This is a genomic window from Clavibacter sp. AC415 (assembly GCF_979252985.1).
In genome coordinates, this window is record NZ_CEEDAR010000011.1 from 1 (window position 1) to 87,650 (window position 87,650).

Consider the following 87,650-nt stretch of genomic DNA (forward strand, 5'->3'; position numbering starts at 1 on the left):
ACCGTGGTCGGGTCGTCGACGTCCGTCGTGGTGACGAAGACCTGGTCGGCGCGCGCCTCGAGCACCTTCTCGGGGCGCGACAGGTCGACGGAGATGGATCCCTCCCAGTCGCGCTCGGGCGTGGTGAACCCGGCGCACTCGAGCGTGCTGCCCGCGAAGGAGTCGGGGCCGTAGAGGGTGAGGAGGCCGTCGCGCGGGCGGATCATCTGAGCGGTCGCGCCGGCGGCGTCGTTCTCGGCCGCGACCTCGTCGCAGCGCGTCCGGGCAGTCGGCGAGGAGCGCTGCGGCGTCGTCGGACCGGCCGAGCGCGTCGCCGACGCGGGCCACGTTGTCCTGCCACGGATCCGCCTGCGAGGCGAGGAAGACGGTGGGCGCGATGGCGGCGAGCTGGTCGTGGATCGCGGCATGCCGGGGACTCGGTGCCGATGATGAGGTCGGGCGCGAGCGCGGCGATGCGCTCGACGCCGGGCTGCGGGGACCGTCCCGACGACCTCCGCGGCGGCGGCGTCGGCGCCGAGGTAGGCGGGCACGCCCGCGGTCTCGTTCAGCACGGCCGCGCCCACGGGGACGACGCCGAGCGCGACGCTCGTGTCGAGGGCGACGGGCTCCAGGACGACCACGCGCTGCGGCGCCGCGGGCACCTCGACCTCGCCGCGGGCGTCCGTGACGGTGCGGGTGCCGGTCGCGGCGGCGGTGGATCCGGCGGCCGCGTCGCTCGCCGTGCTGGCGGGCGCGCAGGCGGCGAGGCCCAGGACGACGAGGGCTGCGGAAGCGCGGCGGCGGTCCGGCGGCGGCGGTCGCGCCCTCCTGCGCGGGGAGCGGCGGAGGGGAGGACGCGGGCGGGCAGGACGGCACGGGGAGGGATCACGAGGGCCTTCGTTCGACGGGATGCGTCTCGACGGCAGCGCGGGCGCCGAGCTGAGATCAGGTGAGGCTAACCTAACCGACTTCTCCCGCCGGGTCACGCCGACGGCCGTCCGCGCGCCAGTACCCCTGCGCCTGCACGCGCGCGGGATCGACTCCGTGCGCCACGACCGCGGCGCGCAGCCCCGGCACCGCCCCGCGCTCTCCGTGGCGATCCACGCCGCGAAGCGCGGCCCGTCGGCCACGGCCGCCGCGGCGTGCTCGGCGGTCCAGGCCGCCAGGGCCTCGCCCAGCGCGGCGGCGGGGCGCCCGGGGATCCGCCGCACCGCGCGCACCTCCACGCCGTCGGGCCGTGCGTCCACAGGCGGCCAGGCGTCCGGTGCATCCGCCTCCACGAGCGCGACGCCGCACGCGGCCGGGTCGAGCGTCCGGAGGATCCCGGCGATCGCGGGCACGGCGGCCTCGTCGCCCACGAGCAGCACGCGGCCGGGCGGCAGGTCGGGCCGCCACTGGATCCCGTGGCGCCGGTCGCCCGCCCGCACGTCGGGCCCCGGGGGCGAGCAGCCGCGCGCCCGGACGGGCGGCGAGGGCCCAGGCGCTCGCGGGCCCCGCGGGCTCGTGCACGAGGAGGTCGACGTCGACCTCCGCCGCCTCCGGCCGCACCGCGCGCGGCGTGTACGTGCGCAGCGGGTGCCGCTCGGCGGCCGGCATGCCAGCCACGCGGTGCCGCCAGTCCTCGACCGCGAGGCCGTCGACGTCGCCCGCCAGGGGCCCGGCCCACGCGCCGCCCGGCGCGGTCGGGCCGGGGGAGCACCAGCTCGATCCGCTCGGTCGAGGCCCCCACGGTGCCGAACAGGTCGAGCGTCGGCCCCGTGAGCGTCACGCGCACGAACGCCGGGGAGACGCGCGCCGCCCCGCACCACGGCCGTCTCGAACAGCCGGTACGGCGGGTGCGGCACGGCGGAGGGCATCCCGGGAGCGTACCGGGGCGGATCAGCCGCCCGAGAACGGCGGCAGCACGTCCACCGCGTCGCCCGCGGTGAGGGGCGCGTCGCGGTCGGAGGTCGCGACGCCGTCCACGAGGTAGGTGCAGCAGGGCGAGGACGGCGGCGGCGTTCGCGGGGTCGTCGGAGGCGGCGGCGCGCGTGCCGAGGGCGTCCATGAGGTCGCCGAGGACGGCGCCGTCGGGCAGGTCGAGCGCGTCGGTGGTGCGGCCGAGGGCAGGCCGCGGCGGGCGGCGAAGAGCTCCACGGGGACGATCACGTCAGCCCCCGATCGCGCTCATGGAGCGGGCGGGCTGGATGAAGTCGGCGTCGTCCATGCCGTGGCCCTTCGGCTTCGCCCACATCGCGCCGCGCCAGAGGTCGGCGACCTCCGCGTCGCTCGCGCCCGCGCGCAACGGTGCGAGCAGGTCGGTCTCCGTGTGCGAGAAGAGGCAGCTGCGGACCCCGCCCGTCGCCGTGAGCCGGGTGCGGCGGCAGTCGGCGCAGAACGGCTCGGTGACGCTCGCGATCACGCCGACGCGGCCGAGCATCGCGGTCGCCGCGCCGCCCTCGCGGGAGTGGACCCGCCAGAGCTCGGCCGGGGCGCCGTCGCGCGGGGCCTCGTCGGGCACGAGGATGAAGCGCTCCTCGAGGCGTCCCGGATCTCGGCCGCCGTGATCATCTCGGCGCGGTCCCACGCGTGGTCGGCGTCGAGCGGCATCTGCTCGATGAAGCGCAGCTGGTGGCCGCCGGCGAGGGCCCAGGCGAGGAGATCGGCCGCCTGGTCGTCGTTGACGCCGCGTACGAGCACCGCGTTGATCTTCACGGGCGTGAGCCCCGCGGCCGCCGCGGCGTCGATGCCCTCGAGCACGCGGTCGAGGAACGGTCGGCGCGTGATGAGCCGGAACGTCTCGGCGTGCACGGAGTCGAGGGAGACGTTGATGCGGTCGAGGCCCGCGTCCTTCAGCGCCTGCGCGCGGGAGGCCAGCCCGATCGCGTTGGTGGTCAGCGAGATCTCGGGCCGGTCGGGGAGCGCGGCGCACGCGGCGATGATCTCGAGGAGGTCGCGGCGCAGCAGCGGCTCGCCGCCCGTGAACCGCACCTGGCGGACGCCGAGGTCGCGCACGCCGATGCGCACGAGCCGCTCGATCTCGGCCAGCTGGAGCGCCTGCCGGTCGGGCGTGAAGGGGAGGCCCTCGGCCGGGATGCAGTACGTGCACCGCAGGTTGCAGCGGTCGGTGAGCGAGATCCGGAGGTCCGTCGCGCGGCGCCCGTGCTGGTCGAGGAGCGCGGGGTCGTCGGGCCGGGCGGGTCCCGGAGCGGCGGCGGGACGCGGCATGGCCGGCATCCCCAGCGAGGTGCTCATGCGCCCAGGCTACGCGGGCCTCGCTGCAGGTCCGACGCGGCGTCGTCCGGTACGCGGGCGCCGCGCCGCGTCTGCGGTGCCTAGGATCGATCCATGACGCAGGACAGTAACCAGGGACGACGACGTGCCGCGGATGCCGAGGAGCCGATCGACGCCTCCCTCGTTCGGGAGCCCGTCCGGTACCGCGTGAGCGAGGCCGCGGCGCTCCTCGGCGTGAGCGACGACACCCTCCGCCGCTGGGCCGACGCCGGCCGGCTCGACCTGGTGCGGGGCGAGGGGCGGCTGATCCAGGTGGACGGCGTGCAGCTCGCGCACCTCGCGACCGAGCTCGCAGCGGACGGGACGCTCGCGGCGCCGGGCGCACGCCGCCCCCTGGCCTCCGCGCGGAACCGGCTGCCCGGCATCGTCACGCGCGTGGTGCGCGACGGCGTGATGGCGCAGGTGGAGATCCAGGCCGGGCCCTTCCGCGTGGTGTCGCTCATCAGCCGCGAGGCCGCCGACGAGCTGGGGCTGGAGGTCGGCGCGCCCGCCGCGGCGACCGTGAAGGCCACGAACGTGGGCGTCGAGCGGCTCGCGCCCGAGGACCTGACGGGCGGCCGGGCGTGAGGCCGACGGTCCGGATCCGGCGTCGCCGCGTCCTCGCGCTCGTCGCCGCCCTCGCCGTCGCGGGCACGACCGCGGGCTGCGCTGCCGGCGGGCCGGTCCCCGCGCCCGCCTCCGGATCCGCGTCGGCCGCCCCCGACGCGCTCTCCGGCGCGCTCGTGGTGCAGGCCGCGGCGTCGCTCACGGGCAGCATGGACGACGTCGCGCGCGCGTTCGAGGCGGCGCACCCCGGCGTCACCGTGACCGTCTCGTACGGCGGCAGCTCGACGCTCGCCCAGCAGATCGTGCAGGGCGCGCCCGCGGACGTCTTCGCCTCCGCGTCCGACGCCACCATGCAGACGGTGGTGGACGCGGGGGAGACGGCCGCGGACCCGCGCGTCTTCGCCCGGAACTCCCTCGAGATCGCGGTGCCGCCCGGCGACCCCGGGCGCGTCACGGGCCTCGCCGACTTCGCCGATCCCGACCGCACGTTCGCGCTCTGCGCGCCCGAGGTGCCCTGCGGTGCCGCAGCCGCGACGGCGTTCCGGCAGGCGGGCGTCACGCCGCGTCCCGACTCGCTCGAGCAGGACGTGCGCGCCGCCCTCACGCGCGTGGAGCTCGGCGAGGTGGACGCGGCGGTCGTGTACGCGACCGACGTGCGGGCCGCGGGCGACCGGGTGCAGGGCGTGCCGCTGCCCGACGGGCAGGACGTGACGACCGACTGCGTCGTGGCGCCGCTCGCCGGATCCGCGGCGCCCGAGGCCGCCGCCGCGTTCGCCGGCTTCGTGGCCGGCGACGCGGCCCGCGCCGTGTTCGAGGACGCGGGGTTCCGTGCCCCGTGACGCCCGGGCCGACCGCGTGCCGGCCCTCCTCTGGATCCCCGCGGGAGCCGCCCTCGCGTTCCTCGTGCTCCCGCTCGCGGCCCTCGTGGTGCGCGCGCCGTGGGCGACCCTCGGGGAGCGGCTCGCGGATCCCGGGGTCGCCCGTGCCCTCGGCCTGTCGCTCGGCAGCGCGCTCGCCGCGACCGCGCTGAGCCTCCTGCTCGGTGTGCCGCTCGCGTTCGTGCTGTCGCGCTCGGCGGGCCGCCCGCCCGTGGTGCAGCGGGTGCTGCGCGCGCTCGTGACCGTGCCGCTCGTGCTGCCGCCCGTGATCGGCGGGGGTGGCGCTCCTGCTCCTGCTGGGTCGCCGCGGCCTCGGTGGGCGGACCGCTCGAGGCCCTCACCGGGATCACCATCCCGTTCACGACGCCCGCCGTGGTGATCGCGGAGACGTTCGTGGCCATGCCGTTCCTCGTGCTCGCCGTGGAGGGGGCGCTGCGCGGCGCCGACCGCCGCTACGAGGACGCCGCCGCGACCCTCGGCGCGAGCCGCTGGACCGTGCTCCGCCGCATCACCCTGCCGCTCGTCGCACCCGGCATCGGGGCCGGGGCCGTGCTCTGCTTCGCGCGGGCGCTCGGCGAGTTCGGGGCCACGCTCACCTTCGCGGGCAGCTTCCCGGGCGTCACGCAGACCATCCCGCTGTCGGCGTACCTGGCGCTGCAGACGGATCCGGACGCCGCCGTCGTCCTCAGCCTCGTGCTGCTCGCGGTGTCGGTCGTCGTGCTCGTGAGCCTCCGCGACCGGTGGACGTCGGGGGTGCACGCGTGACCGGGGGAGCGGCCGCGGACGTGCCGGGTCCCGACGCGCCGAGTCCCGCCGCGGCGGGACTGGCCGCTGCGGGTCTCGACGCGCGGGTGGTCGTCGCGCGCCCCGCCTTCCGCCTCGACGTCGAGCTGCGCGTCCCCGCCGGATCCACGGCCGCGGTCGTCGGGCCGAACGGCGCCGGCAAGTCGACGCTCCTCCGGGCGCTCGCCGGGCTCGTGCCCCTCGACGCCGGACGGGTCGCCCTCGACGGCCGCCTGCTCGAGCGCGCGGGGGACGGGGACGGCGGGGAGCCGGCCGTTCGGACCCCCGTCGAGCGCCGCGGCATCGGCGTCGTGTTCGCCGACCACCTGCTCTTCCCGCACCTCCCGGCGCTCGCGAACGTCGCCTTCGGCCCGCGCGCGCACGGCGTCGCCCGGGCCGAGGCGGAGGACCGGGCGCGCGCCCTCCTCGACCGCCTCGGGATCGGGCACCTCGCCGACCGCCGGCCCGCGGCCCTCTCCGGCGGCCAGTCCCAGCGGGTCGCGCTCGCCCGCGCCCTCGTGCTCGAGCCGCCGCTGCTCCTCCTCGACGAGCCGATGGCGGCGCTCGACGCGGGCACGCGGCTCGACGTGCGCGACCTCCTCGCCGACGAGCTGCGGCGCTTCGGCGGCGCCGCCGTGCTCGTGACGCACGATCCCGTCGACGCGCTCGCCCTCGCCGACCGGATCCATGTGCTCGAGGGCGGCCGCCTCGTGCAGGAGGGCGTCCCCGCCGAGGTCGCCGCGCGCCCCGCGACCGCCTACGTGGCGCGGCTCGTGGGCATGGTCCGCCTCGAGGGGCGGGACGGCGCGGGGCGTCCCGCCGTGCTCGTCGCGGCGCCCGCCGACGTGCGGCTGGCGCGCGAGGACGCGGGCTCCGGAGCCCCCGCCGGCGCCGATCCGCGCCGCCTCACGGCCTCCGGCACGGTCCGCCGGATCGAGGGCGCGGCCGGGCGGATCCGGGTCACCCTCCGCCTCGACGCGCACGATCCCGAGGACGCCGCCGCCCGGGGCGACGGCCTCGTCCTCGACCCCGGCGCGGAGGTCACCGCGGAGCTCGACGCGGCGGCGTTCGCGCGGAGCTCCGGCCGGTCGCGGGCGAGCGGCTGGTCGTCCGCATCCCGCGCGGGGACTGAGTCAGCCGGCGCCCGGCCCGGCGCCCGGCCGCTCGACGGCCACCCGGTCGCCGCCCGGTCGTCGCCGGAGCGGCGCGGGCACGAGACGGCGACGGCCGTCGGGTCCGAGGCGCACGAGCGACGCGACCACGACGACCACGAGCGCGGTGCGCGAGCGCGATCTGCCACGCCCACAGGTCCGGCGCGAACAGCCGGAGCGCGAGCGCGCCCACCACCGCGAACCACTCGCCGCGGCCCGTCATGGCGATGAACGGGATCAGCAGCAGCGCGTACCAGGAGTACCGCGGGCTCACCGCGAGCAGGGTGACGCCGATCATCACGACCTGCCCCAGCCACGGGTCCGCCGGGTCCGTCCGCCACCAGACGAGGGCCGCCGTCACGGCCAGGATGAGCGCGACGGCGACGAGGCCGAACCGCCCCGGCACGACGAGCTCGACCAGCGGGAAGCGCCCGCCGGCCTCATAGCCCTCCTCCTGCAGGTAGCCCGGCAGGTACCCGAGCACCGCGATCCCCGTGCTCAGCACGTACGGCACGTACAGGAGCGCGAAGGTCACGACCGCCGCGGTGATGACCTTCCACGGCTGCCGGCGCAGCAGCGCGGGCGCCGCGATCACCGGGATGAGCTTCGTGGCGATGGCGGCGCCGAGCGCGATGCCGCCGCGCCACCGCATCCCGCCCGCGACGAGCAGCGACGCGGCCAGGGCGAGCAGGGCTCCGAGCGCGTCCACGTGCGAGTTCGTGACCACCTCGCTCGCCACGAGAGGGCACCACGCCCAGAGCGCCGCCCACCACACCGGCAGGCCGCGCCGCCGCAGGGCGCGGAGGAGGAGCAGGGTCACGGCCGTCATCATCAGGAGCCCGGCCGCCTGGAACGCCCCGTACTCGACGCCCACGGGCACGACCGCGCGCACGCCCGCGAAGAACAGCTCCGCCATGGGCGGGTAGATGGTGGGGACCTGCGGGCGGTTGAGGGCGGTGCACATCGGCTCGCCGGTGCCGGCCTCGCGGAGGCCCTGGATCCGCGTGCCCTCGCAGGTGGCGGACCCGTCGGCGCGCGCCACCGTGTCCGGGAAGAGCCACGCGGGCCGGAGGTCGCGGAGCTCCGGGGCGGCGGGCGTGTACCGGTAGGGCGACTCGCCCGTGCCCTGGACGATGCCGTCCCAGGCGTAGCGCGCGGAGTCGGTGCTGGTGTTCGGGGGCCCGGCCATCGCGGCGCCGCCGACGGCCACGGATCCGAGGATGATGAGCGCAGCGGCGGATCGGGCCGGCAGTCTCCGCACCAGGAGGACGGCGGCTCCGAACACCACCCAGAGCACGACGACGAGCCAGAAGAACGGCGCGGCACCCTCGCGGCGGAAGAACGCCTCGTCGTCGGCCTCCCCGAACAGATCGAACGCGACCACCGACCATCCGGTGAGCGCGGCCATGACGAGCAGGACGAAGGCGGTGAGGGCGGTGCGCACACCCCATTGTGTCGGCCGCGGCCCGAGCGTCCGCCGGTCCGCCCCGGGACGACGTCCCCGCGACACCCGGAGGTCCCCATGCGGACGCTGATGCACGAGGCGCGGCGGCGGCTCGCGTCGCCCGCGCGGACGACGCGGATGGCCGTCGTCATCGGCCGGCTGCTCGGCCTCGCGTTCCTCGTCTGCTTCGCGACGGGCCTCTACAGCCACTACCTGCAGGAGCCGCTCCCGTGGATGCGCTTCCCCACGGCGCCGGTGTCGCTCTACCGCGTGACGCAGGGCATCCACATCACCGCGGGCATCGCCTGCGTGCCGCTGCTGCTCGCCAAGCTCTGGATCGTCTTCCCCGAGCTGCTGACGTACCCGCCGGTCACCGGGGTGGTGTCGTTCCTCGAGCGCGCCTCCATCGCCGTCTTCGTCGGCGCCTCGCTGCTCGAGGTGACGATCGGCCTCCTCAACACGTTCCAGTGGGTGCCGTTCCCGTTCTACTTCCGGCAGACGCACTGGGCGCTGGCGTTCGTGGTCGTGGGGTCGCTCGCGATCCACATCGGGGTGAAGCTCCCCGCCATCGCCCGGCACTGGCGGCGCGGGCAGGCGGACGAGTCGCCCATCGTCGCGCCGGAGGACGCTCCCGCGGTCGGCCGTGACGGCGACGGCGGAGGTGCCGCCCGCCCGGCGCGCGGCGTCACGGGCCGCGTGCTCGCCTGGATCGACGACACCCCCGTCACGCCGGCCCCGGTCGCGCGACGCGGCTTCCTCGTGGCGGTCGGCGCGTCCGTGGCCGCGGTCGTCGGGCTCACCGCGGGCCAGTCCTTCCGCGTCCTCGCCCCGTTCAACGCCTTCGGCCCGCGCGTCATGGGCACCGGGCCCCAGGGCCTGCCCGTCAACCGGACGGCCGAGGCCGCCGGCGTCACGGAGTCCGCGATGGATCCCGCCTGGACGCTCACCGTCTCCGCCGGGTCCATGTCGCGCGCGTTCACCATGGACGACCTCCGCGGCATGGGGCTCGTGACCGCCACGCTGCCCATCGCCTGCGTCGAGGGCTGGAGCCAGTCGGCCGTCCTGGCGGGGGCGTCCGCCTCCGCGACCTCATGGACGCCGTCGGGGCCGACCCGGGGGCGCGCCTGCGGGTCACGAGCCTCGAGCAGCGCGGCGGGTTCCGGCGCACCGAGATGGGGCCGGAGTACGTCCGCGACCCGCTCACCCTCGTGGCGCTCGAGCTCGACGGCGCGCCCCTCGACATCCAGCACGGCTACCCGGCGCGCATGATCGCACCCGGTCGCCCCGGCGTGCTGCAGACCAAGTGGCTCTCCACCCTGGAGGTGATGTGATGACCGGCAGCCCCCGGACGCCCGCGGACCGCGGCGCGCCCGCTGACCGCGATGGGACCACTGCCCGGAGCCCGCGCGGCATGCTCGCGGCCCGCGCGGTGCTCGTCGCGATCGGCGTGGTCGGCCTCGCGGCCGGCGTGCTCACGCTCCTCGACACGCAGCGCACCGACCAGGTCGTCGGCGTCGCCGTGTTCCTGCTGCTCGCGATCCTCGTGCACGACGCGATCCTGTCGCCCGTCGTCTTCGCCGCCGGCCTCCTGCTGCGGAAGGCCGGCCGTCGGCTGCCCGCGGGCGCGCTCGTCATCGTGCAGGCCGGCGTGGTCGTCATGGCCGTGATGACCCTCGTGGTCGTGCCGGAGATCCGCGCGCGGGCGATCGGCAACGACAACCCGACGATCCTCATCGCCGACTACGCGCCCCGCCTCGCGCTCATGTGGGTCGCCACCGGGGTGGCGACGGCCGTGGTCGCGGCGCTCTACGCGCGCACGAGGCGGCAGAAGGACCGGCCCTCGACCTCCCAGCACTGAGCGAGGCCGAGGCCCGCGTCCGCGGCCATGCGGGCGACCGCGTCGCGGCCGACCTGGGCCCACGGGAACGGGTCGCTCGCGTTCCCCTGGCCGTCCTCGACCGTGCACTCGAAGGTGCGGTCGCGGGCGGGATCCGGGTGGGTCTCCACCACGAGCGCGCCCGAGTCGTCGAGCAGCTCGCCGCAGCGGGCGAGGAGCGCGGCCGCGTCGCCGCCGATGCCGATGTTGCCGTCGAGGAGCAGGAGCGTGCCCCAGCCGCCCTCGCGCGGCAGGCGCTCGAAGACGGAGCGGTGCAGGACCGGGAGGCCCTGGCCCGCCGCCATCTCGACCACGGTGGGGGAGACGTCGATGCCGAGCGCGCCGAGCCCCGCGTCCATGGCCGCGCGGACCATGCGGCCCGGGCCGCAGCCGATGTCGAGGACGGGGCCCGCAGCGTCGCCGAGGAGGCTCATGTCGACGTCGTCGGCGTCCGCGCTCCAGCGGCTGATGTCGATGACCTCGGCGCTGTCGTCGTCGGCCGCGAGGGAGAGGAACAGGACCTCCCCGGAGTCCCGCAGGGCGCGGGCGTACGGCTCGCCGCCTCCGGATCCGAAGGTCCGGGCGCGCGCGTCGGCGCGGTCCTCGGGATGGTCGACGGCCAGGCTCATTCGGGGTCCCCCAGGGGTGATGCGGGTGCGGTGGTGCCGGCGCGGGTCGCCGCGTCGGTCATGAGGATTCGGAGCGTGGCGGCGAAGCGATGGGCGGGCGCGGCCGCGGCGGCCTCCCGCGCGTCGTCGACCGTGTCCACGTCGGTGAGCTCGGGGAGCATCGCGACGTCGAGCCCGGCGTCGATCAGGCGCGACAGCTGCACGGCGCCGGTGTCGTCCCGGGACATGGGGACGCCGCGCACCAGCGCGCCGTCCGGGTCCCGGAGCCCGAGCGCCCAGAAGCCGCCGTCGTTCGCCGGGCCGAACCACGCGTCGGGGCCTCGCGCGCCGTCGGCCCAGGAGTCGAGCACGGGGCGCAGCAGCGCCGCGGTCAGTTGGGGCGTGTCCATCCCGACGAGGAGGACCGGGCCGTCGAGCACGTCGAACATGGCCGCGAGGCGCTCGTCGAGGTCGCCCGCGACCTGCGGGATCACGTCGTAGCCGGCCGCCTCCTCGGGCGGCGTCGTGCCGTCGAAGAGGAGCACGCGCCGCGCGGGGGCGGCGTCGTCCACGGCGGCGAGCGTGTCGGCGAGGGCCGCGGAGGCGAGCTCGGCCGCCTCCTCGAGCGTGAACGGCGGGTGCAGGCGCGTCTTCACGCGGCCCGGGATGCACTCCTTGGCGATGACGACGACGGCGGTCATGCGGATCCTCCCGGTGCGCGGCCTGCTCCCGCGGCCGCGGCGCGCGCCTCGGCCAGCACGCGCGACATGTCGCGGACGGCCGTGACGGTCCCGCGCACGGTGCCGGTGACCTTGGACCGCCCCACGCGCGGTGCGTACGGCATGTCCACCTCCAGGATGCTCCACCCGGCGGCGGACGCCCGCAGGAGCATCTCCAGCGGATAGCCGCTGCGCCGGTCGAGGATGCCGAGGCCGAGCAGCTCGGTGCGCCGGCCGCAGCGCATCGGGCCGAGGTCGTGGAGCGGGACCCCCGTGATCCGCCGGAGCCGGCGCGCCAGCTCCAGGTTCGCGATGCGCGCGTGCAGCGGCCACGCGCCGCGCGCCGAGGGCACGCGGCGACCGAGCACGAGGTCGCGCTCGCCGTGCCGCACGGGATCGACGACGCGGGGGAGGAGGGCCGGGTCCATCGACGCGTCGGCGTCGCAGAACGCGACGAGCGGAGCGGTCGCCGCCTCGAGGCCCGCATGCGCGGCGGCGCCGAACCCGCGGCGGGACTCGGCCACCACGAGCGCGCCGTGCTCCCGCGCGACCTCGGCGGAGCGGTCGGTCGAGCCGTTGTCGACGACGATGGCGCGGTACCCCTCCGGCAGGCGCGACAGCACCCAGGGCAGGGCCTCCTCCTCGTCCAGGCAGGGGAGGACCACGTCCACGAGCGCTTGCGTCATGCCGTGAGCCTAGGAGTCCCCGGCTGGGGGAGGGCGCCGTCGGCCGTGAGGCGGCACCGCCGCGAGGGGTGACGGCTCGCTCGCAAGCCGGACACGGCCCGGCTGCGCCCAGGGACCGGCGCATAGTCTGGCCGGGTGAGCCCCGCATCCGATACCGCGCGCGCCGATGGCGGCCGCCCCGACCCCTCTCGGCCCGATCCGTCGCGGCCGGACCCCCTGCGCGGCCGCCGCATCCTCGTCGTCGAGGACGACCCCACCGTCAACGAGGTGGTGTGCCGCTACCTCAAGGCCTCCGGCTTCCACGTGGAGACGGTCGCCGACGGGCTCGAGGCCGTGCGCGTCGCCACCGAGCGGATGCCCGACCTCGTCGTGCTCGACCGCATGCTGCCGGGCCTCGACGGGCTCGAGGTGTGCCGCCGGATCCGCGCGGAGCACCCCGAGTCGCCCGTCCCCGTCGTGATGCTCACCGCGCTCGGCCAGGGCGAGGACCGCGTCAACGGCCTCGACGCCGGAGCCGACGACTACCTGGCGAAGCCCTTCTCCCCGCGCGAGCTGGTGCTCCGCGTGCGCGCCGTCCTCCGCCGCACCGTCCTCGAGGACATCCCGGAGCCCGCGTTCGTCGCCGGCCCGTTCGTGCTCGACCTCGGTGCGCGGGAGATCCACCAGGCCGGTGCCATGCTCTCGCTCACCTCGCGCGAGTTCGACCTGCTCGCCTTCCTCCTGCGGAACCCGCGGCGCGTGTTCGGCCGCGACGACCTGCTCCGCCAGGTGTGGGGCTGGGAGATCGGCGACCTCTCCACCGTCACCGTGCACGTGCGGCGGCTGCGGGAGAAGATCGAGGCGGATCCCGCGCATCCCGTCCTCCTCGGCACCGTGTGGGGCGTGGGCTATCGGTTCGACCCGGACGCCGCGACGCCCGCCGCGCCTGCCGCGGCTGCGCCTGCCGCGCCCGTCGCCGATCCCGCCGGGGGCGACGCGTGAACGCGGACTCCTTCCTCATCGTGGTGCTGACGGCGCTCGTCTGCGCCGCCGTCGTCGGCCTCGGCGCGAGCGTCCTCCTGCGGCTCCTCCGCCGCCGTTCGCTCGTGCTGCAGATCTGCGTCGTCGCGCTCGCCGCCGTGCTCTCGGTCGTGGGCGGCATGGTCGCCGTCACCGCGGGCATGCTCGTGGACGACGCCGGCCTCGCCGCGTTCCTCTCCGTCGCCGCCGTCTCCGCGCTCGTCTCGCTCGTCATGGCCGCCATGCTCGGCATGACCCTCGTGCGCGGCAGCCGGGAGCTCGGCCGCTACGCCGCGTCCATGGGCGAGGAGGCCGCCGTCGAGCCGAACCGCCCCACCAGCACGGAGTTCGCGCAGCTCGCCCGCGAGCTCAGCGCCGCGAACCGCCGCCTCGCGGACGCCCGCGACCGGATGGAGGCCCAGGAGCGCAGCCGCCGCGAGCTCATCGCCTGGATGTCGCACGACCTCCGCACGCCGCTCGCCGGCATCCGCGCCATGGCCGAGTCCCTGGAGGACGGCATGGTCGACGACGAGCACCGCTACTTCCGGCAGATCCGCGTGCAGGCGAACCGCCTCAACGGCATGGTCGACGACCTCTTCGAGCTGTCCCGCATCAACTCGGGCAGCCTCGAGCTCGCCGTCGAGCGCGTCTCCCTCTACGACGTCGTGAGCGACACCGTCGCCGAGCTCGGACCGGTCGCGCAGGCGCGCCAGGTCGACCTCCGCGGCGTCACCGCGCACGACGACCTCGTGGTGCAGGGCGACCCGCGGGAGCTCTCGCGCGTCGTCGGCAACCTCGTGATGAACGCCATCCAGCAGTCGCTCCCCGGCGGCCGCATCGTCATCTCGGCGCACCGCGACTCCGGCAACCTCGCGGTCCTGTCGGTCGAGGACACCGCGGGCGGCATCCCCGAGGCCGACCTGCCGCGCGTGTTCGACGCGGGCTGGCGCTCGACCGGATCCCGCACGCCCCGCGCGTATGCCGGCAGCGCCGCGCAGAGGGCGGCCCTCGGGCCCGACTTCCCGGCGCCCGCCGCCGAGACCGCGGAGCCCGATCCCGCCGCGCAGGCCGAGTCCACCCACGACGGCGGCTACGCGTCCGGCGGCGGCGGCGCGGGCCTCGGCCTCGCCATCGTCCGCGGCATCGTGCGCGCGCACGACGGCGACGTGACCGTGCAGAACGTCGACGGCGGCTGCCGCTTCGACGTGATCCTCCCGTACAGCAAGCCGGTCCCGGCGTGACCCGTGCGGCCCTGGCCGCCTGGTCGGCGTTCCTGGGGGTCGTCGCGGCGCTGTCCGTCCTCGCCGTCGCGGAGATCGCGGCCGCGTTCGTCGCGCCCGCGGCGAGCCCGGTGCTGGCGGTCGGCGCGCTCGTCATCGACCTGGTTCCCGCGGTCGTCAAGGACGCCGTCATCGCGCTGTTCGGCACGGGCGACAAGGTCGCGCTCATCGTCGTGCTCGGCGTCGTGGTGCTCGCCGCGGCCGCGCTCGCCGGGATCCTGCAGGTGCGCCGTCCACCCCTCGGCATCGTCGTGCTGGCGCTCTTCGCCGGCGTCGCGGTGCTGGCGGCCACCTCGCGCGCCGGTGCCACGGGCGCCGCGGCGATCCCCACCGTCCTCGGCATGCTCGCGGGCGTCTTCATCCTGCACCGCGGCGCGGACCGGCTCCGCGACTGGCGCGACGCCGCCGACCGCTCCACGTCCGTGGCCGTGCAGGCGGCGGAGCCCGTGCGCGCGATCGCCCGCCCGGCCGCCCGCGCGCCCCTCACCGGCGGCGCGCGCGTCGAGCGCCGCACGTTCCTCGTGATGACCGTGGTGGCGGGCGTCGCCTCCGTCGTCGCCGGATCCGTCGCCCGCGGCCTCAACGCCGCGGCCGCGCGCGTGGACGACTTCCGCCGCACCCTCGTGCTGCCGCGCGCGGCGACGCCCGCCGCCGCGATCCCCGCCTCCGCCGAGCTCGGGATCGACGGCCTCGCGCCGTTCATCACCCCCGCCTCGGACTTCTACCGCATCGACACGGCCCTCCAGGTGCCGTCCGTCGACGCGGCGTCGTGGCGCCTCCGCATCACCGGCATGGTCGAGGAGGAGGTGGAGATCACCTTCGCCGAGCTCCTGGCGCTGCCCCTCGAGGAGCACGTGACGACGCTCACGTGCGTGTCCAACGAGGTCGGCGGCGACCTGATCGGCAACGCCCTGTGGCTCGGCTACCCCATCCGGCTGCTGCTCGAGCGCGCCCGGCCCCGCGCCGGCGCCGACATGGTGCTGTCCACCAGCCAGGACGGCTGGACGGCGAGCACGCCGCTGGAGGCGCTCACCGACCCCGACCGGGCGTCGATCCTCGCGGTGGGCATGAACGGCGAGCCGCTGCCGCAGCAGCACGGCTTCCCCGTGCGGATGGTGGTGCCCGGGCTCTACGGCTGACGTGTCCGCCACGAAGTGGGTCACCGAGCTCAAGGTGACGACGTTCGCCGAGGACGTCGCTTACTGGTCCACCCGCGGTTGGACCGAGCGCGGCCCGATCAAGACCGGCTCGCGCATCGACACCCCGCGCGCGGGCGTCCGCGTCGACGCGGGCCGGGTCGCCGTCGCCGGGATGGCGTGGGCGCAGCACACCGGCATCGCGCGCGTCGAGGTGCGCGTCGACGAGGGCGACTGGGTCGAGGCGGCCCTGGGCGACGGCGTGGGCACCGACACCTGGCGGCAGTGGTCGTACGCGTGGGACGCGACGAGCGGATCCCACCGGCTCGAGGTGCGCGCGACCGACACCACGGGCGCGACCCAGACCTCGGACGAGGCGCCGCCCGCGCCCGACGGCGCGACCGGCTGGCACGGCATCTCCGTCACCGTCGCCTGATCACGGTTCCGCCGCCCTCCCGGGACACGCGGACGCCGAGCGCGTAGCGTCGAGGGACGGCGCCACCGCGCCGCACCGACCAGCAGAGGAGAGCACCGTGAGCGACATCGAGAACCCGCGCGACCCCGCCGACCGCGACCTGGACGACACCGGCGTCGACGTGGAGGAGCTCGTCGGCACCGACGACCGCGATGCCGAGGAGGCCGTCGACGCGGAGCGCGTCGTGCCGCTCGACGACGACGACGACGCAGCCACCGACGACGCCGACGACGCCGAGGACGGCGGGCTGGGCATCGACATCACGCAGTCGGACGGCCCCGACCTCGAGGCCGGCGACGACCTGGACACGGGCGCCGCGATCCGCTGACCCGCCCGGCGGTCCCGTCCACCCGGCGGTCCCGCTCAGCGGGCGGATCCGCCGGCCCCGCACGCACGACGACGGCCCCCGCAGGAGCGGGGGCCGTCGTCGTGTCCGGGCGCCGGTACGGGCCGGCGACCGGGATCAGTCGGCGAGGATCGCGTACAGCGCGCGCCGCGTCTCGTCGAGCTTCGCCGCCGCGGCCTGGCGCTGGGCATCGGTCGCGTCGTGCATGAGGGGCTTCACGACGCCCATGAGCTTCATGAGGCTCGTCTGGAACGCGTCCTCGCCCTCGGACCGGTCGGTGGTGGCGGCCCAGGCGGCGTCGATCGACGCCCGGTTCTCCTCGACGTGGGCGCGGCCCGCGTCGGTGAGGGAGTAGACGCTCTTGGCGCCGGACTCGTCGGCGCTGATGAGGTCCTCGTCGACGAGCTGCTGGAGAGTCGGGTACACGGATCCGGGGCTCGGGCGCCAGGCGCCCTCGCTCTTCGCGGCGATGCCGGTGATGAGCCCGTAGCCGTTGGACGGCGCCTCGGCGAGCAGGGAGAGGATCGCGAGGCGGACGTCGCCGCGGCGGGCGCGTCCCCGTCCGCCGCGTCCGCGGCCCGGGCCGAAGCCGGGGCCGCCGAAGCCGCCCATGCCGGGGAAGCCGGGGAACCCGGGGAAGCCCGGGAAGCCAGCCGCCCTCGCCGGGCTGGAAGCCGCGGGCGAGCGGGTGCCCCGGCATGATGCGCGGGCGTCCGCCGCGGTGGTGCTGCAGGCGGGGCTCGTGGCGGTCGGCGGGGACGCCGTCCCGGGTGCGGGACGGCAGGTGGTCGTGGTCGTGGTCGTGGTCGTGGGTGCGCATGGGCGCTCCTTCCGGGGAGATGATGTCGGGGATCGCGACGTGCTGTCGCGATGTAGCGACGATATATCGGCGACTATCGGATGTCAAGGGGTCCCTTTCCGCGCATCGTGGCGCATCCCCGGATCCACGGGCTTCCGGGCCTCGAACCTGGCCTTCCCCTGGGAAAGGAGCACCGGCCCCAACCCGTTCTCCTCCGGCGCCGAAGTCCCTGTGTCGCCCGGGGGTACCGGGCACGGATCCCGTTCACACAGCGAAGGAAATGTCATGCGCAACCTCACCAAGTCGGTCTTCGGCCTCGCCACCGCGGGCTTCCTCGTCGTCGGCCTCGCGGCCTGCTCGACCCCCGCCGAGACCCCCTCGTCCTCCAGCTCCGCCGCGCCGTCCGCGTCCGCGACGACCGAGGCCGACCCCACGCCGCTCGCGTCGATCCCGACCCTGACCGGCGTCGACACCCAGGTCACCCTCGACTCCGGCTTCACCGGCGCCCTCACGACCCTGGGCCTGACCCCCGGCGTCATCGGCACCGCCACCCTCGACGGCGCCACCGGCGTCCTCGCGTTCCCCATCACCGGCGGCAACGTGGACTACTACGACCCCGAGATGGACTACCGCCCCTACGTCCAGGGCGAGATCGACCACGACGGCTCCGGCATCAGCCTCACCGCCGGCGACACCGTCGTGAAGCTCACCGACTTCGTCATCGACCCCGGCACCAGCCGCCTCACCGGCTCGGTCCAGGTCGGCGACGGCGAGGTCATGAACGACGTCTACATCTTCAACCTCGACGGCACGACCCTGAACCCGCTCCAGATGGAGGGCGACAACGCCGTCCTCGAGGGCACCACCGTCAAGGTCAGCCCCGACGCCGCCGCCCTGCTGAACAGCACCTTCGGCACCGACGCCGTCACCGACGAGCTCGTCGTCGGCATCGCGAAGATCACCGTCAACACCAAGTAGCACCCCACCCGGCACACACCGGGACAGCACCACCTGCGATCACAGCGGAACGCATCGACGGCCTCGTCTCCCTCCGGGAGCCGAGGCCGTCGGCGCGTCCGGGCCCGTCCGGCGCCGCGTCGACCTGTCGGACGCCCCGCGGATCGGTAGCCTGGGCACCAGACGCACTGCCGACGCCCGGGGGGCCGTCGGCATCGCCGCCGGCGGAGCGCGGACGACCACGGTCGACGCACCCGCCGCATCCCCGACGGACCTCCCCGAGATCCCGAGGGACAGGAGGCGACCGCACCGTGCTCGACTCGCTCACGCTGCGCGTCGCCTTCGGCGTCGCGACCCTCACGCTGTTCCTGCTCTTCGCGCTCGTCACGTTCCGCAGCACCCGCTCGGCCTTCAGCTTCTGGTGGTGCAGCGCCCTGGCGCTGTTCATGGCCGGATCGCTCCTCTACCTCCGCGACGGCACCGCCGACCAGGTGTGGGCGAACCCGATGGGCAACGGCCTCAACGTCGCCGGTGCCGCCGCCGTGTGGATGGGGAGCCGGTCCCTGCGCACGCGCCCGACGCCGTGGTGGCTCGTGGTCGCGCCCGCGTTCGTCATGGTCGTCGTGTCGTCCGCCGACTCGCCCGCGACGAACGACTGGTCCGGCGGCCCGCTGTACCTGGGGCTGATGAGCACGCTGATCGGCCTGTCGACGCGCGAGCTCGCCCTCCTCGAGGCGGGCCTCTCCCGCACGCGCTGGCCGCTCCTGCTCTCCTCCGGGGCACTGGCCGCGTACTACGCCGTGCGATGCGCCGTCCTCGTCGCGACCGGGCCGCGCAGCCCCGCCTTCACGACGTGGTTCGGCACCCCGTCGACGACGCTCATCACGCTGGTGCTCCTCGTCGTGGTGTCGTTCAGCATGGCGTCGCTCAGCGGCGAGCAGGTGGCGAGGATGCTCGCCGCCTCCGCCGACCGGACACGGCAGGAGCTGATCGAGGGCGGCGGCGTCCAGCGGCGGCTCCTGCCGCAGTCCGTGCCGGACGTGCCGGGCTACGAGGTGGCCGGCGAGTGCGTGCCGAGCGGGGAGGTCAGCGGCGACTTCTTCGACTGGCACCGCACCCCGGACGGCATCGTCGTGACCCTCGCCGACGTGATGGGGAAGGGCGTCGGCGCCGCGGTCATCGCGGCGACCGTGCGCGCGTCGCTCCGCACCGCCCTCCCGACCTTGGACCCCGGCCGCACGCTCGCCGTCGTCGACCGGGCCGTCGAGCCGGACCTCGACGCGAACGGCGCCTTCGTCACCCTGCTGCACCTGCGGCTGGACGCGGCGAGCGGCGACGTCGCGATCGTCGACGCCGGGCACGGGCTCGGGCTCGTCTGCCGCGCCGACGGCTCGCGCGAGCAGATCCCGTCGCGCAATCTGCCCCTCGGCGCGCTGGGCGAGCAGGAGTGGGTGACGAGCACCGTCCACCTCGGGCCCGGCGACCTGCTGCTCGTCTGCAGCGACGGCGTGCTCGACCTCTTCGACGGCACGGTGGGCGGCGCTCGACCGCGCGGCGGACGCCGCGATGGCGGCGGGGCCCAGCGCCGCCGGCGCGGTCGCGGGCATCACCGGCCTCGCGCCGGCGGGCGCCCTGCCCGACGACGTGACTGTCGTCGCCGTGCGCCGCACCGCCTCCCGGCGTGAGGACGCCGCGCCGACCTGCTTGACTCGAGGTCGGCAGGGACGGATCGGGGCGGGCATGCAGGACGGGACGACGACGGACGTGACGGCGCGGGACGCGACGACCAAGGCCCCCCGGGACGCCGCGGCGCTCCTCGGGCGCCGACGGGCGGTGTACGCGTTCATGCTGGTGTTCGGCATCGGGATGTCGTCGTGGGTGGTCCGCACGCCCGCCGTGCGGGACCTCCTGGCCGCGTCCACGGCCGAGATGGGCCTCGTGCTGCTCGGCCTCTCCGTCGGGTCCATGACCGGGGTGCTGACGTCGGCCGCCTTCGTGCGCCGGCACGGCGTGCGCCTCACGGTCGCCCTCGGCGGGGCGTCCTTCACGGCGGGCATCGCGCTCGTCGGGATCTCCGCGAGCCTCTCGTCCACGCCGGGCGTGTTCGTCGGGCTCGCGCTGACCGGGCTCGGGATCGGCTTCTCGGAGATCGCGCTGAACCTCGAGGGCGCGGCCATCGAGACGGCGCTCGGACGCTCGGTGCTCCCCGCGATGCACGGGTGCTTCAGCCTGGGCACGGTGCTGGGCTCGGTGGTGGGGATCGGCCTCACCGCGGTCGACTTCCCCGTGATCGGGCAGCTCCTCGCCGTCGCGGCGCTCGGCGGCGTCCTGCTCGTCACGGTCGTCCGGTCGGTTTCGCCCGGCACGGGACGGGTGGACCGGAACTCGTCGGCGGACGCCTCGGGATCCCCGCGGAGGTCGCTGCTGCAGGCCATGCGCGAGCGGCGCGTGCTGATGCTGGGCGCCATCGTGCTGGCCCTCGCCCTGGCGGAGGGCTCCGCGATGGACTGGCTGCCGCTCCTGATGGTCGACGGCCACGGCGCGTCGCCGACCGTCGGCACGGTCGTCTTCACGGCGTTCGCGGCCGCCATGACCGTCGGCCGGTTCGTCGGCGCGCCGCTCCTCGCCCGGTACGGCAACGCGGCCGTGCTCCGCGTGAGCGCGCTCGTCTCCGCGGCCGGCATCGCCGTGGTCGTGTTCGTCGACAGCCCCGTCGCGGCCGGATGTGCGGTCGTGCTGTGGGGGCTGGGCGCCGCCCTCGGATTCCCCGTGACGCTCTCCGCGGCCGCCGACGGCGACGACCCCACGTCGTCCGTCGCCGCGGTCGCGACGGTCGGCTACGTCGCCTTCCTCGTGGGCCCTCCCGTGCTCGGGTTCCTGGGCGAGCAGTTCGGGCTCCGCGGCGCGATGGTCCTGGTGCTCGTCCTCGTCGCCGCGGCGTCGCTCCTCGCGCAGGCCGCGGGACCCCGGACGGGTCGGGACGGGGGGACCCCGCTCAGCCGATCGTGACCTCGAAGCCGGCGACGCTGCGGGTCACCGTGCCCGTGGACAGCTCGACGAGCAGCGTCGTGACGCTCGGTGTCGCGGGGGTTCCGCGGGTACTCGTCGCTCGCCCCGCGGGCCGGGTCCGGCACCGTCTCGAGCAGCGCGAAGCGGCCGTTGGGCGTGACCGTGAGCCCCGTGATCCGGGTCGCCGGGTCGGCGGGCACGTAGACGTCGCTCGCCGAGCCGTCGCGGACGACCACCAGGCGCTGCGTGGCCGCGCCCGTGGCGGGATCCAGCGCCGTGCGCACGCGCAGCACCGCGCCGTCGTCGCCGGGCACGAAGGAGATGGCGCCGTCGTACTGCAGGTCCTGGCCGCCCGTCTCGGTCGGGAGCGTCGTCTGCCGGGCGGTGCGGAGGTCGATCTCGGTCGTCGTGCCCGGATCCGTGACCGCCAGGCGCGTGCCGTCCGCGGAGAACGGCCCTGAGCGCGCCGTGCCGCCCGAGCGGCACGATCGGCGCGGAGCCGTCGACGGTGATGAGGTAGAGGTCGCCGTCCTGCCCGTGCGCGACCAGCTGGGGGCGCCCGGGGACGAACCCCCAGGCCTGCGCGGAGACCGCCTGCCCGTCGAGCCCGAGCACGGGCGCGGGGGCGGCGCCGGCCGCGACGTCGTCGACCATGAGCGTGTCGTCGAAGCGGACGCCGTCGGCGCTCGTGAAGCGGAACCCGACGGTGGTGCCCGTGTCCTCGGCGTGGAGGTCCTGCAGCGTCCCGCGGTCGGGCAGCGGCAGCGGGACCTGGCCGGAGCCGTCGAGCGCGGCGATGACGAGGCCGTTCGTGCCGTCGTCCTCGAGCGTCGCGACGACGAGGGACTGCCCGACGACCGCGTACTCCTGGATCCTCGTCGCCTCGAACACGACGTCGCTCGCGCCGGATCCGGTGCCCGCCACGCTCTGCCGCACGATGCGGTCGGCCTGCTGCTCGCCGCCGCGGACGAGCACGAGCATGCCGGGGTCGCCCGTGCGGAACGAGGTGCGGAGGTCGGCCGCCGGGCCGCCGCCGATGCCCTGCACGCCGTCGACGGCGACCGTGTAGTCGGCGTCGTACGCGAGCGGGCGCGCGAAGTCGATGACGATCCGGTCGGCCTGCGTGTCGACCGTGAACTCGGCGCCGGGCTCCATCCGCACGCGCGACGCGTCGACGGCCTGGAGCGGCCGGTTCGCCGCGAGCACGAGCCGCTGCCGGGACTGCTGCACGACGGCGAGCGGATCGACGTCGGTGCGCACGAGCCGCGGCCCCTGGCTGCCGGCGGCCGCGAGCAGCCCGCCGCAGACGAGGACGAGCACGACGACCACGGCGGTGAACGCCCGGCGGAAGGCACGCGGGGAGGCGGCGGCGTCGGTCACGGGAGGCTCAGTAGACGTAGGGGTCGGCGGGCTGCTCGACCTGCTCGACGGTCGCGGGCATGACGGCGAGCGGCTGCCGGCTGCGCGCGCTCGGGTTCGAGGCGAACGGGCCGGTGACCTCCACCCACTCGTCGGTCTCGAGCGTCGACGCCCAGCCGGGCTGGTAGACGGGCACGCCGACGGGCTGCGCGTCGACCGCGCAGCAGGTGACGACGAAGCGGGTCACGTAGAAGACGTCGTCCGGGTCGTCGGGGTCGGCGCTCACGAAGCCCGTGATGTCCACGGACTTCGACGTGAAGAAGGTCGGGTCGGTGGTCTGCGCGAGCAGCTGCGACCAGTCCTTCACGCCCAGGGTCGAGAAGTCGCTCGTGCCGAGGAGCTCCTCGTCGGGCGCCGCGTCCGAGGCGACCGTGCTCGAGTTGAGGGCGCGCTGCGTGACCGTGCTCGTCGTGAGCGTGCGGGGCGGGAGGACGAGGACGGCGACGACCGTGACCGTGACGACGCCCGCGACGGCGACGCGGGAGGCGCGGGACCGGAGGGACGCGCGGCGGCGGCGCGCGGACGCGGACGCGGACTCGGATCCGGCCGAGGACGGGGCGGCCGCGTCGCCGAGGGCGGCGGGTCCGTGGTCGTGGTCGTGGTCGTGCTCCTCCGCGGCCTCGGCGGGCCGCAGGGCGAACCCGGCGACGGTCGCGACGAGCCCGATGACCGCCATGATCGCCGTGAAGACGAAGTAGCGCGGGTGGATGTAGAGGCCGAGCTGCCCGGTGACCGTGAGCCACAGCGTCGAGACGATGCAGGCCGCGAGGAGCACGAGGCCGACCGTGGAGGAGGCCCGGCCCCCGGCGGCCCGACGCCGGCGCGCGCGGCGGGTCCCGCGGCCTCCCGATGCGGCGGTCGGGACGGCGGTGGTCGGGACGTCGGCGATCCGGCCGTCGGCGGTCGGGTCGGCGGGCATCCGGTCGTCAGGCGATCGCATTGACACCCCATCCCAGCGCGAGGCTGATCAGCGCGACGACCGAGGTGATCATCACGAGCGTGCGGGTCGAGTAGGTGGTGCGCATGAGCGCGAGCATCTTGACGTCGATGACCGGTCCGAACACCAGGAAGGCGACGATGCCGCCGGGGAGGAACACGGACCCGAACGACAGCACGAAGAACGCGTCGACGTTGGAGCAGACGGAGACGACGAAGGCGAGCACCATCAGCGCGACGACGGAGAGGATCGGGCTGCCGCCCAGCGTCACGAGCACCTCGCGCGGAACGGCGACCTGGATGAGGCCCGCCAGCAGCGAGCCGATGACGAGCGCCGGCATGATCGTCGTCGCCTCGCGCCCGAACAGGCCGATCGACCGCCGGACGCGCGCGCCGCCCTGCGCGTGCGGGTCCGGCAGGGCGCACTCGGCGCGGAACTCGTCGGTGAGGAGGCGGTCGGGCTGCGGGTGCAGGCTGAACAGCCAGCCGACGACGTTCGCGATGAGGAAGCCGCCCACGAGGCGGGCCACGAGGATCCAGCCGTCGAAGCCGAACGCCGCGTGGGTCGTGATGATCGTGATCGGGTTGAGGATCGGCGCCGCGAGCAGGAACGTGATCGACTCCGGCACCGTGAAGCCGCGCACCACGAGCCCGCGGGCGAGCGGCACGTTGCCGCACTCGCAGACGGGCAGCGCCATGCCGAGGAACGAGATGCACGCGCGGCGGAGGAAGGGGTTCCGCGGCAGGCGTCGCTCGATCACGCCCGGCGGCACCCACACCTGCACGACGATCGACAGCACGATGCCGAGGATCACGAACGGCAGCGACTCGACGATGACGCTCACGGACAGCGTGACGAGGTCCTGGATCCGGTCGGGCAGCACGCCGTCGCCGAGCGCGGGGGAGGCGGCGCGGAGGGCGAGGAGCAGGAGGACGAGGCCGAGGCCCGTCGCGAGGCCCGCGCGGAGGCCCGTGGGGGCGGCGCGGCGGGCGGCGTGATCGTGCGGATCGTCGAGGTCGAGCGTCGCGGTGCCGGTGAAGGTGAGAGTGCCGGTGCCGGTGCCGGTGCCGGTGCCGGTGCCGCTGCCGCTGCGGGTGTCCGTGTCCGTGCCCGAGTCGGCGGCGGGGACGGACCGGGCGGGGCGCCGGTCGCGGGCCCGCTCGCGCCGGGGCCGCACGGGCCGGTCGAAGGGCGAGGCGCCGTCGTCGTCGGGCGCGGTGCCGCCGAGGCGGTCCGTCATCGCGGACCGGTGGCGCGGGGCCGGGGTCGGAGGGGCGCGCGCATCCCGACCACCCTAACCGGGCTGAGAAGCGTCCTCAGCAGGCGCGACGGGCGATCAGCGCAGACCCGGGGGAGCGGACGGGCAGCGCGACTCGAGCACGCCGTCGTCCGTCGGCACCGTCGGCTGCCACCAGCCTCCGGCGCGCGCGTGCGCGACGAACGCGGCGCGGTCGGGCACCTCGCCCTGGTACGGGGAGCCCTCGGACGCGTAGCAGGGGAGGAGGAAGCCGACGTAGTAGGCGTGGACCCACTGCAGGGCCGCCGTCGTCAGCGGTCCCCGGGGAGCGGTCGGGAAGCGCACCGCGCACGCGTACTCGACGGCGGCGTCCGCCGAGTGGACGCCGAGCCGGGTGTCCTCGCCCGTGCCGATGACCTGGACCCGCACCCCCGACTCGGTCAGGCACGCGGCCTGCTGGCGGACCCAGGCCTCGCCCTCGAGCACGCGCTCCACCGGCAGGTCGGGCCGCACCGCGTCGGGCCGCTGGGTGCGCACCTGCTCCCAGAGTGCGTCCGCCTCGGTGCGCAGGGCCGCCGCCGACGCCGACGCCGTGAGCTCCTCGCGCAACGGCGCGGGCGGCTCGGCGGTGAACTCCGGGACGGGCAGGCCGACCCGCGGATCCGGCGTGCTCGGCGGTGCGGGGGCGGAGGTCGGCTCCGGAGCGCGCCGGCCGTCGTCGTCCACGAGGAGTCCGGACGCGGAGGCGGCGCCGAGGCCGGCCACGAGGAGCGCCCCCGCGAGCGCTGCGGCGAGGGGGCCGGGTCGGAGCAGGCGGCGGTGCCACGGGGTGCGGCCCGTCGCGTGGTGGTCCTCGCGGTCGGGATCCGCGGTCGAGGCCGGCGCGCCGTCGGATCCGGATGGGCTGCCGTCCTCGTCCTCGTCGGCGTCGTCGTCCTCGTCCTCGTCGTCGTCCTCGTCGTCGGCCCGCGTCGCGTCGCGCGCGAGGAGCGCGCGGCCCTCCTCCACGAGCCGGGCCTCCTCCGTCATGAGCGCGACCAGCGGGGCGGGCAGCGCATCCGCCGCGATGGACAGGGTCACCCGCACGGCGACGGGCAGCCGCACGACCGGGGCGTCGGCCGCGTCGCGTCCGTACGCCGCGCGGCGGAGCGTGTCCACGCCCCGCGCGGCCGCGGGGTCGTCCCGCAGGCGCCGGCGGAGGGCGTCGGCGGCGGGAGCGGCGGATCCGGTCACCGGGTCACCGGTACGCCGCCGGGGTCGCGGGGCACGTGGCGGCCAGGGCGGTGTCCATGGCCGCGGGAACGGCGTCCACGGGTCGCCCGCGCGGGTCGCCGCGATGAACTCGTCGCGCGCGGGCACCTCGCCCTCGTACGGCTTCCCCTCGGCGGCGTAGCACGGCAGCAGGTACGCGACGTAGTAGTCGTGGAGGTACGCGAGCCCCGCGTCGTCCCGGGGCCCGTCCGCGGCCTCCGCCATCGGGAAGCGCACCGCGCAGGCGTACAGGGCGGCCGCGTCCCCGTCGGGGTACGTGAAGCTGTCCGAGCCGATGACGGACGCGTCGATGCCCGCCTCCCGGAGGCATCCGACCTGCACCTCCGCGAAGAGGCCCGGCGCGATCGTGCGCTCGAAGCCGACGTCGGGGCGCACGGCGTCCGGCTCCTGGGCGACGAGCGTCGCCCACAGCGCGTCGGCTGCGCGGGTCCGCTCGGCGGCGAGCTCCTCGTCGGTGGCGGGCACGGGCACGGGCGGGTCCGCGGAGAAGTCGGGGACCGCGGCGCCGCGGCGGCCGTCGGGCGTGCCCATCGCCTGGCCGCGGGGCGTCGTCGCGGCGTCCGGGGCCGGATCCCCGGCGGTGGCGGCAGTGGTGCCGGGGGCACCCGCGGCGACCCCGTCGAGAAGACCCGTCGCCGAGGCGGTGCCGAGGGCGGCGAGGACGACGGCCCCGGCGATCAGGGCCGCGAGCGGCCCGCGGGCCACGCGGCGGCGCCGGGGAGCGGTCATCGGATCGTCCGCCGGCTGATCCCCGGCCGTCGGATCCCCGGCCGTCGGATCCCCGCCCGCCGCCTCCCCGTGCACCCGCTCGGCCGCCAGCAGGGCCGCGCCCTCGTCCACCAGGCGCGCCTCCTCGGCCAGCAGCGCCACGAGGGGCGCCGGCAGCTCCCGCTGCGGGGAGCCGGTTCGCGCGCGGAGGGCGGCCGGGACCTCGACGAGCGGCGCGTCCGATCCGGCGCGCCCGTACGCCGCGCGCCGCAGCTCCTCGAGCGCGCGCCCGGCCGCCGGGTCGTCCCGCAGGCGACGGCGGAGGGCCGCGGCGGTGGAGGCGGGCTCGTCGTGCATGCGGCCTCCTCGTCGCGGTCCGTCGTCCGCCCAGGCTACGTCGCGGCGTGCCCGAGCGGGAGGGCGACGGCGCCCCCGTCCCGGGGCCCTCCGGGAGCGCGGACGTGGTGGCGGCCGAGGGGAGCATCAGCGGCCGACCCGAGGTGGGGTCGACGATCACGCGGCTCTCCAGCCCGAACACGGCCCGCACGCACTCCTCGGTGAGCACCTCGGCGGGCGGTCCGGCCGCGTGCAGCCGGCCGTCCGCGAGCGCGATGAGCTGGTCGGCGTACCGGGCGGCGAGGTTCAGGTCGTGCAGCACCATCACGACCGTCGTGCCGCGCGCGCGGTTGAGGTCGGTGAGCAGGTCGAGGACCTCGACCTGGTGGCTGACGTCGAGGAACGTGGTCGGCTCGTCGAGCAGCAGCAGGTCGGTGCGCTGGGCGAGGGCCATGGCGATCCAGACGCGCTGCCGCTGCCCGCCCGACAGCTCGTCGACCGCGCGGTCGGCGAGCGCCGCCGTGTCGGTCGCCTCCAGCGCCTCCGCGACGGCCAGGTCGTCCTCCCGGCTCCACCGGGACAGGAGGCCCTGGTGCGGGTGGCGGCCGCGCCCGACGAGGTCGGAGCACCGTGATCCCCTCGGGAGCCACGGGCGACTGCGGGAGGAGGCCGAGCGTGCGGGCGAGCTCCTTCGCGGGGATGCGGTGCACGTCGCGCCCGTCGAGGACCACGCGCCCCTCCCGCGGGGCGAGGAGCCGCGACATCGACCGCAGGAGGGTCGACTTCCCGCAGGCGTTGGCGCCCACGATGGCGGTGACGCGGCCGGGCGGCACGACGAGGTCGAGGGACCGGATCACGGTGCGGTCGCCGTAGCCGAGGGCGAGCCCCTCGACGGACAGCGAGTGGGTGGTGGTCACAGGGCGGCTCCTCGGCGGTTGCTGCGGACGATGAGGTACACGAGGTAGGGCGCTCCGAGGATGCCCGTGACGACCCCGACGGGCAGGCGGATCCCGAGGGCGTGCTGCCCGAGCACGTCGCCCACGACGACGAGGAGCGCCCCGACGAGGGCCGAGGGCACGAGCAGGGACCCGCCCGGCCCGACGATGCGCGCGGCGATGGGGCCGGACAGGAACGCGACGAACGCGATGGGGCCGGTCGCCGCGGTCGCGAAGGCGATGAGCCCCACGGCGGCGACGATCACGACGAGCCGCGTGCGGTCGACGCCGACGCCGAGCGCGGCGGCCGTGTCGTCGCCGAGGCGCGTCGCGTCGAGGGCCCGGGACCGGCTGAGCAGCACGGGCCCCAGCACCGCGAGCGCGAGGAGCACCGGGAGCGCGTCGCCCCAGCCGACGCCGTTGAGGCTGCCGGTGAGCCAGCGCATGGCCGCCTGCAGGTCGCCGTCGGCGGCGGTGGAGAGCACGTACGTGGTGGCGCTGTCGAGCATCGCCGCCACGCCGATCCCGATGAGGATGAGCCGCGTGCCGGCGACGCCGCCGCGGTACGCGAGCGCGTAGACGAGGAGCGCGACCGCGAGGCCCGCGACGATCGCGAGCACCGAGGTCGCCGTCCGGCCGAGCGACAGCGTCACGATGGCGAACGCCGCCGCGGCGCTCGCGCCGGAGCTGATCCCGATGATGTCGGGGCTCGCGAGCGGGTTCCGCAGCATGGTCTGGAACGCGACGCCGGAGAGCCCGAAGCACAGGCCGACGAGCACGGCGAGGGCGGTCCGGGGCAGCCGCAGCCGGCCGACGGTGAAGGTCGCGCCCGGGACGTCCTGGCCGAGGGCGACGTGGACCACGTCGTCGAGCGGGTGGAAGGTGTTCCCCACCATCAGGGAGAGGAGCGCGACGGCGGCGATCAGCACGGCGAGCACCGCCACCACGACCCGGCGGCGGAGCGACCTGCGGCGGCGGCCGAGCGCGACGGCGTCGGCCGTGCGGATCACGCGGGAGCGGTCCTCGACGGCGGCGGTCACAGCGCCCGCACCCTCTGCCGGCGGACGATGTGGATGAAGAACGGCGCGCCGATCAGCGCCGTGACGATGCCGACGTCGAGCTCCGCGGGCCGCGCGACGATGCGCCCGAGCGCGTCGGCGGCGGTGAGGAGGGCGGCGCCGAGCAGCGCGGAGAAGGGGATCAGCCAGCGGTGGTCGACGCCGACCAGCAGGCGGCTGGCGTGCGGGACGACGAGGCCGACGAACCCGATCGGGCCCGCGATCGCCGTCGCCGCGCCGCAGAGCACCACGGCGCCCGCGGCGGCGAGGCCCCGCGCCAGCGCGACGCGCTCCCCGAGACCCGCGGCCAGCTCGTCGCCCAGCGCGAGCGAGTTGAGGCTCCGCGCGGAGAGGAGGCAGGCGAGGACGCCGACGACGAGGAAGGGCACGACCTGCTGCATGCTCGCGAACGTCGCGCCGCCCACCCCGCCGATCTGCCAGGACCGCACGCCGCCTGCGATGTCGTTGCGCGGCAGCACGACGGCGGTCACGAACGACGCGAGCGCGGCGGAGGTGGCGGCGCCCGCGAGGGCGAGCTTCAGCGGCGTCGCGCCGTCCCGTCCGAGGGAGCCGACCGTGTAGACGAAGACCGCGGTGACGGCGGCGCCGCCGATCGCGACCCAGATGAAGCCCGTCGGGGTGCTCAGGCCGAAGAACGCGATGCCGGTGACGACCGCGAGGGCCGCCCCCGTGTTGACGCCGAGGATCCCGGGGTCCGCCAGCGGGTTCCGCGTCACGCCCTGCATGACCGCGCCGGAGAGCCCCAGGGCGGCGCCCACCGCCACCGCCAGCACGGTGCGCGGGATGCGGGTGGCGACCGAGGCCGGCCCGAAGCCCTCCACGGAGCCGGAGAGCGCGGCGACGATGTCGGACCAGCCGATGTCGCGGGATCCGATCACCACCGACGCGAGCATCAGCGCGGCCAGCACGAGGGCCGTCCCGATCAGCGCGAGCGCGCGCGCGGCGCCCCGGGCGTCGTCGGAGGACGACGCCCGGGGCGCGGACGGCCGGGTCGGCCGCGGTGGTGCCGGAGGTCACGCCGCCCGGGCGGCGGCGTCGGCGATGAGGGTGAGGTAGTCGTCGAGGACGTACGAGATCGACAGCGGGGTCGGGTTCGCGGCGGTCCCCAGCGGGGTGGTGCCCGGCAGCAGCACGATCGCGTCGTTCGCGACCGCGGGGATCTGCGACAGCAGCGGGTCGCCCTCGAGCGTGGCGACGAGCTCCTCGTCGCCGTAGGTGACGATCACGTCGACGTCGCGGAAGGCGTCCGCCTGCTCCGCGCTCGTGGTGAGCGAGTACTTCTCGGTCGAGGACGACGCGTCCGCGATGCTCGCCGGCGTCTCGAGGCCGATGTCCTCGAAGAACATCGCGCGGGTGTCGTGCGTCGTGTAGAAGCTGACCTCGCTGAGGTCGGCGGCGTCCACGTGGGTGAGGAACATCGCGGAGGTGCCGGTGAGGGCCTCGAAGCCGGAGACGGTCTCGTCGATCTCGGCCTCCAGGTCGGCGACGAGGCGCTCGCCCTCCGCGGCCATGCCCATCGCCTGGCTGTTCACCTCGATCATCTCGCGCCACGGGGTGCCCCAGGCGGTCTCCGGGTACGCGACGACGGGCGCGATCTCGCTGAGCGTGTCGTAGTCCTCCTGCGTGAGGCCGGAGTAGGCGGCGAGGATCACGTCGGGCTGCGTGTCCGCGACGGCCTCGAAGTCGATGCCGTCGGTCTCGTCGAACAGCACGGGCGTCTCGGCGCCGAGCTCGGTCAGCTTCTCCTCGACCCAGGGGAGCACGCCGTCGCCGTCGTCGTCGCCGAAGTTCGCGGCGGCCATGCCGACGGGCACCACGCCGAGGGCCAGCGGCACCTCGTGGTTGGCCCAGTTCACCGTGGCGACGCGCTCGGGCTGCGCCTCGATGGTCGTGGTGCCGAGCGCGTGCTCGATGGTGATCGGCGTGAAGCCGGAGTCGGCGGACGGCTCGGCGCCGGCGTCGGACGCGGGCGGGGTGGAGCAGCCGGCGAGGCCGAGGGCGAGGAGCGCGGCGGCGGAGGTCGCGGCCAGGCGTGCGGTGCGGGACATGCGTGCCTTTCGGTGGGGGTGCCCGGCGCCGTGGGCGCGACGGATCGACCCGACGGGCGGGTGCGAGCGTCACGGGAGGGGCGGCGCCGCATCGCCGTGCTGTCGGCGAGGCGGCCGTGCCGCCCTCGCACGGCAGGCGGATCGTCCGGGACGATCCGTAAGGGTTGCCTAACCTTACCAGCGTGAAGGTTTTCGAAGTCAAGCCGGGCGCGGGCGGCGGGGCGTCGCACAGGCCAGACTCGCGACCATGACGACCGCTCACGAGGCCCGCCCCGCGGCCGCCCCCGCCCTCACCGACGCCCAGCTCACCGCCCGCGACCACGTGCCGGGCCTCGTGCACCACATCGTGCTGTTCCGCCTCCGCGACGACGCGGCCCCCGCCGACCGCGACGAGGTGGAGCGCCGGTTCCGGGCGCTCGCCGACTCGCCGCACCCCGACGGCTCGGGCCCGTACATCCGCTCCCTGCACGCGGGCCGCCAGTCGAGCCCCGAGGGCGTCGGCCGCGGCTTCGAGCTGGGGTTCGTGCCGACCTTCGCCTCGGAGGGCGACCGCAACCTGTACCTCGGGGGGCCGCTGATCCGGGATCCTGCCCGCATCGACGCGCAGCACGCGGCCTTCAAGGAGCTCGTCGGGCCGCTGCTCGCGCCGGATCCGCACGGGGGTGCTCGTCTTCGACTTCACGGAGCCGGAGCCGGAGCCGGAGCCGGAGCCGGAGCCGGAGGCCTCGGCCGACGCGCCCGCGGGGGCGTCCCCGGCCTGATCCCGCGCCCCAGAAGCGGGCCGGGCCGCCGTCGCGGTCGCAGCGCCGGCGGCCTCGCGGCCAGCATGGGTGAGGACGCCGCCCACGATCCGCCGACGAGACGAGACCCGTGCCCGCATCCGCCCGCCCCTCCGGGTCCACCCGCACCGCATCGGCCGACCGCCACGACCCGGCCGCCGTCGCGACGGATCCGCGCCTCGACGCGCAGGTGCGCCGCCCGCAGCCGTGGATCCGCGCCGTCGCGGTCGCGCTCCTCGCCTGGGTCGTGCTCGGCGCGGGGCTCGGCCTCGCCATCGGGATCGCGGACGCGGCCGAGCAGGCGACCGGGGCCGGCCTGCTCCCGAAGGTCGCGCTGCAGGCCGTGCTCATGTCGGCGCTCGTCGTGCCCGCCGTCGTCCTCCTGCGGCGGCGGCTCGACCGCCGGAGCCTCGCGGGCCTCGGCCTCTCGCGGCGGGTCGGGCGCCCGATCGCGCTCGGCGTCGGGGTGGGAACGGTGACGGGCGCAGCCGTCTGGGTCCCGGCCGGCCTCCTCGGCTGGATCCGCGTCGACGGCATCGACCTCGCCGCGTTCGCCGGCTTCCTCCTCCTCAACGGGCTCGTCCTCGCGCTCTACGAGGCGATCCCCGAGGAGCTCGCCCTCCGCGGGTACGTGTGGACGAACCTCCGCGACGGCACCGGGCTCGTCGCCGCCACGCTCCTCACCACCGCCCTCTTCCCCGCGATCGGCGTCGTGATCGAGTCGGGCCGCTGGATCGTGCTCACGATCGCGGGGTCCGACGCCGGCGCCTTCACGCCGGTGCCCGCCGGGAACGACGCGATCGCGTACGTGCTCCAGCTCGCGCTGTTCGGCCTCGCGCTCGTCGCCGCGCGGCGGATCCCGATGGAGGGCGCGCTCCTCGTCGCGATGGCGTTCCACTGGACGCAGCTCACGGTGACCCGCATCCTGCTGGGCGGTCAGAGCTGGGCGTCGTCGGGCTGGGACGTCGCGTTCGTGGAGCCCGACGCGATCGCGCTGGTGCTCGTGCACATCGTGCTCGCCGGGATCGTCTTCGTCGGCGTGAGGTGGCGGTCGGAGCGGCGGGCGCCCGGACTGCGGGCCGGGCACGGAGCCCGCGTCCAGAATCCCGACCTACGGTAGGTATTTCCATGCGATCGCATGGATGGTGGCTCCACCACGAGGCGCGAGCCGTCGCCCCACGTCGTCAGGAGACCCCATGACCACCACCCGCTTCACCGACAAGGTCGTCCTCATCACCGGCGGAGGCTCCGGCCTCGGCCGTGCCGCCGCCGTCCGCCTCGCCGCCGAGGGCGCCCGGCTCGCCCTCGTCGACATCTCCGAGAAGGGCCTTCAGGCCACCGTCGAGGCGGTCCGCTCGTCGTCGCCCGACGCCGAGGTCCTCACCGTCATCGCCGACGTGTCGGACGAGTCCGACGTCGACGCCTACGTGCAGGGGACCGTCGAGCGCTTCGGCCGCATCGACGGCTTCTTCAACAACGCGGGCATCGAGGGCCGCCAGAACCTCACCGAGGACTTCACCGCCGCCGAGTTCGACAAGGTCGTCGCCATCAACCTGCGCGGCGTGTTCCTAGGGCTGGAGAAGGTGCTCGCCGTCATGCGCGCGCAGGGCTCCGGCATGGTCGTCAACACCGCCAGCGTCGGCGGGATCCGCGGCGTCGGCAACCAGTCCGGCTACGCGGCCGCGAAGCACGGCGTCGTCGGGCTCACCCGCAACTCGGCCGTCGAGTACGGCGAGTTCGGCATCCGCGTGAACGCGATCGCCCCCGGCGCCATCTGGACCCCCATGGTCGAGGCGTCGATGAAGCAGCTCAGCGCCGAGGACCCGCGGGGCGCGGCCGAGCAGTTCATCCAGGGCAACCCGACGAAGCGCTACGGCGAGGCCGAGGAGATCGCGTCCGTGGTCGCGTTCCTGCTCTCCGACGACGCGGCCTACGTGAACGCCGCCGTCCTGCCGATCGACGGCGGGCAGTCCGCGAAGTACTGATCCGCGGCATCGCGGCACCGCGGCACCGCGGGAGCCGGGGCCGGGCGTCGTCGTCCGGCCCTGGCCGCGTCCGCGGGTGGGGGATCGTGCCCGTGCGCTCAGCCGAAGGGCGGCGTCGGCACCTGGCACGTCACCGGCTGGCCGGGGGACGCGGTGGCGGTCGCGATCTCCCGCTTCCCGTCGATGAGGATCCGGCAGGTCAGCGCCTCGCCGTCCACGGGCGTGGCCTGCACGAACGCCCAGTCCTCCGCGGTGACGTAGGCCTCCGCCGACCACAGCCCCTCCCCGGCGTCGCGGCCCGCCGCCAGCGACGCGCGGCCGACGTCCTGGACGACGGACGGCCGGCCCCGCCGCGACGCCTCCGCGTACGCCACGTCCGTCAGCCCGCCGTCCGCGGCCTCCGTGGTGCTGACCTCGTAGGTGATGGCGTAGATGTCGGCGATGTCGTCGGCGATGTCCGAGCAGCCCGCGAGGGCGAGGGACAGGGCCGCGGCCGTGAGGACGGTCCCGGAGCGGACGACGGCACGACGGGAGGACGCGGGGTTCATGCACCCAGTGTCGCCCGCGGGCCCCGGGCGCCTCGTCCCCCGGAGGTGCCGGGATGCCGGCCGACGCGGCACCGCGGGACCACCGGCCGCATCGGATCCGGACGAGGTCCCGGACGTGGTCCCGGTCCCGCGGGGCGTCAGACCACCGCGCTGCGGAGCGGCGCCGTGGCGAACTCCCGCATGCCCTCCTCGAACGTCATCCGGGGCTCCCAGCCGAGCTCCGTGCGCAGCCGCTCCGACGACGCCGTGATGTGCCGCACGTCGCCGAGCCGGTACTCGCCGGTGGTGACGGGCGCCGATCCGCCGGCCTCCCGCGCGAGCGCCTCGGCCATCTCGCCGATGGTGTGCACCGTGCCGCTGCCGACGTTGAAGGCGCGGAAGGAGCCGGCCTCGTGATCCCCTGTCCAGGCGAGCGCCGAGAGGTTCGCGCCGGCGACGTCGCGGACGTGCACGAAGTCGCGACGCTGACGGCCGTCCTCGAAGACGCGCGGCGCCTCGCCGCGGGCGAGGGCCGAGCGGAACAGGGAGGCGACGCCCGCGTAGGGCGTGTTCTGCGGCATGCCCGGCCCGTAGACGTTGTGGTAGCGGAGCGCGGCGGCACGGCCGCCCGTGGCGCGGGTCCACGAGCTCGCGAGGTTCTCCTGCGCGAGCTTCGTGGTGGCGTAGACGTTCCGCGGGTCGAGGGGCACGTCCTCGCCGATGAGCGCGGGGACGAGCGGCTCGCCCGTCGCGGGATCCAGCGGGTCGAAGAGCCCGGCGTCGAGGTCGGCGACGCGGCGGGCCGGCGGCCGCACCGGCCCGGCCGCGCCCGCGTAGGCGCCCTCGCCGTAGACGACCATGGAGCTCGCGAGCACGAGCCGGTCGATGCCCGCGCGGGTCATCGCGGCCAGGAGCACGGCGGTGCCGCCGTCGTTGGTGGACACGTAGTCGGGCGCGTCGAGGAAGTCGACGCCGAGCCCGACCTTGGCGGCCTGGTGGCACACGACGTCGACGCCGTCGAGGGCGCGCGCGACCGCGTCCGGGTCGGTGACGTCGCCGCGCACCAGCTCGACGCGCGGATCCAGGTCCGGCTCGCCGCCGTGCACGTCGGCGCGGAGCGAGTCGAGGACGCGCACCCGGCGACCCTCCTCGAGGGCCGCGGTGACGATCGTGCCGCCGATGAAGCCCGCGCCGCCCGTGACGAGGAGGATCCCGTCGCTCACGAGCGCGCCTCCGTCGCAGCCGCCGCCGCGTCGCCCGTCGCACCCGTGACGGGACGCGCGAGCACCGAGGCGACCGCGTCCGCGTCGATGAGGGGGCGGCCGCGGTAGCCGGCCGGGATCGCGCGGACGACCGCCTCGATCGCCCGCACGATGCGCGGCTGCGCCTCCCGGAGGCGCGCGAACACCAGCTCGGCGGTGACCGCGTCGCCCTGCTCACCGGGCAGCGGCGCGAGGCCCGCGTCGGCGTCGGTGACGAACGACAGGTTGACGGTGCCGACGTTGAGCTCGGAGGCCAGGACGACCTCCGGGTACTGCGTCATGTTCACGATGTGGGCACCCGCCTGGCGGAACCACAGCGACTCGGCGCGCGTGGAGAACCGCGGCCCCTGGATGACGACGACGGTGCCCGAGGTGCGCAGCGGCCCCGCGGGATCGGCGCGGTCCCCGCCCTCGAGCTCGACCAGCGCCGCGGCCGCGGGGCCGTGCAGGGCCGGGTCGAACGGGTCGGCGGCGGACAGGTGCTGCACGACGCCGGCGTCGAAGAAGGTGTCCGGGCGGCCCCAGGTGCGGTCCAGGAGCTGGTCGGTGAGCACGAGCGATCCCGGCGGGTAGTCCGGCGAAGACGCCGCCCACGGCGGACGACGAGACGATGGCCGTCACGCCGAGCGACGCCAGCGCCCAGACGTTCGCCCGGTAGTCGATGAGGTGCGGCGCGACCGAGTGGTCGGCGCCGTGCCGCGTGAGGAACGCCACCCGGCGGCCGGCGAGCTCGCCGACGGTCACCTCGCTGGACGTCGGTCCGAACGGCGTCGCGACGCGGTGCGACTCGCTGGTGGCGGGGTCGAGCAGGGCGTACAGGCCGGATCCGCCGATGACGCCGATCTCGGCGCGGGGACGGGTGGTGGTCGCGTCGGCGGGTGCCGGGGCGGGGGTGTCGGTCACGGGTGCTCCTTCGAGGGCGGTTCCGGGGTTCGGGCGGGCGGGCGGCGGCGTGCCCGGTCGGGCCCGCTCCGTCCCGCCGAGGTGCGACGGGGGCTTCAGTTGAGCGGACGCGTCCCCTCGGGCAGCGTGCCGCCCGCGTAGAGGTCCTTCGCCGCGTCCTGGAGCGCCGTCAGCGCGACGCGCTGCGTCCACGGGCCGTAGGAGATGCGCGCGACGCCGAGCTCCTCGAAGCGGGCGGGGGAGAGGGAGCCGGGGATCCCGATGACGGTGAGGCGCTGCGGTCCGACGGCGTCGACCAGGGTGCGCACCTCGTCCTCCGTGAGCGGGCCGGGCACGAAGACGCTCGTGGCGCCCGCGGCGAGGTAGGCGCGCGAGCGCTCGACGGCGTCGGCGAGGACGTCGGACCGGTCGCGGTCCCCGGCCCGCACGTACGCGTCGGTGCGGGCGTTGAGGGCGAAGGGCACGCCCTCCGCCTCAGCCGCGGCGATAGCCGCCTCGACGGCGCGCACGGAGTCGGCGAGCGGCCGCATGCCGTCCTCCAGGTTCGCGCCGACGACGCCGACGCCGATGGCGCGGCGCACGGTCTCGCCGGCGTCGCCGTAGCCCGACTCGAGGTCGGCGGAGACGGGCTGCTCCACGGCGGCGACGATGCGGCCGATCATGTCGAGGTGCAGGTCGAGCGGGATCCGCTCGCCGTCCTCGTAGCCGAAGGTCGCGGCGATGGAGTGGCTCGCGGTGGCGAGGGCCCGGGTCTCGGGGAGCGCGGCGACCGCGGCGGCCGAGATCGCGTCCCACACGTTCACCACCCGGAGGAGCTCGGGTGCGGTGTGGAGGTCGACGAGGGTCTGCCCGCGGGCGGCGATGGTCATGGTCCGACCCTAGGGCGGCCGCCTGACGGTCGGGGGCGCGGGATCGGCGGATGGCCACCGCGTCTCGGGGATGATGGGGGCATGAGCACCGACCGCCCCGCCGGCCCCGCGCGACGTCGCGTCGAGGAGCACCGCGCGGCCGTGCGCGCCCTCCTCGCCCCGCTCGCGGACCTGCCCGGCGAGGAGCTGCCCGTCGACGCGGGCGCGCTCACGGCCGATCCGCACCGCTACGCCGACCGCGTGCTCGCCCACGACGTCACCAACCCCCTCGACCTCCCGCCGTTCCGGAACTCCCAGATGGACGGCTACGCCGTGCGCGCGGCGGACATCCGGGCCGCTTCGCCCGCGCGGCCGGTCGCCCTCCGCATCGCCGCGCGGATCCCCGCCGGCCGCGCCGCCCCGCCGCTCGCCCCCGGCACGGCCGCGCCCTGCATGACGGGCGCCCCCGTGCCGCCCGGCGCCGACGCGGTCGTGCCCGTCGAGGCCGCGACGCCGGACCGCTTCGTCGACGAGGCCGCGGTCGACGCGACGGTCTCCTTCACCGCTCCCGTCGACGCGGGCGCGTACGTCCGCGAGCGCGGCAGCGACCTCGCCGCGGGCCGCCCGCTGGTCGCCCGGGGGACGCGCCTCCTCCCCGCGCACTGGGGCGTCCTCGCATCGGCGGGCGTCGCCCGCGTCGTGGTCCGCCGCCGACCCGTCGTCCTGCTCCTCTCCACCGGCCTCGAGCTGCGCGGTCCCGGCGAGGAGCTCGCGCCCGGCCAGGTGCACGACGCCAACTCCGTCGCGCTGGCGGCGGCGCTGCAGGCCGCCGGCGCGGAGGTCCGCGCGCTGCGGGTCGCGTCCGACGAGCCCGACCGCGTGCGCGACGCGCTCCGCGCGGCCGCCGACGGCGTCGACCTCCTCGTCACCACGGGCGGCGTGAGCGCGGGCGCCTACGAGGTGGTGCGCGACGTCCTCGAGGGCGGCGGCGTGGAGTTCCGATCCGTCGCCGTGCAGCCGGGCGGGCCGCAGGGCCTCGGGACGGCGGACCTCGGCGGCGCCCGCGTCCCGGTGGTGGCCTTCCCCGGCAACCCCGTGAGCGCGCTCGTCTCGTTCGAGCTCTTCCTCCGCCCCGTGCTGCGCGCCCTCGCCGGGCACCCGCGCCCCGACCGCGCGTCGCAGGAGCTGCCGCTCGCCGAGGCCCTCGACTCGCCCGCCGGCAAGCACCAGGTGCGGCGCGGCCGGATCGACGCCGACGGCCGGGTGGTCCCGGTCGGCGGCCCCGGATCCCACCTGCTGCACGCGTACGCGACCGCCACCCACCTCGTCCACATCCCCGCAGGTCTCGACCGGCTCGAGGCCGGCGACGCCGTCACCGTCTGGAGCATCGATGACTGACCCCGGAGCCGGCGCGGACGTCGCGCCCGACCTCACCCACCTGCGGCCGGACGGATCCGCGCACATGGTCGACGTGACCGGCAAGGCGACCACGAAGCGCCGCGCCGTCGCGCAGGCCGTGCTCGTCACGCGGCCCGAGGTCGTCCGGGCCGTGATCTCCGGCGACCTGCCCAAGGGCGAGGCCGTCGGGACGGCGCGCATCGCCGGGATCATGGCGGCGAAGCGGACCTCGTCCCTCATCCCGCTCTGCCACCCGCTGCCGATCGGGCGCATCGAGATCGACATCGCGGGTGCGGACGACCGGCTCACGGTCGTCGCGTCGGTGAGCACCACGGGCGTCACGGGCGTCGAGATGGAGGCCCTGACCGCGGCCTCGGTCGCCGCGCTCACCCTCTACGACATGGTGAAGGCCGTCGACGCCCGGGCCGTGATCACCGACGTGCAGGTCCTGGAGAAGCAGGGCGGCAAGTCCGGCGACTGGGTGCGCGCATGAGCGGCGCGGATCCGCGCGGCCGGGCCGTCGTCATCGTCGCCTCCACTCGTGCCGCCGCGGGCGTGTACGAGGACCGGCACGGGGCCCGTCATCGCGGCGTGGCTGGCCGAGCGCGGCTTCGCGGTCGGCGGCCCGCTCGTCCGCGCCGACGGGCCGGGCGTGGGCGCGGCGCTCGCCGAGGCCGTCGCGGAGGGCGCGCGCGTGGTCCTCACCACGGGCGGCACGGGCGTCACGCCCACCGACCGCACGCCCGAGGCGACCGCCCCGCTGCTGGACCTCGAGATCCCGGGCATCGTGGAGGAGGTCCGCCGCGTCGGCGTGGCCCACACGCCCACCGCCGTGCTCACGCGCGGGCACGCGGGCGTCGCCGGCGGCTCGTTCGTCATGAACCTGCCGGGCTCGCCCGGCGGCGTGCGCGACGGGCTGGCCGTCCTCGACGGCGTCCTCGACCACGTCCTCGAGCAGATCCGCGGATCCGTCCACCCCGCGACGGATCCGGCCGCCGACCGGGGGGAGCGCGCGTGACCGCCGACCGGGTGCTGTTCGCGCGCATCGCGGGCGGGGCGATCCGCGTCGAGGACTGCGCCGACGCCGTGCGCGCCGACGACGCGGGCGCCGTGGTGACCTTCGAGGGCGTCGTGCGCGACCACGACGACGGGCGGGGCGTGCTCTGGCTCGACTACTCCGCGCATCCCGCCGCGCGCCAGGCGATCCGGCAGGTCGCCCTCGACGTCTCCGCCCGCTACCCGGACGTGCGCATCGCGGTGGAGCACCGGATCGGCCGGCTCGGCATCGGCGACGTCGCGCTCACCTGCGCCGTGTCCTCCGCGCACCGCGCCGACGCGTTCGCCGCCTGCGGCGTGCTCGTCGACGAGGTCAAGCAGCGGGTCCCCATCTGGAAGCAGCAGGCGTTCGACGACGGCTCGAGCGAGTGGGTCGCCTCGCTCGGGTGACCCGGTGCCGCCGTGGCTCAGCCGCCGGGCGCGGCCTCCGCGGCCCGCGCGGCTGCGGTGCGCCGGTCCTCGCGTCGCGCGCTCACGCAGCCGGCCGCCACGGCGACGACCAGCAGCGACTGCACGACCGCCAGCAGGACCTCCGCCGTCTGCTCGGGGATCGGGAGCGCCGAGGGCGCGGATCCGGAGGCCGCGCCGAGGAGGACCGTCGCGTCGACGGCCGCGTGGACGACCATGACGGGCCACAGGCGGCCCGTGACCCGGCGCATCCAGCAGCAGGCGGCGCCCACGACGGCGAGGTAGGCGACCTGCAGCGCGAGCTCGGGGGCGGGCATGCCGCCGACGAGGCTGCCGGGGACGTGACCGAGGGCGAACGCGCCGCTCGTGATGCCCAGCGCCGCGAGCTCGCCGTGGCGCGCCCGGACGGCGACGAGCAGCACGCCACGGATCAGCAGCTCCTCGCCGACGCCCACGAGGCCCGTGCTCACCACGACGACCAGGACCGTCGTCGCGGGGATCGCGCCCCACGCCACGGACGTCGCCCCGAGGACCGGGAGAAGGACGAGGAGCACCGGGAAGGCGAGGAGCCACGGCCGGCGCGGTGACATCGCGAGCGTCGAGCGCTCCCGCCAGATGACGGCCTGGTCGCCCACCCACCACACGTGCAGGAGGAGACCGCCCACCGCGAGAGTCACCGGGATGACGTGGCCGAGCACCAGGCGGCTCGTCGCGTCGCGCTCGCCCGCGAGGCCCTCGAGGAGCCCGCCCAGGCCGACGGTGACCACGAGGTACGCGACGACGAGGGCCCAGGCGGTCCGGAGCGGGCGGCGCGCAGGATCGACGGGGACGGTCATCGCGCTCTCCTCGGGGTCGGGGCGGAGGTGACGACGCTATCCGGCGGCCCGGCACCGCCCTCCCGCGCGTCCCCAGCCCGCGGCGGCGCGACCCCGCCGTCCCGGTCGGCGGAGGCGCCTGGGGACGATCGGGCGCAGGGGACCGGCGTCCGCGCTAGCGTCCGCACGGGATCCGGGAGGTCGGTCGTGCGGTTCGTCATCCGGGAGGCGCGGGTCGCGTCGGCCCGCCGCGGGCGGCACGGGCGGCCCGTCCTCCCCGTGAGGCCGCAGACGGTCCTGATGTCGGCGGGCTGGGTGGTGATGGTCGGGTCCCCGCTCGCCGCGGGGGCGCCGCGGCTGCTCCTCGTCGTGTTCGCGGTCGGCCTCGTCCTCGCGCTGGCCGGGGTCGTGGTCGCGGGCGTGCGGACGCTCCGTCGCGGGCTGCGGCTCCACCGGGCACGGCGGGCGGCCGCGCGCACCGGTCACCCGCCCCGGCCCCGCCCGATGGACGCGAGCGGGGCCGCGGAGCTGTCGCTCGTCCTGTCGCTCGCCACGATGGTGGTCGCCTCCGCCGTCGTGGGCGACACGACGCCCGGGACCGCGGTCGCGCTCGCCGCGGGGTCGCTCGTGGTGGGTGTCGCGGCGGGCTCGGCCGTCCGCGTGCGCGGGCTCCGGCGCCTGCGTCGGTGGAAGGCGTGCGCGACGAGCGGCGCCGTAGGGCCCCGGCCGGAGGAGACGGGAGCGGCCTGACCGCTGCCCGCGCTCCGCTACCCGCGCTCCGCCGACCGCGCCCCCCGGTCCGGGCGGATCCGCCTCACCCGTCGAGCGCGCCACCGACGTGCTCGCGGAGGAGCGTCTCGAGCGCGGTGCGCTGGGCGTCCTCCAGGTGCGCCGGGAGCGTGTGCGCGTCGCCGGCGTGCAGATGGGCGCCCTCCACGCGGATCGCGGTCGGATCGAGGCCGGCGATCGGCGTCGCCACCGGCTCCTCCATGAGGTCCTTCGAGCGGATCGCGGTGCCGGTGACGACGACCCCGTACGGCCCGCCGAGGGTCTGGTCGGTCACCGTGAAGAGGACCTGCTCCTCCGCAGGGAGGGCCAGCGCCTTCGTCAGCCGGGCCATGTGCTTGCGGTGCCGCGGATCGTCCGGCAGCCGCACCACGTCGCCGAGCTCGAGCTCCGCGATGCGGCCGATGAGGCCACGGGCGCGGGGCACGGCCGCGGGCAGCGACCGCGAGGTCCGCGCGTCGTGCTCGAGGGTGAGGGCGACGGCCCGCTCCAGCGCCCCGAGGAGGACGGGCCGCGCGTCCGGAGGGAGCAGGTGGTCGACGTGCTGCCAGGCGAATCCCCCGGCGGCCGCCGCGACGGTCGCCGCCGCCGACGCGGCGGGGCCCTCCGGGCCGCGGACCAGCGGGATCCGCCGCACGGGCGCACGGAGGATCACCCCGGACGGCGCGTCCCGCACGTGCACGGCGCGATCGGTCACGAGGAAGCCCACCGCCTCCCGGGAGCGCGTGAGGCGGTTCATCGCGTGGTAGCCGAGGAACGCCACGGGGCGCTCCGCGGAGCCGGCGAGCAGCTGCGTCGCGGCCCGCTCGAACACCTCGACGGCGTCCTCGAACGGGTGCGGCACGGCCGCGGGCACGAAGACGAGCCGCGCGATGCGGGGATCGCCGATGGTCGCCTGCCCGACCTCCCCGACGAGGCGTCCCCACTCGGCGTCGGGGCCGACCTCGTCGTCGCCCGCGTCGTCGTCCGGATCCGTCATGGTGCCCCCGTCGTCGATCGTCGCGACGAGCATGTCAGGCACCGTGCGCCGGCGGAAGGGCGGCGCCCCCGGACGCTCGGGCCCGTGCGCGTCAGGCGGCCGACGCGGCGTCCCCGGCGGCGATCCGCTCGGCCCGGCGGGCGCGGCCGCCCGCCAGCTGCAGCACGAGCGCGACCAGGGCGCTCGCCGCGACGAACGCGCCGTAGACGGTGAGCACGGCGGGCAGGCCGTCGGCCTCCACGAAGACCCCGGCGACGATGCTCGGGATCCCGAACGCCAGGTAGCTGGCGACGTAGACGGAGGAGAGGAGGCTGGCGCGCTGGTCGACGGGCGCCTCCGCGAGCACCAGCCGGAGGCCCGCCTGGAAGCCCGCGCCGAAGCCGACGCCGCCGACGACCGCGGCCGCGGCGAAGAGGGGGAGCGACGCCGTCCAGATGGCCGCGACGAGGCCGACCGGGCCGAGCACCAGCGCCACGACGCCCACGATGAGGCTGCGGCGGGCGTCGCGCGTGCGAATCACGATGCCGGTGATCGCGCCCGTGCCGGTGAACAGGGCGATCGCGGCGCCCGTGAGCGCGGCGCTGTGCAGGCCGAAGGTCGTGCCGAGCACGGAGCCGATGAACGCGAGGAACATGCCGCCGAGCGCCCAGCTGGCGATCATGCCGCCGACGACGGCGGTGAAGACGGAGCGCGCGGCGCGCGGCACGGCCACCGACGGGACGAGCGAGCGGAGCGCGCCCGCGCGCCGCGGCTGCCGCTCGGGCACCACGGCCACGGCGACGCCCGCGGCGAGCATGAGCCCGGCGAGCACGAGGAACACCGTCTCCTCGGGGGCGGGCCCGTACGCGACGAGGAAGCCGCTGCCCAGGGCGCCGACGGTCAGCGCGGCGGGCGGCACCACGCCGTTGAGGAAGGCGGCGAGGCCGGACCGGCGGACGGGCTGATGGTCGATCATGCCGGCGCCGAGGGCCCCGGTCGCCAGGCCGATCGCGAGGCCCTGCAGGATGCGTGCGACCACGAGCGCGAGCCCGTCCTCGGCGAAGGCGAACACGAGCATCGCGGCGATGGAGACGGCCAGCGCCCCGAGGATCACGGGCCGGCGGCCGATGTGGTCGGACAGCCGCCCGGCGGTCAGCAGGGTCGCGAGGAGGCCGGCGACGTAGACGGCGAACACGACCGTGAGCACCACGGGCGGCAGCGCCCACTCCTCCTGGTACACGGGGTAGAGCGGCGAGGGCGCGGCGCCGCTGGCGACCAGCACGAGCAGCGTGAGCGCGTAGACCACGAGGCCCACGGGGGAGTCGCGGCGGGGCGACGCGAGCGCGGTGGATCCGGCGGCGGTGGGCGTGGATGCGGTGTCGGTGCTGCCGGTGGTCATGTGCGCTCCTCGCGGTGGGCGGATCCCCGCGGCCGGACGGGGCGGGCCGCTCCCCGTCGAGCGCGCGACCCCGATCGGGTCACGAGGAGGGGCAACGACGGACCGCTCGCGGGAATTCCCCGGGTGGAGACCACCTAGGCTCGTCCGGTGGCCCATCTGCTGGGAGCCGAAGCGCTCCACCTCGAGTTCCCGACGCGCGTGATCTTCGACGACGTGACCATCGGGGTGAACGAGGGCGACCGCATCGGCATCGTCGGACGCAACGGCGACGGCAAGTCGACCCTCCTCTCCCTCCTCGCCGGGCGGCTCGAGCCCGACCGCGGCCGCGTCACGCGCCGCCGGGGCGTCACCATCGGCGTGCTCGACCAGAGCGACACCCTGCCCGACGGCCAGACCGTCGGCGAGGCCATCGTCGGCGGCATCGACGAGCACGAGTGGGCGGGCAACCCGCTCGTCCGCGACGTGATCGACGGGCTCGCCTCGGACGTGCCGTGGGACGCGGACGTCGCCCAGCTCTCCGGCGGCCAGCGCCGCCGGGTCGCGCTGGCGAAGCTCCTCATCGGCGACCACGACATCCTGTTCCTCGACGAGCCCACCAATCACCTCGACGTGGAGGGCATCGCCTGGCTCGCCGGCCACCTCCGCCGCCGCTGGGCGCCGAGCTCCGGCGGCCTCATCGTCGTGACCCACGACCGGTGGTTCCTCGACGAGGTCGCGAACGCCACCTGGGAGGTGCACGACCGGCTCATCGAGCCGTTCGAGGGCGGGTACGCGGCGTACATCCTGCAGCGCGTCGAGCGCGACCGCAGCGCCGCGGTCTCCGAGGCGAAGCGCCAGAACCTCATGAAGAAGGAGCTCGCGTGGCTGCGCCGCGGCGCGCCCGCGCGTACGGCGAAGCCCAAGTTCCGCATCGAGGCGGCCAACGCCCTCATCGCCGACGAGCCGCCCGCGCGCGACACCGTCTCGCTCGCCTCCATGGCCATGCAGCGGCTCGGCAAGGACGTGGTCGACCTGCTCGACGTGTCCGTCAGCTACGGCGACAAGCAGATCCTGAAGGACGTCGAGTGGCGCATCGCGCCGGGGGAGCGCACCGGCATCCTCGGCGTCAACGGCGCCGGGAAGTCGACGCTGCTGTCGCTCGTCGCCGGGTCGCTGCAGCCCACGAGCGGCCGGGTCAAGCGCGGCAAGACCATCAAGGTGGCCGTGCTCACGCAGCAGCTCGACGAGCTGAAGGACGTGCTGGAGGACCGCGTGTCCACCGTCATCGGCCGTCAGCGCACCACGTACGTCGCGGGCGGCAAGGAGATGACCCCGGGTCAGCTCCTGGAGCGCCTCGGCTTCACCGAGCGCGCAGCTGTCCACCCCGGTGAAGGACCTGTCGGGCGGCCAGAAGCGGCGCCTGCAGCTCCTCCTCATCGTGCTCGACGAGCCGAACGTGCTCATCCTCGACGAGCCAACCAACGACCTCGACACCGACATGCTCGCCGCGATGGAGGACCTGCTCGACTCCTTCCCCGGCACGCTCCTCGTCGTCAGCCACGACCGGTACCTCATCGAGCGCGTCACCGACCAGCAGTACGCGGTCATGAACGGGAACCTCCGCCACCTCCCGGGCGGCGTGGAGCAGTACCTGAAGCTCCGGTCGCAGCCCGGCAACGCGGAGAAGGCGACCGTCGCGCGACCCGACGAGGTCGGCGGCCAGGCCACCGCGACGCTCGGCGGATCCGGCGGCTCCTCGCTGCAGGGCGCGGAGCTCCGGAACGCGCAGAAGGAGCTGGCGAGCATCACGCGGAAGCTCGAGAAGGCCGACACCCGCCGCCGCCAGGCGCTCGACGCGATGGCGGAGCACGATCCGAACGACTACGACGGCCTGGGGAAGCTGAACGAGGGCGTCCGCGCCATCGAGGCCGACGTGGAGGCGCTCGAGAGCCGCTGGATGGAGCTCAGCGAGCTGCTCGAGGGCTGATCCGCCCGTCCTCGGCAGGCGTCGGGGCTCCCCGGGACCTGCGGGGACATCGTCCCGTCGGGTGCCCGTGGGCCGTGAGCCCGCCCGCGGCCGTCACGGCGCCGCGGCGCACCGTCCGTCCGTCAGTAGGCGAGGAGGCGGCCGGGCGTCGTCAGGGTGATGAGGCCGTCCGTCGACCAGGTCGCGGTGACGTCGCCCGTGATCGTGCCGACGGAGCCGTCGCGGTTGCGCGACGGGAACACGGTCGTCCACGCGATGCGGAGGCCCGTGCTGGAGACCTGGTCGGGCGTGCCGCAGGTGAGCACCGCGGATCCGCCGTCCGGGAAGACCAGCAGGCAGAGGTCGCCCGTCACGGTGCGGGCGGCGTAGAGCCCGACGCTCGTCTGCACGCCGCGCACGGAGGCGTTATCCACGTCCGCGCGCACCTGGCGCGGCGGCAGGTCGGTGTCGGTCTGCTCGGAGTCGAGGATCGCGCCGATCGGGCGGCTACGGGTGTCCGACAGCGACTCCGGGCCGAGCAGCGCGGGCGAGGCCGACGCGTTCGGCGAGGTGCCGGTCGTGCCCGTGGAGGCGGCGCCGGATCCGCCCGTCCGCGGGAGATCGGAGGCGGCACTGTCCGAGCGGTCCGCGGCGGCGCCCGCACCCTCCTCCGGGGCGGCGGTGCCGAGGCCGGTGCCCACGGCGACGCCGGCGAGGAGGCCCACCGCGAGGGCGGCGCAGGCTCCGAGCAGCGCGACGGGGAGGCGGGGGCGCCGGGGCGCCGGGTCCGCGTCCGTGCCCGGGTCGTGGTCGTCTTCCGCCTGGTGCTCGGCGTCCCGGATCCCGCCCTCGCGATCGTCGTCCGGGCCGTCGCCCCGGGCGGTGCGCTCGCGGCGGTCGAGCTCGGCGGCGGCGCGGATCCAGCGCTCGTCCGACTCGTCGGCACCCTGCGCGTAGACGCGGCGGCGGAGCTCCGCGTCCGGCAGCGCGCCGAGCTCCTCGACCGCGTCCTCGCCGTCCTGGTGCATGGAGCACCTCCTCCTCCGCCGACCCTGCCACATCCCGCGGAGGCACGGGAGCGGGGGACGGCCCGCGGACCCCGCCGCGGCATCCGGAGGCAGCCCGCCATGGCCCCGTCGCGTCCCGGCGGCGTCCCGGCGGCGTTCCCGCGATGTCCTCGCGGTGTCCCCGTGTTACGCCCCGGTTCGACACGCGACCGCCCCCGCGCCTACCGTCGAGGTGCTGCAGGGCCGCGGCGACCGGTCGGCGCCGGCGTCCCGCACCGCATCCGCGGCACGGAGCCGCCCGCGCGCGCCGCTCGGCATCGCCGCGGAGACCCGCATCATGGTGCCGCCGCGCGTGCCGACGCACCGCCCGCGCTCCCCACCCGGACGGCCGTCCGCGCCCGCCGCGTCCGCCCGACCAGCCCCCGCAACATGCACCCCGCACCAGGCACCCGCACCCCCGCACCACCCGGACAGCACCGGTTCCCGCACGACCGAGAGGATCCCCATGACCACCCCCGCACCCCTGATCGACGCCCCGAAGCGGCGGAACCGCCTCGGCCTCATCATCGGCGCGGTCGTCGTCGTCCTCGCCGTCGTCGCGGCCGTCCTCTTCGCGACCGGCGCGTTCGACGGCCGCGGCAAGGCCGTCCGGATCGGCGTGGTCGGCGCGAGCGACCCGCAGTGGCAGCCGTTCGTCGACGCGGCGAAGGAGGAGGGCATCGACGTGGAGGTCGTCAACTTCTCCGAGTACACGCAGCTGAACCCGGCGCTGTCCGAGGGCGAGATCGACCTCAACCAGTTCCAGCACCTCGTCTACCTCGCGCAGTACAACGAGGGCGCGGGCGACGACCTCACGCCCGTCGGCGCCACGGCCATCTACCCCCTCGCGCTGTACTCCTCGAAGCACGCGTCGGTCGACGAGATCCCCGAGGGCGGCACGGTCGTCGTCCCCAACGACGAGTCGAACCTCGCCCGCAGCCTCCTGGTGCTCCAGAGCGCCGGCCTCGTCACCCTCGAGGGCGGCGGATCCAGCATCTCCACGCTCGACGACATCGACCAGAACGCCTCCAAGGTCACGGTCACCACGGTCGACGCGGCGCTCACCGCCACGTCGCTGCCCGACGCGGACGCCGTCATCATCAACAACGACTTCGTCCCCGACGCCGGCCTCACCTCCGACGACGCCATCGCGCAGGACGACCCGAGCGACCCCGCCTCGCTCGCCTACGTCAACGTCTTCGCCGCCCGCGCGGACGACGCGTCGAACGAGACGTACCTGCGGCTCGCCCGCATCTTCGAGGACACGCCCGCCGTCATCGACGCCCTCGTCGAGAACTCGGGCGGCACCGCTGTCCCGCTGAAGACCCCGGCGGACGAGCTGCGGAGCATCCTCGCCACCACCGAGGAGGACGTCGCGGCGAGCAAGGCGGCGGAGTGACGGACGCCCGTCCCGCGGGCTCCGGCCCCGACGCCGATCCCCGTCCCGCCCGGGACGGGGAGCCCGTCGTGCCGCACGTCTCCCTGCGGGGCGTCGGCAAGCGGTACCCGCCGCGCGCGAAGGGCGAGCCGGCCCTCGACGCGCTCGCGGACGTCGACCTCGACATCCGCCGCGGCGAGGTGTTCGGCATCATCGGCTACTCGGGTGCCGGCAAGAGCACGCTCGTGCGGCTCGTGAACGCGCTCGAGCTCCCGACGTCGGGCTCCGTCTCCGTCGACGGGCGCGAGATCCAGGACCTCCCCGAGCGGGAGCTCCGGAGGCTCCGGCTCGGCATCGGCATGGTCTTCCAGCAGTTCAACCTCTTCACCTCGAAGACCGTGTGGGGCAACGTCGCGTACCCGCTGTCCGTGGCGGGCATGCCGAAGGACCAGCAGCAGCGCCGCATCAGCGAGCTCCTGCACTTCGTCGGCCTCGCCGACAAGGCGCACGCCCGGCCCGACGAGCTGTCCGGCGGCCAGAAGCAGCGCGTCGGCATCGCCCGGGCGCTCGCGACCAGCCCGGCGATCCTGCTGGCCGACGAGGCCACGAGCGCGCTCGACCCGGAGACCACGAGCGAGGTCCTGGCGCTCCTGCGGCGGGTCAACGAGGAGCTCGGCGTCACCATTGTCGTCATCACGCACGAGATGGAGGTCATCAAGTCCATCGCCGACCGCGTGGCGGTGATGGACTCCGGCCGCGTCATCGAGCAGGGCGAGGTGTTCGACGTGTTCTCGCGCTCGTCGAGCGACGCCGCGCGCCGCTTCGTGTCCACCGTCGTCGCGGGCGTGCCCGAGGCCGACGAGGTCGCCCGGCTCCGCGCCCGGCACCCCGGCCGCCTGGTCACGCTGTCCTTCGCGGACGGCGGGGCGACGCAGACGGAGGTGTTCCGGGCGCTCGCGGGCGCCGGCATCGCCTTCGAGGTCGTCCACGGCGGCATCACCGACATCCAGGGCCGCACCTTCGGCAACCTGACCCTCGCGCTCACCGGCGACCCGGAGCGCATCGACGAGGTGCTCGCGGCCGACCGCGCCGGCGTCACCGTGACGGAGGTCTGAGATGGACGCGCTGACCCCGCTCCTGCCCCTCCTCGGCCGCGCCACGGTCGAGACGCTCACGATGGTGCTGCTCACGCTCCTGTTCGGCGGGCTCGGCGGCCTCGTCATGGGCCTCGGCCTGTACCTGACGCGCGCCGGCAGCCTCTTCGCGAACCGGCCCGTGTTCGCGGTGCTGAACGTGGTGGTCAACACCTTCCGGCCGATCCCGTTCATCATCTTCCTCGTCGCCGCGCAGCCCCTCGCCCGGCTCGCGACGGGCAGCGGCATCGGGCAGCCGGCGATCATCTTCACCCTGTCGCTCGCTGCCTCCTTCGCGATCAGCCGGATCGTCGAGCAGAACCTGCTCACGGTGCAGCCCGGCGTGATCGAGGCGGCCCGCTCGGTGGGCGCGAGCCCGGTGCGGATCGTCTTCACCCTGCTGATCCCGGAGGCCCTCGGCCCGCTGGTCCTCGGCTACACGTTCGTCTTCGTCGGGATCGTCGACATGACGGCCGTCGCGGGCGCGGTCGGCGGCGGCGGGCTCGGCGACTTCGCGATCGTGTACGGCTACCGGCAGTTCGAGCCGGTCGTCACCTGGTCGGCGGTGCTCATCATCATCGTGCTCGTGCAGGTGGTGCAGTTCGTCGGCAACCGGCTGGCGCGCGCGGCGCTGCGCCGCTGATCCGCGTCGCACTTCCGCGCCGCGGCCGTCCCGTCCCCTAGCGGAGCGAGGCGGCCGCGGCGCGCACGTGCCGGGTGAGGTCGGCGAGCACGGGGGAGTCCACGCTCCAGCGCTGCCAGTGCAGCGCCACGTCCACGTGGGACGCCTCGTCGAGCCGCACGAGCACGCCCCGGCGCACGAGGTCCTCGGCCTGGAGGTCGGGCAGCATGCCCCAGCCCATGCCGAGCGTGACCGCCGTGACGAACTCGGCCGACGAGGGCACGTAGTGCCGCGGCTGGCCGACGGGCGCGCGCCGGCCGCGGAGCCAGCGGTCCTGCATGGCGTCCTTGCGGTCGTACATGACGAGGGGCGCGGTCGCCAGCGCGCCGGGCGTCGGCCCGTCGGGCAGGTGGGCGTCGCGGTAGGCGGGCGTCGCCACCGCCCGGTACCGCATCCGGCCGAGGCGCTCCGACGTGCAGCCCTGCACGGGGTCGCGGACGCTCGTGACGGCGGCCATGGCGGTGCCGTCGCGCAGCAGGTCGAGCGAGTGGTGCTCGTCCTCCCGGAGGACCTCGACGGCCTGCCCGGTCTCGGCCGCGAGGGCGGCGAAGGCGGGCAGCAGCCAGGACGCGAGCGAGTCCCCGTTCACCACCACGGGCACCGCCGCGGTGCCGGCGCGCGGGGTCTCGCCGTCGCCGAGTCCGAGGAGCCCGTCGAGGTCTCGCTCGAGCAGCAGCACCTGCCGCGCGTGCCGGAGGACGGCGTCGCCCGCCTCGGTGGTGGTCGCGGGCCGGGTGCGGCGCAGGAGCACGCGGCCCGTGCTCCGCTCGAGGGCCGTGATGCGCTGGCTCACCGCGGACGGCGTCAGCCGCAGCGCACGGGCGGCCGCGTCGAGCGTGCCCGTGTCGATGACGGCGGCCAGGGTGCGCAGGTGCTCGGTGCGGATGTCCATCATCAGCGATGCTAATGGTGCTCCAGCAACGTGAGCTGGTCTGATGGGCAGGCGATGCCTACCGTGGGGGCATGCACCCGCTCGCGCACGCCCTCTCCGGCTTCGGCCTCGGCTTCTCCCTCATCGCCGCCATCGGCGCGCAGAACGCCTTCGTCCTGCGCCAGGGCACGCGTCGGGAGCACGTCCTCGCGGTCGTCCTCATCTGCGCGGTCTCCGACGTGATCCTCATCGGGCTGGGCGTGGCGGGGGTCGGCGCCGTCATCGAGGCCGCTCCGGTGGCGATCGTCGTGATCCGCGTCCTCGGCGCCTGCTTCCTCGCCGGCTACGCGGCCCTGTCCCTGCGCCGCGCCGTCGCGCCCGCGGGCCTCGCCGTCGCCGCGTCCGCGCCGCAGGCCCTCGGCGCCGTGGTCGCCGCGTGCCTCGCGCTCACGTGGCTGAACCCGCACGTCTACCTCGACACGGTCCTCCTCGTCGGATCGGTCGCCGCGGGCCACGGCGACGGCCGCTGGGCGTTCGGCGTCGGCGCGATGATCGCCAGCTGCGTCTGGTTCACGCTCCTCGCCACCGCGGCGCGCGTGTTCGCGCCCCTGCTCGCCCGCCCGTCGGCCTGGCGCGTGCTCGACACCGTGATCGCCGTCGTGATGCTGGTGCTCGCCGTGCAGATCCTGCTGCCGCTCGTGCCGGAGCAGCTCGCGGAGGGGGCGCGGGTCCTCGTCGCCACGGCGATCTGCCTGGCGCTCGCGGGGGCGGTCGCCGCCGGGGCCGGGCTCCGGCGTCGTCGCGCGGGCGCGGATGCTCCCGCGGACGCGGACGCGGACGAGGACGCGGACGCGGGTGCTTCCGCGGACGCGGTCGACCCCCTGTCGGCGGACTCGGCGGCCCCTGTGGGGCCCGCCCCCGCCTCCCCGGTCGGCAGCTCCGCCCCCACGGCCTGAGGGCGGCGCCGCGCCCGGGACGCCGCGCGGCCCTCGGCTCGGAACACCCGGGGCCCTCCCGCTGTTGGACCCGGCATGACCGTCCCGCTCTCCATCCTCGACCTCGCCCCCATCGCCCCCGGGGAGACCGCCCGCGACAGCTTCGCCGCCTCCGTGGCGCTCGCCCAGCAGGCCGAGCGCAGCGGCTACCGCCGGGTCTGGTACGCGGAGCACCACAACATGGCGTCCATCGCGTCCAGCGCCACGAGCGTCCTGATCGCGCATGTCGCCAGCCAGACGTCGACGATCCGCCTCGGCTCCGGCGGCGTGATGCTCCCCAACCACTCGCCGCTCACCATCGCCGAGCAGTTCGGCACGCTCGAGACGCTGCACCCGGGCCGCATCGACCTCGGCCTCGGCCGCGCACCCGGCAGCGACCAGGCCACCTTCCGGGCGCTCCGGCGCGACCCCGCGTCGTCCGACCGCTTCCCCGAGGACGTCGTGGAGCTGCAGGGCTTCCTCGCCGGGGAGAGCCAGGTCCCCGGCGTCGCCGCGACCCCGGGCGCGGGCACCCGCGTGCCCCTCTACATCCTCGGGTCCTCGCTCTTCGGCGCCCAGCTCGCGGCCGCCCTCGGCCTGCCGTACGCGTTCGCCTCGCACTTCGCGCCCGACGCCCTGCTCGAGGCCGTGCGGATCTACCGCCGCGACTTCCGCCCGTCGGAGCAGCTCCAGGAGCCGTACGCCATCGCCGGCATCAACGCCATCGCCGCCGACGACCGCGCCGACGCGGAGCGACAGTTCCAGCAGGTCCGCCGCGCGCGGCTCGTGATGCTGCTCCGCCAGAGCGGGCAGATCCCCGCCACCCAGACCTTCACCGACGAGGAGCTCGACCGGCTCCTCGAGGCGCCCGTCGGGGCGCACGTCGCCAGCATGATGACCTACACGGGCATCGGCACGGGCGCCGAGGTCTCCGACTACGCGAACCGGTTCGCCGAGCGGGCGGGCGTCGACGAGGTCATCGTCGGGCACGCCTCGCAGCGGACGCCCGAGCGCCTCCGCTCGGCCGAGCTGCTCGCCGACGCGCACGCCCTCGTCGCCGCGTAGTCCGACCCGTGCCCGCCGACCCCGCATCCGGCGACGCCGTGCCCGTCCACGTCGCGGCGGTCCACGCCGCCCAGTCCGGTGCCGCGTCCGTCGCTGACGCGCCCGTCGGCCCGCGCGCGTCCCTGGCCGCCCTCCGGGCCGACACGCTCGCGCTCATCCGCGGGCTCGACCGCGACGTGGCGGCCATCGTCGAGGCACGGCGGGACGCCAACTCCGACGACGAGCACGACCCGGAGGGCGCGACCCTCGCCTTCGAGCGCTCGCAGTCGGACGCGATGATCCACGAGGCGCGCGCCCGCCTGGACGACATCGACGCGGCCGTCGCACGACTCGACGCCGGCACCTACGGCCGCTGCGAGGCGTGCGACGAGCGGATCCCGGCCGGCCGGCTCGAGATCCGTCCGGCCGCCCGCCGCTGCGTCGCGCACGCCTGAGCGTCGCCGCGGAAGCTGCGGTCGCTCGGATCAGGTCAGGTCGTCGTCCAGGTCGAGGATCAGCTGGCGGAGGAGCCCCGCCAGCGTGTCGCGGTCGGCGGCGGGCATCGTCTCCAGCAGGTCGGCCTCCTCGGCGACCAGCCGCGTGATGGCCGTGTCGACGCGCGTGCGCCCGGCGTCCGACATGACCACGAGGATCCCGCGCCCGTCGTGCGGGTCCGTCCGGCGCTCCACGAGCCCGCGGGCGACGAGCCGGTCGATGCGGTTCGTCATGGTGCCCGAGGAGACGAGCGTCTGCTGCAGGAGGGCCTTGGGGCTCAGCTGGTAGGGATCGCCCGCGCGCCGGAGCGCCGAGAGCACGTCGAACTCCCACGACTCGAGCTCCGACTCCTGGAAGGCGGACCGGCGGGCGCGCTCGAGCAGCCGCGACAGGCGTCCGACGCGCGACAGCACCTCGAGGGGTGAGAAGTCGAGGTCGGGCCGCTCGCCCCGCCACGCGTCGACGATGCGGTCGACCTCGTCGCGGCTGGGCATGCCCCCATCATGCCGGTCCGCGGACATCCGCCCGGCCGAGCGGCGCACCGCGGTCTGGCAGACTCGACCTGCGCACGGCCGGGCCGTGGAGCGGTCCGCCTTGGTGTAACGGCAGCACTTCAGCCTTTGGAGCTGTGAGGTCCAGGTTCGAATCCTGGGGGCGGAGCGACGCCCGCCGGCCGCGCCGGACGACGGAACGCGAGACGCAGGGAGATCGTCATGACCGACTCAGACAGCACGCCGAGGACCCGCGAGATCCCCATCGTCACGGGCGAGCTCGATGTCGACGGCGAGCCGCGCAGCCCCTCGATCGCGGTCGTGATCCTCGCGGCCGGCCAGGGCACGCGCATGCGCTCGCGCCTCCCCAAGGTGCTGCACGCGCTCGCCGGGCTGCCGCTCGTCGGCCATGTGCTCGCGACCGCGGAGGAGCTGGGCGCCCGCCACGTCGTCACCGTCGTCCGCCACGAGCGCGACCAGGTCGTCGAGGTCGTCCGTGCGCTCTCCCCCGACGCCCTCGTGGTCGACCAGGACGAGATCCCGGGCACCGGCCGCGCGGTGGAGGTGGGCATCACGGCCCTGCCCGACGGGTTCACCGGCCAGGTCGTCGTGCTGTCCGGCGACGTCCCGATGCTCGACGCGGCGACCCTCCGCTCGCTCGTGTCCGCGCACCGCCAGGCCCGCAACGACCTGACCCTGCTCACCGCCCGCCTCGCCGACCCCACCGGCAACGGGCGGATCATCCGCGGCGAGGACGGCGCGTTCCAGGCCATCGTCGAGCAGAAGGACGCCACGGGCGACCAGCTCCGCATCGACGAGGTCAACGCGGGCGTCTACGTCTTCGATGCGGAGGCGCTGCGGCAGACCCTGGGCGCCATCGGCACCGAGAACGCGCAGCGGGAGAAGTACCTCACCGACGCGGCCGACGTCATCCGCCGCGCGGGCGGCGCCATCGAGGCCCTGCCCGTGCGCGACAGCTGGCTCGTCGCCGGCATCAACGACCGGGTGCAGCTCACGGCGGCCGCGACGGAGCTGAACGCGCGCATCATCCGGCGCTGGCAGCTCGCGGGCGCCACCATCCAGGACCCGCGCACCACCTGGATCGACGTGAAGGCCACGCTCGCCGCCGACGTGACCGTCCTCCCCGGCACGCAGATCCTCGGCGCGAGCACGGTGGCGGCCGGCGCCACGGTCGGCCCCGACACCACCCTCCGCGACACGGAGGTCGGCGAGGACGCCGAGGTGCGGCGCACGGACGCGGAGCTCTCCGTCATCGGCGCCCGTGCGAAGGTCGGCCCGTTCTCGTTCCTCCGCCCGGGCACGCGCCTCGGCGACGACGGCAAGATCGGCGCCTACGTCGAGACGAAGAACGCGGAGATCGGCGCGTCCAGCAAGGTCCCGCACCTCAGCTACGTGGGCGACGCGACCATCGGCGAGCACACCAACATCGGCGCCGGCGCGATCTTCGCGAACTACGACGGCGTCTCGAAGCACCGCACGGAGGTGGGCGACCACGTGCACGTGGGCTCGCGGAACGTCTTCGTCGCACCCGTTAGGATCGGTACCGGCTCCTACACGGGTGCCGGTGCCGTCATCCGCAAGGACGTCCCGCCCGGCGCACTCGGCATCTCGGTGGCGCCGCAACGCAACATGGTCGGCTGGACCGAGGCCAAGCGACCGGGCACCCCCGAGGCCCGGGCCGCCGTCGAGGCCGCCGACGGCGCGAGGGACGACTCGTCCGACGCCCAGCACACCGAGCAGCACTGACGAGACGGAGTCCCGTGTCCGCAATCAAGACCGCCGGAGAGAAGCGGCTCGTGCTCGTCACGGGGCGAGCGCACCCCCAGCTCGCCGAGCAGATCGCGGAGGAGCTCGAGACCACCCTCGTGCACACCGACGCGCGGACCTTCGCCAACGGCGAGCTCTACATCCGGTACGACGAGAGCGTCCGCGGCAGCGACGCGTTCGTCATCCAGGCGCACACGGCGCCCATCAACGAGTGGCTCATGGAGCAGCTCATCATGGTCGACGCCCTGAAGCGCGCCTCCGCGAAGCGCATCACGGTCGTCGCGCCGTTCTACCCCTACGCGCGCCAGGACAAGAAGGGCCGCGGCCGCGAGCCGATCTCCGCCCGCCTCGTCGCCGACCTCTTCAAGGCCGCGGGCGCCGACCGCATCATGTCCGTCGACCTGCACGCCGCCCAGATCCAGGGCTTCTTCGACGGCCCCGTCGACCACCTCTTCGCCATGCCCGTGCTCCTCGAGCACATGCGCAGCGTGCTCGACTCGAAGACCCTCACGGTCGTCTCGCCCGACATGGGCCGCGTGCGCGTCGCCGACATCTGGAGCGACAAGCTCGGCGCCCCCCTCGCCATCATCCACAAGCGCCGCGACCCGAAGGTGCACAACCAGGTCACCGTGCACGAGATCGTCGGCGATGTCTCGGGTCGCGTCTGCCTGCTGGTCGACGACCTCATCGACACCGGGCGCACCATCGTCTCGGCCGCCGAGGCGCTGAAGAAGAACGGCGCCACGGGCGTCGTCGTCGCCGCGACGCACGCCGTGTTCTCGGACCCGGCCACGCAGATCCTCGACAGCCCCCACATCGACTCGGTCGTCGTCACCGACACGCTGCCGATCCCGGAGGAGAAGCGCTGGGACAAGCTCACGGTGCTGCCCATCGCGCCGCTGCTGGCCCGCGCCATCCATGAGGTCTTCGACGACGGCTCCGTCACGAGCATGTTCGACGGCGCCGCCTAGGCCGGCAGGACGCCGGCCGCCTCCCCGTGCGGGGGGCGGCTCCCGCGGGTCAGTCCCGGGAGTTCCGCTCGACGACCTCGCGCGCGACGCGCCCCGAGGGGATGAGGCCCAGCGAGACGATGTGCTCGTCGCCGCCGAACGCGTACCGCGTGTAGCACTCGTAGCCCACGACGCCGGGGCCGAAGAGCTGGAAGCGCACCTCGTAGGAGGGGGAGTCGGGGCGCTCGAACCGCACGAAGTCGGCGCACGCCATGTCGGCCGTGTTCGCGCCGACGCGCACCATGGTGACGACGCCGGGGAGCAGCAGGCTCACGATCCCGACCACCACGACGACCCGCATCACGAGGAGCGTGCGCTTGCTGCGCAGGCTCCGGGGGCGGTGCGGCTCGTAGCCCGCGAGCTCGGGGTGCTCGTCGTCGTCCATCCGCCCCAGTGTGACAGACGCCCCGCCGCCCACGAGGGGCGGCGGGGCGTCGTCGGGGCGCGGACGGCTAGTGCGTGTCCTCCGCCTCGATCTCGGAGCGGTCGCCGGACCACAGCGTGTGGAACGTGCCCTCCTTGTCGGTGCGGTGGTACGTGTGCGCGCCGAAGAAGTCGCGCTGGCCCTGCACCAGGGCGGCGGGCAGCCGCTCGGAGGCGAGCGAGTCGTAGTAGCTGAGCGCCGACGCGAACCCGGGCACGGGGATGCCGGAGAGCGCGGCGACCGACACGACGCGGCGCCAGGCCTGCTCGCCGTCGGCGACGGCCTTCGCGAAGTACGGGTCCTCGAGCAGCGTCGCGAGGCCCGAGTCCTTCTCGTACGCCTCGACGATGCGGTTGAGGAACTGGGCGCGGATGATGCAGCCGCCGCGCCAGATCTCCGCGACCTTGCCCTTGTCGATGTCCCAGCCGTACTCCTGCGCGCCCGCGATGATCGCGTCGAAGCCCTGCGCGTACGCGACGACCTTGCTCGCGTAGAGCGCGGCGCGCACGTCGTCCTCGAAGGTGTCCCCGCCGGGCTGGATCTCCGGACGGCTCGTGATGGTGGCCTGCACGGCCTTGCGCTGCTCGGGCTTCGAGGAGACGGCGCGCGCGAACACGGCCTCCGCGATGCCGCCCACGGGCACGCCGAGGCCGACCGCGTTCTGCACGGTCCAGACGCCGGTGCCCTTGGAGCCGGCCTGGTCGACGATCACGTCGACGAGCGGCTTCCCGGTCGACGCGTCCTTCTGGCGGAGGACCTCCGCGGTGATCTCGATGAGGTACGACTCGAGGTCGCCCCCGTTCCACTCCTCGAAGACGTCCGCGATCGCGTCGGGCTCGTGGCCGCCGACGCGGCGCAGCAGGTCGAACGACTCGGCGATGAGCTGCATGTCGGCGTACTCGATGCCGTTGTGGATCATCTTCACGAAGTGGCCCGCGCCGTCGGTGCCGACGTGGGTCACGCAGGGCTCGCCCTCCGCGACCGCGGCGATGGACTCGAGGATGGGGCCGAGCGTCTCGTACGCCTCGGCGGTCCCTCCGGGCATGATGCTCGGGCCCTTGAGCGCGCCCTCCTCGCCGCCGGAGATGCCGGCGCCGACGAAGTGGAGGCCCTTCGCGCGGACCTCCTTCTCGCGGCGGATCGTGTCCGTGAACAGCGCGTTGCCGCCGTCCACGATGATGTCGCCCTCCTCGAACGCCGCGGTCAGCTGCTCGATGACGGCGTCCGTGCCGCGTCCGGCCTTGACCATGATGATCGCCGTGCGGGGACGCTGCAGCGACGCGGCGAACTCCTCGACGGTGGTGGCGGCGACGAAGCCGGCCTCGGGGTGCTCCTCGATGAGGTGCGTGGTCTTCTCGGTGGTGCGGTTGTACACCGCGACCGTGTTGCCCTCGCGGCTGGCGAGGTTGCGGGCGAGGTTCGACCCCATCACCGCGAGCCCCACCACCCCGATGTTCGCCGTGGCCTTCTGGTCATCTGACATCTGATGCCTCCTTGTCGACAGTCGTGCTCAGGGTACGCCCGGGTCCCCGGGCGTCAGCGAGGTCACGGGGAGCGTCTCGTAGGATGGACGGGCGCACCGCGAGGGTCGCGCCGCACGAGTTCCTCACCGAACCGCAGGGAGTGATCCGCATCGACGCCGTCCGCCCGTTCCCGCCCGTGATCGTGATGGGGGTCTCCGGATCCGGGAAGTCGACGGTGGGCGACCTCCTCGCCCAGGACGCCGGCGTCCCCTTCATCGACGGAGACGACCTCCACAGCGAGTCGGCCCGCCGGAAGATGGCCGAGGGCCACGCGCTCGACGACGACGACCGGCGTCCCTGGCTCGAGGGCATCGGGCGCGTGCTCGCCGACCGGCCCGAGGGCGGACCGGTCGTGGCCTGCAGCGCCCTGAAGCGCTCCTACCGCGACATCCTCCGCGCCGCCGCCCCCGACGTCGCCTTCGTGCACCTCGCGGGGGACCACGACCTCCTGGCCGAGCGCCTCGGGCACCGGGAGGGCCACTTCATGCCGGGCAGCCTCCTCGCCTCGCAGCTGTGCACGCTGGAGCCGCTCGGCGACGACGAGCGCGGCGTCACGCTCGACATCGCCGACGACGCGGTGGCCCTCGCCGACGCGGCGGTCCGCGAGCTCCTGCCCGGCGGTCGGACCGCGTCGCCCGGTCGCGTCGACGACGCCCCGGCATCGCCGACGGAGCCCGCCGTCGCGGTCCCCGAGGCGGATGTCCCCGCGCTCGTCCGCGCCGCGCGCGCCGACGACGCTCTGCCGGACCCGTCGGGCGCCGCCGCGGTCGTCGCCGAGACCGAGCCGTCCGACGAGGGCGCGCCCGCCGCGGCCATCCACCAGCCCATCCGGGTCGCGATCGTCGGCTGCGGCGTCATCGGCACGCACCACGCGCGCGTCCTCGCCGAGCACCCCGGGTTCCGCGTCGCCGCCCTCGTCGACACGAGCGCCGCCACCGCGGAGGAGCTCGCGGAGGTGGTCGTCGACGAGCTGCGCGCCGACCGCCCCCGCGTCTTCGCCCGGCTCGCCGACCTCGTCCGCGCGGACGCCGCCGAGCTCGTCGTCATCTGCACCCCGAGCGGCCTGCACATCGGCCTCGCCGAGGAGGCGCTCGCCGCGGGCCTGCACGTCGTCATCGAGAAGCCCCTCGACGTCGACCTGGCGCGCGGCCGTCGCATCGCGGAGCTCGCGCGCGCGGCCGCCGGACGCGGGATCCTCTCGACCGTCATCAGCCAGCACCGCTTCAATCCCTCGAGCGTCGTCGTCGACCGTGCCGTGCGCTCGGGTCGGCTCGGCCGGCTCACCTCCGCGGTCGCCAGCGCGCCGTGGTGGCGCAGCCAGGGCTTCTACGACTCCGGGCACTGGCGCGGCACGTGGGACCTCGACGGCGGCGGCGCCCTCATGAACCAGGGGGTGCACACGCTCGACCTCCTCGTCTCCTACCTCGGCCGCCCGGTCGAGGTGTACGCGCAGACCGCGCTGCTCGCCCACGAGGGCATCGAGGTGGAGGACGTCGCGGTCGCCGTGATCCGCTTCGCCTCGGGCGCGCTCGCGACCCTCCAGGCGAGCACGGCCGGCTACCCGGGCCTCGACACGCGCGTGCAGGTGCAGGGGACGCGCGGATCCGCGGTCATCGAGGCGGGCTCGCTCACCTACTTCCACGCGGCGCCCGAGTCCGGGGTGCCGGCCCAGGCGGACGTGCGGAACGACGCCGAGCTCGAGCTGCACGACGCGGACCTGCCCCGGTCCCCGCGGCTCGACAACACCTACCTCGAGGGCCACTACCGGCAGTACGACGACATCGCCGACGCCCTCCGGACGGGACGCCCGGCCGGGGTGACCGTCGACGACGCCTTCGTGTCGCTGGCGACCGTGGTGAGCGTGTACGTCTCGGCCACGCTCGGCACGCCGGTCGCGTTCGAGGACGTCGTCGACGGCGTGCACGACGGCCTGCGCCTCCGCGTCGGGCAGTCGACGCCGCCCGCTCCCGGGGCGGCGGGGCCGACGGCGCAGGAGGGGTCCGCCGCGGACGCGTCGACCGGGGGCCCGTCCGTCCGGTAGCATCGGGGGTTGAACTTCGGCGAGGGATCGCAGGGGCCGTGCGCGAGCGCGGCGGCGGTCCGTTATCGACGCGGTGGACGGGGCTCGCACCTCATTCCTCACGCGCAAGCGTTCGAGCAGACGACACACCACGACGCGAGCCCTCACGGGCTCCACTAGGAGCGACACCATGGTTGACAACAACCTCACCGCGGAGCTGCGCACGCAGTTCGGCAAGGGCGCGGCCCGCAAGATCCGCGCGATCGGCAAGATCCCCGCGGTCATCTACGGCCACGGCACCGACCCGCAGCACGTCACGCTGCCGGGCCACGAGCTCATGCTCATCATCCGCAAGGCGAACCAGATCATCACGCTCGACATCGCCGGCAAGCCGCAGCTCGCTCTGGTGAAGGACGTCCAGAAGGACCCCGTCCGCCAGATCATCGAGCACGTCGACCTCATCGTCGTCCGCCAGGGCGAGCGCGTCGAGGTCGAGGTCCCGATCCACGTCGAGGGCGAGTCCTACCCCGGCACGATCCACACGATCGAGAACACGTCGATCCTCGTCGAGGTCGAGGCCACGCACATCCCGGAGAGCTTCGTCGTCTCCATCGAGGGCTTCGAGGACGGCACGCAGGTCTCGGCCGGCCAGGTCGACCTCCCCGCCGGCGCCACGCTGGTCACCGACCCCGAGACCCTCGTGCTCGCGGTCTCCGTGCCCCAGCTCGACCTCACGACCGACGCGGTCGACGAGGACGTCGTGGCCGAGGGCGACGCCGAGGTCGACGTCACCGACGACGGCGCCACCGGCGACCAGTCGGGCGACTCCGACAAGTAGCACCACCGCGGCCCGCGGGTTGCGCCGCCGCTTCGCGCGGCACCGCACCACCAGCACCACGGAGCCCGTCGGCCGCCGTCCGGGACACCGGCCGCGGCCGGCGGGCTCCGCGCATCCGCCCCGGATGCGGCCGACGACGAGGAGATGGCACGTGGACGACCGGACGCTGCTCGTGGTCGGGCTCGGCAACCCGGGCCCGCAGTACGCGGGCACGCGCCACAACGTCGGCCAGATGGCCCTCGACGTGCTGGCCGACCGGATGCGCGCCACCTTCCGCTCGCACCGCGCCAACGCGCAGGTCGCGGAGGGCCGTCCCGTCCCGGGCGGGCCGAAGCTCATCCTCGCGAAGCCCGGCTCGTTCATGAACCTCTCCGGAGGGCCCGTCGCGAACCTCCTCAAGTACTTCTCGCTCGACGCGTCGCAGCTCGTGGTCGCGCACGACGAGCTCGACATCCCGTTCGACGCCATGAAGCTCAAGCAGGGCGGCGGGCACGGCGGCCACAACGGCATCCGCGACATCATCTCCTCGGCAGGCACGGGCGACTTCACGCGCGTGCGCATCGGCATCGGCCGGCCTCCCGGCCGCCAGGACGCGGCCGACTTCGTGCTGAAGCCCTTCTCCTCCACCGAGCGGCAGGTGCTGCCGAACGTGCTCGAGGACGCCGCGGACGCCATCGAGATGATCGCCGCCGACGGCCTCATCGCCGCGCAGCTGCGCTTCCACACCGCCGCCTCCTGACCGGCGCGCGGCTCCCGGCCGTCCGCCCTCGGCGGACGACGGCGAGCACGTCGGTGGCGGCGCGTACGATCATCTGGTGATCCTCCAGGGCTTGATCCCGGCGCTCTCGCGCGCCTCCACGTTCGACGACGCCCTCGCATCGGCCTCCCGTGACGCCGACTTCTCCCTCACCGAGGGGCTCCAGGGGCCGCTGCTCGCGGGGCTCCTCCGCCAGCGCATCCAGCGCGGCATCCCGGGGTGCCTGCTCGTCGTCACCGCCACCGGCCGCGAGTCCGAGGGCATGCGCCGCAGCCTCGCCGCCGTGCTGCCCGACGCCGAGATCCTCGAGTTCCCGGCGTGGGAGACGCTGCCGCACGAGCGGCTGAGCCCGAGCGCCGAGATCGTCGGCAAGCGGATCCACGCGCTCCGTCGCATGGAGCAGTGGCACCGCGCGCTCGGCCAGGGCGCCCGCGAGGTGCCGGCCGACCAGGTGCGGCCGCTCGTCGTCGTCGCCTCGGTGCGCGCCGCGCTGCAGCCCGTCGCCGACAACCTCACCGAGCTCGCGCCCGTGCAGCTCGTCACGGGCAGCCGGGGCCACGACCTGTCGGAGCTCGCGGTGCGGCTCGTCGACCTCGCGTACTCGCGCGTCGACATGGTCACGCGCCGTGGCGAGTTCGCGGTGCGCGGCGGCATCCTCGACGTGTTCCCGCCCGTCGCCGACCACCCCGTGCGCGTGGAGTTCTTCGGCGACGAGGTCGACCAGATGCGGCCCTTCGCGGTCGCCGACCAGCGCTCCCTCGAGGAGACGGTCGAGTCGGTGGAGCTGCCGCCGAGCCGCGAGCTGCTGCTGAGCGCCCCCGTGCGCCAGCGCGCCCGGGAGATGCAGCACGAGTTCCCGAACCTGCAGCAGATGCTCGCGAAGATCGCGGAGGGCATCCCGGTCGAGGGCATGGAGTCCCTGGCGCCCGCGCTCGTCGACCGGCTGGTGCCGGTCACCCACTACCTCCCGGTCGACGCGGCCATCGCCGTCGTCTCGCCCGAGCGCGTCTCCACGCGCGCGCAGAGCCTCGCCGACACCAACCGCGAGTTCCTCGACGCCGCGTGGAACGCCGCTACCGCCGGTGCCCAGGCCCCCATCGACCTCGCCTCCGGCGACTTCCTCTCCCTCGGGCGGCTGCGCGACGCCCGCGGCCCGCGCCGCTGGTGGACCCTGTCGGGCTTCCAGGCCACCGACGTGCTCCCGGAGGACCTGGGCATCGACGAGGTCATGACCGTCCGCATCCAGGCGGATCCGGTCCCGAGCTTCGCGGGCAACGCCGACGGCGCCGTCGAGCACGTGCGCGAGCGCCTCGCGGCGGGCTGGAGCGTGGGCGTCGTCGCGCAGGGCTCGGGGCTCGTCGAGCGCGCCGACACCGTGCTCCGCGAGGCCGGCGTGCCCGCGCGCGTGGTGGAGGAGTTCCCCGCCGCCCCGGAGGCGGGCATCGCCTACCTCCTCCGCGCCGCGATCGACGCGGGCTTCGAGATGCCCGAGATCCAGCTGGCGCTCCTCACGGAGAGCGAGTTCTACGGGCGTGCCGCCGGGTACGACAGCCGGCAGGTCAAGAAGCTCGCCACGCGCCGCAAGAACGTGGTGGACCCGCTGCAGCTGAAGCCGGGCGACCACGTCGTGCACACCACGCACGGCATCGGGCGCTTCGTCGAGCTCACGCAGCGCGAGGTGTCCTCGGGCGGCCGGAACGCGGTGAAGACCCGGCGCGAGTACCTCGTCATCGAGTACGCGCCCTCGAAGCGCGGCTACCCGGGTGACAAGCTCTTCGTCCCCACCGACCAGCTCGACCTCCTCAGCCGGTACGTCGGCGGCGAGGAGCCCGCCCTCAGCAAGATGGGCGGCAGCGACTGGGCCGCGGCCAAGGGCAAGGCGCGCCGGGCGGTCCGCGACATCGCGGTCGAGCTCGTGAAGCTGTACTCGGCGCGCATGGCGTCCCGCGGGCACTCGTTCCCGCCGGACACCCCGTGGCAGCGCGAGCTCGAGGAGGCGTTCCCGTTCATGGAGACGCCCGACCAGCTCACCGTCATCGACGAGGTCAAGCGCGACATGGAGAGCCCCATCCCCATGGACCGCCTGGTCTCGGGCGACGTCGGCTTCGGCAAGACCGAGATCGCCGTGCGCGCCGCGTTCAAGGCGGTGCAGGACGGCAAGCAGGTCGTCATGCTCGTGCCCACGACCCTGCTCGTGAAGCAGCACTTCGAGACGTTCTCCGAGCGCTTCGCCGGGTTCCCGGTCCACCTGCGCCAGCTGAGCCGGTTCCAGACCGACAAGGAGTCCCGCGAGACCATCAAGGGCCTCGAGGACGGCTCGGTCGACGTCGTCATCGGCACGCACCGCCTGCTCACGGGCAGCATCGCGTTCAAGGACGTCGGCCTCGTCATCATCGACGAGGAGCAGCGGTTCGGCGTCGAGCACAAGGACGCGCTGAAGAAGCTGAAGGCCAACGTCGACATCCTCGCCATGTCGGCCACGCCCATCCCGCGCACGCTCGAGATGGCGGTCACGGGCATCCGCGAGATGTCGACGCTCGCGACCCCGCCGGAGGACCGGCACCCGATCCTCACGTTCGTCGGCCCGAACAGCGAGAAGCAGATCGCGGCGGCGATCCGCCGGGAGCTCCTCCGCGAGGGCCAGGTGTTCTTCGTGCACAACCGCGTCTCGAGCATCAACCGCGTCGCCTCGGAGCTCGCGGAGCTCGTGCCCGAGGCGCGCGTCGCCGTGGCGCACGGCAAGATGAGCGAGGCCATGCTGGAGCAGGTCATCGTGGACTTCTGGGAGCGGAAGTTCGACGTGCTCGTCTCGACCACCATCATCGAGACCGGCCTCGACATCGCCAACGCGAACACGCTCATCATCGACCGGGCCGACAAGTACGGCCTGAGCCAGCTGCACCAGCTGCGCGGTCGCGTCGGCCGCGGTCGGGAGCGCGCGTACGCGTACTTCCTCTACGACGCCGACAAGCCGCTGTCCGAGACGGCGCACGACCGGCTCTCCACCATCGCGGCCAACAACGAGCTGGGCTCCGGCATGCAGGTGGCGCTGAAGGACCTCGAGATCCGCGGTGCGGGCAACCTGCTGGGCGGCGAGCAGTCGGGCCACATCCAGGGCGTCGGCTTCGACCTCTACCTCCGCATGATCGGCGAGGCCGTCTCGACCTTCCGGGGTGACGTGGCCGAGGGCCAGACCGAGCTGCGGCTCGAGCTGCCGGTCGACGCGCACATCCCGGAGGAGTACGTCGACAGCGAGCGGCTGCGCCTGGAGGCGTACCAGAAGCTCTCGACGGCCGCGTCGCCCGCGGCATCGGACGATCAGATCGACCGGGTCATCGAGGAGCTGTCGGACCGGTACGGCGAGCCGCCCGTGGAGGTCGACAACCTCGTGCGGGTGTCGCGCCTGCGCCGCGTCGCGCAGCGTGCGGGGCTCAGCGAGGTCGTGGCCATGGGCCCGAACCTCCGCATCGCGCCGGCCGACCTCGCCGACAGCAAGCAGGTGCGCCTGCAGCGCATGTACCCGGGGAGCCGCCTGTTCGCGCAGACCAACGCCGTGACCGTGCCGCTGCCCAAGCGCGACGGCGAGCCGCTGCCGGACTCCGAGCTCGTGGACTGGGTGCGCCAGCTCCTCGACGCGGTGTTCACGGTGGAGCCCGCGCCCGCGGCGAAGGCGCCGGCGCCGAAGGCCTGATCGACGGCGGGCGCCGGCGCCGAAAGCCTGACCCGGCGGCGGGCGCCGGCGCCGAAGGCCTGATCGACGGCGGGCGCCGGAGCCTAGGCGCGGGCCGGCCCGCCGTCGACGTGCGCCGGGAAGTCGTCGCGCGTCGCGTCGTCACCGCGTCCGCGTCGCCCCCGGCCCGGCGGGCGCGACCGCTGCGGATCGACAGGACGACGGCGGCCGCCACGATCGAGACGCCCGAGCCGAGGAGCACCGCGAGGGTGCCCTCGTCGCGCACCTCGTCGAGGCCGGCGAACGCGAGCTCGCTCATGAGCAGCGACACCGTGAAGCCGATGCCGCCGAGCAGCGACACCGTCACGAGGTCCGGCAGGGCGAGCCCGCCCGCGGATCCGCGTCGACGGGCGACGGCCGCGCCGAGCAGCCCGCCCGCGGTGATGCCCACGAGCTTCCCGAGGGGCAGCGCGAGCGCGATGCCCCAGAAGGCGGGCGCGAGCTCCGAGAGCCCGACCGCGGGGATCGCGACGAGCGCCGCGGAGAACGCGAACAGCGGCAGCACGATGCCGTTGGAGGCGGGCTCGAGCGCGTGCGCGGCGCGGAGGCCCGAGAGGCGGGGGAGCGCGAAGCCGAGGGCGACGCCCGCGATGGTGGCGTGGATCCCGGAGGAGAGCGTCGCCCACCACGTGACGAGCGCGATGAGGACGAGCAGCGCCACCACGGCCGTCCGCGCCGCGCCCGTGCGGCCGACGCCGAGCCGGCCGACGACGGCGAAGAGCGCGACGCCCGCCACCGCGACGAGGAGCGGCACGACCGCGAGGTCCTCCGTGAAGAAGACCGCGATGATCCCGATGGCGATGAGGTCGTCGAGCACCGCGAGCGCGAGCAGGAACACCCGGACGGCCGCGGGCAGGCCCCGGCCGAACACGGCGAGCACGCCGAGCGCGAAGGCGATGTCGGTCGCCGTCGGCACGGGCCAGCCCCGCTCGAAGCCGCTGCCGGCGGTGATCGCGAGGTAGACGCCCGCGGGCACGACGACCCCGCCGACGGCGGCGATGGCCGGCACGAGCGCGGCGGAGACGCTGTTCAGCCCGCCCGCGAGGAACTCGTGCTTGAGCTCCACGGCGACGATGAAGAAGAAGACGACGAGCAGGCCGTCGCTCACCCAGTGGCGCAGCGACAGGTCGACGCCGATGGCGGGGAGGGCGAGGTGCCCGTCGGCCCACGCGATGAGGCCGGGCCCGGCGGGCGTGTTCGCCACGACGAGGCCGATCACGGCGGCGAGCAGGAGGAGGCCGGCGGCGATGCGCTCGGAGCGGATGAGGGCGGTCATGTGCGCCTTCCGGGGTCGGGGGAGGGGGAGACGGTCGCCCGCCGCCGACCAGACTTCCCGGCACGCCGCAGGCCAGCCTACCGGGCGCCCGGTGCGAGGATGACGGGATGAGCGAGCCCGCGTCCCCTCCGCGCCCTCCGGATCCGCCGCCGCGGCCGTCGGCGACCTCGCCGCCGCGATGGCCGTCCTCCGGGCGCCCGACGGCTGCGTCTGGAACCGGGGCATGACGCACCGCTCGCTCGTGCCGTACCTGCTCGAGGAGAGCCACGAGCTGGTCGAGGCCATCGAGGGCGACGACGTCGGCGGCATGCGCGAGGAGCTGGCCGACGTCCTGCTGCAGGTCGTGTTCCACGCCGACATCGCCCGCACGGAGGGCGAGGGATTCGACCTCGGCGACGTCGCGCGGACGGCCACGGAGAAGATGGTGCGCCGCCATCCCCACGTCTTCGGCGACGAGCGCGCCGACACCGTGGAGGAGGTGCTCCGCGTGTGGGGCGCGGCGAAGGACCGCGAGAAGTCGGCCCGCACGAGCGTCCTCGACGGGATCCCGGCGTCCCTCCCGTCGCTCGCCCTCGCCGACAAGCTGCTCGGCCGCGCCGAGCGGATCGGGCTGCTGGAGGCCGACGCGCCCGCGGCGATCCCGGTGGACGACGAGGACGACCTCGGCCGCCTGCTGCTCGCGGTCGTGGTCTCGGCACGGAGCCGGGGGCTCGACGCGGAGCGCGCGCTGCGGACGACGCTGCGGTCGCTGAGCGCGGAGATCCGCGCCGCCGAGCCGGCGCGCGCGACCGGAGGAGCCGCCGAGCAGGGTGCCGAGGCGGGGCCGGAGGGCGACGACGGGCCCGCGGGGACCGCCGGCGCGGGCCGGAGCGCCTGAGGCGAGGTCCGGCCCGCGGGGGCGTCGCCCGGGATTTACCCGATCCCGGGCCGCCACGTCCGACGCCTCCACCCGAAGGAGACGGCGGACAGACTGGGCGCTCACACCGTACGGGTCTTCGCCGCATGTCCATCACGGTTGTTATGGTCGGGGCGTGGCAGCTCCGGATCCGCGTCGCCGCCAGGAGCTCCTGGCGCACATCCTCGACCACCTGCGCACGCACCCGCTGGCGTCCGTGACCTTCCGCGGGCTGGCGGACGCGCTCGGCGAGAGCACGTTCGTGCTCGTCTACCACTTCGGCTCCAAGGAGCGGCTGCTCGAGGCGGCGATGGACGCGATCGACCAGCGCCAGGCCGAGATGGTGGCGGGCGATCCGCGGGAGATCCCCTCCTGGGAGCTGCGCGAGTGGACGACCCGGGCCTGGAGCTGGCGCCTCACCGACGTCAACCGCGACTTCCAGCGCCTCGAGTTCGAGGCGGCGCTCCTCCGCACCCGCGACGGCGTCGTGCGGCCGCACGCCATCGCGAGCGTCACCGCGTGGCGCCGCTTCGGGCTCGACTGGATGCTGGCGCACGGCGTGCCGGAGGACGTGGCCGTCGACACGGCCGACCTCCTGCAGGCGGGCTCCTACGGCCTGCAGTTCGACTTCGTCATCTCGGGCGACCGCGACCGCGCCATGCGCGGGTTCGAGGCGCTCATCGACGCCTTCACGCCGCGCATCGAGCCGTGGATCGACGCGGCCGCGGCCGCCGCGGCGGCGGAGGCCGACCGGGCGCCCGGTGGCCCGCCCGCCGCCTGACAGAATCGGGGGATGCCCCAGCAGATCACGCCGCCCCGCGGCATGCGCGACTTCCTGCCCGCCGAGAAGGCCCGACGCGAGCAGGCGCTCGCCGTCATCCGCCGCACGTACCGGGCCCACGGCTTCGACGAGATCGAGACGCCCGTGGTCGAGGAGTCCGGGCGGCTGCACGCGGGCCTCGGCGGCGACAACGAGAAGCTCGCCTACTCGGTGCTGAAGCGGGGGCTCTCGGGCGACGACCTGCGCGCGGCGGCGGACTCCGGCGACGTGCTCGCGCTCTCCGACCTGGGGCTCCGGTTCGACCTCACGGTGCCGCTCGCCCGGTTCTACGCGTCGCACCGCGCCGAGCTGCCGGGCGTCTTCCGCGCCATCCAGGCCGCCCCGGTCTGGCGCGCGGAGCGACCGCAGAAGGGCCGCTACCGCCAGTTCATGCAGTGCGACATCGACATCATCGGCGAGCCCGGCCAGCTGGCCGAGGTCGAGCTGATCTCCGCCACCGCGGCGACCCTCGACGCGCTCGGCCTCACCGGCTGCACGATCCGCGTGAACGACCGCCGCATCCTCGCCGGGATCCTCGCCTTCTGCGGCTTCGCGCCCGACCGGCACGCGCAGGCCCTCATCAGCATCGACAAGCTCGACAAGATCGGCGCCGCGGGCGTCGTCGCCGAGCTCGCCGAGGGCGGGGCGGACGCGGCGGACGTGCTCGGGGGATCCTCGAGCGCATCGAGCCCGCGCTCGCCGACGGCGGCGTGCCCCTCGCCGTCGACGCGATCACGGGCGTCCTCCCCGCGGGCGTCGACCCCGACGCCGTCGCCGACCTCGAGACGCTCGCCGACGCGCTCGTCGGCCTCCCCGCGGGCGTCACCCTCCGGTTCGACCCGACCCTGGTGCGCGGCATGGGCTACTACACGGGCACCATCTTCGAGATCGCGCACCCGGCCTCCGGGAGCTCCGTGGGCGGCGGCGGACGCTACGACGGGATGATCGGCCGCTTCCTCGGCCAGGACGTGCCGGCCGCGGGCTTCTCCATCGGGTTCGAGCGGATCGTCGACCTGGCCGTCCTGCCCGCCGCGGAGGACGCCGACGCGATCGCCCTCGTCCACGACCGCCGCACGCCCGTCGCCGTGCTCGCGCGCCTCAAGGCGGAGCTGGTCGCGACGGGTCGCCGCGTGCGGCTCGAGCCGCGCCCGAAGAACGTGGCGCCGCTCCTGGAGTCGCTGCGCCTGCAGGGGTTCCGCACCTTCGCGGCCGTGGACGCCGGCACCGCCGACGCCGCGTCCCTGCAGGAGCGCCCGCTCGACGGCGGCCCGCGCGGCTGATCCGCCACCTGCGCGACACCTGCGCGCATCCCGGCGCCGACGGCCCGCGAGGGGCCCGCGGCTAGGATGGACGCGACTTCACACCCCCCACCGCAACGCAAGGAGACCATTCCGTGGCAGCCATCGAAGCAGTCAACGCACGCGAGATCCTCGACTCCCGGGGCAACCCGACCGTCGAGGTCGAGGTGCTCCTCGAGGACGGCACGTTCACGCGTGCCGCCGTCCCGTCCGGCGCCTCCACGGGCGCGTTCGAGGCGTACGAGCTGCGCGACGGCGACGCGGGCCGCTACCTGGGCAAGGGCGTCCAGAAGGCCGTCGCCGCCGTCGTCGACGAGATCGGCCCGGCCATCCAGGACCTCGACGCCGCGGACCAGCGCATCATCGACGCCACGATGATCGAGCTGGACGGCACCGAGAACAAGTCCCGCCTGGGCGCGAACGCGCTCCTCGGCGTCTCCCTCGCCGTCGCGAAGGCCGCGGCCGACTCGGCCGAGCTGCCGCTGTACCGCTACCTCGGCGGCCCGAACGCGCACACGCTGCCCGTCCCCATGCTCAACGTCATCAACGGCGGCTCGCACGCGGACACCAACGTCGACATCCAGGAGTTCATGATCCTGCCCGTCGGCGCGTCCACCTTCTCGGAGGGCCTGCGCTGGGGCGTCGAGACGTACCACGCGCTCAAGGCGCTCCTGAAGGCCAAGGGCCTCTCCACCGGCCTCGGCGACGAGGGCGGCTTCGCCCCGAACCTCGACAGCAACCGCGCCGCGCTCGACCTCCTCATGGAGGCCATCGAGTCCGCCGGCTTCACCCCCGGCAAGCAGATCGCCCTCGGGCTCGACGTCGCGTCCAGCGAGTTCTACTCCGACGGCGCGTACACGTTCGAGGGCCAGAAGGTGGATGCGGCGCACATGACGTCGTACTTCGCCGACCTCGTCGCGTCCTACCCCCTCATCACCATCGAGGACCCGCTGGACGAGGACGACTGGACCGGCTACGACCACTTCACCGCCGAGCTCGGCTCGAAGGTGCAGATCGTCGGCGACGACCTGTTCGTCACCAACCCGAAGCGCCTCGCGGACGGAATCACGCGCGGCGTCGCGAACTCGATCCTCGTGAAGGTCAACCAGATCGGCACGCTCACCGAGACGCTCGACGCGGTCAGCCTCGCCCAGCGCAGCGGCTACACCACCGTGCTCTCGCACCGCTCCGGCGAGACCGAGGACACGACCATCGCCGACCTCGCGGTCGCGGTGGACGCGGGCCAGATCAAGACCGGCGCTCCCGCGCGCAGCGAGCGCGTCGCGAAGTACAACCAGCTCCTCCGCATCGAGCAGGACCTCGGCGCCGCCGCGGTCTACGCCGGCCGCAGCGCCTTCCCGCGCTTCCAGGCCTGATCCGACCGGCCCGCCCCGCCACGCGGCGGCGGGCCGCCGGCGCACCACCGGACGACGCGGCGGGGCGGCGGGCCCACGCGGCCCGGCGTCCCGCCGCCCCCGTCCCGCCGCCCCCGTCCCGCCGCACGACGTCACCCGCAGCACCGCACGATCGGCACCACCGCACGACCGGGTACCGCCGCACGACCCGCATCCCACCGCCCGACACCGCACCCGAAGGAGGACCGATGGCCCGCTTCCCCGGCCTCGACACCCTCCGCGCCCGCCGTGCCGCGCGGCCGGCGCACCGAGCGCGTGCCCGTGGCGCTGCCGGACGCCGACGCGCCCGCCGGCAACTGGCTCCGCAGCATGCGGTTCTCCGGATTCTCGGCGATGGTCCTCGTGCTCCTCGTCCTGACGGTCGTGGTGCTCGCGCCGGGCCTGCGCATCTACCTGGAGCAGCGCGAGCAGCTCAGCAGCCTGCAGAGCGCGGTGGACGCCCAGAAGGGCACCATCGCCGAGCTCCAGGACCAGCGCGCCCGGTACGACGACCCCGCGTTCCTCAAGGCGCAGGTGCGCGACCGGCTCTTCTACGTGATGCCCGGCGAGACGAGCTACCTCGTCCGCGGCCTGCCCGACGAGTCGGACGAGCGGCCCGCCACCGCCGACGGCGCGCCCATCAGCGACGACCTGCAGGAGACCCGGCAGGACTGGGTCCAGGCCCTCCTCGGCTCCGCGCTCACCAGCGCCCTCAGCGACACCCCGCCCGACCAGCTCCAGGGATCCGTCCAGGGAGGCGACCAGTGACCCGACCCCCCTTCGACCCGCCCACCGAGCGCGACGTGCGCGTCGTCTCCGCCCAGCTCGGCCGGCCGGCCCGCGACGTGGTCGGCATCGCCGCGCGCTGCGTGTGCGGCAACCCGACGGTCGTGAGCACCGCCCCGCGCCTGTCCGACGGCACGCCGTTCCCCACGCTCTACTACCTGTGCCATCCGGCGGCCACCGCGGCCATCTCGCACCTCGAGGCCGAGCACGTCATGGCCGAGCTGCAGGACGACCTCGCCGAGGACGAGGCGATGCGCGACGCGTACGCCGCCGCCCACGCGTCCTACCTCGCCGACCGCGACTCGATCCTCGTGGTCCCCGAGCTCGCGGGCGTCTCCGCGGGCGGGATGCCCGTGCGGGTGAAGTGCCTGCACGCGCTGGCAGGCCACGCGCTGGCCGCGGGCCCCGGCGTGAACCCCATCGGCGATATCGCGCTGGCACGGGCGTCGTGGTCGCCCGACGTGTGCGAGTGCGCCGACCACGACGCGGCATGACCCCGGCACCCGGCACGCGGGCGCCGTCGGCACCGCGGCGCGGGCTGGCGCGGGCGGTCGTCGTCGGGATCCTCGCCGTCGCCGCCGCGCTGCCCACCGTCACGCCGGCGGCCGCGGACCCCGTCCGCGACCGGCAGTACTGGCTGCGCGACTACGGCGTCGAGCAGGCGTGGCAGACCACGCGCGGCGAGGGCGTCACGGTGGCGGTCATCGACACCGGCGTCGACTCCTCGGTCGCCGACCTCCGCGGCGCGGTCGTCGGCGGCACGGACGTGTCGGGCGTCGGATCCGCGGACGGCACCCGCCCCGTCGGCGCCTCGAGCGAGCACGGCACCATGGTCGCGTCGCTCCTCGCGGGCCGCGGCACGGGAACGGGCTCGGGCGTCATCGGCGTCGCCCCGGCCGCCGGGCTCCTCAGCGTCTCGGTCGCCCTGGGCGGCCCGACCCCCGGCGCCCGGGACGAGGACGCGCAGATCGCCGACGCCGTCCGCTGGGCGGTCGACAACGGGGCGAGCGTCATCAACATGTCCCTCACCCGGAACTCCCTCGACTGGCCGGAGAGCTGGGACCGCGCGTTCCTCTACGCCTACGAGCACGACGTCGTGGTCGTCGCGGCCGCCGGCAATCGGGGGAGCGGCACCACCGAGGTGGGCGCGCCCGCCACGATCCCGGGCGTGCTCGCGGTCGCGGGCGTCGATCGGTCGGGGGCCGCGAGCTTCGACGCGTCCTCGCAGGGCATCACCATCGCCGTGGCCGCGCCGAGCGAGCAGCTCGTGGGGGTCGAGCCCGGCGGCGGGTACGTCCAGTGGGACGGCACGAGCGGCGCCGCGCCGCTGGTCTCCGGCGTCGTCGCGCTCGTGCGGGCCGCGCACCCGGAGCTCGACGCCGACGACGTGGTCGAGCGCGTCCTCGCCACCGCGCGGCAGGAGGGCCGGCCGGAGATCTACGGCCGCGGCCTCGTCGACGCGGCTGCCGCCGTGAGCGCGTCGGTGGCGCCGGCCAGCGGCAAGCCGCTCGGCGACCTGGAGGAGTGGGTGCGCCTCTACCGTCGCGCGCCCGTCGCGACGCCGGATCCCACGGCGTCCGCCCGCCCCGACGCCGCGCCCGCGGCGCCCGCCGACGGCCCGACGGCCGACCCCGCGGCGGACGCGGTGCCGACCGTCGGCGCCCTCCGGCAGGTCGGGATCCCCGCCCTCGTGCTGTCCCTCTTCGCCGCGCTCGCGGCCGCCATGGGCGTCGTCGCGTACCGGCATTTCAGACGGCTGCTCCGTTAGGGGTAGCCTGATTTCGACCACAACCTGCAGGGAGTCATCCATCGTGCCCAAAATCCTGATCGTCGGCGGCGGCTACGCCGGTTTCTACACGGCATGGAAGCTCGAGTCGCACCTCCGATCCGGCGAGGCCGAGGTCACCATGGTCGACCCGCTCCCGTACATGACGTACCAGCCGTTCCTGCCCGAGGTCGTGTCCGGCTCCATCGAGCCGCGTCACGCCGTCGTGTCCCAGCGACGCCACCTCCGCACCACGAATGTCGTCACGGCCAAGGTCACCGGCATCGACCACGCGTCGAAGACCGCGACCATCACGCCGCCCGTGGGCGAGCCCTACGAGTTCTCCTACGACATCATCGTCGTCACCGCGGGCAGCGTCTCGCGCACGTTCCCGATCCCGGGCGTGGCCGACGAGGCCATCGGCCTGAAGACCATCGAGGAGGCCGTCGCGATCCGCGACCGCATCTTCGCGAACTTCGACCGCGCGGCGACGCTCCCCGCCGGCCCCGAGCGTGACCGCCTCCTCACCTTCGTGGTGGTCGGCGGCGGCTTCGCCGGCATCGAGGTGTTCGCCGAGATGCGCAGCATCGCGACGGACCTCGTGAAGAAGTACCCCGAGATCGACTTCGAGGACACCCACTTCCACCTCATCGAGGCGATGGGCCGCATCATGCCCGAGGTCTCGCTCGAGACCAGCCACTGGGTGCTGAAGAACCTGGCCGAGCGCGGCGCGCTCGTGCACCTCGACACGCAGCTGAAGTCCGCCGTCGGCGGCGTCGTCGAGCTGTCGACCGGCGAGTCCTTCGAGTCCGACGTCATCGTCTGGACCGCGGGCGTCATGGCCAGCCCCATGCTGAAGAACACCGACCTCCCGATCGAGGAGCGCGGACGCCTGCGCGTCCGCGCCGACGGTCGCGTCGAGGGCGACGACGGCATCGTCCCGGACGCCTGGGGCGCCGGCGACGTGGCAGCCACCCCCGACCTCACCGGCGGCGGCGTCGGCGGGTTCTGCGTCCCCAACGCGCAGCACGCCGTCCGCCAGGGCAAGCTCATGGCGAAGAACCTCACCGCGAGCATCCGCGGCGAGGGGATCACCGACTACTTCCACAAGAACCTCGGCGCCGTCGCGGGCCTCGGCCTGTACCAGGGCGCGTTCCAGTCCGGGAAGGTCGGCATCACCGGCTTCCCCGCCTGGGTCATGCACCGCGGCTACCACGGCCTCGCGATCCCGAGCTTCGAGCGCAAGGCGCGCGTCGTCACGGGCTGGCTGAACAACCTCGTCTGGGGCCGCGACATCGTCTCCATCGAGGCCCGCGAGACCCCGCGCACCGCCTTCGAGACCTTCGCGTCGCGCCCGCGCCCCGCGGCGGACGCGACTCCGGCCCCGAAGAAGGAGGACGCGGCGCCCGCCAAGAAGGCCGCCGAGGAGAAGGCCGACGCGCCCAGCGAGGGCGAGAAGTCCCCGGCCCTCGCCGGCAGCTACAGCACGTCGCCCACCGCGGAGACGAAGGGCGAGGACCGCACGGCCTGATCCACTCGATCATCCGCCGGCACGATCGGTGCGACGGCCCGCAGGCAGCAGCCTGCGGGCCGTCGCCGTGTGCGGGCACCCCGCTGCCGCGCCGCGTGGCGCGGCCGGCGCGCGGCGTGGACGCCGCCCCGACGGGTCGACCGTAGGCTGGCGGCAGCGCTCCGGCGCCCAGCCCCCGTGGCCCAATCGGCAGAGGCAGGCGACTTGAGGGTCGCTACAGGTCAGGGTTCGACTCCCTGCGGGGGCACCGCATCCGTCGTCGTCGTCATCGCATGCCGCGCGCCGCGGGGACCACTGGGACCGGTACCGGGGAGGAGCCGGTAGCGCTACTTGGTACGCGCCCCATCGATCCGGGCACGTATGCTGAGTGCGCCCGAGATCTCGGGTGCCGTGGACGGGGGTCCATGACGGCGAGGGGGCGGGGATGAGTCTGATCGAGGACGCGCGGGCGACGGCCACGCAGCGGGCCGTCGAGGCCCTGGGCCTGCTCGACGGGGTGCCCGAGGAGCGCTTCGACCGCGTCACGCGGCTCGCGCGCACCGCCTTCGACGTGCCCCTGTCGACCATCGGGCTCGCCGACCGCGACCGCATGTGGTTCGCCTCCTGCGCGGGCGCCGAGATGAGCGAGGCGCCCATCAGCGCCGTGTTCTGCGACACCACCATCCGGGAGGACCGGGTGCTCGTCGTCGAGGACGCCCGGGAGCATCCCCTCTTCCGCCACCTGCCCTCCGTCGCGGGCGAGCCGCACGTGCGGTTCTACGCGGGCCAGCCGCTGCACGACGCCGAGGGCGTGGTCATCGGCACCTTCTGCCTCTGACGACCTCCGTCCGCGGTCGCTCGACGACGGCCAGCTCGCCCTCCTCGCGGAGCTCGCCGAGTGGGCGCAGCGCGAGCTCATCGCGAGCGTCGAGATGGAGCGCGCGCAGGCGGTGCAGGCCGCGCTGCTGCCGGCCGCCGAGGTCCAGCTGCCCGGCTACGAGATCGCCGCGGTCTGCGTGCCGGCGCAGGTGGTGGGCGGCGACTTCTACGACTACGCCCGGACCCCCTCGGGCCTGCGCTTCTCCATCGCCGACGTGATGGGCAAGGGCACGGGTGCCGCGATCCTCACGGCGACCGTGCGGGCGGTGCTGCGCGGGATCGCCAGCACCGCGGACCGCTTCGGCGCGGGTGCGCTCGAGGACACCGGGCTGCTCGTCACGGACGCCGCCCGCACCCTCGAGGCCGACCTGGAGCGCACGGGAGCGTTCGTCACGCTGCAGCACGGCCACCTCGACGAGGGGTCCGGCCTCCTCCGCTACGCCGACGCCGGGCACGGCCTGACCATCGTCGTCCATGCCGACGGCGCCGTCACGCACCTCTGCACGACCGACCTGCCCGTCGGCATCGACCCCGACCACCGGTGGCAGGAGCGCCACGTCGTGCTCGCCCCGGGGGACACCTTCGTCACCTTCAGCGACGGCCTCTTCGACATGTTCGGCGGCAGCGACCCGGCGTTCGACCTCATCGGCGGCCTCGTGCGCGAGGCCGGGGGCGTGCACGCGCTCGTCGAGCGGGTGCGGACGCTGGCCTCGGCCGGCACGCCGCTCGACGACGTCACCGTCCTCGCCGTGAGCCGCGCATGACGCGCACGGGCGCCCGCACGACCGGGACCGGCACCGGTGCCGGCTCGGGCCGCATGACGTTGCGCTTCGCGGTCATCCGGCTGCTCGCGGTGGTCACGGCGATCCTCGGCCTCAACTACATCGTGTGGCGGCTCCTGTTCTCGGTGAACCCCGAGGCGCTCTGGATCGCCATCCCTCTGGTGCTCGCGGAGACGTACAGCCTCATCGACTCGCTGCTGTTCGGGCTCACGATGTGGCGCGCGCGCCAGCGGCCGCGTCCGCCGGCGCCGCAGCCGGGCCTCACGGTCGACGTGTTCATCGCGACGTACAACGAGCCGCTGGACCTGGTGATGGAGACCGCGCGCGCCGCCCAGCGCATCACCTACCCGCACAAGACGTGGGTGCTCGACGACGGGAACCGCACCGAGCTCCGCGACCTCGCCGAGGCGGAGGGCATCGGCTGGATCACCCGGTCGGCGGACTGGAGCGGCCGCGCGCGGCACGCGAAGGCCGGCAACCTCAACAACGCCCTGCTGACGACCGAGGGCGAGTTCATGCTCATCCTCGACGCCGACCAGGTGCCGGAGCCCGAGATCCTCGACCGCACGCTCGGGTACTTCGACGACCGCCGCATGGCGATCGTGCAGACGCCGCAGGTCTTCGTGAACGTGCCGGACTCGGATCCGCTCGGCAGCCAGGCGCCCCTGTTCTACGGCCCCATCCAGCAGGGCAAGGACGGCTGGAACGCGGCGTTCTTCTGCGGCTCCAACGCGATCCTCCGCCGCGAGGCGCTCATGCTCCTCGGCGTCTCGCGCTACGTGACCGACATCGAGATCAGCGTGTTCCGGGCCCTCCGGACCGCGGGCGACGTGCTGGACAAGGCGCGCGCGGAGCTCGAGCCGGACCAGGTCGACCTCCGGAAGGCGCTCGACGACGTCGCCTACGACGTGCGCCGCGCCCGCGCGGAGCTCCGCCGCGGCCAGCGCCTCGCCGACGTGACCTACCGCTTCCAGAAGCGCGTCGACTCCATCGCCGCCCGCATGGTGCAGGACGACATGGCGGCGCTGAAGGCCGACCTCGCCGAGATCGCCGCCCTCGCCGGCCGCCACTCCGCCGACCGGGACGCGGTGTCGCTCGTGGACGACTCGGCCCTGTCGCGCCTCTCCCAGCGCGACTGGTCGCCGCTCGGGGCCCTCGACGCCGTGCGCGCCCTCGTGCGCGACATCGACGTGCACCGCGACGACGACGCCCAGTCGATCATGCCGCTGGCCACCATCTCCGTCACCGAGGACATGGCGACCTGCATGCGCCTGCACGGCCTCGGCTGGAAGTCGGCGTACCACGACGAGACGCTCGCCTACGGGCTGGCCCCGGAGGACCTGCCCACGATGCTCACCCAGCGCCTCCGCTGGGCGCAGGGCACCATCCAGGTGTTCTTCCGTGAGAACCCGCTCCTGCAGAAGGCGCTGTCCATCCCGCAGCGCCTCATGTACTTCGCCACCATGTCGGCAGCTACTTCTCCGGCTTCACGGCCGTCGTGTACGTCGCGGCGCCCATCATCTACCTCGTCTTCGGCGTGCTGCCGGTGCAGGCGCTCTCGACCGACTTCTTCGTGCGGCTCATCCCGTTCCTCGTGGTCAACCAGCTGCTGTTCGCGGTGGTGGGACGCGGCAAGCGCACCTGGCGCGGCCAGCAGTACTCCCTGGCGCTGTTCCCGGTCTGGATCTCCTCGGTCACCACCGCGGTCGCCAACGTGTTCTTCCGGAAGCCCCTCGACTTCGCGGTCACGCCGAAGGTCCGCGCCGAGAGCGGGAAGCCGCGGTGGGACCTCGTGAAGCCGCAGCTCTACGTGATCGGCGCGCTCATCGTCGCCTCCGCGATCGGCCTGCTGCGGCTCGCCGTCGGGCAGGCCACGCCGCTCGGCACGTTCACCAACCTCGCCTGGGTCGTGTTCGACCTGGCGATCTTCAGCATCATCATCCGTGCGGCCCGCTACCGGGGCTTCACGCCGGCCAAGGAGGACGCATGATCGACATCGCAGTGAACGAGCAGGGGACGGACGTCAGCGTCGTCACCCCGAGCGGACGCCTCAACATGGTGTCCGCCCGCCAGCTCACCACCGTGGTCACCGAGGTCATCGACGGGGGCCGCCCCTACGTGGTCGTGGACCTCGGCAGCACCGACTTCATGGACTCCTCCGGCCTCGGCGCCCTCGTCTCGGGCCTCAAGCGCGCCCGGCAGGCGGGCGGCGACCTGCGCCTCGCCCGCCCCAACGCGCAGGTGCGGGCGGTGCTCGAGCTCACGAACCTCAACCGCGTCCTGACGGTGCACGACGCCCCCGAGGGGGTGTTCGGTGACCGCTGACGCGGTCGACGAGGGACGCCACGGCGCCGTCGCGCCCGTGCGCGCCTCCGTGACCCTCCCGGCGGTCGAGGACAGCCTGGAGGCGGTGCACGCCCTCATCGGCAGCGTGTGGGACCGCGCGTCGGACGTCGACGACACCGAGCGCATGCTGTTCGAGACCGCCGTGATGGAGATCGCCGGCAACGTGGTCGAGCACGGCGTCGCCGTGGGCGGACGCATCGGGGCCGTCGTCACGTTCACGCTCACCGTCATCTGCGGGCACGACCGCATCGTCGCGCTGTTCGAGGACGACGGGAAGCCCGCCGAGGTGGACCTCACGCAGGTCTCCATGCCCGACGACCTCAGCGAGAGCGGGCGCGGCCTCGCGCTCGCCCAGGCGGTCCTCGACGACCTCACCTTCGAGCGCGCCGACGGCAGCAACCGCTGGCGACTCGTCCGGCTCCGCGGCTGATGCGCGGCGGGGGACGCGGGCGCCGGGGGGTGGACGCACGAGGGCCGGGATGCGCGGCTGGGCCGCGGCTGCCGTCGCGCTCGCCATCGCCGTCGTCCCGGCGACGGCCGCGCTCGCCGCCCCGGCCGCACCCGCGGCCACCGCGCCCGCTGCCCCCGCCGACGAGGTCGACCTCGCGCGCGCGCCCGACGCCCCCTGGTTCGGCGGCATCCTCGACTGGACCGCGGACGACGCGCAGAGCTACGCCGACCGCCTCGGGGCGACCCCCGCGGTGCTCGGCCAGTCGGTGCGCTTCCCGCTCGGATCCGACGACGTCACCTACCTCGACCAGTTCGCCCAGCAGGCCGGCCAGCAGGGTGCGCTCCTCTTCCTCACGCTGGAGCCCACGAAGCCGCTCGCCGAGCTGACCGCGGAGGACGCGGACGCCCTCGCCGCCCGGCTGGAGGCGCTCCGCGAGCGCTACGACTCCCGCGCGCTCGTGCGGTTCGCCCCCGAGATGAACGGGTCGTGGACCCCGTGGGGCCAGCAGCCGTCCGCGTACGTGGCGGCCTTCCGCCAGATCGCCGACGCCGTCCACGCGTCCGACGCGGGCGCCGTCACCGTCTGGTCGCCCGCGTACGCGGCCGGCTACCCGTTCGGGTCGGCCGACGGGCTCACCGACGCATCCGGCACGCGCCCGGTCGCGGAGCTCGACACCGACGGCAACGGCCGCGTCGACATCGACGACGACGCCTACCGGCCCTACTACCCGGGCGACGACGCCGTCGACTGGGTGGGCCTGTCGGCCTCGCACTTCGGATCCCGAGCAGGACTTCGTCACCGGGCAGCCGGTGGAGGAGTACCTGGGCGGCGAGGTGGTGCCGCAGCAGGAGTTCGGCGAGAACGTCGTGCCCGAGGAGGGCAAGTTCTCCCGGGAGCTCCCAGGGCGCCTACGGCTACGCCGACCAGGGCGGCGCCGGCCGCGACTTCGCGGCCGAGTGGATCGAGGGCACCGGCAAGCCCGCCGTCATCGAGACGGGCGCGCTGTACGACCCCGCCCGCGGCGACGGCGCGAGTGAGTCGGAGATCAAGTCCGCGTGGTGGGAGCAGGTCCTCTCCGCCGACATCCGCGCGGAGCACCCCGGCATCGGCATGGTCGTGTGGCGGGAGCTCGAACGGGAGGAGGCGGAGGCCGACGGCGCCGTCGTCGACTGGCGCGCCACGGGCGACCCGGCCCTCGCCTCCGCCCTGCGCGCCCACCTCGACCCCGCGACGGCGACCCTCGGCCCCGTCACGCAGGCGTTCGACCAGGAGCGGGCGAACACCGCGACCGCCCAGTACCGCGACCCCGGATCCCCGGAGGACGAGCAGATGGGCTGGATCGTGCTGTGCGCGGTCGTGCTCCTCGTGCTGTTCGCCGGATCGGGCCTCATCGGGCGCCTGCGGCCCGGCTGGCGCTACCCGGACGAGAACAGTCCCCGCGACCGCCGCCTCGACCTCTTCCGCGGCTGGACCATCGTCGCCGTGGTCATCACCCACATCGAGGTCGCGAGCCCGTACTCGTACGTGACCATCAACGCGATCGGCGCCATCACGGGCGCCGAGATGTTCGTGCTGCTCTCCGGCCTCGTGCTCGGCATGGTCTACCCCATGGCCGTGAAGAGGTTCGGCGAGCTGAAGGCGCTCGTGTCCATCCTGCGGCGCGCCTTCAAGCAGTACGTGGTCGCGATCGCGGTGGTCGTCATCGTCTTCGCGCTCACGTTCGTGCCGTTCCTCGACACCGATGTGATCACCACCTTCACCGACCGCGGCACGGGCGCCGACGGCAAGGTCACGACGGGCCAGGTCTACGACCTCTACCCGAACGGCGCGCGCGCCTCCTCGACTACCCGCCGCCCTGGTACGCCATCCGCGACCTGCTGCTGCTGCGCATGGGGCCCTGGGTCTTCAACATCATGGGCCTGTTCGTGGTCCTCACGCTGCTCGTGCCCGCCGTCGTCTGGCTCCTCCGCCGCCGGATGTGGTGGGTCGTCCTCATCGTCAGCTGGGCCGGGTACCTGCTCAACGCGCAGTACGACATCCGGATCCTGCCGTCGATGTTCGAGGACGTCTTCCCGCTGCTCACGTGGCAGGTCGCCTTCCTCAACGGCATGGTCATCGGCTACTACCGGCGGCAGCTCACGCGGGCCCTCACGGGCCGCCTCGGCCGCGTGCTGGTGACGATCGGGCTGGTCGCCTACGTGGGGTCCCTCGCCGTGCTGTGGGCCGGCCACACCTACGGCGTGCAGCTGCCGGGGGTGCCCGACGGCCTCTACTCGTCGCTGTACGAGTCGATGTACCAGCGCACGTTCCTGCAGCCGGGGCGCCTCATCGACCTCGCGCTCATGCTCGTGGTCGCCTACACGTTCCTCACGCGGGTCTGGGAAGCCGGTCGACCGCGCCTTCGGGTGGTTCTCGAACACGCCGCTGGGGTCCGCGAGGCCTGTACGTGTTCATCGTCCACGTGTTCTTCGTGCTCGTCGTGGGCAGCCTCCCGTTCCTCGACCGGTCGAATCCCTGGCAGGGGGCTGTCTTCGGTTTCCACACGCTCGTGCTCGCGGCGATCTGGTTCATGGTCACGCGCAAGGTGCTGTTCAAGGTCATCCCGACCTGATCCGCGGCCCGTCGGCGGATCCGATGCGATCCGGGGCAATCCGGCACGGTCCCCGTTCCGAACGCTTCACGACATCCGGCGAAACAGTGCATCGCGCCTCTATGCCGGATGCCTGTCTATCCGCATAGACGTTCGAACCAGCACGCGTTCGGTATCTGGGATACGGTCGCGACGATCAAGGGAGCTCCAACCATGTTCGACAAGAAGTTCATCACCCAGGCCATCGACCGGAGCGCGCAGTCGCCGCTGGACCGTCGTCGCTTCTTCAGCGCCGCGGGCATCGCCGGGCTCGGCGTCGGCGCCGCGGCCCTCATCCCCGCCACGGGAGCCCAGGCGGCCGACGCCCAGGCCGAGGCGGACGCGGGCCAGGCGACCGACCTCGCCGTCCTCAACTTCGCGCTCAACCTCGAGTACCTCGAGGCCGAGTTCTACCTCCGCGCCTCCACCGGCGCGGGCCTCGTCCCGAACGACATCTCCGGTGTCGGCACGGCCGGCGGCGTCACCGGCGGTCGCCAGGTCCAGTTCAAGGACCGCGCGATCCGCGAGTACGCCCGCGAGATCGCCCAGGACGAGAAGGCCCACGTCAAGTTCCTGCGCTCCGCGCTGGGCTCGGCGAAGGTCGCGCGTCCGGCCATCGACCTCGACGCCGGCGTTCTCCGCCGCGGCGACGGCCGCCGGCCTCATCAAGCCGGGCGAGAAGTTCGACGCGTTCGCGAGCGACGAGAACTTCCTGCTCGCGTCCTTCGTGTTCGAGGACGTCGGAGTGACCGCCTACAAGGGCGCCGCCCCGCTCATCACGAACAAGACGTACCTCGAGGCGGCCGCCGGCATCCTCGCGGTCGAGGCGTACCACGCGGGCATCATCCGCACGTCGCTGTTCGCGAAGGGCCTCGCGGCTCCGACCAACGCGATCTCGAACGCGCGCGACTCCCTCGACGGGTCCTCGGACCTCGACCAGGGCATCACGATCTCGGGCGGCGCGAACCTCGTGCCGACGGATGCGAACGGCATCGCGTACAGCCGCAGCACCGGCCAGGTCCTCAACATCGTGTACCTGAACAACAAGGCCGTGACCAAGGGCGGGTTCTACCCCAACGGCGTCAACGGCGGCATCAACACCAGCGCGGCCAACTAGCCCGCAGGCGCGATCGCCACAGGGGCGCCGTCCACCTCTCGAGGTGGGCGGCGCCCCTGTCGTCGTCCTGGGGGCGGCGCGCGCCCGACCCGCTAGCGGCGGTTGCGCGGGCTGTCGGCCGCGAGCACCGAGTTCCGGCGCGAGTACGCGAGGTAGATCACGAGGCCGATGATCGAGCCACACGAGGAAGCGCACCCAGGTCTCCCACGGCAGCGACGACACCAGCCACAGCGAGAAGCCGATCCCGACGATCGGCACCACGGGCATGAGCGGCAGGCGGAACGCGCGGGGGATCTCCGGGCGCTTGTAGCGCAGGACGATGACCGCGGCGCAGACCACGACGAACGCCAGCAGGATGCCGATGTTGGTGAGCTCGGCCACGACCGTGATGGGCAGGAAGCCCGCGAACAGCGCCGAGCCGATGCCGATGATCCAGGTCACGCGGGTCGGCACGTTGCGCTTCCGGTCCGTCACCGCGAACCAGGCGGGCAGCAGGCCGTCGCGGCTCATCGAGAACTCACGCCGCGGGAGGCGCCGAGCATGAACGTGAGCATCACGGTGACGACGCTCACGATCGCTCCGACCGCGACGACGTTCGCCACCGCGGGGAGGCCCACCGACTCGAAGGCCGTGGCCGAAGCCGCTCTCCGGGTTGATGTCGCTGTAGCGCTGCATGCCGGTGAGGACGATGGTCGCGAGCACGTAGAGCACCATCGCGATGGCGAGCGACAGGAGGATGGCCTTCGGCATGTGCTTCGTGGCGTCCTTCGACTCCTCGGCGGCGGTGCTCATCGCGTCGTAGCCGAACACCGCGAAGAACACCGTCGCGGCGCCGGTGAACACGCCGGCCGCGCCGAACGGGAAGTAGGGCTGGTAGTTGGCGCCGGTGATCTGCGTGAAGCCGATGACGACGATGACGAGCACGAGCGCCACCTTGAGGCCCACCAGGTAGAGCTCGAAGCGGCCCACGCTCTTCATGCCGCGCGTGAGCACGAAGGCGGTGCCCAGGCAGAGGATCACGGCGAAGAGGTCGACCACGTGGCCGTCGCCGGTGCCCGCGGCGCCCAGCATCCAGGCGGGCAGGTCGATGCCGAGCTGGTCGAGCAGGAAGCCCGCGTACCCCGACACCCCGATGGCGACCACGCCCACGATGGCCGTGTACTCGAGCAGCAGGTCCCAGCCGATGAACCATCCGACGATCTCGCCGAGGGCCGCGTAGCCGTACGTGTAGGCGGAGCCGGCCTTGGGGATCATGCCCGCGAACTCCGCGTAGGAGAGCGCCGCGGCCGCGCTGGCGATGCCCGCGATGAGGAACGAGATGAGGACGGCGTGGCGGTCTGGTTGGCGACCGTGCCGGCGAGGGTGAAGATGCCCGTGCCGATGATGCCGCCCACGCCGTTCGCGGTGAGCTGCCAGAGCCCGAGGGAGCGGGTCAGGCCGCCCTCCGAGCCCTCGGTCCCCGGCTCGTCCTCGATGGCGTCCACGGGCTTCCGCCGTGTCAATGCCGACCAGAGGCTCGCGCTCGATGTGCTCATGGAGGACTCCTGCCGTCGGGGCCGCGCGGGCCGCGTCGAGGCCGCCGGCGCCGGCGACGCCCCCAGTGTGGACCCGGCTGCGGATCCGCACCAGGTGCGGACCGGCCGACGGCCAGTGCGCGGGCGGGGCGCTACGGACGCTGCAGGGAGGGCTCGACGACGCGGATCCAGAGCCACACCGCGATGCTCAGCGCGGCGAAGGCCGCGGCGACGACGAGCGCCGTGATCCACACCCCCGCCGACCCCGGACGCCGTCGTCGCGACCGCGGCGAACGCGAGCGTGAGCACGACGCTGCCGTCACGGCCCACAGCGGCAGCGAGCGCAGGAGGAGCGACCGGCCGAGCACGAGCGACACGGGAGCGAGCGCCAGCGCCGCCGAGCTGAGGGCGGCGAGGGTCACGGTGCTGAGCAGCTCGTTCGCGGTCTGCGCCCAGATGCCGCCGCGCGCGGGGACGAACCCGTAGGCGACCCATGCCGCGAGACCCAGCGTGGCCAGGGCCCCGGACTGCACGAGCGCGAGGCGGGCCCGGGAGCGGTCGTCGCGGTCGTCGGCGACGAGCCCGAGGACCTGCCCGATGACGATGGGCGGAGCGAGGCCGAAGCCGCGCGACACGAGCACCGCGGTGGCCGAGAGGACGAGGAGGGCGGGCACGGCCCGGACCCGCGCCGGACCCGCGCCGAGGCGCCCGGCGACCGAGGCGACCGCCACCACGCCGACGCCGTTCACGACGGCGAGGCCGAGGAGCGCCGCGAGGAAGAGGCGCACGGCGTTGGGGTCGGATCCGACGGGCAGCGACAGCGACGCGAGCGCGGCCGCGAGGGCCAGCGCGACGGCCGCGCCTCCCCAGCGGCCGACGCGGCCGGGATCCCGTGCGGGGCGGGCGCCCAGGAGCGTCGGCTCGGGCTCCCGGCGGGCGGGGACGGGGATCGGCGCCGAGTCGAGCCGTCCGGGGACGATGCGCATCTGCCCCGTGGTCGCCGTGGTGTCCGTGAAGGCGGCGGCCGTGGCGCGGGTGGTGAGCGCGCCGGCGTCCCCGCGCGGGACGATCCGCAGCGGCGTCACGTCGGAGGCGGAGCGGTGCCGCCCGCCGAAGCGCGTCACCAGCGCGCCGCGCAGGAGGAGGGCCGGCAGGGTCACCAGGAGCACGGCGCCGAGCGCGAGGAGGAGGGGGAGGAGGCCGCGGCCGTCGGTGAAGGCGGCGGCGTCGAGCGGCTGCAGGGACGTGCCGAAGCGCGTGGGCGCGTTCCAGGTGCCGGGTGCCGCGGCCGCGGGAGCCGACCCCTCGCCGGGCGCTCCCTCCGGCGAGGGGCCCGCCTCCGGCGTCCCGTCGCCATTCGGACCGGTCGCCGGTGCCGGTGCCGCCTCGGGCGCCCTCGGGCGAGGTCGTGGCCTCGGGGGACGGGGTCGCGGGCGGCGTCGTCGCGCCGGGCGTCGGCGAGGCGGAGGGCGCCGTCACGGTGACGCGCGACCTCGGCGGCCAGCGTGCTGATGTTGCCGAGCGGGTCCGTGACCGTGGCGGTGATGCCGAGCGGTCCGGGCGGCAGCGTGCCCGTCGCGCACGACCAGCGTCCGCCGGCGACCTGCGCCTGGCACGCCGCGTCGCCGTAGCCGGCGAGGTACGCGCGGACGGTGGCGCCGTCCTCGTCGGAGGTCCCGGAGATGGTGATCCCCGCGGCGTCGATGCTGGAGCCCGCCGCGGGCGCGGTGATGACGGCCGCGCCCGGCGCCGTCGTGTCGAAGCTGCCGGTGCCGCGTCCGACCGCGGGCGTGCCGACGCTCCACGACGTCGACTGGGTGGCGGTGACGGCCACGCCGGTCCCCGAGGGGGGCGGGGGAGCGACAGGAGGCAGGGCCCACGCGCTCGATCGACCGAAGCGGCGCACGAAAAACTAAAGTGTTTCACGTGTCGCCAACATCTCTGACACTGCACGAGGAACGGTTAGATCCGGCGGCTTCACGAACCAAGTACAGGACATA

69 protein-coding genes, 2 tRNA genes and 17 pseudogenes are annotated in these 87,650 nt (G+C 74.9%); 54 read left to right on the plus strand and 34 right to left on the minus strand.

Going from position 1 to position 87,650, the window contains the following annotated elements:
- The 4 genes and pseudogenes from ACZ411_RS03160 to moaA all read right to left on the minus strand — a co-directional run.
- The coding region (locus ACZ411_RS03160; protein WP_464168475.1) for an SIP domain-containing protein at positions 1–1,406 on the minus strand (1,406 nt) is incomplete at its 3' end.
- 31 nt (positions 1,407–1,437) lie between these two features.
- Positions 1,438–1,632, minus strand: a pseudogene (locus ACZ411_RS03165) (siderophore-interacting protein); the annotation flags it as partial.
- A gap of 225 nt (positions 1,633–1,857) precedes the next feature.
- On the minus strand, positions 1,858–2,127 hold the full coding sequence (locus tag ACZ411_RS03170; RefSeq protein ID WP_464168477.1) for a MoaD/ThiS family protein: 270 nt from the start codon (positions 2,125–2,127) through the stop codon (positions 1,858–1,860).
- A gap of 1 nt (position 2,128) precedes the next feature.
- A pseudogene (gene moaA, locus ACZ411_RS03175) lies at positions 2,129–3,186 on the minus strand (GTP 3',8-cyclase MoaA).
- 120 nt (positions 3,187–3,306) lie between these two features.
- Here moaA and ACZ411_RS03180 point away from each other — a divergent pair.
- The 4 genes and pseudogenes from ACZ411_RS03180 to ACZ411_RS03195 form a co-directional block, all read left to right on the plus strand.
- On the plus strand, positions 3,307–3,819 hold the full coding sequence (locus ACZ411_RS03180) for a TOBE domain-containing protein (RefSeq protein ID WP_464168479.1): 513 nt from the start codon (positions 3,307–3,309) through the stop codon (positions 3,817–3,819).
- On the plus strand, positions 3,816–4,637 hold the full coding sequence (gene modA, locus ACZ411_RS03185; RefSeq protein ID WP_464168481.1) for a molybdate ABC transporter substrate-binding protein: 822 nt from the start codon (positions 3,816–3,818) through the stop codon (positions 4,635–4,637). Before ACZ411_RS03180 ends, modA begins: the two co-directional genes overlap by 4 nt.
- A pseudogene (locus ACZ411_RS03190) lies at positions 4,627–5,441 on the plus strand (ABC transporter permease). The gene modA and the pseudogene ACZ411_RS03190 overlap by 11 nt, the downstream one beginning before the upstream one ends.
- An 86-nt stretch (positions 5,442–5,527) precedes the next feature.
- Positions 5,528–5,959, plus strand: a pseudogene (locus ACZ411_RS03195) (ATP-binding cassette domain-containing protein); the annotation flags it as partial.
- Between the two features lie 541 nt (positions 5,960–6,500).
- On the opposite strand, the gene ACZ411_RS03200 reads toward ACZ411_RS03195, so the two are convergent.
- A complete protein-coding gene (locus ACZ411_RS03200) occupies positions 6,501–8,054 on the minus strand; it encodes a glycosyltransferase family 87 protein (protein WP_464168483.1) in 1,554 nt (517 codons plus the stop codon).
- 1,091 nt (positions 8,055–9,145) lie between these two features.
- Here ACZ411_RS03200 and ACZ411_RS03205 point away from each other — a divergent pair.
- Entirely contained in the window at positions 9,146–9,385 is a 240-nt protein-coding gene (locus ACZ411_RS03205; RefSeq protein WP_464168485.1) for a molybdopterin-dependent oxidoreductase, read from the plus strand.
- Positions 9,385–9,912: a hypothetical protein gene (locus tag ACZ411_RS03210; RefSeq protein ID WP_464168487.1), complete on the plus strand. Its 528-nt coding sequence runs from the start codon at positions 9,385–9,387 to the stop codon at positions 9,910–9,912. Before ACZ411_RS03205 ends, ACZ411_RS03210 begins: the two co-directional genes overlap by 1 nt.
- Here the strand turns inward: ACZ411_RS03210 and ACZ411_RS03215 are convergent.
- Genes ACZ411_RS03215 through ACZ411_RS03225 form a run of 3 tightly spaced genes read right to left on the minus strand, consistent with a single transcriptional unit; the run spans position 9,861 to position 11,943 of the window.
- Positions 9,861–10,559 (minus strand): class I SAM-dependent methyltransferase, encoded by a 699-nt coding sequence (locus ACZ411_RS03215; RefSeq protein WP_094116398.1) that lies wholly within the window; start codon positions 10,557–10,559, stop codon positions 9,861–9,863. The two genes, ACZ411_RS03210 and ACZ411_RS03215, sit on opposite strands and share 52 nt — an antisense overlap.
- Positions 10,556–11,239 (minus strand): TIGR04282 family arsenosugar biosynthesis glycosyltransferase, encoded by a 684-nt coding sequence (locus tag ACZ411_RS03220; protein WP_464168490.1) that lies wholly within the window; start codon positions 11,237–11,239, stop codon positions 10,556–10,558. Before ACZ411_RS03220 ends, ACZ411_RS03215 begins: the two co-directional genes overlap by 4 nt.
- Positions 11,236–11,943: a glycosyltransferase family 2 protein gene (locus tag ACZ411_RS03225; RefSeq protein WP_094116396.1), complete on the minus strand. Its 708-nt coding sequence runs from the start codon at positions 11,941–11,943 to the stop codon at positions 11,236–11,238. The genes ACZ411_RS03220 and ACZ411_RS03225 overlap by 4 nt, the downstream gene beginning before the upstream one ends.
- Before the next feature lie 135 nt (positions 11,944–12,078).
- Between ACZ411_RS03225 and ACZ411_RS03230 the strand changes: the two genes are divergently transcribed.
- The 4 genes and pseudogenes from ACZ411_RS03230 (at position 12,079) to ACZ411_RS03245 (ending at position 16,161) form a co-directional block, all read left to right on the plus strand.
- Complete coding sequence (locus tag ACZ411_RS03230; protein WP_464168492.1) at positions 12,079–12,924, plus strand: response regulator transcription factor; 846 nt, start codon at positions 12,079–12,081, stop codon at positions 12,922–12,924.
- Positions 12,921–14,183, plus strand: coding sequence for a sensor histidine kinase (locus ACZ411_RS03235; RefSeq protein ID WP_464168494.1), 1,263 nt, complete (start codon positions 12,921–12,923; stop codon positions 14,181–14,183). Before ACZ411_RS03230 ends, ACZ411_RS03235 begins: the two co-directional genes overlap by 4 nt.
- Positions 14,180–15,794: pseudogene (locus tag ACZ411_RS03240) on the plus strand (molybdopterin-dependent oxidoreductase). Before ACZ411_RS03235 ends, ACZ411_RS03240 begins: the two are co-directional and overlap by 4 nt.
- A gap of 97 nt (positions 15,795–15,891) precedes the next feature.
- Positions 15,892–16,161: a hypothetical protein gene (locus tag ACZ411_RS03245; protein WP_464168496.1), complete on the plus strand. Its 270-nt coding sequence runs from the start codon at positions 15,892–15,894 to the stop codon at positions 16,159–16,161.
- A 135-nt stretch (positions 16,162–16,296) separates the two neighbouring features.
- On the opposite strand, the gene ACZ411_RS03250 is transcribed toward ACZ411_RS03245, so the two are convergent.
- Positions 16,297–16,791 (minus strand): PadR family transcriptional regulator, encoded by a 495-nt coding sequence (locus ACZ411_RS03250; protein WP_464168498.1) that lies wholly within the window; start codon positions 16,789–16,791, stop codon positions 16,297–16,299.
- A gap of 472 nt (positions 16,792–17,263) precedes the next feature.
- Between ACZ411_RS03250 and ACZ411_RS03255 the strand changes: the two genes are divergently transcribed.
- The 3 genes from ACZ411_RS03255 (at position 17,264) to ACZ411_RS03265 (ending at position 20,944) form a co-directional block, all read left to right on the plus strand.
- Positions 17,264–17,956 (plus strand): hypothetical protein, encoded by a 693-nt coding sequence (locus ACZ411_RS03255; RefSeq protein ID WP_104291470.1) that lies wholly within the window; start codon positions 17,264–17,266, stop codon positions 17,954–17,956.
- A gap of 290 nt (positions 17,957–18,246) precedes the next feature.
- Positions 18,247–19,620 (plus strand): PP2C family protein-serine/threonine phosphatase, encoded by a 1,374-nt coding sequence (locus ACZ411_RS03260; protein WP_464168501.1) that lies wholly within the window; start codon positions 18,247–18,249, stop codon positions 19,618–19,620.
- Between the two features lie 79 nt (positions 19,621–19,699).
- Positions 19,700–20,944: an MFS transporter gene (locus tag ACZ411_RS03265; RefSeq protein ID WP_464168503.1), complete on the plus strand. Its 1,245-nt coding sequence runs from the start codon at positions 19,700–19,702 to the stop codon at positions 20,942–20,944.
- 24 nt (positions 20,945–20,968) lie between these two features.
- On the opposite strand, the gene ACZ411_RS03270 is transcribed toward ACZ411_RS03265, so the two are convergent.
- The 8 genes and pseudogenes from ACZ411_RS03270 to ACZ411_RS03305 form a co-directional block, all read right to left on the minus strand.
- A complete protein-coding gene (locus ACZ411_RS03270; protein WP_464168505.1) occupies positions 20,969–22,324 on the minus strand; it encodes a hypothetical protein in 1,356 nt (451 codons plus the stop codon).
- Between the two features lie 7 nt (positions 22,325–22,331).
- The gene (locus ACZ411_RS03275) at positions 22,332–23,282 is read right to left on the minus strand and encodes a TIGR03943 family putative permease subunit (protein ID WP_464168507.1); all 951 of its coding nucleotides are present in this window, start codon (positions 23,280–23,282) and stop codon (positions 22,332–22,334) included.
- A 7-nt stretch (positions 23,283–23,289) separates the two neighbouring features.
- Positions 23,290–24,183, minus strand: coding sequence for a permease (locus ACZ411_RS03280; protein ID WP_094117030.1), 894 nt, complete (start codon positions 24,181–24,183; stop codon positions 23,290–23,292).
- Between the two features lie 453 nt (positions 24,184–24,636).
- Entirely contained in the window at positions 24,637–26,874 is a 2,238-nt protein-coding gene (locus ACZ411_RS03285; RefSeq protein ID WP_464168509.1) for a hypothetical protein, read from the minus strand.
- Between the two features lie 35 nt (positions 26,875–26,909).
- Positions 26,910–27,770 (minus strand): annotated as a pseudogene (locus ACZ411_RS03290) (ABC transporter ATP-binding protein).
- Complete coding sequence (locus tag ACZ411_RS03295) at positions 27,767–28,828, minus strand: FecCD family ABC transporter permease (protein ID WP_464168511.1); 1,062 nt, start codon at positions 28,826–28,828, stop codon at positions 27,767–27,769. The pseudogene ACZ411_RS03290 and the gene ACZ411_RS03295 overlap by 4 nt, the downstream one beginning before the upstream one ends.
- Entirely contained in the window at positions 28,825–29,775 is a 951-nt protein-coding gene (locus ACZ411_RS03300) for a FecCD family ABC transporter permease (protein ID WP_464168513.1), read from the minus strand. The genes ACZ411_RS03295 and ACZ411_RS03300 overlap by 4 nt, the downstream gene beginning before the upstream one ends.
- A 105-nt stretch (positions 29,776–29,880) precedes the next feature.
- Positions 29,881–30,915 (minus strand): iron-siderophore ABC transporter substrate-binding protein, encoded by a 1,035-nt coding sequence (locus ACZ411_RS03305; protein ID WP_104291406.1) that lies wholly within the window; start codon positions 30,913–30,915, stop codon positions 29,881–29,883.
- 247 nt (positions 30,916–31,162) lie between these two features.
- On the opposite strand from ACZ411_RS03305, the pseudogene ACZ411_RS03310 reads away from it, so the two are divergent.
- From ACZ411_RS03310 to ACZ411_RS03320, 3 genes and pseudogenes are all read left to right on the plus strand, one after another.
- Positions 31,163–31,498: pseudogene (locus tag ACZ411_RS03310) on the plus strand (Dabb family protein); the annotation flags it as partial.
- A 287-nt stretch (positions 31,499–31,785) separates the two neighbouring features.
- Positions 31,786–32,814, plus strand: coding sequence for a CPBP family glutamic-type intramembrane protease (locus ACZ411_RS03315; RefSeq protein ID WP_464168516.1), 1,029 nt, complete (start codon positions 31,786–31,788; stop codon positions 32,812–32,814).
- Between the two features lie 76 nt (positions 32,815–32,890).
- On the plus strand, positions 32,891–33,679 hold the full coding sequence (locus ACZ411_RS03320; protein ID WP_464168518.1) for a glucose 1-dehydrogenase: 789 nt from the start codon (positions 32,891–32,893) through the stop codon (positions 33,677–33,679).
- A gap of 98 nt (positions 33,680–33,777) precedes the next feature.
- Here the strand turns inward: ACZ411_RS03320 and ACZ411_RS03325 are convergent, their stop codons facing one another.
- From ACZ411_RS03325 to ACZ411_RS03345, 5 genes and pseudogenes are all read right to left on the minus strand, one after another.
- Positions 33,778–34,227, minus strand: coding sequence for a hypothetical protein (locus ACZ411_RS03325; protein WP_104344910.1), 450 nt, complete (start codon positions 34,225–34,227; stop codon positions 33,778–33,780).
- Positions 34,228–34,364: 137 nt separating this feature from the next.
- On the minus strand, positions 34,365–35,429 hold the full coding sequence (locus ACZ411_RS03330; RefSeq protein ID WP_464168522.1) for an NAD-dependent epimerase/dehydratase family protein: 1,065 nt from the start codon (positions 35,427–35,429) through the stop codon (positions 34,365–34,367).
- The gene (locus ACZ411_RS03335) at positions 35,426–36,022 is read right to left on the minus strand and encodes a phosphorylase family protein (protein ID WP_464168524.1); all 597 of its coding nucleotides are present in this window, start codon (positions 36,020–36,022) and stop codon (positions 35,426–35,428) included. The genes ACZ411_RS03330 and ACZ411_RS03335 overlap by 4 nt, the downstream gene beginning before the upstream one ends.
- A gap of 67 nt (positions 36,023–36,089) precedes the next feature.
- A pseudogene (locus ACZ411_RS03340) lies at positions 36,090–36,563 on the minus strand (hypothetical protein); the annotation flags it as partial.
- Positions 36,467–37,240 (minus strand): isocitrate lyase/PEP mutase family protein, encoded by a 774-nt coding sequence (locus ACZ411_RS03345; protein WP_104290158.1) that lies wholly within the window; start codon positions 37,238–37,240, stop codon positions 36,467–36,469. The pseudogene ACZ411_RS03340 and the gene ACZ411_RS03345, both read right to left, overlap by 97 nt.
- An 81-nt stretch (positions 37,241–37,321) precedes the next feature.
- On the opposite strand from ACZ411_RS03345, the gene ACZ411_RS03350 reads away from it, so the two are divergent.
- The 4 genes and pseudogenes from ACZ411_RS03350 to ACZ411_RS03365 all read left to right on the plus strand — a co-directional run bounded on the left by ACZ411_RS03350 (position 37,322) and on the right by ACZ411_RS03365 (position 40,063).
- Positions 37,322–38,617, plus strand: coding sequence for a molybdopterin molybdotransferase MoeA (locus ACZ411_RS03350; RefSeq protein WP_104290157.1), 1,296 nt, complete (start codon positions 37,322–37,324; stop codon positions 38,615–38,617).
- Positions 38,610–39,110: a cyclic pyranopterin monophosphate synthase MoaC gene (gene moaC / locus ACZ411_RS03355; RefSeq protein ID WP_464168527.1), complete on the plus strand. Its 501-nt coding sequence runs from the start codon at positions 38,610–38,612 to the stop codon at positions 39,108–39,110. Before ACZ411_RS03350 ends, moaC begins: the two co-directional genes overlap by 8 nt.
- A pseudogene (locus ACZ411_RS03360) lies at positions 39,107–39,635 on the plus strand (molybdenum cofactor synthesis domain-containing protein). Before moaC ends, ACZ411_RS03360 begins: the two are co-directional and overlap by 4 nt.
- Positions 39,632–40,063: a molybdenum cofactor biosynthesis protein MoaE gene (locus ACZ411_RS03365; RefSeq protein WP_104290154.1), complete on the plus strand. Its 432-nt coding sequence runs from the start codon at positions 39,632–39,634 to the stop codon at positions 40,061–40,063. The pseudogene ACZ411_RS03360 and the gene ACZ411_RS03365 overlap by 4 nt, the downstream one beginning before the upstream one ends.
- Positions 40,064–40,080: 17 nt before the next feature.
- Here ACZ411_RS03365 and ACZ411_RS03370 read toward each other — a convergent pair whose 3' ends face one another.
- Positions 40,081–40,917, minus strand: coding sequence for a lysostaphin resistance A-like protein (locus tag ACZ411_RS03370; protein WP_464168530.1), 837 nt, complete (start codon positions 40,915–40,917; stop codon positions 40,081–40,083).
- A 186-nt stretch (positions 40,918–41,103) separates the two neighbouring features.
- Between ACZ411_RS03370 and ACZ411_RS03375 the strand changes: the two genes are divergently transcribed.
- Positions 41,104–41,646, plus strand: a complete 543-nt coding sequence (locus tag ACZ411_RS03375) for a hypothetical protein (protein WP_464168532.1) — start codon at positions 41,104–41,106, stop codon at positions 41,644–41,646.
- A gap of 64 nt (positions 41,647–41,710) precedes the next feature.
- Here the strand turns inward: ACZ411_RS03375 and ACZ411_RS03380 are convergent, their stop codons facing one another.
- Positions 41,711–42,703: a hypothetical protein gene (locus ACZ411_RS03380; protein ID WP_464168534.1), complete on the minus strand. Its 993-nt coding sequence runs from the start codon at positions 42,701–42,703 to the stop codon at positions 41,711–41,713.
- Positions 42,704–42,752: 49 nt separating this feature from the next.
- Complete coding sequence (locus ACZ411_RS03385) at positions 42,753–44,039, minus strand: MFS transporter (protein WP_464168536.1); 1,287 nt, start codon at positions 44,037–44,039, stop codon at positions 42,753–42,755.
- Positions 44,040–44,186: 147 nt separating this feature from the next.
- Between ACZ411_RS03385 and ACZ411_RS03390 the strand changes: the two are divergent.
- A pseudogene (locus tag ACZ411_RS03390) lies at positions 44,187–46,005 on the plus strand (ABC-F family ATP-binding cassette domain-containing protein).
- Between the two features lie 122 nt (positions 46,006–46,127).
- Here ACZ411_RS03390 and ACZ411_RS03395 read toward each other — a convergent pair.
- Positions 46,128–47,012, minus strand: a complete 885-nt coding sequence (locus ACZ411_RS03395) for a hypothetical protein (RefSeq protein WP_464168538.1) — start codon at positions 47,010–47,012, stop codon at positions 46,128–46,130.
- Between the two features lie 484 nt (positions 47,013–47,496).
- Here ACZ411_RS03395 and ACZ411_RS03400 point away from each other — a divergent pair, with 484 nt between their 5' ends.
- The 3 genes from ACZ411_RS03400 to ACZ411_RS03410 are packed head-to-tail and all read left to right on the plus strand — an operon-like array spanning position 47,497 to position 50,184.
- Entirely contained in the window at positions 47,497–48,429 is a 933-nt protein-coding gene (locus tag ACZ411_RS03400) for a MetQ/NlpA family ABC transporter substrate-binding protein (protein WP_464168540.1), read from the plus strand.
- A complete protein-coding gene (locus ACZ411_RS03405) occupies positions 48,426–49,523 on the plus strand; it encodes a methionine ABC transporter ATP-binding protein (RefSeq protein ID WP_464168542.1) in 1,098 nt (365 codons plus the stop codon). Before ACZ411_RS03400 ends, ACZ411_RS03405 begins: the two co-directional genes overlap by 4 nt.
- A gap of 1 nt (position 49,524) precedes the next feature.
- Positions 49,525–50,184: a methionine ABC transporter permease gene (locus ACZ411_RS03410; RefSeq protein WP_464168544.1), complete on the plus strand. Its 660-nt coding sequence runs from the start codon at positions 49,525–49,527 to the stop codon at positions 50,182–50,184.
- A gap of 37 nt (positions 50,185–50,221) precedes the next feature.
- Here the strand turns inward: ACZ411_RS03410 and ACZ411_RS03415 are convergent, their stop codons facing one another.
- Positions 50,222–51,118, minus strand: coding sequence for a LysR family transcriptional regulator ArgP (locus ACZ411_RS03415; RefSeq protein WP_464168546.1), 897 nt, complete (start codon positions 51,116–51,118; stop codon positions 50,222–50,224).
- A 68-nt stretch (positions 51,119–51,186) separates the two neighbouring features.
- Between ACZ411_RS03415 and ACZ411_RS03420 the strand changes: the two genes are divergently transcribed.
- The 3 genes from ACZ411_RS03420 (at position 51,187) to ACZ411_RS03430 (ending at position 53,567) form a co-directional block, all read left to right on the plus strand.
- Positions 51,187–52,050 (plus strand): LysE/ArgO family amino acid transporter, encoded by an 864-nt coding sequence (locus ACZ411_RS03420; protein ID WP_464168548.1) that lies wholly within the window; start codon positions 51,187–51,189, stop codon positions 52,048–52,050.
- Between the two features lie 75 nt (positions 52,051–52,125).
- Positions 52,126–53,133 carry an LLM class flavin-dependent oxidoreductase gene (locus ACZ411_RS03425; RefSeq protein WP_464168550.1) on the plus strand — a complete coding sequence of 336 codons (1,008 nt, stop codon included), beginning with the start codon at positions 52,126–52,128 and terminating at the stop codon, positions 53,131–53,133.
- A 122-nt stretch (positions 53,134–53,255) separates the two neighbouring features.
- On the plus strand, positions 53,256–53,567 hold the full coding sequence (locus ACZ411_RS03430; protein ID WP_464168583.1) for a TraR/DksA family transcriptional regulator: 312 nt from the start codon (positions 53,256–53,258) through the stop codon (positions 53,565–53,567).
- A 30-nt stretch (positions 53,568–53,597) separates the two neighbouring features.
- On the opposite strand, the gene ACZ411_RS03435 is transcribed toward ACZ411_RS03430, so the two are convergent.
- The gene (locus ACZ411_RS03435) at positions 53,598–54,101 is read right to left on the minus strand and encodes a MarR family winged helix-turn-helix transcriptional regulator (RefSeq protein ID WP_094116368.1); all 504 of its coding nucleotides are present in this window, start codon (positions 54,099–54,101) and stop codon (positions 53,598–53,600) included.
- Between the two features lie 94 nt (positions 54,102–54,195).
- Between ACZ411_RS03435 and ACZ411_RS03440 the strand changes: the two genes are divergently transcribed.
- From ACZ411_RS03440 to ACZ411_RS03450, 3 genes are all read left to right on the plus strand, one after another.
- Positions 54,196–54,267, plus strand: a tRNA-Gln gene (locus tag ACZ411_RS03440).
- Positions 54,268–54,320: 53 nt separating this feature from the next.
- The gene (gene glmU / locus ACZ411_RS03445; protein WP_464168553.1) at positions 54,321–55,865 is read left to right on the plus strand and encodes a bifunctional UDP-N-acetylglucosamine diphosphorylase/glucosamine-1-phosphate N-acetyltransferase GlmU; all 1,545 of its coding nucleotides are present in this window, start codon (positions 54,321–54,323) and stop codon (positions 55,863–55,865) included.
- 14 nt (positions 55,866–55,879) lie between these two features.
- Positions 55,880–56,857, plus strand: a complete 978-nt coding sequence (locus ACZ411_RS03450; RefSeq protein WP_094116366.1) for a ribose-phosphate diphosphokinase — start codon at positions 55,880–55,882, stop codon at positions 56,855–56,857.
- Between the two features lie 49 nt (positions 56,858–56,906).
- On the opposite strand, the gene ACZ411_RS03455 is transcribed toward ACZ411_RS03450, so the two are convergent.
- Together ACZ411_RS03455 and gndA are read right to left on the minus strand one after the other, a co-directional pair.
- Entirely contained in the window at positions 56,907–57,281 is a 375-nt protein-coding gene (locus ACZ411_RS03455) for a hypothetical protein (protein WP_104290143.1), read from the minus strand.
- Between the two features lie 67 nt (positions 57,282–57,348).
- Positions 57,349–58,803, minus strand: coding sequence for an NADP-dependent phosphogluconate dehydrogenase (gene gndA, locus ACZ411_RS03460; RefSeq protein WP_464168556.1), 1,455 nt, complete (start codon positions 58,801–58,803; stop codon positions 57,349–57,351).
- Between the two features lie 83 nt (positions 58,804–58,886).
- Between gndA and ACZ411_RS03465 the strand changes: the two genes are divergently transcribed.
- The 4 genes from ACZ411_RS03465 (at position 58,887) to mfd (ending at position 66,149) form a co-directional block, all read left to right on the plus strand.
- Entirely contained in the window at positions 58,887–60,884 is a 1,998-nt protein-coding gene (locus tag ACZ411_RS03465) for a gluconokinase, GntK/IdnK-type (RefSeq protein WP_464168558.1), read from the plus strand.
- Positions 60,885–61,053: 169 nt separating this feature from the next.
- Positions 61,054–61,701, plus strand: a complete 648-nt coding sequence (locus tag ACZ411_RS03470; protein WP_094116364.1) for a 50S ribosomal protein L25/general stress protein Ctc — start codon at positions 61,054–61,056, stop codon at positions 61,699–61,701.
- Between the two features lie 151 nt (positions 61,702–61,852).
- Positions 61,853–62,440 (plus strand): aminoacyl-tRNA hydrolase, encoded by a 588-nt coding sequence (pth, locus tag ACZ411_RS03475; protein WP_104344768.1) that lies wholly within the window; start codon positions 61,853–61,855, stop codon positions 62,438–62,440.
- 76 nt (positions 62,441–62,516) lie between these two features.
- Complete coding sequence (gene mfd, locus ACZ411_RS03480; protein ID WP_464168562.1) at positions 62,517–66,149, plus strand: transcription-repair coupling factor; 3,633 nt, start codon at positions 62,517–62,519, stop codon at positions 66,147–66,149.
- A gap of 83 nt (positions 66,150–66,232) precedes the next feature.
- Here the strand turns inward: mfd and ACZ411_RS03485 are convergent.
- Positions 66,233–67,464: pseudogene (locus ACZ411_RS03485) on the minus strand (Na+/H+ antiporter NhaA).
- 178 nt (positions 67,465–67,642) lie between these two features.
- Here ACZ411_RS03485 and ACZ411_RS03490 point away from each other — a divergent pair.
- The 19 genes and pseudogenes from ACZ411_RS03490 (at position 67,643) to ACZ411_RS03580 (ending at position 84,136) form a co-directional block, all read left to right on the plus strand.
- Complete coding sequence (locus tag ACZ411_RS03490; RefSeq protein WP_464168564.1) at positions 67,643–68,341, plus strand: nucleoside triphosphate pyrophosphohydrolase; 699 nt, start codon at positions 67,643–67,645, stop codon at positions 68,339–68,341.
- Positions 68,342–68,495: 154 nt separating this feature from the next.
- Positions 68,496–69,140: a TetR/AcrR family transcriptional regulator gene (locus ACZ411_RS03495; RefSeq protein WP_094116360.1), complete on the plus strand. Its 645-nt coding sequence runs from the start codon at positions 68,496–68,498 to the stop codon at positions 69,138–69,140.
- 12 nt (positions 69,141–69,152) lie between these two features.
- Positions 69,153–70,459 (plus strand): annotated as a pseudogene (gene hisS / locus ACZ411_RS03500) (histidine--tRNA ligase).
- A 113-nt stretch (positions 70,460–70,572) separates the two neighbouring features.
- Positions 70,573–71,853 (plus strand): phosphopyruvate hydratase, encoded by a 1,281-nt coding sequence (gene eno / locus ACZ411_RS03505; protein WP_464168566.1) that lies wholly within the window; start codon positions 70,573–70,575, stop codon positions 71,851–71,853.
- A 267-nt stretch (positions 71,854–72,120) separates the two neighbouring features.
- Complete coding sequence (locus ACZ411_RS03510) at positions 72,121–72,639, plus strand: FtsB family cell division protein (RefSeq protein ID WP_464168568.1); 519 nt, start codon at positions 72,121–72,123, stop codon at positions 72,637–72,639.
- A complete protein-coding gene (locus ACZ411_RS03515; RefSeq protein ID WP_094116356.1) occupies positions 72,636–73,151 on the plus strand; it encodes a DUF501 domain-containing protein in 516 nt (171 codons plus the stop codon). Before ACZ411_RS03510 ends, ACZ411_RS03515 begins: the two co-directional genes overlap by 4 nt.
- Positions 73,148–74,425, plus strand: a complete 1,278-nt coding sequence (locus tag ACZ411_RS03520) for a S8 family peptidase (protein ID WP_464168570.1) — start codon at positions 73,148–73,150, stop codon at positions 74,423–74,425. The genes ACZ411_RS03515 and ACZ411_RS03520 overlap by 4 nt, the downstream gene beginning before the upstream one ends.
- 43 nt (positions 74,426–74,468) lie before the next feature.
- A complete protein-coding gene (locus ACZ411_RS03525) occupies positions 74,469–75,953 on the plus strand; it encodes an NAD(P)/FAD-dependent oxidoreductase (RefSeq protein WP_464168572.1) in 1,485 nt (494 codons plus the stop codon).
- Positions 75,954–76,124: 171 nt separating this feature from the next.
- Positions 76,125–76,200, plus strand: a tRNA-Ser gene (locus tag ACZ411_RS03530).
- Positions 76,201–76,377: 177 nt separating this feature from the next.
- Entirely contained in the window at positions 76,378–76,770 is a 393-nt protein-coding gene (locus tag ACZ411_RS03535; RefSeq protein ID WP_464168574.1) for a GAF domain-containing protein, read from the plus strand.
- A gap of 94 nt (positions 76,771–76,864) precedes the next feature.
- A complete protein-coding gene (locus ACZ411_RS03540; RefSeq protein WP_464168576.1) occupies positions 76,865–77,575 on the plus strand; it encodes a PP2C family protein-serine/threonine phosphatase in 711 nt (236 codons plus the stop codon).
- 53 nt (positions 77,576–77,628) lie between these two features.
- A pseudogene (locus tag ACZ411_RS03545) lies at positions 77,629–79,583 on the plus strand (glycosyltransferase family 2 protein).
- Entirely contained in the window at positions 79,580–79,918 is a 339-nt protein-coding gene (locus ACZ411_RS03550) for an STAS domain-containing protein (RefSeq protein WP_094116353.1), read from the plus strand. Before ACZ411_RS03545 ends, ACZ411_RS03550 begins: the two are co-directional and overlap by 4 nt.
- A complete protein-coding gene (locus ACZ411_RS03555; protein ID WP_094116352.1) occupies positions 79,908–80,369 on the plus strand; it encodes an ATP-binding protein in 462 nt (153 codons plus the stop codon). The genes ACZ411_RS03550 and ACZ411_RS03555 overlap by 11 nt, the downstream gene beginning before the upstream one ends.
- Before the next feature lie 1,350 nt (positions 80,370–81,719).
- A pseudogene (gene opgC, locus ACZ411_RS03560) lies at positions 81,720–82,061 on the plus strand (OpgC domain-containing protein); the annotation flags it as partial.
- Between the two features lie 242 nt (positions 82,062–82,303).
- Positions 82,304–82,723, plus strand: a pseudogene (gene opgC, locus ACZ411_RS03565) (OpgC domain-containing protein); the annotation flags it as partial.
- A gap of 113 nt (positions 82,724–82,836) precedes the next feature.
- Entirely contained in the window at positions 82,837–83,001 is a 165-nt protein-coding gene (locus ACZ411_RS03570; RefSeq protein ID WP_464168587.1) for a hypothetical protein, read from the plus strand.
- Between the two features lie 192 nt (positions 83,002–83,193).
- Positions 83,194–83,583 (plus strand): annotated as a pseudogene (locus ACZ411_RS03575) (ferritin-like domain-containing protein); the annotation flags it as partial.
- Between the two features lie 163 nt (positions 83,584–83,746).
- The gene (locus ACZ411_RS03580; RefSeq protein WP_464168585.1) at positions 83,747–84,136 is read left to right on the plus strand and encodes a ferritin-like domain-containing protein; all 390 of its coding nucleotides are present in this window, start codon (positions 83,747–83,749) and stop codon (positions 84,134–84,136) included.
- A gap of 92 nt (positions 84,137–84,228) precedes the next feature.
- On the opposite strand, the pseudogene ACZ411_RS03585 reads toward ACZ411_RS03580, so the two are convergent.
- The 3 genes and pseudogenes from ACZ411_RS03585 to ACZ411_RS03595 form a co-directional block, all read right to left on the minus strand.
- A pseudogene (locus ACZ411_RS03585) lies at positions 84,229–85,671 on the minus strand (amino acid permease).
- A 131-nt stretch (positions 85,672–85,802) separates the two neighbouring features.
- Positions 85,803–86,810: a hypothetical protein gene (locus ACZ411_RS03590; protein WP_464168579.1), complete on the minus strand. Its 1,008-nt coding sequence runs from the start codon at positions 86,808–86,810 to the stop codon at positions 85,803–85,805.
- Positions 86,807–87,484, minus strand: coding sequence for a hypothetical protein (locus tag ACZ411_RS03595; protein ID WP_464168581.1), 678 nt, complete (start codon positions 87,482–87,484; stop codon positions 86,807–86,809). Before ACZ411_RS03595 ends, ACZ411_RS03590 begins: the two co-directional genes overlap by 4 nt.
- Positions 87,485–87,650: the final 166 nt, after the last annotated feature.

Bases quoted from the DNA above. Each gene is read 5' to 3' on its own strand.
- ACZ411_RS03180 (WP_464168479.1), top strand. From the start codon at position 3,307: ATGACGCAGGACAGTAACCAGGGACGACGACGTGCCGCGGATGCCGAG.
- ACZ411_RS03205 (WP_464168485.1), top strand. From the start codon at position 9,146: ATGGACGCCGTCGGGGCCGACCCGGGGGCGCGCCTGCGGGTCACGAGC.
- ACZ411_RS03210 (WP_464168487.1), top strand. From the start codon at position 9,385: ATGACCGGCAGCCCCCGGACGCCCGCGGACCGCGGCGCGCCCGCTGAC.
- ACZ411_RS03215 (WP_094116398.1), bottom strand. From the start codon at position 10,559: ATGAGCCTGGCCGTCGACCATCCCGAGGACCGCGCCGACGCGCGCGCC.
- ACZ411_RS03220 (WP_464168490.1), bottom strand. From the start codon at position 11,239: ATGACCGCCGTCGTCGTCATCGCCAAGGAGTGCATCCCGGGCCGCGTG.
- ACZ411_RS03225 (WP_094116396.1), bottom strand. From the start codon at position 11,943: ATGACGCAAGCGCTCGTGGACGTGGTCCTCCCCTGCCTGGACGAGGAG.
- ACZ411_RS03250 (WP_464168498.1), bottom strand. From the start codon at position 16,791: ATGGGCGGCTTCGGCGGCCCCGGCTTCGGCCCGGGCCGCGGACGCGGC.
- ACZ411_RS03255 (WP_104291470.1), top strand. From the start codon at position 17,264: ATGCGCAACCTCACCAAGTCGGTCTTCGGCCTCGCCACCGCGGGCTTC.
- ACZ411_RS03275 (WP_464168507.1), bottom strand. From the start codon at position 23,282: ATGCCCGCCGACCCGACCGCCGACGGCCGGATCGCCGACGTCCCGACC.
- ACZ411_RS03285 (WP_464168509.1), bottom strand. From the start codon at position 26,874: ATGCACGACGAGCCCGCCTCCACCGCCGCGGCCCTCCGCCGTCGCCTG.
- ACZ411_RS03305 (WP_104291406.1), bottom strand. From the start codon at position 30,915: ATGTCCCGCACCGCACGCCTGGCCGCGACCTCCGCCGCCGCGCTCCTC.
- ACZ411_RS03320 (WP_464168518.1), top strand. From the start codon at position 32,891: ATGACCACCACCCGCTTCACCGACAAGGTCGTCCTCATCACCGGCGGA.
- ACZ411_RS03325 (WP_104344910.1), bottom strand. From the start codon at position 34,227: ATGAACCCCGCGTCCTCCCGTCGTGCCGTCGTCCGCTCCGGGACCGTC.
- ACZ411_RS03345 (WP_104290158.1), bottom strand. From the start codon at position 37,240: ATGACCATCGCCGCCCGCGGGCAGACCCTCGTCGACCTCCACACCGCA.
- ACZ411_RS03350 (WP_104290157.1), top strand. From the start codon at position 37,322: ATGAGCACCGACCGCCCCGCCGGCCCCGCGCGACGTCGCGTCGAGGAG.
- moaC (WP_464168527.1), top strand. From the start codon at position 38,610: ATGACTGACCCCGGAGCCGGCGCGGACGTCGCGCCCGACCTCACCCAC.
- ACZ411_RS03370 (WP_464168530.1), bottom strand. From the start codon at position 40,917: ATGACCGTCCCCGTCGATCCTGCGCGCCGCCCGCTCCGGACCGCCTGG.
- ACZ411_RS03385 (WP_464168536.1), bottom strand. From the start codon at position 44,039: ATGACCACCGGCAGCACCGACACCGCATCCACGCCCACCGCCGCCGGA.
- ACZ411_RS03395 (WP_464168538.1), bottom strand. From the start codon at position 47,012: ATGCACCAGGACGGCGAGGACGCGGTCGAGGAGCTCGGCGCGCTGCCG.
- ACZ411_RS03400 (WP_464168540.1), top strand. From the start codon at position 47,497: ATGACCACCCCCGCACCCCTGATCGACGCCCCGAAGCGGCGGAACCGC.
- ACZ411_RS03410 (WP_464168544.1), top strand. From the start codon at position 49,525: ATGGACGCGCTGACCCCGCTCCTGCCCCTCCTCGGCCGCGCCACGGTC.
- ACZ411_RS03415 (WP_464168546.1), bottom strand. From the start codon at position 51,118: ATGATGGACATCCGCACCGAGCACCTGCGCACCCTGGCCGCCGTCATC.
- ACZ411_RS03420 (WP_464168548.1), top strand. From the start codon at position 51,187: ATGCACCCGCTCGCGCACGCCCTCTCCGGCTTCGGCCTCGGCTTCTCC.
- ACZ411_RS03425 (WP_464168550.1), top strand. From the start codon at position 52,126: ATGACCGTCCCGCTCTCCATCCTCGACCTCGCCCCCATCGCCCCCGGG.
- ACZ411_RS03435 (WP_094116368.1), bottom strand. From the start codon at position 54,101: ATGCCCAGCCGCGACGAGGTCGACCGCATCGTCGACGCGTGGCGGGGC.
- glmU (WP_464168553.1), top strand. From the start codon at position 54,321: ATGACCGACTCAGACAGCACGCCGAGGACCCGCGAGATCCCCATCGTC.
- ACZ411_RS03455 (WP_104290143.1), bottom strand. From the start codon at position 57,281: ATGGACGACGACGAGCACCCCGAGCTCGCGGGCTACGAGCCGCACCGC.
- gndA (WP_464168556.1), bottom strand. From the start codon at position 58,803: ATGTCAGATGACCAGAAGGCCACGGCGAACATCGGGGTGGTGGGGCTC.
- ACZ411_RS03465 (WP_464168558.1), top strand. From the start codon at position 58,887: ATGGACGGGCGCACCGCGAGGGTCGCGCCGCACGAGTTCCTCACCGAA.
- ACZ411_RS03470 (WP_094116364.1), top strand. From the start codon at position 61,054: ATGGTTGACAACAACCTCACCGCGGAGCTGCGCACGCAGTTCGGCAAG.
- ACZ411_RS03490 (WP_464168564.1), top strand. From the start codon at position 67,643: ATGGCCGTCCTCCGGGCGCCCGACGGCTGCGTCTGGAACCGGGGCATG.
- ACZ411_RS03520 (WP_464168570.1), top strand. From the start codon at position 73,148: ATGACCCCGGCACCCGGCACGCGGGCGCCGTCGGCACCGCGGCGCGGG.
- ACZ411_RS03535 (WP_464168574.1), top strand. From the start codon at position 76,378: ATGAGTCTGATCGAGGACGCGCGGGCGACGGCCACGCAGCGGGCCGTC.
- ACZ411_RS03540 (WP_464168576.1), top strand. From the start codon at position 76,865: ATGGAGCGCGCGCAGGCGGTGCAGGCCGCGCTGCTGCCGGCCGCCGAG.
- ACZ411_RS03550 (WP_094116353.1), top strand. From the start codon at position 79,580: ATGATCGACATCGCAGTGAACGAGCAGGGGACGGACGTCAGCGTCGTC.